Annotated in this window: 102 protein-coding genes, 1 tRNA gene and 1 pseudogene; 59 read left to right on the top strand and 45 right to left on the bottom strand. The window is 69.2% G+C overall.

The annotated features are described in order from the left end of the window. Positions 1-41 precede the first annotated feature (41 nt). Positions 42-1,028, top strand: a complete 987-nt coding sequence (locus AB0B64_RS22155) for an EamA family transporter (RefSeq protein WP_358179341.1) — start codon at positions 42-44, stop codon at positions 1,026-1,028. Positions 1,029-1,107: 79 nt separating this feature from the next. On the opposite strand, the gene AB0B64_RS22160 is transcribed toward AB0B64_RS22155, so the two are convergent. Both AB0B64_RS22160 and AB0B64_RS22165 read right to left on the bottom strand, forming a co-directional pair. Continuing rightward, positions 1,108-1,473, bottom strand: coding sequence for a hypothetical protein (locus tag AB0B64_RS22160; protein WP_357944304.1), 366 nt, complete (start codon positions 1,471-1,473; stop codon positions 1,108-1,110). 222 nt (positions 1,474-1,695) lie between these two features. Continuing rightward, on the bottom strand, positions 1,696-2,103 hold the full coding sequence (locus tag AB0B64_RS22165; protein ID WP_358179343.1) for a RidA family protein: 408 nt from the start codon (positions 2,101-2,103) through the stop codon (positions 1,696-1,698). Positions 2,104-2,457: 354 nt separating this feature from the next. On the opposite strand from AB0B64_RS22165, the gene AB0B64_RS22170 reads away from it, so the two are divergent. Continuing rightward, positions 2,458-3,723 (top strand): ATP-binding protein, encoded by a 1,266-nt coding sequence (locus tag AB0B64_RS22170; protein ID WP_358179345.1) that lies wholly within the window; start codon positions 2,458-2,460, stop codon positions 3,721-3,723. A 284-nt stretch (positions 3,724-4,007) separates the two neighbouring features. Here AB0B64_RS22170 and AB0B64_RS22175 read toward each other — a convergent pair whose 3' ends face one another. Continuing rightward, the gene (locus tag AB0B64_RS22175) at positions 4,008-4,379 is read right to left on the bottom strand and encodes a hypothetical protein (RefSeq protein ID WP_358179347.1); all 372 of its coding nucleotides are present in this window, start codon (positions 4,377-4,379) and stop codon (positions 4,008-4,010) included. Positions 4,380-4,939: 560 nt separating this feature from the next. Here AB0B64_RS22175 and AB0B64_RS22180 point away from each other — a divergent pair. Then, positions 4,940-5,878, top strand: coding sequence for a CoA ester lyase (locus AB0B64_RS22180; protein ID WP_357944315.1), 939 nt, complete (start codon positions 4,940-4,942; stop codon positions 5,876-5,878). 14 nt (positions 5,879-5,892) lie between these two features. Here AB0B64_RS22180 and AB0B64_RS22185 read toward each other — a convergent pair whose 3' ends face one another. Beyond that, on the bottom strand, positions 5,893-6,435 hold the full coding sequence (locus AB0B64_RS22185) for a DUF6529 family protein (protein ID WP_357944317.1): 543 nt from the start codon (positions 6,433-6,435) through the stop codon (positions 5,893-5,895). After that, positions 6,432-7,163 (bottom strand): hypothetical protein, encoded by a 732-nt coding sequence (locus AB0B64_RS22190; protein ID WP_358179349.1) that lies wholly within the window; start codon positions 7,161-7,163, stop codon positions 6,432-6,434. Before AB0B64_RS22190 ends, AB0B64_RS22185 begins: the two co-directional genes overlap by 4 nt. A 99-nt stretch (positions 7,164-7,262) precedes the next feature. Here AB0B64_RS22190 and AB0B64_RS22195 point away from each other — a divergent pair, with 99 nt between their 5' ends. Both AB0B64_RS22195 and AB0B64_RS22200 read left to right on the top strand, forming a co-directional pair. Then, positions 7,263-8,264, top strand: coding sequence for a type II CAAX endopeptidase family protein (locus tag AB0B64_RS22195; protein WP_357944323.1), 1,002 nt, complete (start codon positions 7,263-7,265; stop codon positions 8,262-8,264). A gap of 274 nt (positions 8,265-8,538) precedes the next feature. Next, positions 8,539-11,412 carry a hypothetical protein gene (locus AB0B64_RS22200; protein ID WP_358179351.1) on the top strand — a complete coding sequence of 958 codons (2,874 nt, stop codon included), beginning with the start codon at positions 8,539-8,541 and terminating at the stop codon, positions 11,410-11,412. A 239-nt stretch (positions 11,413-11,651) separates the two neighbouring features. Here the strand turns inward: AB0B64_RS22200 and AB0B64_RS22205 are convergent, their stop codons facing one another. Beyond that, the gene (locus AB0B64_RS22205) at positions 11,652-13,304 is read right to left on the bottom strand and encodes an ATP-binding cassette domain-containing protein (RefSeq protein ID WP_358179353.1); all 1,653 of its coding nucleotides are present in this window, start codon (positions 13,302-13,304) and stop codon (positions 11,652-11,654) included. Between the two features lie 82 nt (positions 13,305-13,386). Here AB0B64_RS22205 and AB0B64_RS22210 point away from each other — a divergent pair, with 82 nt between their 5' ends. Both AB0B64_RS22210 and AB0B64_RS22215 read left to right on the top strand, forming a co-directional pair. Continuing rightward, positions 13,387-14,112, top strand: coding sequence for a TetR/AcrR family transcriptional regulator (locus tag AB0B64_RS22210; protein WP_358179449.1), 726 nt, complete (start codon positions 13,387-13,389; stop codon positions 14,110-14,112). Positions 14,113-14,995: 883 nt separating this feature from the next. After that, positions 14,996-15,739 (top strand): methyltransferase domain-containing protein, encoded by a 744-nt coding sequence (locus AB0B64_RS22215; protein WP_358179355.1) that lies wholly within the window; start codon positions 14,996-14,998, stop codon positions 15,737-15,739. A gap of 74 nt (positions 15,740-15,813) precedes the next feature. On the opposite strand, the gene AB0B64_RS22220 is transcribed toward AB0B64_RS22215, so the two are convergent. Beyond that, the gene (locus tag AB0B64_RS22220; protein ID WP_357944332.1) at positions 15,814-16,656 is read right to left on the bottom strand and encodes an SMP-30/gluconolactonase/LRE family protein; all 843 of its coding nucleotides are present in this window, start codon (positions 16,654-16,656) and stop codon (positions 15,814-15,816) included. Positions 16,657-16,983: 327 nt separating this feature from the next. On the opposite strand from AB0B64_RS22220, the gene AB0B64_RS22225 reads away from it, so the two are divergent. Next, entirely contained in the window at positions 16,984-17,499 is a 516-nt protein-coding gene (locus tag AB0B64_RS22225) for a GNAT family N-acetyltransferase (RefSeq protein ID WP_358179357.1), read from the top strand. Between the two features lie 78 nt (positions 17,500-17,577). On the opposite strand, the gene AB0B64_RS22230 is transcribed toward AB0B64_RS22225, so the two are convergent. Beyond that, complete coding sequence (locus AB0B64_RS22230) at positions 17,578-18,087, bottom strand: GNAT family N-acetyltransferase (RefSeq protein ID WP_358179359.1); 510 nt, start codon at positions 18,085-18,087, stop codon at positions 17,578-17,580. Positions 18,088-18,212: 125 nt separating this feature from the next. Here AB0B64_RS22230 and AB0B64_RS22235 point away from each other — a divergent pair, with 125 nt between their 5' ends. After that, positions 18,213-19,517 carry an MFS transporter gene (locus AB0B64_RS22235; protein WP_358179361.1) on the top strand — a complete coding sequence of 435 codons (1,305 nt, stop codon included), beginning with the start codon at positions 18,213-18,215 and terminating at the stop codon, positions 19,515-19,517. A gap of 181 nt (positions 19,518-19,698) precedes the next feature. Here the strand turns inward: AB0B64_RS22235 and AB0B64_RS22240 are convergent, their stop codons facing one another. After that, positions 19,699-20,121: an NUDIX domain-containing protein gene (locus AB0B64_RS22240; RefSeq protein ID WP_358179363.1), complete on the bottom strand. Its 423-nt coding sequence runs from the start codon at positions 20,119-20,121 to the stop codon at positions 19,699-19,701. A 74-nt stretch (positions 20,122-20,195) separates the two neighbouring features. Between AB0B64_RS22240 and AB0B64_RS22245 the strand changes: the two genes are divergently transcribed. The 9 genes from AB0B64_RS22245 to pqqE all read left to right on the top strand — a co-directional run bounded on the left by AB0B64_RS22245 (position 20,196) and on the right by pqqE (position 27,052). Then, positions 20,196-20,819, top strand: coding sequence for a DUF6758 family protein (locus AB0B64_RS22245; protein WP_357944346.1), 624 nt, complete (start codon positions 20,196-20,198; stop codon positions 20,817-20,819). Positions 20,820-20,896: 77 nt separating this feature from the next. Then, positions 20,897-21,607 carry an MBL fold metallo-hydrolase gene (locus AB0B64_RS22250; protein WP_357944349.1) on the top strand — a complete coding sequence of 237 codons (711 nt, stop codon included), beginning with the start codon at positions 20,897-20,899 and terminating at the stop codon, positions 21,605-21,607. Next, on the top strand, positions 21,588-22,610 hold the full coding sequence (locus AB0B64_RS22255; protein ID WP_358179365.1) for a PD-(D/E)XK nuclease family protein: 1,023 nt from the start codon (positions 21,588-21,590) through the stop codon (positions 22,608-22,610). The genes AB0B64_RS22250 and AB0B64_RS22255 overlap by 20 nt, the downstream gene beginning before the upstream one ends. A 101-nt stretch (positions 22,611-22,711) precedes the next feature. After that, positions 22,712-23,869, top strand: coding sequence for an MFS transporter (locus AB0B64_RS22260; protein ID WP_358179367.1), 1,158 nt, complete (start codon positions 22,712-22,714; stop codon positions 23,867-23,869). A 108-nt stretch (positions 23,870-23,977) separates the two neighbouring features. Beyond that, positions 23,978-24,133 (top strand): pyrroloquinoline quinone precursor peptide PqqA, encoded by a 156-nt coding sequence (gene pqqA, locus AB0B64_RS22265; protein WP_357944357.1) that lies wholly within the window; start codon positions 23,978-23,980, stop codon positions 24,131-24,133. Between the two features lie 12 nt (positions 24,134-24,145). After that, positions 24,146-24,946, top strand: a complete 801-nt coding sequence (locus AB0B64_RS22270) for an MBL fold metallo-hydrolase (RefSeq protein ID WP_358179368.1) — start codon at positions 24,146-24,148, stop codon at positions 24,944-24,946. Next, positions 24,943-25,614: a pyrroloquinoline-quinone synthase PqqC gene (pqqC, locus tag AB0B64_RS22275; protein ID WP_357944362.1), complete on the top strand. Its 672-nt coding sequence runs from the start codon at positions 24,943-24,945 to the stop codon at positions 25,612-25,614. Before AB0B64_RS22270 ends, pqqC begins: the two co-directional genes overlap by 4 nt. Continuing rightward, positions 25,611-25,898, top strand: a complete 288-nt coding sequence (gene pqqD, locus AB0B64_RS22280) for a pyrroloquinoline quinone biosynthesis peptide chaperone PqqD (RefSeq protein WP_357944365.1) — start codon at positions 25,611-25,613, stop codon at positions 25,896-25,898. Before pqqC ends, pqqD begins: the two co-directional genes overlap by 4 nt. Then, entirely contained in the window at positions 25,895-27,052 is a 1,158-nt protein-coding gene (gene pqqE / locus AB0B64_RS22285; RefSeq protein ID WP_358179370.1) for a pyrroloquinoline quinone biosynthesis protein PqqE, read from the top strand. The genes pqqD and pqqE overlap by 4 nt, the downstream gene beginning before the upstream one ends. On the opposite strand, the gene AB0B64_RS22290 is transcribed toward pqqE, so the two are convergent. The 3 genes from AB0B64_RS22290 to AB0B64_RS22300 all read right to left on the bottom strand — a co-directional run bounded on the left by AB0B64_RS22290 (position 27,003) and on the right by AB0B64_RS22300 (position 30,966). Then, positions 27,003-27,914, bottom strand: a complete 912-nt coding sequence (locus AB0B64_RS22290) for an oxygenase MpaB family protein (RefSeq protein WP_357944371.1) — start codon at positions 27,912-27,914, stop codon at positions 27,003-27,005. The two genes, pqqE and AB0B64_RS22290, sit on opposite strands and share 50 nt — an antisense overlap. 13 nt (positions 27,915-27,927) lie before the next feature. Next, a complete protein-coding gene (locus AB0B64_RS22295) occupies positions 27,928-28,824 on the bottom strand; it encodes an alpha/beta hydrolase (RefSeq protein WP_357944374.1) in 897 nt (298 codons plus the stop codon). Positions 28,825-28,995: 171 nt separating this feature from the next. Further along, positions 28,996-30,966, bottom strand: a complete 1,971-nt coding sequence (locus AB0B64_RS22300; RefSeq protein WP_358179372.1) for a DEAD/DEAH box helicase — start codon at positions 30,964-30,966, stop codon at positions 28,996-28,998. Positions 30,967-31,303: 337 nt separating this feature from the next. On the opposite strand from AB0B64_RS22300, the gene AB0B64_RS22305 reads away from it, so the two are divergent. Then, positions 31,304-31,948, top strand: a complete 645-nt coding sequence (locus AB0B64_RS22305) for a ferritin-like fold-containing protein (RefSeq protein ID WP_357944380.1) — start codon at positions 31,304-31,306, stop codon at positions 31,946-31,948. Between the two features lie 105 nt (positions 31,949-32,053). Here AB0B64_RS22305 and AB0B64_RS22310 read toward each other — a convergent pair whose 3' ends face one another. The 5 genes from AB0B64_RS22310 to ligD (AB0B64_RS22330) all read right to left on the bottom strand — a co-directional run bounded on the left by AB0B64_RS22310 (position 32,054) and on the right by ligD (AB0B64_RS22330) (position 35,081). Then, the gene (locus AB0B64_RS22310; protein WP_358179374.1) at positions 32,054-32,284 is read right to left on the bottom strand and encodes a DUF3107 domain-containing protein; all 231 of its coding nucleotides are present in this window, start codon (positions 32,282-32,284) and stop codon (positions 32,054-32,056) included. 87 nt (positions 32,285-32,371) lie between these two features. Further along, the gene (locus tag AB0B64_RS22315; RefSeq protein ID WP_357944383.1) at positions 32,372-32,992 is read right to left on the bottom strand and encodes a TetR/AcrR family transcriptional regulator; all 621 of its coding nucleotides are present in this window, start codon (positions 32,990-32,992) and stop codon (positions 32,372-32,374) included. A 62-nt stretch (positions 32,993-33,054) separates the two neighbouring features. Further along, the gene (locus AB0B64_RS22320; RefSeq protein ID WP_358179376.1) at positions 33,055-33,267 is read right to left on the bottom strand and encodes a hypothetical protein; all 213 of its coding nucleotides are present in this window, start codon (positions 33,265-33,267) and stop codon (positions 33,055-33,057) included. 33 nt (positions 33,268-33,300) lie between these two features. Then, positions 33,301-34,182 (bottom strand): non-homologous end-joining DNA ligase, encoded by an 882-nt coding sequence (ligD, locus tag AB0B64_RS22325; RefSeq protein ID WP_358179378.1) that lies wholly within the window; start codon positions 34,180-34,182, stop codon positions 33,301-33,303. Then, positions 34,179-35,081, bottom strand: coding sequence for a non-homologous end-joining DNA ligase (gene ligD, locus AB0B64_RS22330; RefSeq protein ID WP_358179380.1), 903 nt, complete (start codon positions 35,079-35,081; stop codon positions 34,179-34,181). Before ligD (AB0B64_RS22330) ends, ligD (AB0B64_RS22325) begins: the two co-directional genes overlap by 4 nt. Before the next feature lie 60 nt (positions 35,082-35,141). Here ligD (AB0B64_RS22330) and AB0B64_RS22335 point away from each other — a divergent pair, with 60 nt between their 5' ends. Further along, the gene (locus tag AB0B64_RS22335; RefSeq protein ID WP_357944393.1) at positions 35,142-36,029 is read left to right on the top strand and encodes a Ku protein; all 888 of its coding nucleotides are present in this window, start codon (positions 35,142-35,144) and stop codon (positions 36,027-36,029) included. A 307-nt stretch (positions 36,030-36,336) separates the two neighbouring features. On the opposite strand, the gene AB0B64_RS22340 is transcribed toward AB0B64_RS22335, so the two are convergent. Further along, on the bottom strand, positions 36,337-36,693 hold the full coding sequence (locus AB0B64_RS22340; RefSeq protein ID WP_357944396.1) for a hypothetical protein: 357 nt from the start codon (positions 36,691-36,693) through the stop codon (positions 36,337-36,339). 406 nt (positions 36,694-37,099) lie between these two features. On the opposite strand from AB0B64_RS22340, the gene AB0B64_RS22345 reads away from it, so the two are divergent. The 9 genes from AB0B64_RS22345 (at position 37,100) to AB0B64_RS22385 (ending at position 47,043) form a co-directional block, all read left to right on the top strand. After that, a complete protein-coding gene (locus tag AB0B64_RS22345) occupies positions 37,100-37,999 on the top strand; it encodes an alpha/beta hydrolase (protein ID WP_357944399.1) in 900 nt (299 codons plus the stop codon). A 47-nt stretch (positions 38,000-38,046) separates the two neighbouring features. Continuing rightward, positions 38,047-39,228 (top strand): adenylyltransferase/sulfurtransferase MoeZ, encoded by a 1,182-nt coding sequence (gene moeZ, locus AB0B64_RS22350; RefSeq protein ID WP_357944403.1) that lies wholly within the window; start codon positions 38,047-38,049, stop codon positions 39,226-39,228. Positions 39,229-39,319: 91 nt separating this feature from the next. Then, positions 39,320-40,039 (top strand): hypothetical protein, encoded by a 720-nt coding sequence (locus AB0B64_RS22355; protein ID WP_357944406.1) that lies wholly within the window; start codon positions 39,320-39,322, stop codon positions 40,037-40,039. After that, positions 40,033-41,295: a S8 family serine peptidase gene (locus tag AB0B64_RS22360; RefSeq protein ID WP_357944409.1), complete on the top strand. Its 1,263-nt coding sequence runs from the start codon at positions 40,033-40,035 to the stop codon at positions 41,293-41,295. Before AB0B64_RS22355 ends, AB0B64_RS22360 begins: the two co-directional genes overlap by 7 nt. Positions 41,296-41,450: 155 nt before the next feature. Beyond that, a complete protein-coding gene (locus AB0B64_RS22365) occupies positions 41,451-42,251 on the top strand; it encodes a hypothetical protein (protein ID WP_357944410.1) in 801 nt (266 codons plus the stop codon). Further along, positions 42,245-43,402 carry a S8 family serine peptidase gene (locus tag AB0B64_RS22370; protein WP_357944413.1) on the top strand — a complete coding sequence of 386 codons (1,158 nt, stop codon included), beginning with the start codon at positions 42,245-42,247 and terminating at the stop codon, positions 43,400-43,402. Before AB0B64_RS22365 ends, AB0B64_RS22370 begins: the two co-directional genes overlap by 7 nt. A gap of 22 nt (positions 43,403-43,424) precedes the next feature. Next, entirely contained in the window at positions 43,425-43,784 is a 360-nt protein-coding gene (locus AB0B64_RS22375) for a hypothetical protein (protein ID WP_357944416.1), read from the top strand. Further along, positions 43,772-44,095, top strand: a complete 324-nt coding sequence (locus AB0B64_RS22380) for an MGMT family protein (RefSeq protein ID WP_357944419.1) — start codon at positions 43,772-43,774, stop codon at positions 44,093-44,095. Before AB0B64_RS22375 ends, AB0B64_RS22380 begins: the two co-directional genes overlap by 13 nt. A gap of 95 nt (positions 44,096-44,190) precedes the next feature. Beyond that, a complete protein-coding gene (locus tag AB0B64_RS22385) occupies positions 44,191-47,043 on the top strand; it encodes a CDP-glycerol glycerophosphotransferase family protein (protein WP_357944422.1) in 2,853 nt (950 codons plus the stop codon). A gap of 56 nt (positions 47,044-47,099) precedes the next feature. Here the strand turns inward: AB0B64_RS22385 and AB0B64_RS22390 are convergent, their stop codons facing one another. The 4 genes from AB0B64_RS22390 to AB0B64_RS22405 form a co-directional block, all read right to left on the bottom strand. Next, a complete protein-coding gene (locus AB0B64_RS22390; RefSeq protein ID WP_357944425.1) occupies positions 47,100-47,546 on the bottom strand; it encodes a GNAT family N-acetyltransferase in 447 nt (148 codons plus the stop codon). Positions 47,547-47,689: 143 nt separating this feature from the next. Then, entirely contained in the window at positions 47,690-48,109 is a 420-nt protein-coding gene (locus tag AB0B64_RS22395) for a hypothetical protein (protein WP_358179382.1), read from the bottom strand. Positions 48,110-48,223: 114 nt separating this feature from the next. Next, positions 48,224-49,342 (bottom strand): XRE family transcriptional regulator, encoded by a 1,119-nt coding sequence (locus AB0B64_RS22400; RefSeq protein WP_357944430.1) that lies wholly within the window; start codon positions 49,340-49,342, stop codon positions 48,224-48,226. Positions 49,343-49,393: 51 nt separating this feature from the next. Continuing rightward, a complete protein-coding gene (locus tag AB0B64_RS22405) occupies positions 49,394-50,056 on the bottom strand; it encodes a class I SAM-dependent methyltransferase (RefSeq protein WP_357944433.1) in 663 nt (220 codons plus the stop codon). A 205-nt stretch (positions 50,057-50,261) separates the two neighbouring features. Here AB0B64_RS22405 and AB0B64_RS22410 point away from each other — a divergent pair, with 205 nt between their 5' ends. Both AB0B64_RS22410 and AB0B64_RS22415 read left to right on the top strand, forming a co-directional pair. Then, positions 50,262-53,501, top strand: coding sequence for an ATP-dependent DNA helicase (locus AB0B64_RS22410; protein WP_358179384.1), 3,240 nt, complete (start codon positions 50,262-50,264; stop codon positions 53,499-53,501). Continuing rightward, positions 53,495-56,749 carry an ATP-dependent DNA helicase gene (locus AB0B64_RS22415; RefSeq protein ID WP_358179386.1) on the top strand — a complete coding sequence of 1,085 codons (3,255 nt, stop codon included), beginning with the start codon at positions 53,495-53,497 and terminating at the stop codon, positions 56,747-56,749. Before AB0B64_RS22410 ends, AB0B64_RS22415 begins: the two co-directional genes overlap by 7 nt. Positions 56,750-56,843: 94 nt before the next feature. Here AB0B64_RS22415 and AB0B64_RS22420 read toward each other — a convergent pair whose 3' ends face one another. Genes AB0B64_RS22420 through AB0B64_RS22435 form a run of 4 tightly spaced genes read right to left on the bottom strand, consistent with a single transcriptional unit; the run spans position 56,844 to position 62,298 of the window. Further along, positions 56,844-57,953, bottom strand: coding sequence for a type III PLP-dependent enzyme (locus tag AB0B64_RS22420; RefSeq protein ID WP_358179388.1), 1,110 nt, complete (start codon positions 57,951-57,953; stop codon positions 56,844-56,846). Further along, a complete protein-coding gene (locus AB0B64_RS22425) occupies positions 57,950-59,620 on the bottom strand; it encodes an IucA/IucC family protein (protein WP_358179390.1) in 1,671 nt (556 codons plus the stop codon). The genes AB0B64_RS22420 and AB0B64_RS22425 overlap by 4 nt, the downstream gene beginning before the upstream one ends. Further along, positions 59,621-61,201: an IucA/IucC family protein gene (locus tag AB0B64_RS22430; protein WP_358179391.1), complete on the bottom strand. Its 1,581-nt coding sequence runs from the start codon at positions 61,199-61,201 to the stop codon at positions 59,621-59,623. After that, on the bottom strand, positions 61,198-62,298 hold the full coding sequence (locus AB0B64_RS22435; RefSeq protein WP_358179393.1) for a siderophore biosynthesis protein: 1,101 nt from the start codon (positions 62,296-62,298) through the stop codon (positions 61,198-61,200). Before AB0B64_RS22435 ends, AB0B64_RS22430 begins: the two co-directional genes overlap by 4 nt. A gap of 175 nt (positions 62,299-62,473) precedes the next feature. Between AB0B64_RS22435 and nudC the strand changes: the two genes are divergently transcribed. Beyond that, positions 62,474-63,448 (top strand): NAD(+) diphosphatase, encoded by a 975-nt coding sequence (gene nudC, locus AB0B64_RS22440; protein ID WP_357944452.1) that lies wholly within the window; start codon positions 62,474-62,476, stop codon positions 63,446-63,448. Between the two features lie 198 nt (positions 63,449-63,646). Here nudC and AB0B64_RS22445 read toward each other — a convergent pair whose 3' ends face one another. Then, positions 63,647-63,895 carry a glutaredoxin domain-containing protein gene (locus AB0B64_RS22445; RefSeq protein WP_357944454.1) on the bottom strand — a complete coding sequence of 83 codons (249 nt, stop codon included), beginning with the start codon at positions 63,893-63,895 and terminating at the stop codon, positions 63,647-63,649. Positions 63,896-63,960: 65 nt separating this feature from the next. Continuing rightward, a complete protein-coding gene (locus tag AB0B64_RS22450; protein WP_358179395.1) occupies positions 63,961-64,806 on the bottom strand; it encodes an alpha/beta hydrolase in 846 nt (281 codons plus the stop codon). A 209-nt stretch (positions 64,807-65,015) separates the two neighbouring features. On the opposite strand from AB0B64_RS22450, the gene AB0B64_RS22455 reads away from it, so the two are divergent. The 5 genes from AB0B64_RS22455 to AB0B64_RS22475 all read left to right on the top strand — a co-directional run bounded on the left by AB0B64_RS22455 (position 65,016) and on the right by AB0B64_RS22475 (position 69,242). Continuing rightward, positions 65,016-67,079, top strand: coding sequence for an ATP-dependent DNA helicase UvrD2 (locus AB0B64_RS22455; protein WP_357944619.1), 2,064 nt, complete (start codon positions 65,016-65,018; stop codon positions 67,077-67,079). 281 nt (positions 67,080-67,360) lie between these two features. Continuing rightward, positions 67,361-68,245 carry an acyl-CoA thioesterase II gene (locus tag AB0B64_RS22460; RefSeq protein ID WP_358179397.1) on the top strand — a complete coding sequence of 295 codons (885 nt, stop codon included), beginning with the start codon at positions 67,361-67,363 and terminating at the stop codon, positions 68,243-68,245. A 96-nt stretch (positions 68,246-68,341) separates the two neighbouring features. Then, positions 68,342-68,608: a hypothetical protein gene (locus AB0B64_RS22465; RefSeq protein ID WP_358179399.1), complete on the top strand. Its 267-nt coding sequence runs from the start codon at positions 68,342-68,344 to the stop codon at positions 68,606-68,608. 125 nt (positions 68,609-68,733) lie between these two features. After that, entirely contained in the window at positions 68,734-69,003 is a 270-nt protein-coding gene (locus AB0B64_RS22470) for a WhiB family transcriptional regulator (protein ID WP_185068409.1), read from the top strand. A 44-nt stretch (positions 69,004-69,047) separates the two neighbouring features. Further along, a complete protein-coding gene (locus tag AB0B64_RS22475; RefSeq protein ID WP_357944464.1) occupies positions 69,048-69,242 on the top strand; it encodes a hypothetical protein in 195 nt (64 codons plus the stop codon). Positions 69,243-69,440: 198 nt separating this feature from the next. Here the strand turns inward: AB0B64_RS22475 and AB0B64_RS22480 are convergent, their stop codons facing one another. The 4 genes from AB0B64_RS22480 to AB0B64_RS22495 all read right to left on the bottom strand — a co-directional run bounded on the left by AB0B64_RS22480 (position 69,441) and on the right by AB0B64_RS22495 (position 72,299). After that, complete coding sequence (locus tag AB0B64_RS22480; RefSeq protein WP_358179401.1) at positions 69,441-69,623, bottom strand: hypothetical protein; 183 nt, start codon at positions 69,621-69,623, stop codon at positions 69,441-69,443. 7 nt (positions 69,624-69,630) lie between these two features. Further along, positions 69,631-70,287 (bottom strand): response regulator transcription factor, encoded by a 657-nt coding sequence (locus AB0B64_RS22485; protein ID WP_358179403.1) that lies wholly within the window; start codon positions 70,285-70,287, stop codon positions 69,631-69,633. Beyond that, the gene (locus tag AB0B64_RS22490) at positions 70,251-71,438 is read right to left on the bottom strand and encodes a histidine kinase (protein ID WP_358179405.1); all 1,188 of its coding nucleotides are present in this window, start codon (positions 71,436-71,438) and stop codon (positions 70,251-70,253) included. The genes AB0B64_RS22485 and AB0B64_RS22490 overlap by 37 nt, the downstream gene beginning before the upstream one ends. Before the next feature lie 261 nt (positions 71,439-71,699). Next, positions 71,700-72,299: a hypothetical protein gene (locus AB0B64_RS22495; protein WP_357944472.1), complete on the bottom strand. Its 600-nt coding sequence runs from the start codon at positions 72,297-72,299 to the stop codon at positions 71,700-71,702. Between the two features lie 71 nt (positions 72,300-72,370). On the opposite strand from AB0B64_RS22495, the gene AB0B64_RS22500 reads away from it, so the two are divergent. The 5 genes from AB0B64_RS22500 to AB0B64_RS22520 all read left to right on the top strand — a co-directional run bounded on the left by AB0B64_RS22500 (position 72,371) and on the right by AB0B64_RS22520 (position 76,847). Beyond that, entirely contained in the window at positions 72,371-73,003 is a 633-nt protein-coding gene (locus tag AB0B64_RS22500; protein ID WP_357944475.1) for a TetR/AcrR family transcriptional regulator, read from the top strand. A 474-nt stretch (positions 73,004-73,477) separates the two neighbouring features. Continuing rightward, the gene (locus tag AB0B64_RS22505) at positions 73,478-74,821 is read left to right on the top strand and encodes an MFS transporter (RefSeq protein WP_357944478.1); all 1,344 of its coding nucleotides are present in this window, start codon (positions 73,478-73,480) and stop codon (positions 74,819-74,821) included. 3 nt (positions 74,822-74,824) lie between these two features. After that, positions 74,825-75,727, top strand: coding sequence for a dihydrodipicolinate synthase family protein (locus AB0B64_RS22510; protein WP_357944480.1), 903 nt, complete (start codon positions 74,825-74,827; stop codon positions 75,725-75,727). A gap of 80 nt (positions 75,728-75,807) precedes the next feature. Continuing rightward, positions 75,808-76,149 carry a hypothetical protein gene (locus AB0B64_RS22515; RefSeq protein WP_357944483.1) on the top strand — a complete coding sequence of 114 codons (342 nt, stop codon included), beginning with the start codon at positions 75,808-75,810 and terminating at the stop codon, positions 76,147-76,149. Positions 76,150-76,361: 212 nt separating this feature from the next. After that, positions 76,362-76,847 (top strand): enolase C-terminal domain-like protein, encoded by a 486-nt coding sequence (locus tag AB0B64_RS22520; protein WP_357944486.1) that lies wholly within the window; start codon positions 76,362-76,364, stop codon positions 76,845-76,847. A 176-nt stretch (positions 76,848-77,023) separates the two neighbouring features. Here AB0B64_RS22520 and AB0B64_RS22525 read toward each other — a convergent pair whose 3' ends face one another. Together AB0B64_RS22525 and AB0B64_RS22530 are read right to left on the bottom strand one after the other, a co-directional pair. Further along, the gene (locus AB0B64_RS22525) at positions 77,024-78,358 is read right to left on the bottom strand and encodes an AarF/UbiB family protein (RefSeq protein ID WP_357944488.1); all 1,335 of its coding nucleotides are present in this window, start codon (positions 78,356-78,358) and stop codon (positions 77,024-77,026) included. A gap of 61 nt (positions 78,359-78,419) precedes the next feature. After that, a complete protein-coding gene (locus AB0B64_RS22530) occupies positions 78,420-79,958 on the bottom strand; it encodes a hypothetical protein (protein WP_358179407.1) in 1,539 nt (512 codons plus the stop codon). A gap of 137 nt (positions 79,959-80,095) precedes the next feature. Between AB0B64_RS22530 and AB0B64_RS22535 the strand changes: the two genes are divergently transcribed. From AB0B64_RS22535 to AB0B64_RS22545, 3 genes are all read left to right on the top strand, one after another. Continuing rightward, positions 80,096-80,902 carry an enoyl-CoA hydratase-related protein gene (locus tag AB0B64_RS22535; RefSeq protein ID WP_357944492.1) on the top strand — a complete coding sequence of 269 codons (807 nt, stop codon included), beginning with the start codon at positions 80,096-80,098 and terminating at the stop codon, positions 80,900-80,902. 68 nt (positions 80,903-80,970) lie between these two features. After that, positions 80,971-81,486, top strand: coding sequence for a M48 family metallopeptidase (locus tag AB0B64_RS22540; RefSeq protein WP_225300554.1), 516 nt, complete (start codon positions 80,971-80,973; stop codon positions 81,484-81,486). After that, positions 81,483-82,067 (top strand): DUF2064 domain-containing protein, encoded by a 585-nt coding sequence (locus tag AB0B64_RS22545; RefSeq protein WP_358179409.1) that lies wholly within the window; start codon positions 81,483-81,485, stop codon positions 82,065-82,067. Before AB0B64_RS22540 ends, AB0B64_RS22545 begins: the two co-directional genes overlap by 4 nt. 30 nt (positions 82,068-82,097) lie before the next feature. Here the strand turns inward: AB0B64_RS22545 and AB0B64_RS22550 are convergent, their stop codons facing one another. From AB0B64_RS22550 to AB0B64_RS22560, 3 genes are read right to left on the bottom strand one after another with little or no spacing between them, the layout of a single operon-like run. Next, on the bottom strand, positions 82,098-83,087 hold the full coding sequence (locus AB0B64_RS22550; RefSeq protein ID WP_357944498.1) for an endonuclease/exonuclease/phosphatase family protein: 990 nt from the start codon (positions 83,085-83,087) through the stop codon (positions 82,098-82,100). A gap of 35 nt (positions 83,088-83,122) precedes the next feature. After that, on the bottom strand, positions 83,123-83,683 hold the full coding sequence (locus tag AB0B64_RS22555) for an NUDIX domain-containing protein (RefSeq protein ID WP_357944500.1): 561 nt from the start codon (positions 83,681-83,683) through the stop codon (positions 83,123-83,125). After that, positions 83,680-84,933: a zinc-dependent metalloprotease gene (locus AB0B64_RS22560; protein ID WP_357944503.1), complete on the bottom strand. Its 1,254-nt coding sequence runs from the start codon at positions 84,931-84,933 to the stop codon at positions 83,680-83,682. The genes AB0B64_RS22555 and AB0B64_RS22560 overlap by 4 nt, the downstream gene beginning before the upstream one ends. A gap of 79 nt (positions 84,934-85,012) precedes the next feature. On the opposite strand from AB0B64_RS22560, the gene AB0B64_RS22565 reads away from it, so the two are divergent. The 9 genes from AB0B64_RS22565 (at position 85,013) to AB0B64_RS22605 (ending at position 93,922) form a co-directional block, all read left to right on the top strand. After that, entirely contained in the window at positions 85,013-86,086 is a 1,074-nt protein-coding gene (locus AB0B64_RS22565) for an NAD-dependent epimerase/dehydratase family protein (protein ID WP_357944621.1), read from the top strand. Positions 86,087-86,103: 17 nt separating this feature from the next. Beyond that, positions 86,104-86,529, top strand: coding sequence for a molybdenum cofactor biosynthesis protein MoaE (locus tag AB0B64_RS22570; RefSeq protein WP_357944505.1), 426 nt, complete (start codon positions 86,104-86,106; stop codon positions 86,527-86,529). A 10-nt stretch (positions 86,530-86,539) separates the two neighbouring features. After that, complete coding sequence (locus AB0B64_RS22575) at positions 86,540-87,586, top strand: PDZ domain-containing protein (protein ID WP_357944507.1); 1,047 nt, start codon at positions 86,540-86,542, stop codon at positions 87,584-87,586. 132 nt (positions 87,587-87,718) lie between these two features. After that, on the top strand, positions 87,719-90,682 hold the full coding sequence (locus AB0B64_RS22580) for a UPF0182 family protein (protein WP_357944510.1): 2,964 nt from the start codon (positions 87,719-87,721) through the stop codon (positions 90,680-90,682). Between the two features lie 54 nt (positions 90,683-90,736). After that, a tRNA-Met gene (locus tag AB0B64_RS22585) sits at positions 90,737-90,813 on the top strand. 343 nt (positions 90,814-91,156) lie between these two features. Continuing rightward, positions 91,157-91,393: a hypothetical protein gene (locus AB0B64_RS22590; RefSeq protein ID WP_357944513.1), complete on the top strand. Its 237-nt coding sequence runs from the start codon at positions 91,157-91,159 to the stop codon at positions 91,391-91,393. Positions 91,394-91,693: 300 nt separating this feature from the next. Continuing rightward, positions 91,694-92,149 (top strand): hypothetical protein, encoded by a 456-nt coding sequence (locus AB0B64_RS22595; RefSeq protein WP_357944515.1) that lies wholly within the window; start codon positions 91,694-91,696, stop codon positions 92,147-92,149. A gap of 150 nt (positions 92,150-92,299) precedes the next feature. After that, positions 92,300-92,845 (top strand): hypothetical protein, encoded by a 546-nt coding sequence (locus tag AB0B64_RS22600; RefSeq protein ID WP_357944518.1) that lies wholly within the window; start codon positions 92,300-92,302, stop codon positions 92,843-92,845. A 381-nt stretch (positions 92,846-93,226) separates the two neighbouring features. Next, positions 93,227-93,922 (top strand): hypothetical protein, encoded by a 696-nt coding sequence (locus AB0B64_RS22605; protein WP_358179411.1) that lies wholly within the window; start codon positions 93,227-93,229, stop codon positions 93,920-93,922. Positions 93,923-93,931: 9 nt separating this feature from the next. On the opposite strand, the gene AB0B64_RS22610 is transcribed toward AB0B64_RS22605, so the two are convergent. From AB0B64_RS22610 to AB0B64_RS22620, 3 genes are all read right to left on the bottom strand, one after another. Beyond that, complete coding sequence (locus tag AB0B64_RS22610; RefSeq protein WP_358179413.1) at positions 93,932-94,408, bottom strand: hypothetical protein; 477 nt, start codon at positions 94,406-94,408, stop codon at positions 93,932-93,934. Between the two features lie 138 nt (positions 94,409-94,546). After that, entirely contained in the window at positions 94,547-95,962 is a 1,416-nt protein-coding gene (locus AB0B64_RS22615) for an FAD-binding oxidoreductase (RefSeq protein ID WP_358179415.1), read from the bottom strand. Positions 95,963-96,030: 68 nt separating this feature from the next. After that, positions 96,031-96,606, bottom strand: coding sequence for an XRE family transcriptional regulator (locus AB0B64_RS22620; protein ID WP_357944528.1), 576 nt, complete (start codon positions 96,604-96,606; stop codon positions 96,031-96,033). Between the two features lie 254 nt (positions 96,607-96,860). Between AB0B64_RS22620 and AB0B64_RS22625 the strand changes: the two genes are divergently transcribed. Continuing rightward, positions 96,861-97,061, top strand: coding sequence for a hypothetical protein (locus tag AB0B64_RS22625; protein ID WP_357944531.1), 201 nt, complete (start codon positions 96,861-96,863; stop codon positions 97,059-97,061). Between the two features lie 40 nt (positions 97,062-97,101). After that, positions 97,102-97,749: a class I SAM-dependent methyltransferase gene (locus AB0B64_RS22630; protein ID WP_358179417.1), complete on the top strand. Its 648-nt coding sequence runs from the start codon at positions 97,102-97,104 to the stop codon at positions 97,747-97,749. Positions 97,750-97,759: 10 nt separating this feature from the next. On the opposite strand, the pseudogene AB0B64_RS22635 reads toward AB0B64_RS22630, so the two are convergent. Together AB0B64_RS22635 and AB0B64_RS22640 are read right to left on the bottom strand one after the other, a co-directional pair. Then, positions 97,760-97,930: pseudogene (locus AB0B64_RS22635) on the bottom strand (cellulose binding domain-containing protein); the annotation flags it as partial. Positions 97,931-98,102: 172 nt separating this feature from the next. After that, entirely contained in the window at positions 98,103-98,345 is a 243-nt protein-coding gene (locus AB0B64_RS22640; RefSeq protein ID WP_358179419.1) for a hypothetical protein, read from the bottom strand. A 193-nt stretch (positions 98,346-98,538) separates the two neighbouring features. Between AB0B64_RS22640 and AB0B64_RS22645 the strand changes: the two genes are divergently transcribed. From AB0B64_RS22645 to AB0B64_RS22655, 3 genes are all read left to right on the top strand, one after another. After that, positions 98,539-99,006 carry a group II truncated hemoglobin gene (locus AB0B64_RS22645; protein WP_358179421.1) on the top strand — a complete coding sequence of 156 codons (468 nt, stop codon included), beginning with the start codon at positions 98,539-98,541 and terminating at the stop codon, positions 99,004-99,006. Positions 99,007-99,068: 62 nt separating this feature from the next. Next, positions 99,069-101,561: a DUF4118 domain-containing protein gene (locus AB0B64_RS22650; RefSeq protein WP_358179423.1), complete on the top strand. Its 2,493-nt coding sequence runs from the start codon at positions 99,069-99,071 to the stop codon at positions 101,559-101,561. Next, positions 101,558-102,226, top strand: coding sequence for a response regulator (locus tag AB0B64_RS22655; protein ID WP_357944547.1), 669 nt, complete (start codon positions 101,558-101,560; stop codon positions 102,224-102,226). The genes AB0B64_RS22650 and AB0B64_RS22655 overlap by 4 nt, the downstream gene beginning before the upstream one ends. Before the next feature lie 3 nt (positions 102,227-102,229). Here the strand turns inward: AB0B64_RS22655 and AB0B64_RS22660 are convergent, their stop codons facing one another. The 3 genes from AB0B64_RS22660 to AB0B64_RS22670 all read right to left on the bottom strand — a co-directional run bounded on the left by AB0B64_RS22660 (position 102,230) and on the right by AB0B64_RS22670 (position 103,556). Further along, a complete protein-coding gene (locus AB0B64_RS22660; protein WP_357944550.1) occupies positions 102,230-102,451 on the bottom strand; it encodes a hypothetical protein in 222 nt (73 codons plus the stop codon). Positions 102,452-102,456: 5 nt separating this feature from the next. After that, complete coding sequence (locus AB0B64_RS22665) at positions 102,457-102,582, bottom strand: hypothetical protein (protein ID WP_358179425.1); 126 nt, start codon at positions 102,580-102,582, stop codon at positions 102,457-102,459. Between the two features lie 146 nt (positions 102,583-102,728). Further along, positions 102,729-103,556: a putative protein N(5)-glutamine methyltransferase gene (locus AB0B64_RS22670; protein WP_358179451.1), complete on the bottom strand. Its 828-nt coding sequence runs from the start codon at positions 103,554-103,556 to the stop codon at positions 102,729-102,731. Positions 103,557-103,751 lie beyond the last annotated feature (195 nt).

Here is a 103,751-nt window from a genome sequence, read left to right on the forward strand (position 1 = left end):
GCTCCGGACGCCTGACATGTCAGTATCAAAAGTCGATTACGGTGATTACGAAGTTGGGGTTGATCGTGAAGTACCCAGGGCTCGCGCTGGCTTTCGTGTCCTCGTGCTGTTTCGCGTTCTCGGGCCCGATGGCCAAGTACCTGATCGCCGCCGGACTGGCCCCGATCGAGGCGGTCTGGACGCGCATGGCGGGCGCCGGCGTGCTCATGGTGGTCGTATTGGCCCTGGTCAAGCCGCGCGCCCTGCGGATCCCGCGGTCACGGCTGCCGTTCTTCGCCATGTACGCGATCGTGGCGGTGGCCGCGGTTCAGTCACTGTACTTCGTGGCCATCACGCGGCTGCCGGTGGGGATCGCGTTGCTGCTGGAGTTCATGGCGCCGGTGATGGTGGTGCTCTGGGTACGTTTCGTCCGCCGGGTACGGCTGGCCCGCGCGGCCTTCGTCGGCGCCATAACCGCCGTGGCCGGCCTCGCGATCGTCGTGGAGGCCTGGCAGGGCCTGCGACTCGACGCCCTGGGCCTGCTCCTCGGCCTGCTCGCCGGAGCCTGCTGCGCGGGCTACTTCCTGATGAGCGACAGCTTCGGCGACGACGTGGACCCCCTCGGCCTGATCGGCTGGGGCCTGATCGGGTCGGCCGTGATCCTGGTGCCCTTCGCCCGCCCGTGGAACATCCCGTGGGACGCCTTCACCCGTACCGTCACCCCCTCGGCGGGCGCGCACACCTTGCCGGTGCTCGGGGCGTACCTGTGGATGGTCCTGATCGCCACGGTCGTCGCGTACATCCTGGGCGTGAACGCGGTCCGCAGACTGACGGCGGCGGTGGGCGCCACGGTGGCCTCACTGGAGGTCATCGGCGGCGCGGTGGTGGCGTGGGCGCTGGTGGGGGAGACGCTGGGCGTGTTCCAGATCGTGGGCGGCCTGATCGTCCTCACCGGCGCCCTGCTCGCCCAGACCGCAACCGAACAACGACCGGAACCGAGCACGAAGCCCAGCCCGGACGACCTTGAGCAGCCGGTCGGCGTGGTGTGAGTTTCGGCTTTTAGTGCGGCGTGAGCTTTACGGCAGTGCGAGCTCTGGCGCCGTGCGAGAGCAGAGCGGCGTGCGAGCGTTAGCGGCGTGTGAGCTTCAGTACGGTCGACTCGCGCGCCCAGCGGTCGGTCAGGTGCTCGCTGTCGGGGGCGTTGAGCCGCTCCTTGGCCAGCGCCGCGACGGCCTCGGGCTCCGCGGCCTGATCCACCACCCGCACCTCGGCCTCGAAGTCGGCCAGCCTGGCGCCGTTGTCCTTGCTGCGCAGGATGACCTGGATGGTGTCAAGCCCCTCGATGCCCGGCAACTGCTGCTCGCCGCCGCCCGTGACGAGGTAGATGGCACCGTCGTGCCAGGCATGCCAGGCCAGGCGCGGGCGATCGAGGGTGAGCCAGAGGACGCCGGACTTCTTCGCGCCCTCTTCGATGGCCGCGGATATGTCGCTCACGCCTCGACTGTACCGGGGCGGTAGGCGCTTCGGCGGCGCCGATCAAGGCATGACGCATCCGCAGCCGCACCAGCGCCTTAACGTCTTTGTCCAGGTGATCGCCAGAGATGCCGCGCCTCTTCAGCATCGCCCGCAGGTCGCACCTCCACGCTGATGCGCGGCCCGTACTTCGGCTGTCGAGAGCGGTCGCGCCCCTCATTGCGCAGGTCCGCGGCCACGGCCTTACGCGCCGAGGGCGGCGGTCAGGTCGAGTTCGACAAGTTGACCGGTGAAGCCGAGCTGGGCAACCCCCAGCAGCGTGCTCGCGGTGGTGAAGGCGGCGGCGAGGGGCGAGTCGAGCAGGCGCCGCCATACTCCCCCGAGCACGGTGGTGTCCTGGCTCACCACGACGTAGATGACCGAACGGACCACCTGCTCGGGGCGGGCGTTCACGGTCGCGAGCGCGGTCAGGGCGTTGGCGACGACCTGGTCCACCTGGGCGTCCAGATCTCCTTCGCCGACCAGGGCGCCGGTCACATCCAGCGGACACTGTCCGGCCAGGAACGCTGTCCGCCCGGCCTCGACCACGGTGATGTGGCTGTAGCCGGGAGTCTTGTGCAGTTCGTCGGGGTTCAGGCGGGTGATCGTCATGCGGAGATTGTGGCGGTTCCGGGGTCGGCGGATCATCTGGTTTGTTTCAGCGCCTCGCGAAGGTCTCGAAGGGGGCTTCCGTCTCCCGACTGACCGGGGGGATGTCGGTGGCGCGAGCCGCCACCTTCCGCAGGGAGCGAGCGCACGGACCCTCCGGCCCTCCGGCCCTCAGGGAGCGCACGGACCTCCGGCAGAACGCCCACGCACCCTGCGGCAGAACGCCCACGCACTCAGCGGCAGAACGTCCATGGATCATCCGGCAGAACGCCCACGCACTCAGCGGCAGAACGCCCACCGATCTTCCGGCAGACCGCCCACACAACTGCATTCAACTGCGGTAACGTGCGGAGCGTGATGGATCCGTCTCTGTTCCCGCGACGCGCCGAGGCAATGGCACTCGAAGCGCTGGCGGACACGCGAGTCGTCGTTGTGAACGGCGCTCGGCAAGTGGGCAAGAGCACGCTGGCGAGCTTGATCGCCGCGCAGGCGGACAATGCCCGCCAGCTCTACCTGGACGATCCAGCGATCCTGGCCGCAGCCGAGGAGGATCCCGTCGCCTTCGTCCAGCACGACGGCCTTCTGATGATCGATGAGATCCAGCGCACCCCGCAGCTACTCCTGCCGATCAAGCACGAGGTTGATCGGCATCCACGTGCGGGCCGTTTTCTTCTCACCGGTTCAGCACGCCTGCTGGGCCTACGTGATCTCCCGGACGCTCTGCCCGGGAGGACGGAGACCATCGAGTTGTGGCCACTGTCCCAAGGAGAGATCGACAGCGCTCCGGACGGATTCGTGGACCATGTCTTCACTCATGGCGCCGATGTCGCCATGGACCCCTCCCCACTCCATAAGGCTGACTACGTGGATCGCGCACTGCGCGGTGGCTACCCGGAGGCGGTCCGGAGGGATCCTGGACGCAGGCGCAACAGGTTCTTCGATTCCTACATCACCGACCTGGTCACCCGTGATGTGCGCCAGATCTCCGACATCGAACGTCCAGCGGAGATGCGCAGGCTGCTCAGCGTCATCGGGGCTCGGATGGGCGGATTGGCCGTGGTCCAGTCGATCGCCGGCGACGTAGGGCTTCCCAGGGTGACGCTCTCGCGCTATCTGGATCTCCTGGAATTGATCTTCGTCATCAAGCGCATACCGGCCTGGTCGTCGAATCTCACCACCCGCGCCATCTCCACCCCCAAACTGATCGTCACAGACAGCGGGCTGGGCGGTCGGCTCATCGGCATGTCGCCTGAGCGCGCCAGGGATGTCACGGCGCCAGTCGGCCCACTGCTTGAGAATTTCGCGATCGGGGAGGTCGCCCGTCAGCTCACCTGGGCCAACGAATCCGTCCAGCTGTTCCACTACCGGGACCGCGACCAAATCGAGGTGGACATGGTCCTGGAGCACGCTTCCGGCGAAGTGATCGGCCTGGAGGTCAAAGCCGCGGAAACCGTGCGCGGTGATGACTTCCGAGGACTCCGCCACTTGGCCGACCGGCTTGGATCACGGTTTCGGGCGGGATTCGTCCTGTATACCGGCGAACAGAGCCTGTCGTTCGGTGAGAAGCTGAGAGCTTTGCCCATGTCATCGCTGTGGATGCTCGGCACCACAAGCCAATCGTGAATGCTCAGACTGCCGGCGCATCGACGCAGAGACATGGAATCCCCGACCGGCTTCGGCGGCTGGTTTTGTCGATGACATGTGACAGCGTTTGCCGGTCTGTGTCCTGTGACACCGAACCCTGAGCTTGTGCCATCGAAGGTTGAGCGGTGCAGCGTGACGTCTGATCGTGGACGTGGACTCGGTATGGCCGGGCCGGACCTGAATAGGGTCGGTGCGCGACAGGACAGGGGAGCCCGTCAATGGCGGTGACATTCCGCCCCGCGTGCGGGCGGCTCTGGGGGCTATCAGTCGGTCCCTATCCCCTCCCACCGGAACTCGACCTCAAAGATCGGAGCCTTCCCCGCCACATCGAGTTCTCCTCCGTCATCCTCGTCATCGGAGTAGTAATGGACCTCGGAACCCGGAAACGCCTGCGCAAGCCGATCGACCACCTGCTCCTTCCCCTCCTCGCTGATGAACGCGGAGCCGTCGTTCTCCATCAAGACGTCAATGTCCTCCTCGTGCAACGCGGATCGCGCGTCATTGCGGGTGAGCCAATGTCCAGCGGCGGTACGTCCCCACGCCGCGACCGTGAGACCGAACTCCACAGTGTCGCCGTGATCCTCGCCCCACACCTCGTCGTGGGCCTCGATTCGAGCGCCCTTAAACATCGCCATGCGACCATTGTCCAGGCGGTCATGTCGGCGGTTCATCCCATCCCGGCGATGGCGTCACGTTCCGGGTGCGGCTGCAACTCCCCCCATCCCGCAACTGGAGGTCACGCTGCACCGCTCACTCATCCATGGCACAAGCTCAAGGTTCGGTGTCACAGAACAGTCTGCTGCGACAGCGATCGTTCGGTAAGTGGGTAAGCGGGTGGGCTGGAGTGGTCAACCAGCAAGCAGTGAATCCGTGTATGGCACGTCGATGCGTCGCCTGGTGCCTGACTTTGCTATGCCTCCTGGTCACAGCGGGCTTTCGAAGCAGATGGCCGAGGGGCCGGAGGGTGCGCGGGCGGAGCCCGCGCCGATAGGGCGTCCGAGCGGAGCGAGGGCCTGCAGGGGTCGGGCCTCGGCCCGACTGGAAGCAACGCCTGCCCCCGAAGCGCGAAGCGCCCACCCGCGAAGGCCTTTGTGGAGAGGTGGGCATCAGACGGTCAAGCCGGTAAGTGGGTAACGGGTGGGGCGTGGTGGGTGGGGGTGCGAAGGGGCGGTGGCGAGGGGGCTAGCGTGTGCGCATGCGCTCACGTCGATCTGTTCTCGCCGTCCCCGGTAGTAACCCGAGGTTTCTGGAGAAGGCCCAGACTCTGCCGGTCGACGAGGTGTTCCTCGATCTGGAGGATTCTGTCGCGCCCCTGGTCAAGGATGAGGCTCGCAAGAACGTCGTGACCGCGTTGCGGGAGGGGGACTGGACGGGGAAGACGCGGGTCGTACGCGTTAATGATCTGTCGACGCAGTGGACCTACCGTGACGTGATCGAGGTGGTGGAGGGTGCGGGGGACAATCTCGACTGCCTGATCCTGCCCAAGGTGCAGGACTCGACCGAGGTCGTCTGGCTCGACACGCTGCTCACCCAGATCGAGAAGACGATGGGGCTGGGGGTCGGGCGGATCGGGATCGAGGCGCAGATCGAGAACGCGCGCGGGCTGGTCAACGTGGACGCCATCGCGGGGGCGTCCAGGCGGCTGGAGGCGCTGGTGTTCGGGCCGGCCGACTTCATGGCGTCGGTGAACATGCGCACGATGGTCGTGGGGGAGCAGCCGCCGGGTTATACCGAGGGCGATGCGTACCACTACATCCTGATGCGCCTGCTGATGGCCGCGCGGATGCACGATCTGCAGGTGGTCGATGGGCCGTACCTGCAGATCAGGGACGTCGAGGGGTTCAAGCGGGTGGCCAGGCGGGCCGCGGCGCTCGGGTTCGACGGGAAGTGGGTGCTCCATCCGTCGCAGGTGGAGGCGGCCAATGAGGTGTTCTCGCCGACGCAGGAGGACTACGACCACGCCGAGCTCATCCTGGAGGCGTACGACTACTACACGACCGTGGAGAAGCGCGGCGCGGTCATGCTGGGGGACGAGATGATCGACGAGGCCTCGCGCAAGATGGCGCTCGTCGTGGTGGCCAAGGGGCGGGCTGCCGGGCTGAGCCGTACGAAGACGTTCAGCCCGGAGAGCTAGGGCCGTAACAGCTGTCACACCTTGAAGCCGATCGTGGTGAAGAACCAGAACGACGACGTGAGCCAGAGCCCGACCAGTGCCGTGAACGCGAGCCCGCCGATCACGGGCAGCGTCCAGCCCGGCGTGCCCCGCTTCGGCAGAGCCAGCATCTTGGCCGTGAACAGCCCGTAGAAGAAGCAGCCGAGCAGCGAGTGCGCGAGCACCCTGGGCACGTCGTACTGCAGCCCCAGGGCGTACAGGCAGTGGAAGGCGACGGGGATGGTCAGCAGGAAGGCCAGCCGGCCCGACCAGCGATGTACGCCCGGCGGAATGGAGACCCCGAGCTTGCCCCACATCGACAGGGCGGAGATGACCTGGACGGCGGCGAGCACGAACGCGCCCGTCGTCAGCCACGCCTTCATCGGCAGCGCGGCGGAGAAGCCGGCGGGGCCGACCGCGAAGCCGGTGGGGGCGTGGATGCGCCCGAAGACGCCGAGGGCGATCGCCACCATTCCGCCGATCAGCAGCGGGACGGACAGGGGGTGGAAGCTGGTCGGCCGGTGCGAGGTGACGCTCATTGCATCTCCTGAATGAAGCCGTCGACGTCCTTCGGGTAGAGGGTGGTGTTGTCGTCGAGCGGCACCGGCGCGGTCGGCTGGTAGGCGTTCAGCTGCGGGATCTGCAGCTGCTTCTCGTCCACGAACGCGGCGCCGACCTGCGTGAAGCCGCCTTGCGGGCGCTTCAGTACGATCCAGCCGGCTCGTAGCTTGGCGCCCCTTACCTGGGCGGTCGCCCGGTAGAGGCCGGAGGGTTTGACGACGGTGTTCGCGGCGAAGGTCCACTTCTTGCCGCCGATCTTCAGCCAGCCGGTGGCCTTGCCGCCGCCGAGCGTGCCGCCGACGGCCGCGGCGCCGAAGCCCCGCAGGGTGATCTTGCCGTCCTTCTCGTTGCCCTTGAACCAGGCCTCGGACTTGCCGTCACAGAAGTAGCCGATGGTCTTGCCGTCGCGCGTGGAGATGGCGATCAAGCCGCCGTTGCCGCGTACGTAGCCTCCGTAGTCCGCCTTGTCGATGGTCTTCGGGGCGGCTTCGGCGGTTTCGGTGGGTTCGGGGGTAACGGTGGCGACGGTGGCGGCGGGTTCCGCCGAAGGTTCAGCCGCGGCGGCGGTCTCGGTCGCGGGGGGTTCGTTGGAGGTGGCGGCAACCGTTGTGTTCGCCGCCGGTGTCGCGGTGATGCTGGCGACACCCAGCCCGACGGCGAGCGCGGCGCCCGCTGTCAGGGTGATGACAGGTCCCAGCCTTGACATGAACTGCTCCCAGGGTCGAAATGCTTACTCCACCGAGCATCCGCTCAAACTAACGGATCGTCTGTGAACTAATGCTCATCTCCCAGACAGAATGTAGAGATGCAGGAAAATCCTGGACCCCAGCTTCCGTACGGGACGCAGCCGCCGGGCCGGCCGGCCTACCCTCACCAGCCGCCGCCCATGCCCGCGCGGGAGCCGTGGTTCCGGCCGACGCCCAGGGGCGCGCGATACGACTACCTGGCCCGAGTCGGTGACCGCGGTGCCTGGCGGGAGATCGTCGGGACGATCCTGGTGGGCGTCGCGTTCTTCGTCATCGGTGCGGTGGTCATAGGCGTCGGCGCGGTGCTGGCGATGATCCTCGGCATCCCCGCGTCGCTGACGCCTGAAGAGCTGTTCGGCGATCCGGTGTTCTCGCTGGTGGTGCTGCTGCTCTCGATCGCGGCCGTGCTCCCGGCGGTGTTCGGTACGGTCGCGCTGATCCAGCGGCGGCGGCCCGGGTCGCTCTCCTCGGTCGCCGGGCGGTTGCGGTGGGGGTGGCTGCTGCGCTGCCTGGGAGTGGCGGTCATAGCCCTGGCGCTGGGGCAGGTCGCCCAGCTCGCCATGATGACGGTGACCAGGGAGCCGGTCACGGACATGTTCGGCTGGGCCGGGTGGAGCGCGTTCCTTCCCGCGCTGATCGTGATCGTGCTGCTGGTGCCGTTCCAGGCCGCCACCGAGGAGTACATCTTCCGCGGCTGGGTCATGCAGGCGTTCGGAGCCCATCTGCGGAGCCCGGTATGGGGGATCGTGCTGGGTTCGGCGCTGTTCGCGTCCCTGCACGGGTATTCGTGGATCGGGCTCATCGACGTCTTCGGCTTCGGCGCCCTCATGGCGTGGCTGGCGGTACGGACCGGAGGGCTGGAGGCCCCGATCGCCCTGCACGTGGCGAACAACATGCTGGCATTCGGGATCAGCGCGGCCGCCGGGCATCTGGACAAGGCGCTGCAGCAGGGGGACGTGCCCTGGCAGGCGTTGGTGGGGACCGTGGTGCAGTTGGGGGCGTACGCGGTGGGGGTACTGTACCTGGCCAAAAAACGGTCAGTTAGCGATCTTTCGGGATAAATAGCTAGCTGGTGCCAGGAATCTCGCTAGAGAGGTCTCGCCATTCGGGCTCAGTCGTGTTGCTCTGGATCCAGTGGGTGGGCGAGGATTCCGGAGGTGATCATCTCGGCGAGACAGGGTAACTAGCACTCATGTGCGATATTTCACGCCGCAGTGACATAAAAAACGAAATAAGCGCATAAACGTGGACAGGCTGCCCTGGAACGATCTGGCATACCTCTCTCTACCGGGTCGTTCGCTCAGTTCGATCAGTACGTACTAGGAGGTGCGACGCGTGGCCTCCGGCCCCAGCGACCCGCCACGGCGACCGCCGGGTGATGACGACCCGCGGCCCGAGGAAGCCGCCGACCCCCATGCCGCCAACGAGCCCCGGATCCGGCACTCTCCGCCGGGCCCCACCGATGATCGGGCTCGTGGCCTGCCTGCGGCCTCACCGTGGGGTATGCCGCCGTTCTCCTCCCCCGTCCCTGGGGACGAGCCTCCGGACCCGCCGAAGGGGCGCCGGCCGTACAGCTCCCCGACCGCGGAACCCGAGACGGAGCCGCGCCGCCGCCGGGTCGTGAACCACCCCGACAAGCTCGTGGCCGGCGGCCCACCCCGGACTGAGCCCGAGCCCCGGACCGAGGATGAGCCCCCCGAGGCCGCACCCCGATCCTGGTTCGAGACAGAGGACCAGCCGCAGCACGAGGATGAGCCCCAGTACGGCACGCCGGAGGATCCGGAAGACGCCCCCGAGGACCTTCACGAGCCCGAGGTGCGGCGCGTCGGACGCCCGCCCGCCGGCCGCCCCACCAGACCGGACCGCCTTGTCGCGTCGGGCCCGCCGCGTCCCGGCGGCTCCAGCGGCAGGCACCACCGCGGCCCCGCCCCGTCGGCGGTCCGCCGGTCGAGTCCGGTACGGAGGCGCAGCCTGGCCGCGCCGACGGCCATACTCCTGGCGCTGGTGCTGCTCGTGGCGGGCGGTGTGCTCGTGTGGCAGTGGCGCTCCTCCGACAAGCCCGGACTGGCGCTGTCCGAGGGCACGGAACGTTCGGGCGACGAGCTGTTCACGGTGCCGTCGGCCGGTGACGGCTCCGATCAGAAGCTCAACGACATGACCTCCGTGGGCCGTGCCGTGGTGGCCGTCGGCAGTGACACGACGAGCCCGACGCCGCGGCCGCTGTTCCTGTTCTCGCCGGACAGCGGGAAGACGTGGCAGCTCGGCCAGGTCAACGGGGCGACCACAGCGACGGTCCAGCGGGTCGTGGGCGGAGACGGGCGCTGGCTGGCCAGCGGCGGCGACGGGGTGGGCGCCGAGCGCGGCCTGTGGACCAGCACCGACGGGTTCACCTGGGCGGCCGTGGAGCAGAGCGGTCTGTCCGCGTTCAGGAACGGTGACCTGATCTCCGGTATCGCCCGGACGTCGTCGGGGTTCGTGGCGGTCGGCCGTACGACGCTCACCGGCGGCGCGACGGGACCCGCGGCCTGGCAGTCGCCGGACGGGCGCGCATGGGAGCGCGTGAACATGGGCGGGCTGGACGTACGCGAGCTCAAGGCGGTCGTGGCCAAGGGGAACACCGTCGTGGCCATCGCCGAGTCCGCCCCGGGCGACGGCTCAAGGGTCGTCCGGTCGAGCGACGGCGGCGCCACGTACCAGGCCACCGGGTTCCAGTTGCCCGAGGCGCGGACCGGGTCGTCGCTGGCCGTACTGCCCAAGCAGTTCGTCCTCGTCCCCACCAGGCAGCGAACGATCACCGGCGACGTGCGCGTCTACTGCTCACCGACCGGCGCGCAGTGGGCGCAGTGCGGCTCGATCCGCGGCCTGAGCGGTACGAGCCCCGGCATCGACTCACTGATCAGCTACCCGTCGGGGATCGCCGCGGTCAGCCAGGCGGACCTCGGCAAGTACTCCATCCTGACCAGCGCCGACGGGCGCGGCTGGGCCAAGCGGACCGACCTCCGCAACCTGCCGGGCGCCACGCTGCGCGGCTTCACGATCTCCGACTCGGGCACCCTGTTCGCGGGCGGCGACCAGGCCACGGCGGACGTCGAGAACCAGCTCGTCCTCATGACCGCGCCCCCGCGCGGCGACGCGACGCGCGTACGGCTGGCCGGCGTCGACGGCCTGTCACGGATCGCCCGCCAGACCAACCGCCTGGCCGGTTTCGACGGCCGGTACGTCGCGGTCGGCTCGGCCTCCGGCGACGCCGGCATCTGGACCAGCCTGAACTGGCAGTCCTGGACCTCCATGAGCCTCGGCGGGGCGAACCAGCAGACCCTCGACGACGTCGCCCACGGCCGCCGCGGCTGGCTGGCCGTCGGCAGCACCCAGGCGGACACATCGGTCACCGACCCGCTCCTGGTGTCCTCCGAGGACGGCCGCACCTGGAAGAAGGTGACGGCCTCCGGTGACCTGGCCCGTACCCAGGACCATCCGTACCTGGCCCTCCACGTCGTGGCCGCCGGCGAGTCGGGCTATGTGCTCGCCGGCGAGGACCGGAACGCGGCGGGCATTCCGGGCGCCGCGCTCTGGTTCACGCCAGACCTGCGCAAGTTCACCCGGTCGAAGAAGCTCCCACAGGGCGGCTCCGGTGTGCGCGTGTACGACGTGGCCGCCACACCATCCGGATATGTCGCCATAGGCGGCTCGGGCAGCGGCGACCGGGAGAGCGCCGTGGTCTGGTTCTCGGAGGACGGCGTCAACTGGAAGTCCCGTGACCGCGTCTCGCCACCGGAGGCCAGCTCCGCCGGACTGCGGGAGGTGGTGGCGTACCAGGACAAGCTCATCGCCATCGGAACAGCCCAGACACCCGGCTCGCGCCGCGCCTTCGCCGCGGTCTCGGAAGACGACGGTACGACCTGGCGTACGGCCTGGCTGCCGGCCGACCAGGCGGCGGCCGTGTACGACCTCGCGGCGGCCGACCAGGGGCTGGTGGCGGTCGGCTGGCACGGCACACCGGGAGAGGGGGACAGCGCGGTCTGGCTGTCTGAGGATGGTTTGACGTGGAACCGGGTGGACCTGACGAAGGGGCGGCTGGCGGGGGTGGGGATGCAGTGGCTGGCGGCGGTGACGGTGATGGGATCGGAGGTGGTGGCATTGGGCCGTTCGACGACCTACAACGCCGATCACATGATCCTCTGGACCTCTTCTCTTTCGTCTGACCGCTGAAGTGCCGAGCGAGAAGGGGACGCCAGGTGATTGAGCGCACGACGCTGGGATCAGTGGCGAAGGTGGACCGTGGCGACTCCTCCTTCGGGGGCGGTGCCGCGCTAGGTGGTGGGCGGGTGAGTTGGATGTTCAGGCACGGCCGAAGCCGACAGCGTGTGGTGCTTGTCGGCCGTGTCGGATGAAGGGCGAGGTCAGGCCGGCCCAACGCTGGTGCGGCTCACCCTGCAACATCTTCTGCGTCAGCCCAGGTCGGCGGCTCGCCTCCCGGGAGCGCGCTCGCTGCGGCCCTCGTGCCAGACGGGCTCGTCGCTCTCCTGGATCGTGCCGTCGGCGCCGAATATGAGGAACCGGTCGAAGTCGGCGGCGAACCACCGGTCGTGGGTGACCGCCAGCACCGTGCCGGAAAAATTATTGAGTCCCTGTTGCAGGGCCTCCGCGCTCGCCAAGTCGAGGTTGTCGGTGGGCTCGTCCAGCAGTAGCAGGGTGGCGCCGGACAGCTCCAGCAGCAGGATCTGCAGCCGGGCCTGCTGGCCGCCGGAGAGGGTGTCGAATTTCTGGTTTGCGGCGGGAGCGAGCTCGTAGCGGGCCAGCGCCGCCATCGACTCGTTCAGGATGAGGGGGTGGCGGGTCATGATCAGCTCGACCGGGGTGCGGCCGTGCAGGTCCGGACGGGCGTGGGTCTGCACGAACCGGCCGGGCACCACCCGCGCGCCCAGCCGCACCGTACCGCTGTGGCTCATCGCGGGCACCGCGCCGTGCGCGGCCTGTTCCAGTATCTGCAGGAAGTGGGACTTGCCCGTGCCGTTGGAGCCGAGCACGCCCACGCGTTCGCCGTACCAGATCTCGGTGCCGAACGGCCGAGTCAGGCCGGTGATCTCCAGGTTCGCGCAGATGACGGCGCGTTTGCCGGTACGGCCGCCGCGCAACCGTATCCGCACGTTCTGCCGCTTGGGCGGGCGCTGCGGCGGGCCGGCCTCCTCGAAGCGGACCAGCCGGGTGCGGGCGGCCCGGTAGGACGAGGCCAGCGCGTCGTTGTTGGCCGCGGTCTGCTGCAGGGTGTTGACCATCTGCCGCAGCCTGGCGTGCTCTTCGTTCCAGCGGCGGCGCCGCTCCTCCAGTCGGTTGACGCGCTCCTCGCGGGCCTTGGCGTACGTGGCGAAGCCGCCACCGTGCGTCCAGACGCCGCGGTCCTCCACGGTGACGATCCGGTCGGCGGCGTTGGCCAGGAGCTGGCGGTCGTGGGAGACCAGCAGCACGGTCTTGGACGCGGCCTGCAACCGACCCTCCAGCCACTGCTTGCCGGCCACGTCGAGGTAGTTGTCGGGCTCGTCCAGCAGCAGGACCTCGTCGGGGCCCCGTAGCAGCGCCTCCAGAACCAGGCGTTTCTGCTCTCCGCCCGACAGGGTGGTCACCGGGCGGTCGCGGATCGCGTCGTAGGTCAGGCCCATGGACTCGGTGACGCAGACGTCCCAGACGACCTCCATGTCGTAGCCGCCAACGTCGGCGTAGTCCGCGGCGGCCTGTGCGTAGGCGAGTTGGACCGCCTCGTCGTCGTGCGCGGCCATTGCCTCTTCCGCCCGCGCCAGAGCCGCCGCCCCGGCGCGGATCCGCTCCGGCGCGACGGACAACAGCAGGTCGTGCACGGTGCGGTCGTCACGGATGCTGCCGATGAACTGCCGCATCACCCCCAGCCCGCCCGAGGAGACCACGCGACCGGTCTCCGGCTGGAGGTCGCCGGCGATCAGGCGCAGCAGCGTGGTTTTGCCCGCGCCATTGGGCCCCACGAGACCGGCTTTGGCCCCGTCACCGACGCGGAACGAAACCTCGTGCAGGAGCAGCCGCCCGTCGGGCAGCACGTAGGTCAGCCCGTCCACCTCCACATGTCCCGCCACGGTCGCGCCTCCTCAGGGGTACTCGATCATTGGTCGAGTACAGGATCAACGATCCAGTAATATTAGACTTGCGTCCGTGGACATGAGCAAGGCGGGACCAACGACCAAGGGAGCGGCCGGAGGCGTGTGGCTGCGGCCGGCCACGCGGGCGGGCCGCGAAGGGCCACCGCTCACCCGGGAGCGCATCGCCGCCGAGGCCTTGGCCCTGCTGGACGGGGAGGGCGTCGACCGGCTGACCATGCGCAGGCTCGCCCAGCGCCTCGGCACCGGCTCCACCACCCTCTACTGGCACGTCAAGACCAAGGAAGACGTCCTGGATCTGACCCTCGACATGATCTTTGGGGAGATCGAGATCCCCGAGGAGGACGCGGACTGGAGGGCAGCCGTCACCACACTGGCCGGCCGGTGGCGTTCCGTCCTGCTGAAGCATCCCTGGTCGGCCGTGCTGCTGGGTCGGCCGATGCTAGGCCCCAACGTGCTGGCACGCAGCGAGTTCTTGTACTCCACGCTGATCAAGGCGGGGTTCGGCGGGCCCTCTCTCACCGCTGCGGCGTACGGACTGTCCAACTACATCGTCGGCTCCGCCCTGATGCAGGCGACCTGGCAGACGAACGCCGACCCGGACATCCGGCAGGCCGCTCGCGAACACTTGCGCACCAGCAGGGACAGGTACCCGAGTCTCGCGGAGCACGGCCCGATGGTGGCGGGCGACGACTGGGACTCGGCCTTCACGCTGGGTCTCGCCTGGCTGCTCGACGGCATCGAGGCCGCCGCCACCTCACCACTGGGTCAACCCGTCTCCTCGTAAGGAACCACCCCGCGAAAGGACCCGAGGTCGCGTCGTCGGGGCCTGCCTGCGCGACAGCTGCGCCTGGCGCGGTGTGCTCCGCTCGACCGGGCGATGCGGATGAGATCTCAAGGTCGAGTGCCCACACGGACCCGTTGACGACTCTGCCCTCATCGCCGCCCAGGGCGTCGACGACCTCGTCCCATGCCGGGTACATCTCCTCAGCTCATCACGAGCCACCATTGGCGCCGAGTGTGCGCGCGATGTCTGCCGCATGTCTCGGTTTGCCGACGGCTGCCCCCGTCGGTTCCGGTGGTGACACGACCATGACACGGCGCGGACGAGGCGGGGACACGGCTGGCCGACAGTGGACGGGTTGGCCGGCGGGCGAGTTACGGAGCGCGCTGCGAGGCGAGCCGGCCGCCCGTACCGGGACGACGCTGTACGGCCCGGCTGGCCCCGGCAACGCGGTCTCGCCCTCGTCAAGCAGGGCGAGCGGCACCACGGTGTCGCCCTCATCAAGCAGGGCGAGACGAACCGGCCGGAGGTGTCGTGCCCACTGGGCGTTTGGGCACGGCCGAAGCCCGGACATCTACCGGGGGTACGGCGTGTGACGACAAGGGCACCTCGCCGGCGGTCTCTGCGAAGAAATTCGACTGCTGCCGTAGAACGGGGCTTGGAGTGACGCTCAGAAGCCCTATGGGCGCCTCTGACGCGGGCGTTGCCGGGCAAAGACAGCCCTCTCCAAGGAGAGGTGCGGCGGGCTCTTCATGTCGCTCTGCCGCCCCTTGAGGCGCCGCTGGATGATCTCGGAAATGGCCGCTGACGTGGGCAAATGTGGCCAATAACGGCTAAAATTCAGGGACCCGATTGCGTGGGCGGCCGGGGTCTGAGGAGGCTGTGAGTGAACCGGGATATCCGTACGGTAGAAGACGTCCTGTCCATGTTGGACCGCCTATTCGCCGCGGATGCCGACCGATGGACGCCGAACGCCTCCTCCTGGTGGGACGACTTCTACTCCGACCGCTCCACACCCATCCCCTTCTTCGTCGACAAGCCGGACGAGAGCCTGGTGTCCTACCTCGATCGCGGCCTGCTCACCCCAGGACGAGCCCTGGACCTCGGCTGTGGGCCAGGGCGCAACGCCGTTCACCTCGCCTCGCTCGGGTTCGAGGTGGACGCCGTCGATCTTTCTCCGACCGCCGTGACCTGGGGGAAAGAGCGGGCCCGTGAGGCGGGCGTCGAGGTCCGCTTCCACTGTGGCGACATCTTCGCCGTCGACCTGCCGCCCGGGCACTACGACCTGGTCTATGACTCCGGCTGCCTCCACCATCTGCCGCCGCATCGCCGGGTGAGTTATCTGAGCCTGCTGGAGCGTCTGCTCGCCCCCGGCGGTCATCTTGGCCTCACCTGTTTCGCCGCCGGTGTCATGGGCTCCGAGCTGCCGGACGAGGAGTTCTATCGCCAGGGTCGCCTGCACGGAGGTCTGGCCTATACGCCTGAGGCGCTGCGCTGGATCTTCTCGGACTACACCGAGATCGAGTTGCGGCTCATGGAGGAGCGGGCGCCCGACGCGCTCGCCTTCGGCGTTCCCTTCCTGCTGGCCGCCCTGTTCCGGCGGCCGGCGGATAACGCGGCCGATAGGTGACTGAGGGCGTGCGCCATAGAGTGAAGCCGTCTAAGAAGTCACGCTGACACCCGGAACGAGAGTCCGACACCGCTTCAGGGCCAGCCGGCGCCGGGGACCTCGACCTCGGTGGAGAGGACTTGGCCGGTTCCGGGTGGCACCATCTCGGGCATGCCGCGCCACTCCGCGGCCACGATGAAGAGCGTCGAGCGGTTCGCGCCGCCGAGTTCGCAGGCGAAGGCGCCGCGGTCGAGTTGGACGGTCTGCACCTTCTCTCCGCCTTCGCGGACGCGTACGCACTGCCGGTTGGGCACGTCGGCGTACCAGACGGCGTGCTCGGCGTCGACGCAGATCCCGTCGGGGACGCTGTCACCGAGGTCGGCCCACACCCGGCCGTTCGCCAGGCTGCCGTCGGGTCCGATGTCGTACCCCATGAGCCTTTTGCCGTACGAGTCGGCGACGATCAGCGTTGCGTTGTCCGGCGTCACGGCCAGCCCATTGGGGAACGAGATGCCGTCGGCCACGTCACGTGCCAAGCCGTCGGGGCCGACATGTGTGACGGCTCCGGGAGCGAACTCCCCGCCGCTGAGCATGTCGAAGCCCGCGCGGTCGACGTAGATGTTGCCGCGGCCGTCGATGACGATGTCGTTCCAGCCCTGCCCGACGCCGGTCAGGTCGGCGTGGGTCACCAGCGAACCGTCGGGTTCCATGCGCAGCAGCAGGGCCCGCGCCGAGTCGACGATCACCAGCCGTCCGTCAGGCTGCCAGGCCGTGCAGAGGGGTATCGACTCCACCCGGGCCACGACCTCGTGCTTGCCGTCGAGGTCCAGCGCGATCACCTCGTGCGCGGTCCAGTCGGAGAAGTACAGGCGGCCCTCGTGCCAGCGCGGCGCCTCGAGCAGTCCGAGGCCGGTGAGCCAGGTACGCAGTTCAGACATCGATGTCTCCCTTCGCGACGTCTTCGAGCGTGACGCCTATGAGGACGAGGAGTACACATGGAGAGCGTTCACGACCTCCATGTGTCAGGGACGTCGAGGCCGAGCGACCCGGTTCGACATCGTGAGCGGACGAATTCTGGCGAAACAACGATTTGCCCGGCCCATCGACCCGTCGATAGCATCGCGCCAGCGCGAGGGGCGCGTGATCGCCGTGTGACGAGGGAGGTTGATGAATATGGCTGCGAACAGCCCTCATCAGCATGCCCTTGTCCGGCCCGCGCGAAGCTAGCGCGGTCCGGGTCGTACGAAAACGACCAGGAGTCACACGTGTCATCTTCCCCTTCACCGACCCACCCCGATCTGACCACTGCCCGCCTCATCCTGCGGGCATGGACCGACGGCGAGGCCGCCGCCGTCCTGGGCGGCACCCGGCAGACGCACTGGGCGGCGGACTTCCCCGCCGAGGGCGACGGCGTCATCGTCGGCCTCTTCGCCGAGCATCCCGCGTGGCTGGGCGAATACGGCCACCGGCAGGTCATAGAGCGCGAAAGCGGCCTGGTGGTCGGCTCGATCGGCCTGTTCTGGCCGCCCGGCGACGGCGCCCTTGAGCTCGGGTACGGCATCGTGGCCTCCCGGCGCGGCCGTGGCTACGCCCCCGAGGCCACCCGGGCCATGACGGCGCACGCCCTCACCGCACCAGGTGTGCACACCGTGTACGCCAATGTGGAGCTGTCGAACCCGCCCTCGATCCGAGTGCTGGAGAAGGCCGGCTTCGAGCGGTGGAGCATTGAGCAGGACATGGCCAGGTACCGCGCCACGACGGCAGACCTACCGCAGCGGTAACAAGCGGTAACAGTCTCCGCGCCGAGTGTCGAAGCGGACGCGCTTTCGGCACTCGGCGCGGAGAGGGGCTGGAGTTGTTCAGTCGTCAGCGTCACCTCTGATGGCCAGCTTCTTCGCCATCACCAGCTCCCGCAGCCCGTTCGGCAACTCGTCTCCGAGCTGCGAAGTGTCCTCGAACCCGTGCCGCCGATACAGTGCGATCGCCTTGTCATTGAACGGCGCGACCGCCAGCTCCAGGACCTCGGCCCCCACCTCCACGGCCCACGCCGTCACGGCGCGTATCAGGTGATCGCCGACCCCGCGCCCCCGCGCCTCCGGAACGACCCACATCGAGATCAGTTCGGTTGCGCCGTCCCGTTCGCCCGGGATGCCGCTGGCCATCCCCGCGGGCTTGCCGTCGAGCAGGGCGATCAGGTTCCGCGAGCCGGGGATGCTCAGACGGTCCCGCCACCGCTCCTCCCGGTCGCCGTCGCCCTGCCATTCCGAGAGCGGGACTCCGAACGCGTACGGCGCCTCCTCCAGCGCGACGAGCCGAAGCTCTCGCCAGAGGGCCCAGTCATCGGCCGACAGCTCTTGCAATTCGATCATCCGGGCAGCCTGGCGCCCCGAACATCCTGATCGCAACTGCTTTAGGCGGCCCCCTGAAGGTAATTGACACGCCTATAGGCATCTATGAAGCTTGTCGTCATACCGGACAGCCGAAAGGGCACCACATGACGGCGACGGCCCCCGACCCCCAGCACACCGACCCCGCCCGCTCCCGCCGGGCCCTCATCGCCGGCTCGGTCGGCAACTTCATCGAGTGGTACGAGTTCGGCGTCTACGGCTATTTCGCCACCATCATCGCCGCCAACTTCTTCACCCCCGACGGCGCGAGCGACATCGAAGCGCTGGTCAAGACGTACGCCTCCTTCGCCCTGGCGTTCTTCTTCCGCCCGCTCGGCGCCGCGCTCTTCGGACGGCTCGGAGACCGGGTCGGCCGTAAGCCCCTGCTCATCCTGGTCGTCCTGCTCATGTCTGGCGCCACGACGCTGATCGGCGTACTCCCGACTTACGCCACGATCGGCGCGGCGGCCCCGTGGCTGCTGACGCTCGTCCGGATCGTGCAGGGGCTGTCGGCCGGAGGGGAGTTCGGGGGTGCGGTTTCGGTCATGACGGAATTCGCGCCGCGTGGCAGGCGTGGGCTGTACGGGTCGTGGCAGTCGTTCACCGTGGCGCTGGGGCTGCTCGGGGGAGCCGGCGCGGCGGCCGTGCTCGCGACCGCGCTGCCCGAGCAGGACCTGGCGGCCTGGGGATGGCGGGTGCCGTTCCTGCTGGCCCTCCCGCTCGGTCTCGTGGCGCTCTGGCTGCGGCTGCGGCTTGAGGAGACGCCGTCGTTCGAGCGGGCGCGTACGGCGGGACCGCTCACGAAGCCGAGCGCCGGTGAGGTGACCAAGGCGATCGTGCTGGGTATCGGGCGGCTCATGGGCTGGTCGGCCGCCGGGTACACGTTCCTGGTCGTCATGCCCTCCTACCTCCAGACCACGCTGAACGCCACCTTCCAGCAGGCGCTGGTCGCCACGGTGCTGGCCAACCTGGGCTTCGCTCTGGCGATCATCCCGGCGGGCGTGTTGAGCGACCGGGTCGGCAGGCGGCCGGTCATGCTGGCGGGGGCGATCTCGGTCATCGTGCTCGCCTTCCCCCTGCTGAACCTGCTCCAGGACCCCGGCGCTCCGAGCTGGGCCAAGGGGCTGGCCGTCCTGGTGGCCGGGGTGGCGGTCGGCCTGATGGCGGGGCCGGGGCCCGCGATGCTGGCGGAGATGTTCCCGACCACGGTCCGCTACACGGGGTTGGGGCTGGCGTACTCGCTGTCGAACGCGGTCTTCTCCGGGTCGGCGGGGCTGATCATCACCGAGCTGATCAAGACGACCAAGGACGTCGACATCCCGGCCTACTACGTGGTGGCGGCCTGCGTCGTCAGCGCCGTGGCACTGGCCGGTCTGCGCGGGAGCGACCACCGAGAGGAACTGCGCGGCTGACGAGGCAGGGACAGATCGCGCATAAAAGTGGGGACAGATCGCGCATAAAACCGGGGACGATCCTGATATAAAACAAGGGACAATCCAGAGTTATACCAGGTCGGGAGGGTAGATCGATGGATCTGGACGCCCTCGTAGAAAGACATCTGAAGGAGGTGATCTGTCGACGACCGGCTCTACGTCATGGCGATGGATCGGCTCTGGACGCCTGTCCCGGTAGCGCGTCCCAGGACGTCAGTGCCTCCAGCAGGCCGTCCGTGAGCGGCAGTCGTACCAGGTCCTCCCGTGAGCACCAGCGGGCGTCGGCGGCGTCGTCGCCCGCCGTGAGCGTGCCGTCCGTGACCGTGGCGCGGTAGTCGCGGATCTCGTACGTCACGCCGCCCGGCCCCGGACGGTCCACGGTGCCCACCAGAGGACCGATCGTGACGACCAGGCCGGTCTCCTCCAGGACCTCGCGGCGCAGGGCGGCGGCGTCCGTCTCGGCGGCCTCCACCCGGCCGCCCGGGATCGACCACAGGCCCGCGCCCGGCGGGTGACCGCGCTTGATCAGCAGGAGCCGGCCCGAGGCGTCGCCGATGATGGCGCCCACGCAATTTACGCGCACATGGTCAAGATTACGGCTGGACAACAGCATGCGGCCTTGACGGGGCGGTGCCCTAGGACGCAGCGTAAATAGCTGTGAGAGCGGTACCAACCTGCCCACGGTGTTTTGGTTCACTTCACGGGCCAAGTGCGTGGTCGAGCGCCTGGCGGTGTGACGCGCACGGTGATGTCCTGCCCTACCAGCCACCTTGGCCCCCGTCCGCCAGGGCGGTCGAGACGATGCGGAAGAGCTCGATGGTGCCCGTCTGGCTGCCATGGCCCCTGCCGCCCGGCTGGCTCGTCACCGGGTTCGCGGAGGCGGGCGACGAGCGTACGGGGGGCCGGGCCAGCGTGGTCGCGCTGTGCGGCCCTTCGCTGACGCGGGGGCCCGCCGACCTGCTGGTCATCGCGGAGGAGCCCGGCGTCGGGCTGGGGGCCGCGTTCGCGGGACTGGACGGGCCCGATCCCGGCGAGGGGTTCGACTCCGGGCCGCCGAACGCGAAGATCGTCGTGCTCGGGCATCCGACCGCGCTGTGGTGCGTGGGCGCGGCCGCCGATCGGGCCGTCTACGCCGGCGAGGCGATGGGAAACTGGCTGTGGACGATCGCCTGGCCCGCCGAGGCCGGGTGCCTCATCGCGCTGGCCGAGCTGAGCCTTCACGACCTGCGTGACCTTGAGCTCGACCTGCCTTTCGGCGCTTTCTCGCCGAGGCTGGAGTAGTCCGTACGGACGCCTCTCGACCGCGGCACGGTCAACGAGATTCGCTCTGTCACTCAGACGGACTAGAGTGCGGAGGCGTGACAGCGCGTATCGAGCGAGTGGTGAGCGAGGGTGTCGTCGACATCGACGGCACCGAGCACAAGGTCGAGAACAACATCTGGATCGTCGGCGACGACGACGAGGTGATCGTGATCGACCCGGCGCGTGACGCCGACAAGATCCTGGAGAAGGTCGGCGAGCGAGAGGTGCTCGCCGTGATCTGCACCCACGGTCTGCCTGACCACGTCGGCGCGGCCATCGAGGTGGCCAGCAGGGACGAGGCGGTGATCGCCCTCCACCCCAAGGACAAGCCGCTCTGGCGGGAGACCTGGTCGCAGACCTGGCCCGACATCGACATGGAGGACGACGGCATCTTCGAGGTGGCCGACGTCCGGCTCGACGTCATGGATACGCCCGGCGTCACGCCCGGCGGGGTCTCGCTCTACTGCGAGGCGCTCGGGGTGGTGTTCAGCGGCGAGACGCTGCAGGCCGACGGGCCCGGCAAGATCGGCGGCGAATACCCCGACCTCAACTTCCAGCTCAACGCGATCGGGGCGCGGCTGTTCACGCTGCCCCCCGAGACGCGGGTGCTGGCCGCACACGGCGACGAGGTGACGATCGGCGACCTGGAGCCGCACTTCGGCGAGTGGCGCATCAGCGAGCCGGACGACGCGGACGAGGGCCCGCTGACCGACGGCACGAAGGCCGCCGGGATCAGGCTCGATCCGGATGACAACCGGGGTGTATGACCAGCTGCCGCTGGAAGGGATGCCGCGACGGCTCTATTCGTGTACGCCGTCGCGGCTGAACGCCTGGCTCGACTGCCGCCGCCGCTACCGGTTCACCTACCTCGACCGGCCGCAGCCGTCCAAGGGGCCGGGGTGGGCGCACAACAGCGTCGGAGCCAGCGTGCACAACGCGCTGGCGGCCTGGTGGCGCGAGCCCTATGAGCGGCGGACGCCGCTGACGGCGGCCATCCTGCTGAGCAACGGGTGGATCACCGAGGGGTTCAGGGACGCCGAACAGTCGGCGCAGTGGCTCGGGCGCGCCCGCGACCTCGTGTCCGGATATGTCGGCACACTGGATCCGTCGGATGATCCGGTCGGCGTCGAGCGTACGGTGGCCACGCGCACCAAGGTCATCGCCGTGTCCGGCCGCATCGACCGGCTCGACCGGCGGGGCGACGAGCTGGTCGTGGTCGACTACAAGACCGGACGGCGGCCTCTCACCCAGGACGACGCGCGGTCCTCGCTCGCGCTGGCCATCTACGCGATCGCGGCCTCCAGGATGATGCGCACGCCGTGCCACTCGGTCGAGCTGCACCACCTGCCGACCGGCGAGATCGTCGAATGGCGCCACACGGACGAGTCCCTCGGCCGTCATCTGGGGCGGGCGGAGGAGGTCGCGGTCGAGGCCGCCACCGCCGACGAACGCTACCGCGAGGTGATGGGCGCACCGGGCCCGATCCGCCCCCGCGGTCGAGCATCCGGTACGACGAGCGGCGGCCCTGGCGCGACTGGTCAGGGCGTTCGGGACGGCGCCGAGGCGGTCGCAGGCGTGCCCGCCGCCCGGGAGGCGAGTGGTCCCAAGGAGCGGCCGCACGTCGGGCCTCCGGCGGTGTCGCCCGAGCTGGACACGATGTTCGCCCCCAGCCCCGGCCCGATCTGCGGCTGGTGCGACTTCCGGCGCCACTGCCCCGAAGGGTTGGCCGCCGCACCCGAGCACCGCCCCTGGGACGGCCTGGCCGAATAACGCCTACAACCTGACACCCGGTCGGTGGTCGTACGACGCCTCCGGCCGGGTGGCCAGGTGACCATGGTGAGACATCCGGTTATGGTCGGATAGTGGGTCGGGTGGGGCGTTTGCCGGTGGCGGTGGCGCTCGGCGCCCTGTTCAACCCACTGAACTCCTCCATGATCGCCATAGCCCTGGCCCGCATCGAGACGGAGTTCCGCGTCGGCGTCGTCGCCGTCACCTGGCTGGCCGCGGGCTTCTACCTGACCGCCGTCGCCGTGCCGCCCCTGATGGGCGCGATGGCCGATCGGTTCGGTCCCCGGCGGGTGTTCTGCGGCGGGCTGGTCATGGTGGGCCTGACCGGCGCTCTGGCCGCTTTGGCCCCCTCCTACCCCGTCCTGGTGGTGGCCCGGCTGCTGCAGGCGTTCGGGAGTTGCGCGACGCTCCCGGCCGGGATGGCGATCATCACGGCGACGGCGGAGAAGGGGCGGCCGGCGCCCCGCGTCATCGCGCTGATCTCGATGGTGCTGACGGCCAGCGCCGCCGCCGGGCCGGTGCTGGCGGGGTTCCTGGTCAGCCTGTGGGGGTGGCGGGCGATCTTCCTGGTCAACGTCCCGCTCGCGGCGGTGGCGCTCGTACCGGCGCTGCGCTGGCTGCCCAAGGTGGCCCCCGTGCGGCGGCGGCAGGCATGGCTGCCGAGGCCGAAGCCGGCGCTGCTGGCCACCTACGGGGTGTTCGCGATGGTCAACGTGGTGTTCTATCTGGCGTTCATCATGGTGCCGCTCTGGGCGCAGCGCTCGGCCGGGCTGCCGCCGCACCTCGCGGGACTGCTGGTCCTGCCCATGGCCGTGTCGGCGGTTCTCATGACGCCGGTGGCGGTGGCGCTGGCCGCGCGTGTGGGGATGCGGGCGGTGCTGCTGGTGAGCGCGGGGCTGCTGCTGGCGGGGTCGTGCGTCATGTTCTTCGTCGGGCCCGTCGGGGTGGTGCTGGTGACCACGTCGCTGATCGGCCTGGCGTCCGCGTTCAGCCAGTTCGGCCTGAACTCGCTGGTGTTCGTACACGCCGACCGGAACGAGACCGGCTTGGCCGTAGGCCTCTTCCAGGCGTCGCGGTACATCGGAGCCGCGACCGCCGCCTCGATCACGGGCGTGCTGTACGCCCCCGAGACCATGGCCCCAAGCGGCTGGGTCATGGTGACGGCCTCGACGCTCATCCTGCTCGCCGGATTTGTCATCCCCGTCGAGACATCGGATGAAGAATCTCGTCAAAAGAGCTAAAAACCAGCAATAGGGAGAAATCCCAGGGCATAGCTCCGATCTCAGCCATTGACGCAAAGCTTCCAAAGCGGTCATATCTGGTGTAACCCCTATGGAAGGCAGGTGCGCATGTCCCAGCCGAAGGAACAGGGCAAGAGGCAGCCACGCAGGATCCATGAGAAGAAGGTCAGGGCCCGCGGCGAGGAGATGACCTGGCACAAGCCCGACTACCAGGTCGTCGAGGCGTCGATGGAGATGACCGCCTACTTCCTGGCCACCAGGTAACCGGGCACCGCCATGCGACTGCAGGTGCTCGGCACCGCGGCCGGTGGCGGCGTGCCCCAGTGGAACTGCGCGTGCCCTGGCTGCTCCGGGGCACGCGCTCATCCGGGCCGCCGCAGATGCCACGCCAGCCTGGCCGTACAAATGGACGACGGGTGTTACGTCGTCAACGCCACGCCCGACATCGCCGAGCAGATCGAGGCGTGCGCGTGGCTGCGGCCGGGGCCGGGGCCGCGCGAGTCGCCGCTGAAGGGCGTGATCCTCACCGACGCCGAGCTCGACCACACGATCGGCCTGCTCAGGCTCAGGGAGGCGGACGAGCTGGAGGTCCGCTGCACCCCGGTGGTACGGCAGGCGCTGCGCTCCTTCGCCGACATCCTCCGCCCGTACGTGCGGATCTCCTGGGCCGAGGCCGACCTCATCCCGATATCGGCGAAGCGACCCCGGTACGCCGACTCCCCGGAGGCTCCGGACTGGGTCTCCGCCCTGCGCCTCATGGGGGGAGCCGTGGTGTACGCGCCCGCCATGGGCGTGTGGCCCGAGGCGCTGGACGAGGCCGAGTGCGTCATCATCGACGGCACGTTCTGGGACGACGAGGAGCCCCGCCGTACCGGGATCTCGGCGAAGACCGCCACCCAGATGGGCCACCTCCCGATAGAGGCGACCATGGAGCGCCTGTCCCGGTTGCCGGGCCGCCGCCTGTACACCCACCTCAACAACACCAACCCCCTCGTGGACCCGGCGGCCGAGCAGCACAAGGTGCTCGCCGAGCTGGGGATCGAGGTGGCCGCCGACGGGATGGTGATCGACCTGTGAACGGCTTCGAGGCCGAGCTGCGTGCCGTACCGGAGAAGCGCTACCACCACCTGCACCCCTTCAACCAGCGCATGCACGCGGGCGAGCTGACCCGTGACGAGCTGCGGGGCTGGATACTCAACCGCTTCCACTACCAGCGGCACATTCCGATCAAGGACGCGTTCATCCTCGCCAAGCTGGCCACGCCCGAGCTGCGCAGGACATGGCTGCGCCGGATCCAGGACCACGACGGCAGTGCGCCGGGCGAGGGTGGCATCGAGCGGTGGCTGCGGCTCGGCGAGGCGGCCGGACTGGACCGGGCCCTGCTGCTGTCGGGCGAGGGCGTGCTGCCGGGCGTGCGGCTGGCCGTCGACGGCTACGTGAATCTGTGCCGCAACGGCTCCGCGCTCGAAGCCGTGGCCGCCTCGTTGACGGAGCTGTTCGCGCCGGACCTGATGCGTACCCGGATCGCCGCCTTCGAGCGGCACTACCCGTGGATCGACCCCGAGGGGCTGCGTTACTTCCGCGTACGCGTCTCTCAGGGCCGCCAGGACAGCGGCGAAGCACTGGCCCTGGTCCTGGAGTGGGCACGGTCCCGTACGGACCAGGAGAGGGCCATTGCGGCGCTCGGCTACAAGTGCGACGTGCTGTGGGCGCTGCTCGACGCGGTGGACGGGGCCTACCGATGACCGAGCCGACGACCGGCCCGACGGCCGAGCCGACCACAGCGCCGGCCACCTGGCGCCCCGTGCTGTCCCGCGCGGCCATGCTGCGCCACGATCCGGTACGGCAGGCCGACCTGCTGATCGTGCCCGAGCGGATCGTCGTGCTGAACGAGGAGGCGGCGGCCATCGTCGGCCTCTGCGACGGCGAGCGGACCGTGGCCGACATCGTCGCCGAGCTTCCCGAGGGCGCGGAGGCCGACGTGGTGGAGTTCCTCGACCGGGTGCGCGCCGAGGGGTGGGTGCGATGAGCGCCCCGTGGGCCATGCTGGCCGAGCTCACGCACGCGTGCCCGCTGCGCTGCCCGTACTGCTCCAACCCGACGGAGCTGGCGGCCAGGTCGAGTGAGCTGAGCACCGCCGAGTGGCAGCGGGTGTTCGCCGAGTCGGCGGCGCTCGGCGTCGTGCACGCCCACCTGTCCGGTGGGGAGCCGCTGCTCAGGCCGGATCTGGCGGCGATCGTGGCGGCGGCCGCGGGGGAGGGCGTCTACACCCAGCTCGTCACCAGCGGCGTCGGGCTCACGGAACGGCGGCTCGGCGAACTCGCCGCGGCGGGGCTGCGCAGCGTGCAGCTCTCGGTCCAGTCGGCGACGAGCGTGGAGTCGGACCGGATCGCCGGAGTCGCCTCGTTCGCGTGGAAGGAGCGGGCCGCCGACGCCGTGGCGGCGAGCGGGCTGCCGTTCGGGCTCAACGTGGTGCTGCACCGGGAGAATCTCGACGCCGTCGGCGAGATCATCGAGCTCGGGCTGGCGTGGGGCGTGGAGCGCATCGAGCTGGCCAACACCCAGTTCTACGGGTGGGGGCTGCTCAACAGGACCGCGCTGCTGCCCACCAGGGAGCAACTCGCCCGCGCCGAGGCCACAGTCACGAAATATCGGGAAAAGACCGATGTTGAGCTGATCTGGGTGATCCCCGATTACTTCGACGGTGTGCCGAAGCCCTGCATGGGCGGCTGGGGCGCGATCTCGATCACCGTCGCGCCCGACGGCCGGGTGCTGCCCTGCCCGGCGGCCTACGCCCTGCCCCTGGAGCTGCCGAACGCCCGTGACCACTCGATCGGCTGGATCTGGGAGCATTCGCCCGCCTTCAACGCCTACCGGGGCACCGACTGGATGGGCGAGCCCTGTGCGAGCTGCCCGCGCAAGGAGCTCGACTTCGGCGGGTGCCGCTGCCAGGCGTACGCCCTCACCGGCGACGCGAGCCGCACCGACCCGGCCTGCCGCCTGTCACCCGACCACCATCTCCTCGACGACCTGGCGAGCGGCGGCACATGGACCTTCAGGCGACCGGCGCCTACGGTGGGTGCCGACACGGAGACCCTCAGGGCGCCTTTGGCAGATGGCGGCACGGGGACCGTCAGGCGGCCAGCGCCTTCGGCCGGCGGCGCGGATCGGTCAGCCCCCTGAGCCCCTTGCCGGTGTCGTAGCCGGCGGCGGCGAGCCGCTCGCGGGCGGCCCGCAGCATCTCCCTGGTCGCCGGCATGAACGCGTGGTCGTGCAGCGGCTCGGGCAAGGAGTTCATGGCCAGCCGGAACGCTCTCAGCCCGGCCGTCACCGTGGCCCGCGGCACCGCCGGCAGCACCCCGTACATCCGCCTGGCCCACTCCGGCAGCGAGTAGTAGCACAGCGCGCCGAACGGGAAATAGGCGGGTTTGCCGGGCGTGAGCGCCCGCAACTCCTGCGGCAGCCTCGGCCACAGCAGGAACCGCACGGTCGCGGCGGCCTCCTCGGTGACGCGCAGCGCGGGACGTACCCGCTTGAAATAGGCGTCCATCTCCGCGCACGAGCCCGGCACGTCCTCGGGGTGCAGGCCGACGTAGGAGGCGCTCTTTCGCTGCTCCCGCAGGTAGGCGTCGGCCTGGCGCTCGGTGAGCCCCAGCCCGCCGCGCCTGGCCACCTCCAGGTACGACGAGACCTCCGCGCAGTGCACCCAGAGCAGCAGTTCGGGGTCGTCCACCCGGTGCGTCCGGCCGGTGTCGGGGTCGCTGATGCGCAGGCTCTTGTGGATGCCGCGCACCCGCCGGCCGATCTCGTCGGCCTCGGCCGGACTGCCGAACGTCACGCGGCCCACGAAGTCGGCGGTACGGCGCAGGCGGCCGAACGGGTCCTCCTGGAAATTGGAGTTCTGCCAGACGCCGCGCATCGCGAGGGGATGCAGCGCCTGGAGCATCAAACCGCGCACGCCGCCGACCCACATGGCGCGGTCGAGGTGCACCAGCCAGGTCACGCTGTGCGGCGGCTGGACGACGATATCTTCGATGCTCGTCATAGTAAGTACATGGTTACAGATCATTGGATCGAATGTCCAATTGCTGATGCTCCGCGGCGTTCCAGAACCGGACCAGTGCCGTGGCCGTGGTCTCCGGAGCCTCCACGGCCGGTGAGTGGGCCGCGCCGGGCAGCACCACGCACTCCGCCTCCAGCCGGGCCGCCATCTCCGACTGCAGCTCGGCCGGCCAGCCGTCGTCGCGCTCGCCGTAGAGGACGAGGGTGGGCACCTCGATCTGCCTGAGCTCGTCGGTACGGTCGGGCGCGGCCAGCACCTGCTCGGCCATGCGCGACAGCGCGGTGGGGGAGTTGGCCAGCAGGCGCTTGTGAAGAAAGGCGATGATCTCATCGGGCACGCCGTTGGCCAGCGCCTCGGGCTCGAACCTGGTGGACCAGAGGTGTTCGAGCCCCAGGGTGGGGAGCTCCTTCATGATCGTCTTGCCGCTGCGCGCCCGCTCGCCCACGATGCCGGACGGCCCCGAGCTCATCAGCGTGAACGAGGCGAACTTCGTCCGGCCGTCGATGACCGCCTCGCGCGCGACCAGGCCGCCGAAGGAGTGCCCGACCAGATGCATCGGCTCGCCGCCCGCGCCGCCGAGCGTCTGGGCCAGCAGGTCGACGTCGGCGCCGAGCGCGGCGAACGAGTAGGCGGCCGGGTCGTCGGGACCGGGCGTCTCATACTGCCCGCGCAGGTCGACGGCCACCACCCGGCGGCCCGACTGGGCCAGGGTCTGCAGGATCGCGATGAAGTCTTCCTTGCTGCCGGTCAGACCGGGAACCAGGAGCGCGGGCCAGCGCTCCACCACACCACTGACCGGAAGCGCCTCAAGGGCCGCGAAGGTGCCCTGGGACGTTTCTATCTTTTGTGGTGCAACGCCAGGAGGCAGGTCGAGGAAGCGCGGCGTACTCACGTGAGGCAACAATACCCAGAGGTCAGCGCCTCGACACCGGCATACTCCCCACGCTGGTGCGAAACGGCGCAGGCGCGCACCGCGGGATGCGGTGCGCGCCTGCGTCTGTCAGGTGCCTGCGTCTGCCAGGAGTCTGGCCGACGTGCTTGCGTCGGCCAGAGGCCGAGCGGTCTAGCCGGCGCGACGGCGGTTGCCACCGCCGCCGTTGTTGCCGCCGCCACGCGGCTGGCGGCGCTGCTGCTTGCGCTCGGTGGCCGCGGACGGGGCGATGTCGTCGTCGTCCGTGGCCAGGTCGGGTGACTGGAAGATCACCATGAACGGGCTGGCCGGCACGATGCGCTCCGGCTCCTGGCGCGCCGCGGGCTGCGGCGTGGACAGGAAGCTCGGCTCGGCGATCGGTGCACGCTCCATGACCCGCTCCTCCACGACCTGCTCCTCCACAATCCGCTCCACAGTGGGAGCCTGCTCGACGATCCGCCCGGCGGCGGGCTTGCGCGTACGGGCCGGCCTGCGCTCGCCGGCCTGAGCCTGCTCAGCGATCGGCTCAGCGACCTGCTCAGCGACCTGCTCACGGGTCGACGCACGGGACGCCCTGCGGGCCGGCTTCTGCTCGGTGACCGGCTCGCGCTCGGTGAGCGGGGCCTCCGGGGCGTCGGCGAGGGCGTTCTCGATGGCGGCCGTCGCGGCCCCCCTGCGAGTGCGACCGCGCCGCGGCTCGGCGGCCGCCTCGATCTCGTCCGCTGAGATGATGGCGGGTGTCTCCTCCGTCTTTCGGGCGCTCGCCTTGCTGGAGCGACTGGGCACAGGCTCGACCTCCGGCGTCTCGACGGGTGCGGTGCCCTCTTCCATGGGCATGCCGCCGCGGGTGCGGCGGCGCTGGCGCGGCGTGCGCGCCGGACGCTCCTCCCGCTCGTCACGGCGACCCTCCCGCTCGTCACGGCGGCGGCCGCCGTTGCGCGTGCGGGTCCTGCCGGTCTCGCCGAGGTCCTCGATGCGCTCCGCCGACAGGCCCGCTCGCGAACGGCTGGCGTGCGGCAGGACGCCCTTGGTGCCCTCGGGGATGTTGAGCTCGGTGAAGACGTGCGGCGAAGTGGAGTAGGTCTCCTCGGGTTCGGCGAAGTCGAGCCCGAGCATCTGGTTGATCATCTTCCAGCGGGTCAGCTCCTCCCACTCCACGAACGTGACCGCGATGCCCGTGCGCCCGGCCCGGCCGGTGCGGCCGGTGCGGTGCACGTACGTCTTGTCCTCGGTGGGGCAGTCGTAGTTGACCACGTGGGTGACGTCGTCGATGTCGATGCCGCGCGCCGCCACGTCGGTGGCGACCAGCACGTCGATCTTGCCACTGCGGAACGCGCGCAGGGCCTGCTCGCGCTGGCCCTGGCCGAGGTCGCCGTGGACGGCCGCGACCGCGAAGCCGCGGGTCTCGAGCTGCTCCGCGACCATGTCGCAGGCCCGCTTGGTCTCACAGAAGACCATGGTGAGCCCGCGGCCCTCGGCCTGGAGCAGCCGGGCGACGATCTCGATCTTGTCCATGCGGTGGACGCGCCAGACGATCTGGCGTACCTGCGGGTGCGGGATGCCCTCGCCGCCCTCGCCGTTCTCGTGCTCGGCCCGTACGTGCGTGGGCCGGTTGAGGTATTTGCGGGACAACGCGACGATCTCGCCGGGCATGGTCGCCGAGAACAGCATGGTCTGCCGCTCTTCGGGGATCAGCTTGAAGATCCGCTCGATGTCGGGCAGGAAGCCCAGGTCGAGCATGCGGTCGGCCTCGTCGAGCACCAGCGAGGTGATCTGGCTGAGGTCGAGGTGCTTCTGCTTGACCAGGTCGAGCAGGCGGCCGGGGGTGCCGACGATGACGTCGACGCCGGCCTTGAGCGCTTCGACCTGCGGCTCGTACGCCCGGCCGCCGTAGACGGTCAGGACCCGCGAGCCGAGCTTGCCGGCCGCGGTGACCAGGTCTTCGCTGACCTGTACGGCCAGCTCGCGGGTGGGCACGACGACCAGCCCGCGTGGCTTCTTACGGTTCTTACGCGGTTTGCCGATGCCCTGGAGCATCGCGATGCCGAACGCGTAGGTCTTTCCCGTGCCTGTGCGTGCCTGACCGATCAGGTCCTGGCCGCTCAGCGCGAGCGGGAGTGCCATCTCTTGGATGGGGAACGGTGTGGTGATGCCCTCGGTCTCGAGGGCATCAGCGATCTCTGGTGTGACTCCGAGGTCTCGGAAAGTCGTCAGCGTGGCCTGCCTCAGTCTCAAATGAAGGCGGGCCTGCCGGGACCGACGGGCGGAAAACAAACCCCGTGCCTGGGTCCTCGCGGTAGAGCCAGCCCTCTCGCGTCATCGCGACCGCAGACCCGGAAGCGGGGGGTTAACGGGGAATTCCCCCGAATTAACACAGTGCGGTCGCACTTTCACAGAGCAGTGTACTCGATACCACAACGTTGGCCGAGTTTCCGAATGTTCCCGAAGTACGCTGCCTTCCATGAACGAGTCTCCAGGAGTCGTCGATCTGCTCGGTGTGCTGGCCTATGCCGAGCTCAGCGCCTTCGCGCGGATGACCGAGGACGCGGCCTCCCTGGCCCCCTCCTTGGCCGATCAGGCCGCGCTCAGCGAGCTGGCCGTAGCCGAATATGCCCACTTTCGTCTCCTGCACGACAGGCTGACGGAACTCGGCGCCGATCCCGAGCAGTCGATGGCGCCGTTCGTCGAGGCGTTGGACGCCTGGCACACCCAGACGGCCCCGGCCGACTGGTTGCAGGCGTTGGTCAAGGCGTACGTGGGCGTGGGCATCGCGCTCGACTTCTACCGGGAGGCGGCCAGGCACCTCGAACCGTCGATCGCGAAGCTGGTCGACGAGGTGCTCGTGGACGAGGGCCGCTCGGAGTTCGCGGTGGAGCGGGTCAGGGCCGGGGTCGCGGCCGACCCGGCGGTGAGCGGCCGGCTGGCGCTGTGGGCGCGACGGCTGGTCGGTGAGGCGCTCAGCCAGGGGCAGCAGGTCGCGGCGGCCCGGCCGGAGCTGGCGCTGCTGGTGGTCGGCCCGGCGGCCGACGACCCTACGCAGATCTCCCGCCTGTTCGCCAAGCTGACCGAGGAGCACGGCAAGCGGATGGCCGCCCTCGGCCTCTGAACCGTCCCGCGCCCCGTGAGCGCGCCGCTCGAGCGAGGGTACGGCGTGTGCCGCCGCACCCCGCTTGAGCCGCTCTTGAGCCGCTGGAGAGTCGCTGCGGAGGCGCTAGAGGGTGCCGCCGAAGCCCACGGGCCTCGACTCGTCCTCGCCGATCTCGATGAAGCCGATCGACGCGACCGGCACGATCACGCGCCGCCCCTTTGCGTCGGTGATGGAGAAGACGCCGCGATCGGCGGCGAGCGCCTTTCTGATCTCCTCTTCGACCTGCTCGGAGGACAGGTCGGTCTCGACAACGAGCTCGCGGTGTACGGAGCGTACGCCGATCTTGACTTCCATCAATGCTCCCTTTCGACGGGGCTGGCTCCTCCCATCGTCGCCGCTGGTGAGCCAGGAATCGCCGATGATCGCGCCCAGCGAACGGGTTTAAGCCGTACGCGGAAAACCGCTGATGCCGCGCCAGGCCAGCCGGGCCATGAGCTGCTCGGCGGCGTCCTTCGGGATGGAGCCCTGCGTGGTCACCCAGTAGCGGGCGCTCACCTCGGCCATGCCAACCAGCCCGACGCCGAGCAGGTGGGCCTCGTCGCTGGTGCAGCCGGTGTCCTCCTGGATCACCGCGCTGACCATCTCGGCGCACTCGCGCAGGGAGCGCTCCACCCGCTGGCGCACCGGCGCCACGTTGCGCAGGTCGGACTCGAAGACGAGCCGGAACGCCTCGCCCTGGGTGGAGACGAAGGAGTAGAACGCGCTGAACGTGGCCTGGACGCGGAGTTTGTTCTCATGGGTGGAGGCCAGCGCCTCACGGCAGCGGTTGACCATGTCGTCCACGTGCAGGTCGAGCAGCGCGAGGTAGAGCTCCAGCTTGCCGGGGAAGTGCTGGTAGAGGACGGGTTTGCTGACCCCGGCCCGCTCGGCGATCTCGTCCATGGCGGCCGCGTGATATCCGTTCTCCACGAACACTTCCTGCGCGGCGCTGAGCAGTTGCCGGCGGCGGGCTAGTCGGGGCAGCCGAGTGCCCCGGGGCTTGGCGTCCGGGGTTGCGGTCACGCTGGTCTCCATGGGGCTCCGAGTCGGCTGTTCGGACATCCTACGTGCGACTCAACGACTCATCAGCGATAGTCGTCATCATCGAGGTCCACCTCGCGATACTGCTCGGCGGCGTCGGCTGGATCGACCTCCAGCGGGGTCTCGCGGGGGCTCCCGCCCTCCGCGTCGCGCACGTCACGGTGCTGCTCGGCGGCGTCGGCCTCGGGGGCCTCGATCGACAGCTCTTCCATCTCGTCGAAGGGGAGGTCGTCCCCACGTACGTCCATCTCCGACATTGCAGTCCCCTTCTAGGTGCGGACGGAACCAGACTACGCCTGACCGAAAAGGTCGCCGTGCTCCTCGACTCTGGCCAGTACGTCGTGTGTCGCGAACACCAGGTCCTCCGGATGCTCGCAGCCCTCGACCTCCTTCCACAGCAGCGGCGTCGAGACCGTGGGCCGTGGCCCGGCGCGCAGTGAATAGGGGGCCACGGTGGTCTTGGCCGGGTTGTTCTGGCTCCAGTCGATGAACACCTTGCCGGGGCGCGCCTTCTTGGCCATCACGCTGACCACCTGGTCGCGGTGGGCCTTCTCCAGCAGCTGGGCCAGTCTCTTGGCGTACGCGGAGGGCTCCTCGCGGCCGTCCCACTCCGCGTACAGCTGCATGCCCTTGTTCCCGCTCGTCTTCGGCCGGGCGGTGAGGCCGTCGGCGCGCAGCACCTCGCGCAGCATGAGGGCCACCCGGCAGCACTCGACGATGGTCGCCGGCGCCCCGGGGTCGAGGTCGAACACGAGGGTGTCGGGCGGCAGCGCCTCACCGTCGTCGGACACCCGCCACTGGGGCACGTGCAGCTCCAGCGCCGCCAGATTGGCGTAGTAGACGAGCGACGGCAGGCCGTCGATCACGGCGAAGTCGATCTCGTCGCGGTTCTTGGTGCTGCCCGGCACGGGCAGGGTGGCTCTCCTGACCCAGTCCGGGGTGTGGTCGGGGGCGTTCTTCTCGAAGAAGGACTGGCCGGTCACCCCGTTCGGGTAGCGCTTGACGGTGAGCGGCCGGCCTTTCAGGTGCGGCAGGAGCGCGGGGGCGACGCGGCTGTAGTAGTCGATCACCTCGGCCTTGGTGAAGCCGACCTCGGGATAGAGCACCTTGTCCAGGTTGGTCAGCACCAGCTGCCGCCCGTCGACCCGCACCGGGACCTTCGCTGGGCTCACAGCGTCACCTCCGAAGGGAGCTTGTCCGGGCGCAGGCCGCGCCACACCGGGTGGCGCAGCCGCAGATCGTCGGTCCACATCGTGTAGGCCACCTCCCCGACGAGTTCGGGTCTAACCCAGCGGTTGCGCCACGGGACGACGTTCTGGAAGGGGCTGCGGGGGATCTCCAGCGGGCTCAGGAACGCGTGGAGCTGGTCGAGCACCGCCTCGGTGAAGCCGGTGCCGACGTGCCCGACGTACGTCAGGCCGTGCTCCGTGAACACGCCCATGATCAGCGAGCCGATCCCACCCGACCTGCGGCCCTTGCCCGGCTTCCAGCCGCCGATCACGACGTCCCTCGTACTGAGGTGCTTCACCTTGATCCACGACGGCGAGCGCGTGCCCGGCCGGTACGGCGAGTCGAGCCGCTTGGCAACGACGCCTTCGAGGCCCTGCTCCTGGGTGGCGGCGAGCAGGTCGGAATCTCCCGAGAAGTATGGCGGGGCGCCGATCTCCAGCTCGTCGAGGAGACTGCGCCGGTCGCGGTACGGCAGATCCAGCAGTGTGGTGCCGTCGAGGTAGAGCAGGTCGAACGGCAGGTACGTGACCGGGTACAGCTCCAGCATCACCTCCTCCGGGTCGGTGAGGTGCATGCGGTGCTGCAGCCGGACGAAACTGGGCCGCCCGCGCGGATCGAGCGCGACCACCTCGCCATCGATCACCGCATTCTTCACCCCGAACCCCGAAATTTCGGGATATCGGCGGGTGTACTCGACTCCGTGCCTTCCCGTCACCTTCAGTTCACGGTCCAGGTGGAGGATGGCGCGGATGCCATCCCACTTGACCTCCAAGCCATACCGCTCGCGATCTTCCGGTAGTTGTCCGGGTACGGCGAGCATTGGTTCGATGGGGTATGGCATTGGTTGCACCATGACGGGTATGTGCCCATAGGGCGAGCCCGCTAGAGCTGAGGAGTGCCCATGCGCAGCATCTGGAAAGGGGCGATCTCCTTCGGCCTCGTCACGATCCCGGTGAAGCTCTACTCCGCGACCGAGCAGAAGGACGTGACCTTCCACCAGGTACACCGCGAGGACGGCGGCAGGATCCGCTACAAGCGCGTGTGCACGGTCGACGGCGAAGAGGTCCCCTACTCCGACATCGCCAAGGGCTACGAACTGGCCACCGGAGAGATCGTGGTGCTGACGGACGAGGACTTCGAGGATCTGCCACTCAGCACCTCGCGCAGGATCGACGTCCTCCAGTTCACGCCGGCCGACCAGATCGACCCCATCTACTTCGCCAAGTCGTACTACCTGGAACCGGACGGCCAGGGCGACAAGCCGTACGTGCTGCTGCGCAACGCCCTGGAGAGCTCGGGGCAGGTCGCCGTCGTCAAGGTGGCGCTGCGGCAGCGGGAGTCGCTGGCCACGCTCAGGGTGCGTGACGGGGTGTTCGTGCTGGAGACCATGTACTGGCCGGACGAGATCCGCGTGCCCGACTTCGGGTTCCTCGAAGAGGACATTGAGGTACGGGCCCAGGAGCTCAAGATGGCCGAGTCGCTCATCACCACGATGAAGGCGGACTTCGACGCGACCGAGCACCACGACGCCTACCGCGAGGCCCTGCAGCAGGTGATCGAGGCCAAGGTGGAGGGCAGGGAGGTCATCGCGCCGCCGGAGGGCGAGGAGGAGGCGGGCCCCGCCGTCGACCTCATGGCCGCGCTGCGGGCGAGCGTCGACGCGGCCAAGCGCGAGCGTTCCGGCGAGGCCGCCAAGCCCAAGCGGGCCACCAAGGCGTCGAAGGACGCGGGGGACAAGGACACGGGGGAGAAGGCCGCCCCCAAGCGCAAGGCCCGCAAGTCCGCCTGATCCGCCACCGCAAATGCTGATCCGCCACCGCAAATGCAAAGGCGCCTTCGGCATCAAATGCCGAAGGCGCCCCGCATTTATCGGAGGGGGAGGCTTGGCCGGAGGAATTCCGCTTCACTGCTCCCCCGAAAGGCCATGGGAATTAATTCCCGCCGAGCCCGGACGCGTTGGCGTGGCGACTTTTACCGAGCGCCTGTGTCCTTTATCGAGAACACAGGCACTCGGCGGTGCGTCCGGAGCTCACCTCAACCGCGTAACCGGTTGCATGGCTATCTCCTCGACGACCGGATCGGCCGTCTCCGAGTTGTTACTGAAGCGCCTCGCGACGAGCGCGCTCCTCTTCCTCACGCTCGAAGTTGAACGAGCGAGCGTTGGCGTCGGCGTCAGAGTCCGTACGCACGGTGTTCTGGTTGTTGTTGTGCAGGTGGATGTGGACCTTGACCCGGCCACTGCGGTGCCCGCCGCGACGGCCCCAGCCGCCCCAGCCGCCCCAGCCGCCACAGCGACGGCCACAGCCCCACGAGAAGGTGGAGGCGCTGGTGCTCGCGGAGGCGGTCGTGGCGCTGGCGGAGGTGGCGGTGGTCAGGGCGCCGAGGCTGATGAGGCCGCCGGACATACCCGTGCTGATCACAAGCCCTGCGATGACACTCTTGAACTTGGGCATTGAATTCCCCCCTAAAGGATCGGTTGCCCTGTTCCAGATATTTGCCGGAGTGAACGGTAAATATCTTGGATGACATTGAATGCGTCATCCGTGCTGATTTATTTCCGACGTTCCGGCGGGATAAACGGCCGTAGTTGTGTTTTGCTATACGCTAACTCTCTCATTGCTCTTATTAAGCATTTATGAAATGAAATGAAATGATTTGTCCGTTTTATGGGGGCAGGTCGTCCGCGATGCGGTCGCCCCGATTCCGGCTCGCGGCGACGGCCCCGGAAGCGAGGCGCCGCCGAGAAATCCGGCTAAAGGCCGCGAAACGCGTACCGATAAATGCCAATAAAGGAGCATTTATCCGAAATGTAGGCTGGAGGGCGACGGCGGTTATCGTTGGAGGAGGCGAGGAGGACGCATGACTGCAGCACCGATCCCGCACTGGCCAGGACGGATGTTCGGGTCGGTGCACGTAAGGAAGACCCCCGAAGGCGCCCCCGAGAAGGCGGTCTTCGTGCACGGCCTGGCCGGCGCGGCCACCAATTGGACCGACCTGATGGACGAGCTGAAAGACCTCGTCACCGGCTACGCCATTGACCTGCCCGGCGCGGGGTTCTCACCCGAACCCGCGAACGGCGACTACACCATCGAAGCGCACGCCCGCGCGGTGATCGGCCTGCTGGAGGAGACCGGTCCCGCCCACCTGTTCGGCAACTCGATGGGCGGCGCGGTCGCCGTCAGGGTGGCCGCCACCCGCCCCGACCTGGTGCGCTCGCTCGTCCTCATCTCGCCGGCGCTGCCCGACCTGCTGCCCAGGTACGGCCCGATGCGCATCGCCGCCGCGGCACTGCCCCGGCTGGGCGAGTGGGTGGCGGGCAAGCTCCAGCTGATCCCCGCCGAGCAGCGGATCAGGTCCTCCTTCGCCATGGTCTGGGCGGACGTCGCCGCGGTCCATCCGCTACGGCTGCGCGACGCGATCGAGGAGCAGCGCAGGCGCGACGGGCTGCCCCATGCCGCCGCCGCCATGATCGGCTCGGCCCGGGGCATCGTGGCCGAGTACTTCCGCCGCGGCGAGGCGAACCTGTGGCGCCAGGCCGCCCTGATCGAGGCGCCCACCCTGATCATCCACGGCAGACACGACCGCCTGGTGCGCCCCGCCATGGCCGCCAAGGCGGCCCGTACGTTCCGGCAGGTCAGACTGGTACTCCTGCCGCGAGCCGGGCACGTGGCGATGATGGAGACGCCCCGCGTGGTCGCCGCGGAGGCCCGCCGTCTGATCGGTGAGACACGGTTGGGGAATGCCCCACTCGCCAACTAGGTTTCACAGGTGGATGGGATAGTCCCCCTCGAACGGGAGCGTAGAAAGTGTCGTTGCCACCGCTGGTCGAGCCGGCCGCAGAGCTGACCGTCGACGAAGTGCGCCGCTACTCGCGCCACCTGATCATTCCCGACGTGGGGATGGCCGGGCAGAAGCGGCTGAAGAACGCCAAGGTGCTCTGTGTGGGCGCCGGTGGCCTGGGCTCGCCCGCGCTGATGTATCTGGCGGCGGCGGGCGTGGGCACGCTGGGGGTCATCGACTTCGACGTCGTCGACGAGTCCAACCTGCAGCGCCAGATCATCCACGGCCAGTCCGACGTGGGCCGGCCGAAGGCCGAGAGCGCCGCGGCCACGGTCCGCGAGATCAACCCGCTGGTCAACGTCGTCGTCCACAACACGGCGCTGACCAACGACAACGTGATGGAGATCTTCTCCGGCTACGACCTCATCGTCGACGGCACCGACAACTTCGCCACGCGCTACATGGTGAACGACGCCGCGGTGCTGCTCGGCAAGCCGTACGTCTGGGGCTCGATCTACCGCTTCGACGGCCAGGCGAGCGTGTTCTGGGCCGAGCACGGCCCCTGCTACCGCTGCCTCTACCCCGAGCCCCCGCCTCCCGGCATGGTGCCCTCGTGCGCCGAAGGCGGCGTGCTCGGCGTGCTGTGCGCCTCGATCGGCTCCATCCAGGTCAACGAGGCCATCAAGCTGCTCACCGGCATCGGCGACCCGCTGGTCGGCCGGCTGATGATCTATGACGCCCTGGAGATGAAGTACCGCGACGTCAAGGTCCGCAAGGACCCCGAGTGCGTGCTGTGCGGCAAGAACCCGACGGTCACCGAGCTGCTCGACGACTACGAGGCGTTCTGCGGCGCGATCTCCGACGAGGCCGCCGAGGCCGCAACGGGCTCGACGATCACCGCCCGCGAGCTCAAGGCCATGCAGGACAACGGCGACGACATCTTCCTCGTCGACGTCCGCGAGATCAACGAGTACGAGATCGTCTCCATCCCCGGCGCCACGCTGATCCCCAAGGGCGAGTTCCTCAACGGCTCGGCCCTGGAGAAGCTGCCGCAGGACAAGCGCATCGTGCTCCACTGCAAGTCGGGCGCGCGCTCGGCGGAGGCGCTGGCGATCGTCAAGAACGCCGGGTTCTCCGACGCGGTGCACGTCGGCGGCGGGGTGCTCAGCTGGGTCGCGACCGTCGACCCCAGCCTGCCCTCCTACTGATACTTTTTCCGTGATGTCCGTTCCGTGAGTCCGTCCACTGGCGTCTGGTTTCTGCGGATGGCGCCCGGTCGCCCGCATTAAGGTCGATGCCGTGGACGACGCCCGCCCCTGGCCCGCTCTCGTGGCGGCCTCCGTGCTGACCATGGTCTGCGCGGTCGCCGCCGGGGTCGCGGCCAGTGTGGCGGGCGCGGAGTTGTCCCGCGGCCCGAGTCCGGCCGAACTCCACTCGGCGGCCAGGCGCGAGGTCGCCGAGCGGTGGCGCACCTGGGCGAGCGGGCGCATCTTCCCCGCCAGCCTGCCCTACTCCGCCGAGCAGGGCGGCCGCGAACGTGCCAGCCGGATCGGCATCTCACCGGCCGTCACCTGCGCCGACTCCGTCGACGCCAAAGCCGCCAAGGCCCTGCGCAAGGCGGGCTGCCTGGGGGTGCTGCGCGCCACCTACATCGACGCCCTGCGGGGCGTGCTCGTCACCGTCGGCGTCGTGGCCCTGCCCGACGAGCCCAAGGCCGTACGCGCCAAGTCCGCCTTTTCCGCCGCCGGCGCCCCCGTGCCCGGCCTGCGGCCCGTGGCCTTCCGGGACACGGTCTCCGACCGTTTCACCCCTTCCGTACGTCAGGCCGGCTCGGTACGCCAGGCCGGCCCGTACCTCGTGCTGACCACGGCGGGCCAGGTCGACGGCCGTCCGGCGCGCACGGTCGGTGAGCAGCGGCCGGCCATCTTCGCCTTCGCCGGCGAGATCTCCGAGCGGATCCTGGCCGACCTGAGCACGCCGCGGATGCCCGACTGCGCCTCCCAGGAGTGGCGGTGCTGACCCGCGCGGCCGTGCTCATCACGGCGACGCTCCTCTTCAGCGCCGGATCCGCGCTGGGGGCCTTGAGCGCCGGGCCCACGCCGGGGCTCTTCAACGCCGCGCCCGCGCTGGCGGACGACGTGCGCGGCGGTCAGGAGCCGGTGATCAGCACGCTGGAGCTGAAGAAGGCGTGGCGGATCAGCAAGGGCGCGGGCGTCACCGTGGCCGTGCTCGACTCGGGCGTCGATCCCGGCCACCGCGACCTGGCCGGCTCCGTGACCGTGGGCAAGGACTTCACCGAGGGCGCCAACCCGCCGGACGTGCCGCCGCGTCGCCTGCACGGCACGTACATGGCCTCGCTGATCGCCGGGCACGGCCACGGACACGGGGGGAAGCTCGGCGTGATCGGGGTGGCTCCGAAGGCGCGGCTGCTGTCGGTCCGGGTGATACTGGAAGACGAGGAGCCGGGGTTCAGGGAGTTCAACACCGCCGTGCGCTTCGAGAACGTGGTGGCCAGGGGCATTCGCTACGCGGTCGATCGGGGGGCGCGCGTGATCAACATGTCGATCTCCAAGGATCTGGCGACCGCTGAGGAGCGGGCGGCCGTGCGTTACGCGATCTCCAAGGGCGTCGTGCTGGTGGCCGCCGCGGGCAATGACGGCGCGGGCAAGCCCGATGAGACGGGATTCGCCCCCTTCTCCTATCCGGCCGCCTTCCCCGGCGTCGTGTCCGTGGGCGCGACGGACCGGCGGCTGCGGCGGGCGACGTTCTCCAACTGGAACTCATCGGTGCTGGTGGCCGCGCCCGGCGTCGACATCATGGGCGCGGGCCCCGACGACGAGTACTGGGTCGGCAGGGGCACTTCGCAGGCCACCGCGCTGGTGTCCGGGGTGGCCGCCCTCATCAAGGCCAAATATCCGGCGATGTCGCCGCCGCTGGTCGCGCAGGCCATGACGGCGAGCGCCACCGACCGGCCACCGGGCGGCTACGACACCGCCACCGGCTTCGGCGTTGTCAACGCCGCCAAGGCGCTCGCCGAGGCGGCCCGGCTCGCCAAGCACACCGAGACGGCCGCGGGGGCGCAGGCGCAGGACCCCGCCCGGCCGCTCGCCGGCGGATCGGCGGGCCGGATCGAGGTCGTCAACAGGGACCAAGCGCGCGTAAAGGTCTATGGGACGATCGCCTTGGCGGCCGCCCTCGGCGCGCTCTCCTCCATGTGGGCGATATTCGCCCTGGTCAGACGCGTGCGTCGCGCTCAGAATGGGCAAGACGCATGATCCGCCCGCTAAGGGGGACGAAATAGACACGAACCGAGCCTGGGAACGAGGCGGTGGTGAAGGCACGTAGGTCCACCTCAGGGTTGCCGCGCGCCGGGGGAGCCACATCGGGACGAAGGAACCCGCTCGGTGCTCCAGCCGGCCGCCGTTCTCGCGTGCGCTCCTGGCCGGCCGCCACCGGCCGCGACAGGCTGGCGAGTAAGGAGCGGGTGGAGCAGGCCGTGCTCCGGCAGGGTGTGCGCTTCCGCCGTCTGTTCGTGACGCTGGTCGGCACCATCGTGGTCGCCTCGGCCGTCCTCGTGCTGCTCGGCACGATCGGGCTGCTCGAAGAGACCCGGTCGCGCCCGCTGACCGCCGCCGAGCAGAACCAGTACAAACAAGAGGAGATCGCCAGGCGCTGGCAGGCGTGGCCCGCCACCGACGTCTTCCCCGAAGAGGTCAAGTACGTCGGGCTCGACAAGGCCCAGCAATACGCCCGGCGCGTCGGCATCGCCCCCGAGACCGAGTGCGGCAAGGGCGTCGACCCGTCCGTGGCGGGCGTCCTCGACGACAACGGCTGCGTGACCATGCTCCGCGCCACCTACGTGGATCAGACGGCCATGTTCGTCTTCACGGTCGGCGTGGCCGTACTCAAGGACGAGGACTCCAGGCTATCGGCGACGGAGCAGCTCACCCAGGACGACCGGGTCGGCGTGCTGCCCGTGGCCTTCCCCGGCACGGTGACCGAGCGGTTCGGGGCCGACCAGCGCCAGCGTACGGGCTGGGTGGGCGCCGGACCGTACATCGTGTTCTCGACGGCGGGCTACACCGACGGCAGGACCCGGGCGGCCATCCCGCCCGAGGAGATCCTCCACAGCGAGCTGTGGCCGGCGGGCAAGTCGATCGGCAACCAGATCGCCTACTTCCTGGCGGACCCGCCGAAGGTTCCGCCCTGCACTCAGGGGAACGTGTGCTGACCGTCGTACGCGCGCTGACCGCCGCCCTGGTCATGCTGCACGCCCCGGCGGCCGCCCCCGTCCGGGACCAGCAGCAGTGGGTGCTCGACGCGCTCAACGTCGAGCAGGCGTGGACGGTCACCAAGGGCAAAGGCGTCACCGTGGCCGTGGTCGACAGCGGGGTCGACGGCAAGCTCAAGGAGCTGCGCGGCCGCGTGACCGCCGGTCCCGACATGACCGAGGCCACCGTCCAGCGCCAGGCCAAGCCCGGCGAGCACGGCACCGCGATGGCCGCCCTCATCGCCGGGTCCGGGGCCGACGACGGGCTGATCGGCGTGGCACCGGAGTCGGGCATCCTCTCCCTGGCCCTGGCGGTCGACGAGGATCCCGGCGCCGGCACCATCGACCCCCAGCAGGAGGAGCAGAGCGCGCTGGAGAGCCCGCTGGCCCGTGCCATCCGCTACGCCGCCAACCACGGCGCCAAGGTCATCAGCATGTCGATCGGCTCCTACGGGCCGCTCAAGTCCGAACGCGAGGCCGTCTCCTACGCGCTCGGCAAGGGTGTCGTGCTGGTCGCCGCCGTCGGCAACGACGGGCAGACCAAGTACGCCAAGGACAACGGCACCTCGTTCTGGAGCTTCCCCGCGGGCTATTCGGGCGTCATCGGCGTCGCGGCCGTCGACAAGCAGGGCAAGGGCGCGACGTTCAGCAGCGACAACCTGTCCGTCCTCGTCTCCGCGCCGGGGGTGGGCGTACCCGTCGTCAAGCGCAAGGGCGGCTACGAGCTTTCGGAGGGCACCAGCTCGGCCAGCGCGCTCGTGGCCGGGGTGGCCGCGCTGGTCAAGTCGCGCTATCCCGCCATGGCGCCCGAGCAGGTCGCGCAGGCCCTGGCCGCGAGCGCCCGGGGACGGCCCGCCGCCGGTTATGACGACAAGACCGGGTTCGGGGTGGTCGACGCCGGTGCCGCGCTCAACGCGGCCGAACGGCTGGCCGGAGAGCAGCGCGAGGTCGCCGTGCCCGACGACCGGCACTTCGGCGTCGGCGAGGACTCGCCCGGGCCGTCGCGCCCGGGGCCCGATCCGTGGCGGCTGTGGCTCTATGGAGGGGGCGTGCTGCTGGCGCTGGTGATGTTCTGCGGGGCCATCATCGTGCTCAATCAGCGTAGAGAGTAAAGATCCGCTATGGTCGCGCGTCATGGGATACGAGCTGCGCGTGGTTCGTGAGGCGCCCCTGGCGTTTTCCGAGCTCGCGAAGGCGATCGCGCCGGCCGGTTTCGGGGTGCGCGGGTCGGACGAGATCGTCACCGGACACGCCGGTGACACGCACGTCGTGGGGCACTGGCGCGATCAGGTGATCGGCGAGCCGGGCTCCGACTGGCAAGTGGCGCAGCTCGTCCTGCTGGCGGCCGCCCTCGGCGCCAGGCTCGTCGGCGAAGACGGCGAGAGCTACACGCTGCGCGACGGCATCGTGGAGCTGGTGGCCGGCGGTTCGGTGGTCGAGATCGGCAAGTTTCACGAAATGATCGAGGCGGGGCCCAACGCATGGACTCCGTGAATCCGTTCGCCGAACGGGTCCTCGAGGTAGTGGAGTCCATCCCGCCGGGCATGGTCATGTCCTACGGCGACATCGCCGAATATCTCGGCGAGGGCGGACCACGTCAGGTCGGGCAGGTCATGTCGACCTGGGGCGGCGGCGTGCCGTGGTGGCGCGTGGTGCACTCCGACGGCACCGGCGCGGCCCCTGACCACGTGCGACGCTGTCTGGAGCACTGGCGCGAAGAGGGCACCCCCCTGCGCGGTGAGCGCGTCGACATGCGCCAGGCGCGCTGGGACGGTCGTTCAGCCGATTCTCAGAAACGAGTTTGACCAGCGGATTCGCTCGTTGAGCGAATCCGCCGCACGTGACTCCCCTTACGATGGCTAGAACCAGTGATGGCGGTTCGAAAGGCGGTGCCTTACCGATGGCAACCGGCGTCACAGCCCTGAGTCAGGGCGGCGATCTGATCGCCGATCGCCTGAAGGCTGTCCAGGATCTCTGTGACCGAGGCGAGCCGCTCGACGCGGTCATGAAGGCCGTCGGACCGGGCGGCCGCGACTCGGCGTTCGACACCGAGGTGCTCAGCGGACCGCTGGGCGCGCGGATGGACTTGGCCGTCAAGCGTGGCGCGGCGCGCAGGCGTGAGCTCATCACGTTGCTGCGCCCCTACCTGGCGGCCGTGGACGCGGGCGTCAAGCGTGACCTGCCGGTCGCGCGGCGCCTGATCTGCCACCTCATCGAGCATCGCCCGGACGACGAGCTCGTCGACGGCGACACGCTCACCAAGGTCGTGGCGGCGGCGGCCGAGCCGTCCAAGCGGATCCGCGCGGGTCTGCGCTGGTACGCCGACCTGCCCTTCCGTGACGAGCTCCCCGCCGCCCTCTACCGGCTGCGGCGCGCCGACCTGGTGCCCGTGACCCACATCGACGACATCGTCTGGGTCAACGGCAAGCTGCGCGTCACCGGCTTCGCCTACCTGGCGGGCCTGTCCGTGCGTAGCCGCCGGTTCAACTGGGCGACCGTGGTGCTGCGCGGGCCGCGCTGGCTGCCTCCGGTGCGCCTGCGCACGCGCCGGGTGCTGGCCCCCGAGGCAACGCACGGCGCGCGCGAGCCCGGCTGCAACTACGACTGGTCCGGGTTCACCGCCGACCTCAGCCCATGGTCCCTGCGCTGGCGCGGAGCCGTGCGTGGCCTGGTGCACGCCGTACGCAGGCGGATGCGCCACCGGCCCGCCGTCCACGACACCACGACGTGGCGGGCCGAGATCGTCTTCTACAGCCGCGGCGCGCGGGCGACGGGCCTGCTGCGTGGCGCGTCCCCCGGCCGCACCGAGCGTCCCGCCGGGCTCAAGCTGCGGCCGGGCTGGTGGGCCAGGCCGGTGTGGACCTCCGACCGGGCGCTGCAGGTCGTGCTCCAGCCCAACCGCGCCGAGCTCACCGGGGTCTCCGTCGAGGGCGACCGCCTGGAGCTGAAGATCTTCCTGGCCGGCCGTACGGTGACCAAGGGCCACGCCCGGCTGGGCGGCCACCGCATGGCCGCCGAGTTCACGCCGGTGGCCAACGGCACCGAGGTGCTGGTCAGCCAGGCCGTGTCCGCCCTGCTGCAGGAGAAGGACGGGCGGCGGCTCTGGGTCGAGCCGAAGGGCGATCCCGCCGCGTCCGTCATGCTCGCCGACCTGGTGGAGACCAGGATGCCGTCCGGCGACCGCGAGATCACCGTGCTGGGCGACCGGCGCGACCGCGTGCTCGTCTCCGCCCACCGCATCCGCCCGGTGATCACCTCGGCGGTGTGGGAGGGGCTCACGCTGGTGCTGCGTGGCAACTACCCCGACGCGGCCGGGCCGCGCGTGCTGACGCTGCGCCACCGGTCGGGGCTGTCCTACCACGTGCCGATGGAGCGTACGGGCGATCAGTTCTCCGTACGCCTCGAGCCCGCGTCGATGGACCGCTTCGGCGAGGTGGTGCCGCTGTCGTCCGGCACCTGGAACATGTCGCTCCGGCACCCGTCCGGGGAGATCGTCCCCGTCCGCATGGACCACGCGGCGCTGCCCGGCCTCGACGAGGAGCCGCGCGCGTCCGAGGGGCGGTCCTTCCGGATGCTCTCGACGCGCTTCGACGTGCCGGTGGTGGCCGTGGAAGAGGAGCGGCCGGCCGACGAGAAGGGCGTCGCGGGCACTCACGTGCTGCGGCGGGTCTTCTATCCGGCACAGCGCACCGAGCCGCTGACCGACGCGACCGTCTACGTGGTCAACGACGGCCGCCTCTACGCCGACAGCGTCCGGGCGATCTACGAGGAGCGGGTGCGGCGGGGTGATGACCGCGAGCACATCTGGATCGTCAAGGACGGCGCGTTCACGCCGCCTCCGGGCACCACCTCGGTACGCGCCGGCAGCCGCGAGCACCACGCTGCGCTCGCCCGGTCCCGATTTATCGTGACAAATGCGTTCCTGCCGGTTTGGTTCCGCTCGCGCGAGGACCAGGTCGTCCTGCAGACCTGGAACGGCACGCCGGCCAAGCGCATCGGCAACGACCAGCCGCACATGACCCGCGACCCCCGCCCGCCGATCTGGCACCGGCAGGCGGCCGAGGTGCGCGGCTGGGACGTGCTGCTGTCGCAGTCGCCCTGGGCCACGCCGGTGCTGCGGCGCGCGTTCGGCTACCAGGGGGAGATCCTGGAGAGTGGGCTGCCGCGCAACGACGTGCTCACCTCGCCGGACCGCGACTCGCTGGCGGCCGCGGTGCGGGAGCGGCTGGGCCTGGTCGAGGGCAAGCGTGTGGTGCTGTACGCGCCGACCTGGCGAGACTATGACCGCAAGAACGCGATGGTGAAGCTCGACCTGGCCAAGGCCCGCGAGGCACTGGGCGCCGACCACGAACTCCTGGTCCGGGCCCACCCCATGCAAGCCATGCCCGCCGTCCCCGACATCGCCCACGACGTCACGACTTATCCCGATATGGCGGATTTGCTGCTCGTGACGGACGTGCTGGTCACGGACTACTCCTCGGTCATGTTCGACTTCGCCGCTACCGGCCGCCCGATCGTCTTCTACGGGTACGACCTGGCGAAATACTCATCGAAGCGCGGTCTCTACATCGACCTCCCGGAGCAGGCGCCGGGGCCGGTGCTGTCGACGTCGGCGGAGGTGATCGACGCACTACGCTCGATCGACTCGGTGGCCGCGGCCCACGCGGACCGCTACGACGCCTTCCGCGCCACCTTCGCTCCTAGGGACGACGGCAAGGCAACGGCCCGAGTCGTAGACCACCTGTTCTCCTAGACAGCTGGCCACCCACCCGTCTGGGTGGGTGGCCGTCGAGAACCCAGGATCGATCCCTATCGCGGCAGGTCGATCTGATACCGGATGAAGCCCCGGTTTACGGCCACCTTGTCGTAAAGGCGCCGCGCGGTGGCGTTCGACTCGTGGGTGTTCCAATAGACGCGATCGCAACCACGATCCCGGGCCCAGTCGACCACGCTCTCGATCAACGTACGACCCACACCCAGCCCACGCACATCCTCAGCCGTGAACAGGTCCTGCAAATAGCAGACGTCAGTATCCGGCGCTGAGGTGCTCGGATGGGTGAAGAAATGCGTGATCCCTACGAGCCTGCCGTCCAGTGTCGCGCCGAGGGCGTGGAGACGCGTGTCCGCCTGGAATTCATCCCACGCCCTGTCGTACATCAGGTCCGGCTCGACTCGCTGGTAGAAGTCGATGTAGGCGCGGAACAGGCTCTCCCAAGCCGCTCTGTCAGACGGGCGGAGCTTGCGGACGTCGATCACGTGACCTTCTTCATGAGAGCTTCGGGCGAGACAGGGCTGAGGTCACAACCTATGAAACGGGTGGACCGCTGTGGCACGCCCACTCTCCGGGGAAAGCAGAAGACCACTTGGCGGCGGCCCTCCTCCTGAGACGAAGGGGCGGATCAGTTCAGACGTCCTTCGGCGCGTGCCCACACGAAGAAGCCAGCGCCATCACAGGGAAGAAAGGCTTCGTGATCGTGGAGAAGATCGACCACCGCCACCACCTCCTGTTCCTCCATTACTCCTTCGCGAACTCCCGTACATAGGACCTCAAGCGTGCCGGTTACCTTGACACCTCTGTCCAGGCCATGCCGGCGGCCGACCCGATCGTCGATCATCGCTGTGGCGTTGTGCAGCTCCGCGTATGCCAGCGTCGCCGCTTCGCCGATGTTGCGCGATCCGCGCCCGAGACGGCCGTGATATTCGGAGAAGAGGCTGAGGTAGTCCAGCGTGGTCACGTCGACCGTGGTCAGCCATGGCTGCATGGACACCTGGTAAAGCTGCGCGTGTTTTGATCCGCCGTTCAGCAGCTCTTCTTCCACTGCGCGCACTATCAGGCATGTGAGGCCGGCCAGCAGCTTTCCCAGAAGGGGCAGCTGGTTCGAGCGGGCGAAGTAGTTCAGGGGGGGAGCTGTCGATGACCAGCTGCTCGTTGCTCAACGCAGCTCGCCTCGGAGCGCGTCCAGGGGAATCTCGTCGCGGGCCGGCAGATCATCGATTTCGATCTGACCACGCAACATCTCGATGACCCGTTCGGCCGACAGCTTGTGGCTTCGATATGCGCGAATGGCCGCTGCGGATATCCCTGTCGCGACATAGGGCGGCTCCAGCTCCGCGGTGATGCGCAGATTGCACTCCAGATAATCCGCGCGCGTGGGCGAGCGCGAATCGAGGGCCCGGTAGTCGTCCTTCGAGATCAGCTCAAAGGTCTTGAGCTGCCGTAGCGCCGCCGTCCAGCTGACTCGATAATGCGCGCTGATGATGATGGCCGCCGGCCGTAGGTCGTGATACTCCCGGAGGGAGTGCCATTGCTGGGTGACGCCCTTGCGGGGAAACAGCAGGTTGACGGCGAAGCAGTCGATTGCCTTCTCGATGGCGCTGGTGTCTGTGCCCCAGTCGGCGGAGTAGGCGTCTCCGAAGAGATGGTGGCCGAGTTCGTGGGCGAGAGTGGAGCGCCTTCTTCCGGCTTCGAGATCGCCGTTGATCACAGCGACCCCGAGGCCGTCCACTTCGGCGTAGGCGCCATCTGCGGCGGCCTTGCCCAGGGAAAGTGAATAACAGAACAGGCCGACGCCTTCTACCAGGTCGGCGAGATCGTACAAGGGTGAGCCCGCGTCCGCTCCCAGCAGCTGCCTGGCCTCGGTCGCGACCGCCTCGACAACCCAACCCTCACTACCTGGTCTGACCGCGCCCAACGCGCCTTTGGCTGGGTTCGGTCCGAGCGCTCTGGCGTCCAGGAGAACCGACAAATCGTAGGCGAGGTCTTCGATCGCGTAATCGCTGTTCGGGTCGCAGCGTTGATCGGCGGTCGCCGCGCGACGACTGATGATCGCAGCCGGTGGAGTGGCGACGAACCAGTGCAAAGGGCGGTCCAGGACCTCGGCGAGCCTTACGAGCTCAAGGGAGTTGATGTGCCTGCGACCGGTCTCGATCTTGGTTATGGCCGTACGCTCCAGGCCCAGCTGCCCGGCGAGCTCGTCTTGACTGAGCCCGCGTGTCTTGCGGGCGCCCGCTACGCGCCTGCCGACCTCGCGCCACCCTTGCTCCTCCGTCATTGTGCCATTATCGCACACGGCCGGGTTGGCGCCTTGTGTGTCTCGGGCGGGTTACTTGCGCAGTTCGACGAGAAGGGACATCGGCGTCTCCTGGATGGTGAACGTCCGGAAGCTCGTGTGGGCGATGATGGCCGCGAACTGCTTCTTGTCGTACGCCCGCCTGGGAAGGACCGAGCGGAGTACGTAGCGGATGATGACGGCGTTGACCGGGCCGATGCCCATGCGGCCGACGTCCTCGTCGACCGCCTCCTTGGAGACGTCGCGGCGCAGGTCGTTGATGTAGGCGGAGCCGCCGGGGCGTAGGACGCGGTGCATCTCGCGTAAGGCGCCGACCGGGTCGGAGAAGTTCTTGAAGGCGGCGCAGCAGGCGATGAAGTCGAAGCTCTCGTCGTCGAAGGGCATGGCCGAGGCGTTTCCTTGGCGGAAGTCGACCTGGGCGCCCGCCTCGGCGGCCTTCTGGCGGGCGATCTGGACGAATGAGGAGCTGACGTCGAGGCCGGTGACCCGGTAGTGGCCGGTTCTGGCCAGTCTGATGGCGAGGTAGCCGGGGCCGGGGGCCACCTCCAGGATGTCGCCGCTTGCCGGGGCGTGTTCCAGGACCAGTTGGGCCTGCTCCGCGAACCTCGACGGGTCCTTGCCGGTGTTTCTCGCGTACCAGCGGGCGATCGAGCCTTCCATGCCGATGCCCTTGTAGCCCTTGTCGGTTCTGGTCATGACGTGTCGTTCCTCTCTGCCACGCTGTACAAGTCACGATATATCGCATTGTGGGCAAGTCAAGATATGTCGCGAAACTCCCCACCGAGCCCCTGCGGCGTGTCGTTGGGTGTGGTGACATTTACGCCGGTAGCGTTGGCCGATCGCGTGGTAGAGAGGTCAACTCGGCACGATCTACCCCTGTGGTCTGGTGGAATCTAGTGTTGTGAGTGCTCAGACCTGGCGGTTGGTGCGGCGTGGGAGCGGGGGACCTGTTGCGGCCCCTGTGCTCGATGAGCACCAGCGTGCCGTGGTTCAGCACCGGAGCGGGCCGCTGCTCGTGCTCGCCGGTCCCGGCACCGGGAAGACCACGACGATCGTCGAGAGCGTGGTCGACCGGATCGAGCGGCGCGGGGTGGATCCCGAACGCGTCCTCATCCTGACATACAGCCGCAAAGCGGCCGGTGAGCTGCGTGAACGGGTCACCGGGCGGTTGCGCCGCACGACCAGGACGCCGCTGGCGCTCACCTTCCACAGCTACGCCTACGCGCTGCTGCGGCGGGAGGCGGTGCTGGCGGGTGAGACGCCGCCGCGGCTGCTCACCGGGCCCGAGCAACTGCTGGAGATCCGGCGGCTGCTGCACGGCGAGCTGGAGGACGGCGCGCGCGACTGGCCGGTCGCGTTGCGCGAGCCGCTCAAGACGCGCGGGTTCGCGGAGGAACTGCGCGACTTCCTGTCGCGCGCGGGCGAGCGCGGGCTCGGCGGCCCACGGCTGCAGGAGCTCGGCAGGCAGCACGGCAGGCCGGACTGGGTGGCGGCCGGCCGGTTCCTTGAGCGGTACGAAGTGCGGTTCGACCTCGACCCCGAACCGTCGCTTGACTACGCCGAGCTGATCAGGGCGGCGGCGGGCGTGCTCGCCGACCCGGAGGTGCGCCGGAGGGAGCGGGCGGCGCACGACGTGGTCTTCGTGGACGAATACCAGGACACCGACCCGGCGCAGGAGTTCCTGCTGCGGCAGCTGGCCGGTGACGGGCGTGACCTGATCGCGGTGGGCGATCCGGACCAGTCGATCTACGGGTTCCGGGGGGCCGATGTGCGGGGGATCCTGGGGTTCCCGCAGCGGTTCCCGGCCCGTGACGGGCGGGACGCGCCGGTGGTGGCGCTGCGGATGTGCCGCCGGAGCGGGGCCGAGTTGCTGGCGGCGTCCAGGCGGGTGGCCGATCGGCTGCCCGCGGCGCCGATGCCGGATGCCATGGCCGCCGGACGTCCTCACGGGCATCGCGAGTTGCTGTCGCTGCCCGAGATGGAGGACGGCGACGTACGCGTGCTGCTGGCCGACAGCACCAGCCAGGAGGCGGCCGTCGTCGCCGACACGCTGCGGCGGGCCCACCTGATCGACGGCGTGCCGTGGCATCGGATGGCGGTGCTCGTCCGGTCGGCGGCCCGTCAGGTGCCGTTGCTGCGGCGCGCGCTGGTCAGTGCGGGTGTGCCGACGATGGTGGCCGGTGACGAGGTGCCGATCGCGCAGGAGCCCGGCGTACGCCCGCTGCTGACGATGCTCAGGATCGCCCTCGACGCGGGCGAGCTCGACGAGGGGGTGGCCGAGGAACTGCTGACCGGGCCCCTCGGCGGCACCGACATGATCGGCGTACGGCGGCTGCGTCGGGCACTGAAGATCGCCGAAAACGAGGCGCTGGCCGCCGCGTCCGACAACAACGAGGCGACGGTTGGCGAATCCGAGAGCGAGCCCGCGAAAGAGGTCACGCATGCGCGTACCTCGGGAGAGTTGCTGGTCGCGGCCGTCAAGGACGCGCGGGAGCTGACCCGGATCGAGCCCCACGTGGCACTCCCCGCCGAACGCGTCGCGAAGCTGCTCGCCGCCGCCCGCCAGGCCGTGCGCGACCACGCCGGCGCCGAGGAGGTCCTGTGGGCCGTCTGGCACGAGAGCGGCCTGGCCGAGCGGTGGACCGAGCTCAGCCTGTCGGGCGGCGCCAGAGGGGCGCAGGCCGACAGGGATCTCGACGCCGTGGTCGCGCTGTTCGACCACGCCGCCAGGTTCGTGGACAGGATGCCCAAGGCGGGCCCTGAGGTGTTCCTGGACGATCTGGCCGCGCAGGAGATCCCGGGTGACACGCTGGCCGAGCGGGCGCCCGACGGTGACGCCGTCCGGGTGCTGACCGCCCACCGGTCCAAGGGGCTGGAGTGGGACGTGGTGGTGGTCGCGGGTGTGCAGGAGGGCGTCTGGCCCGATCTGCGGCTGCGCGGCACGCTGCTGGGCGTGGAGGATCTCGTCGAGCTGGTCGAGGGCGGCAAGCCCAACGCGGCGTCGCTGGCCTCCAAGCTGCTGGCCGAGGAGCGGCGGCTGTTCTACGTGGCCGTCACCCGCGCCCGGCGCAGGCTGGTCGTCACGGCCGTGGGCGGGGAGGACACCGACGAGCGGCCGTCGAGGTTCCTCAGCGAGCTCATGCCGGGCGCCGTCGAGGCCGCCACGGTGGACGACCGGGCGCGGTGGCTGAACATGTCCGCGCTCGTGGCGGATCTCCGCAGCGCAGTAACCGATCCCACTAAATCGGGAAAAATCCGGCACAAGGCCGCCACTCAGCTCGCCCGCCTGGCCGCGGCCGGAGTCCAGGGCGCACACCCCAACGACTGGTACGCCCTCACCCCCATGACCGACGACCGCCCCCTGAGCTGGCCCGACGACATCGTCAGGATCTCGCCCTCGGCGGTCGAGAGCTTCACCAAGTGCGGCCTGAGATGGCTGCTGGAGACGGCCGTCGGCGCAGCCGGCACCAGCTCGGCCCAGGGCCTCGGCACCGTCATCCACGCTCTGGCCGTGCTCGCCGCCACCGACCTGCCCAGCGAGGACCTGCTCGGCAAGCGCCTGGACGAGATCTGGAACGAGCTGGACTTCGGCGGCGTCTGGTTCAACCGCAAGCAGCGCCAGGTGGCCGAGCAGATGATCACCAAGTTCTGGCGCTGGCACCAGGAGAACCCGCGCGAGCTCGTCGCCCTCGAAGAGGCGTTCACCGCCACGGTCTCCGACGGCGTACAGATCAAGGGCCGCGTGGACCGCGTCGAACGCGACTCGGAGAACCGCGCGGTGATCATCGACCTCAAGACCGGCAGCGCGAAGCCCAAGGCGGGCGAGCTCGACCGCCACCCGCAGCTCGGCGTCTACCAGCTGGCCGCGCTCCTCGGCGCGTTCGCCCGGCACGGCATGACCGAGCCGGGCGGTGCCGCGCTGGTCCAGGTCGGCAAGGCGGCGGGCAAGAACGACGCCTTGGAGCAGACGCAGGGCGCGCTGGCCGACGACAAGAACCCCGGCTGGGCCAAGGACCTGGTCGACACCGTGGCGATCGGCATGTCGGGCCCGTTCTTCCAGGCCAAGGTCAACGACGGCTGCCGCACCTGCGCGGCCAGGTCCAGCTGCCCCGTCAACGACAACGGGGGACAGGTGTGCTGAACCCGGTCGAGCTGGCCGAGAAGCTCGGCATCCTGCCCCCCACCTCCGAACAGTCCCGCGTCATCGAGGCCCCGCTCGAACCCATGGTCGTCATGGCCGGAGCGGGCTCGGGCAAGAGCGAGACCATGGCCGGGCGCGTGGTCTGGCTGGTGGCCAACGGCCTGGTCAAGCCCGAGAACGTGCTCGGCCTGACCTTCACCCGCAAGGCCGCCGCCGAGCTGGCCACCCGCGTCCGCGAACGGCTCAACGGCCTGGCCGAGGCCGGCCTGGTCGAGCCGGGGCTGCTCGACAACGAGCCGACCGTCTCCACCTACCACGCCTACGCCGCCCGTCTGGTCACCGACCACGCCCTGCGCGAGGCCCTCGAACCCACCATGCGCCTGGTCACGCCCGCCGTCTCGTGGCAGCTGGCGTCCAGGGTGGTGGCGATGTACGACGGGCCGATGGACAAGATCGAGCTCGGCCCGCCGTCCGTCACGGCCGCCGTCCTGGAGCTGGCCGGCGAGCTGTCCGAGCACCTGCGCACCGCCTCAGACGTGCGGCGGATCGGTGAGTGGCTCGATGAGAGGTACGCCGCGCTGACCGGCCGGACGACCGTGGCCCAGCGCAAGCCGATCAACGTCCAGGCCGCGCGGAGGCAGCTCCTGCCCCTGGTCGAGGCGTACGAGCGGCTCAAGCGCGGCCGTGAGGTCATCGACTACGGCGACCAGATGTCGCTGGCCGCCAGGATCGCCGCCGGCCACCGGGAGGTGGGCGAGATCGAGCGGTCCCGCTTCTCCGTGGTGCTGCTCGACGAATACCAGGACACCAGCCACGCCCAGCTCGTACTGCTGCGATCCCTGTACGGCAACGGCCACCCGGTCACCGCGGTCGGCGATCCCTGCCAGTCCATCTACGGCTGGCGCGGCGCCTCGGCGGGCAACCTGCGGCGCTTCGCCCAGGACTTCAGGACGAGCACCGGCGACCCGGCCCCGGTACGCCAGCTCAGCGTCAGCTTCCGCAACGGCGATCGTGTCCTCGACGTCGCCGCCCGCGTCCAGCTGCCGCTGCGCATGGAGGCCCGTGAGGTGCCGGTCCTCGTCCCCGGCGCCAACCGCGTCGACCGGGGGCGCGTCACCTGCGCCTTCCATGAGACCGCGGAGGACGAGGCGAAGTGGATCGCCGACGGCATCCACAAGATCCTCGGCCAGGAGTTCGCGCCCGACGGCCTGCCCTGGGGCGAGAAGGAACGCAAGAAGACGCTCGCCGTACAACCCCAGGATGTGGCGATCCTCGCGCGTAAGCGGTCGCAGTTCCCCGCGCTGCGCAGAGCTCTCGAAGAGCGCGACATCCCGGTCGAAGTGGTCGGTCTCGGTGGGCTGCTGACCGTGCCCGAGGTCAACGACATCGTCGCCACGCTCAGAGTCCTGTACGACCCGACCGCCGGCGACGCCCTGGCCCGGTTGCTGGCCGGACCGCGCTGGCGGGTCGGGCCCGCCGACATGCGGGTGCTGGGCGAGTACGCCAGAGAGCTGACCCGCGAGGCCCGTGAGACGCGCCACGAGCAGGACCCGCTGGACCAGGTGGTCGCCGACCTGGCCGAGGAGCGCGGCAGCCTGATCGACGCGCTCGACGAGCTGCCCGACAGGGAGGCGTGGCTGGAGGCGTTCTCGCCGCTGGCCAGGACCCGGCTCGTCGCGCTGGCGCAGGAGCTGCGGCAACTCAGGGCGCACACCGCCCAGCCGCTCCCCGACCTGATCACGGAGGTGGAGCGGCGGCTGGGCCTCGACATCGAGGTGGCGGCCCGGGGCGGCACGGTCAGCGCCTTCGCCGCAAGGGCCGACCTCGACGCCTTCCAGGACGCGGCCGCCAGGTTCGCCGGCGACGCGGAGGATCCGACGCTCGGCGCGTTCCTGGCCTATCTGCAGGCGGCCGAGACCGAGGAGTTCGGGCTGGAGGCCGGACGGGTCGGCGAGAGCAACAGCGTCAAGCTGATGACCGTGCACGCCTCCAAGGGCCTGGAGTGGCCGATCGTGGTCGTGCCCGGACTGTCGCAGCTGGTCAGTTCAAAGGGCACGATCGCGACCGGCAGCATGTTCCCCGCGACGCCGGTCATGAACAGCCGCTGGACCGACAACCCACGCAAACTCCCCTACCCGCTCCGCGGCGACGTCGCCGACCTGCCGCGCCTGCCGGGGCTCACCAAGGAGGAGCTGGCCGCGTTCGACGAGGGCTGCCGTGACCGCGATCTGATGGAGGAACGGCGGCTGGCCTATGTGGCCGTCACCCGGGCCCACTACCACCTGATCGCCTCCGGCTACCGCTGGGGGAGCGCCTCCAAGCCGCTGGAGCCGTCGGACTTCCTGCTGGAGATCCGCGACACCAGCGACCGGGTCGCGTTCTGGGCGCCGGAGCTCGCCGCCGGTGCGACCAACCCGCTGCTGGCCGAGCCCGCCGAGGCTGTGTGGCCGGTCACGCCGGAGGGCCTGCGCTATGAGTCGGTGCTGGACGGGGCGCGGCTGGTCGAGGACGCGCTGACGGGCACGCTCGCCCCCGCCGAGGACGAGCCGCTGCGCGCCTTCGAAGAGGAACGCGTCCGCGCCTGGGAGCGCGACACCGACCTGCTGCTGCGCGAGCGCGAGCTGCACCGGCGGCGCGGCTCCACCACCGTCGAGCTGCCCTCGAAGCTGACCGTGTCGTCGCTGGTCACGCTGGCCGAGGACGCCCGCGAGCTGGCCCGCAGGATCCGCCGTCCCGTCCCGGTCAAGCCCGCGCCGCTGGCTCGTCGTGGCACGTCGTTCCACAAGTGGCTGGAGACGCGCTGGGACCAGCAGCGCCTGCTCGACGACTTCGACCTGGACCTGGTGGACGAGCTGGAAGAGGCCGACGTACGGCTGGCGGAGCTGCAGGAACGCTTCGAGGAGAGCGAATGGGCCGGGCGCCGGCCGCTCGACCTGGAGGTGCCGTTCGAGACCATGATCGCCGACCGGCTGGTGCGCGGCCGGATGGACGCGGTCTTCGAGCTGCCCGACGGCCGTTATGAGGTCGTCGACTGGAAGACCGGCGCGCCACCACGCGGCAAGGCCGCCCGCGCCGCCTCGGTGCAGCTGGCCGCCTACCGGCTGGCCTGGTCACACCTGGCGGCGGTGCCGCTGGAGCAGGTGGGGGCGGCTTTCCACTATGTCCGGATGAATCAGACCGTCCGCCCGGTGAACCTGCTTGATGCCGACGGCCTGGTCGCGCTTATAGAGGCGGTTCCCATCTCCTAGGTCCCGGCATCTTCCGCTCCCCGGAGGGGGTATCTCCAGAAGGACCCCCGCCACCGCGGGCCGTCACAGGGACCGTGACCGTCGTGTGACGGGCCTAGTCCCGCAAGTAGTGGAAGCCCGGCTTGGGATGCATCAGGAAGTCGTGGTGGGAGATGTTCCAGGCATAGGCCCCGGCCATCTCGAACACCACCGTGTCCCCCACCCGCAGCGAAGTCCCAATTTTTCGGGCGAAAACGTCTTTCGGGGTGCACAGCTGACCGACCACCGTCACCGGCTCATCCGCCAGAGCAGGACCGGAGCCTGTGGGCAGCACCGTGAAGGGCTGGTCGTGCCCCTTGGTGACCGGCGTACGCAGGTGGTGCGTGCCACCCAGCACGATCGCGTACGCCTCACCGCGTACCCGCTTCACGTCCACGACCTTGGTGACGTAGTAGCCGCAGTACGCGGTAAGCGCCCGCCCCGGTTCGATCCGCACCCGCTGCCCGGCCCGCCGCAGCGCCGCCAGTCCGGCGCCGTAGGCCGCCCAGTCGAACCGGGACTCCGGCGCGGCGTAGGAGACCGCCATGCCGCCCCCCAGGTTGACCTCGTCGTACTCGGTGTCCAGCAGCGTCTCGGCCAGCCGCAGGAGCTCCGGCGCGTCCAGGCCGCTGGCCAGGTGGCTGTGCAGGCCGCGCAGTCGTACGCGGTCGGTGAAGAGCGGCAGGCACTCACGTACACCCGCCTCGTCCATGCCGAACGGCCCGCTCATCGTCAGCGCCGCGCCCTCGACCGGCAGGTCCGGGTTGAGCCGGAGCAGGACGTCGGTCTCGCGGCCGGTGGCGAGCAGGCGGCGCAGCTCGTTGGGCGACTCGACATGCAGGCGGTGGCAGGGCAGGCGCAGCTCGGCGTCGGTCTTGCCGGGGCCGCCGAGGGCCAGCGGCTTGCCGGTCGTGCCAGGCGTGCCGGGGAGGCTGGGTCTGCCGGGGAAGAGGGCCGACACGTGGGCGTGTTCGCCGCCGGACGACACCTCGAAGCCGTCCACGTGCTCGGCCAGCGTCCTGAGCAGCTCGGTGTCGGGATTGGCCTTGACGGCGTAGTACAGCTCGACGCCGTGCAGCGCCCGCCGTACCGCCGAGGCGTGGTCGTGCAGCGCGGGCAGGTCGTAGAGGTAGGCGGGCGCGTCACGGAGCCGCAGGGCGGCTTCGCGGACTCTCGTCGTGATCACGCGAGCGGGTTCGCGATCGGGACGTATCCGGCGGTCCGGTCGGCGGCCCTGGACCAGCGGACCGTCAGGTTCGCCTTGGCCGGGAGCGGCGCGCCGGCCAGCAGATCGGACAGCGGGAGCGGCCAGCCGAGCGGCCCGGCGTGGCGGGCGAGCACGTCCCGGGCGATCCGCCACAGCTCGCGCAGCAGCTCGTCGTTATCTCCCGCCAGCGTGGCGGCGATCTCGGTGAGATGGTTGACCAGCAGGCAGTAGACGACGCGGGCCCAGCCGCGCTCGGCGTCGTAGCTCAGGGCCTCGGCCACCTTCGCGGGTACGCCGTCGAGCGAGTGACGGCCGGTGACCAGCTTGGTGCCCTCCAGGTCGCGGAAGACCGCCTCGACGGGCAGCCCCGAGGGGTCCAGGCCGACGAGGACGTTCTGCAGGTGTGGTTCGAGGATCACCCCGTGCGTGAAGTACAGCTCCAGCACCGGCGGCGCCACCACCGAGACATAGGCCGTCCACCACGCCAGCGGATCGCCGGCCGGCGCCTCGAGCGCGAGGGCCCCGGACAGGACCGGAGTGACCCCGGGGGAGCACACGGACCACGGGCTGGCCCGGACGATCACGCCGAGCCCTTCGAGCAGGCGGGTGCCGAGCGCGGCCGAGCGGTAGCCCGGCTCGGGCAGCCACCGGGTGCCCGGATGCGTGGCCGAGACCGCCTCGAACACCGGCGTCAGGCGGGAGGTCAGCTCAACCGCTCCGGCCAGCTCGTACCAGGCGTTCTTGCGTACGCAGTTGGTGATGCGGACATCGAGACTGAACTTCAGGCACGACTCCGCCGCGGGCGCGTAGACGGTCCGCACCGACGAGGTCGGCACGGCCACCGGGCCGGGGCCCAGGTCGATCAGCTCGGCCCCGTACGCCGGGCGCAGCAGGTCCAGCTGCCACGGGTGGGCGGGCAGCAGCCGGTAGCCGGACGGCGCCTCGCCCAGCAGGTCGAGGGCCGAGGCGTCGCCTTCCTCGGCGAGCACGTCCGCGCGGACACCGAGCAGCCGTACGGGGAACTCGGCGTGCGCCTCGGGCGCGAACCGCAGCCAGTCGGCGCCACCTCGCGACTTGGGGCTCGGGTGGAACCGGTGCCCGTAGACCAGCGCCTGCTCGGAGGCCAGCCACGGATCGGCGGGCGCCACGGCCTCGGCCCTGGCCGCCAGGATCGCGGCGACCGCGTCACGGCTCGCGGCCACCTGCCCGGCGAACTCACCGTTGGGGGTCGACCCCCTGACTGCCTGCCCGTTGGCTGCCGGGCCATCGAAGTCCGGCCTGGTGAAGTCCGGGTCATCGAAGTCCGGCGCCGCCTGCCCGGTCAGGTCGGCCTCCGCCAGCCGTACCAGCTCGTCGGTCGTGAGAGGCCGCCAGGCACCACGGTCCAGGCGCTCAGGCCGGCCGTCGAAGCGCAACGCCGCTCCGCCGTACGTGCGGACCCGCAGCAGCGTGCCCCCGACCCTCAGCAGCAGGTACGGCGGCGCGGGCCAGACCAGGCCGCGCGGCCCGGCCACTTCCCGGACACAGCACCGCAGCAGGGCGCCCAGCGTCGCCTCCTCCGCCAGCGCGGCCGGTGATGAGGCCGGTGAGGTCGGCGGAACCGCCGAGACCTGGTTGGCCGGCGAGTCGAGGACCAGACCGTGCATTCAAGCTCTCCTCAGATAGTTGGGCCCGCTGGTGCCGTAGAACTTGTTGATGTCCCGGGCCCCGGAGCGTTCCTTGGCCACGAGAGTCCCCGCGGTGATCATCGACTTGCCGGTGAGCCTGGCCGCGTCGAGCGTCCTGGCCCGCAGCAGCCGGGCCATGGGGTCGTCGCCGTACTCGTCGAGCGCCTCGGCCAGCGTGTCGCGCAACAGGGCGGCGGCCCGGTCGGGCGGCAGGGCCCCGAACACGACGGCCGCCGCCGCCAGATGCAGCGTGATGGTCACGAACACGTCGGCCAGGGCGTGCGGGTCGTCCGTGAACATCCGTTCGTCGGCGAACGCGGGCACCTCGACACCCGCCGCGGCGAGCCTCGAAGGGGACGCCAGCAGCCCGTCGTTGTCCTTGACCAGCAGCTTCATCCGCCCGTCCTGGAACACCAGCGACAGGTTCTGCTGGTGGGCCTCCAGCGCGACGCCGTAGCGTACGAACAGCCGTACGTTCCACCGCAGCAGGAGGCGCAGATAGCCGGGCAGCACGTCGCCCACCTCCTGGAGCACACCGGGGGCGTTGAACGCGGCGACGGGCACCATCCGCCCCTTCGGCAGCCGCCGAACCATCCAGGCGAGATACTCGTGCCCGGCGTGCGCGTAGGTCTGTTCGTCGGCGACCAGCACGTCAGGGTCGGCCAGGCGCCGCAGCAGCAGCTCGGCCATGGCGCCGTCGCGCAGGGTGCCGGGCTTGATCGACCGCCGGTTCCGTGCCCCCAGGGTGCTGGTGGGCAGGGGCAGCTTGAGGTGGGTGCGATCGTCGAGCTCCACGGTCCGCATCGACAGCGTGGGCCGCACGGTCAGCCACGGCTCGCCGAGCAGCCGCACCCCGTCGATCTTCCGTACCTCGTCGACGGTGAGCGGATGAACGGGAAACAGCACCTCGTCGGCCCGCAGCTCCTGGATCGCGTGCGGACGTGCCTCGTGGGTCGCGTGCGGATGGGCCGGAAACGGCGTCGGCACGGCGGTGGAGCCCGGCGTCAGCAGGCGGCGGGGCACGGCCGCCCAGCGCAGTTCGAACGACGGCGCGAACTCGGGCGCGTACGCGGGCAGCGCGGCGGCGGGCACGCCCAGCCGCGCCCGGGAGGTCGGATAGACCGGATGGTCGACGAACGCCGCCAGCGACTCGTAGGACGGCCGCCGGGCGAGCACCTCGGCCCTGTGTACGTCGTGCAGCTCCAGCGCCGCCAGCGCCTGCGCGCACTCCTCGGCGAACGCCGCCACGCCCGGCGCGTCGGCCGGATCGGCCACCTCGGCCAGCGTGTCGAGCACCTCCGCCAGCCCCAGCCGCTCGTCGGAACCGACCACGAAGTCCTGGAACAGCAGCCCGGGCATCAGCCGTACCCGGCGCCCGCCGGCCAGCTCCAGCTCCACGCCGTCACGGCTCCTGGCCACCCGCGCCGACAGCCCGCCGTAGTCCTCGCGCAGCAGCGCGTCCAGCACCCGCCTGGCCAAATACGCCTCGCGCGAGCTCATCCCACGGCTCGCGGCCTCCCGCGTACGCCTCTCACGATCCGCGGCCTCGCCCGTGCTCATCCCACGGTCCACGGCTTGGCCGCACGGAAGTCCTCGATGGCCGCGTCCACCCGCGCCCGGTCCGGACCGACGGCCCGGAGGACGCCGAGATAGTCGCGGTTCGTATGGGTCTGTTCAACGACATCACCCACCGCCCGAAGCGGCCGGTGCCACAGCCGTACGCCTTGGGAGACCAACTCCTCCGCCCCCGGCGCCGCCGTGATCGTCCCCGACCGGTCGGCGACCAGGCTGACCGCGCTGCCGTACCTGGACGTATCCGGCACAGCAGGCACGGCCTCACCCAGATGCACCCGCAGGATCCACTCGAACACCGGCACCCCGAGCACGTCGGCCAGCAGGAAGTCGCAGTGGTCGCCGATCACCCGATAGTTCACCTCGACGATGCGCGGCCCGGCCGGGGTGACGATGTATTCGGTGTGGCAGGCGCCGAACCCCACCCCGAGCGCCGCCAACGCGCCCAGAACGTGCTCACGGGCTCCATCGGGCGGCGTCCAGTCCAGCCGCTCCTCGATGAAGTGCGGCAACGGCCCGAGCGTCGTACGGAATCCGCCGAGCACCCGTACCCCGTCGCCGTCCCCGAGGGTCTCCAGGGTGCGCAGCGGCCCCTCCAGGTACTCCTCCACGACCAGCGCCTCGCCGGGCCGCCGCTTCCTGACCTTCGCCACCGCTCCGGCCAGGTCCCGCTCGACCAGCAGCACGTCCTCGCTCGCGACCCCCTCGCGCGGTTTGACGACCAGCGGGTACGGCAGGTCGCCGGGCACGGGGTCACCGGGCGCCAGCCGTACGGACGAGACCCGTTCGACCCCCGCCTCGGCGAGCCGGCGGCGCATCAGGAACTTGTTCTTGGCCGCCAGGCAGGCCCGCCAGTCCTTGCCGGGCAGCCCGAAGTAGGCCGCCGCCAGCGCGGTCTCCGCCTGCAGGTGGTCGGAGTTGGAGAAGATCGCGTCCGGCCGGCCGAGCTGCTCGATCGCGTCGATCACCGCCCGCGGATCCCGTACGTCGCACCCGACGGCACCGGGATGCCGCTCCGGCTGGTCGGTGAGAATCGTCACACGACAGCCCAGGGCTTCGGCGGCGGGCAGGAACCCATCGGTCACCGAATCAGTGGGTTTGAGCGCGGTCAGGTAGAGCCGCAACGCGAGATACCCCCGGAGAATCAGGTAAGCCTAACCTAACTCGCTGATCCTAGCCGTTGGGAGATCATCCCGGATACAAGACCCCACATTCGGTGGCGGTCATAGGATGACATGGGATTTGGGAAGGGTGGGGCCCGTGCAGACGAGGGTGGAAGAGCAACTCATCGGACCGCTGCTCCTCGCGCGCGGCACCATCGACAGGTCGTCCGCGCTGCGGGCGAACGCCGGTTGGCTGGAGCGTGCCTGGGCGGATCCGGCGACCAAGGTGCTGGTGATCGACGATGGCCGGACGCTGGTCAAGCGCGCCGGCGACGAGGTGCACGCGGTCCTCTACGCGCCATCGGAGGCGCCGCCGGGCGAGCGCTACCTGCTGGGAGTCGAGGACGGGACCGCCTACTTCGCGGTCGCCGCGCCGCTGCCCGGCTCGCGGGCCGGCGACGTCAACGGCCGCGTCACGATGCCGATGAGCCTGCGCGACACGGCCGAGGGCGAGCTGGTCGTCGCGGGCCTGCGCCAGGTGGGCGGCCTGCTGGGCGACCGCGACGCGGGGATGCTGGTCTACGCGGTGGCGCTGGAGGCCTGGCACTCGACGCACGAGTTCTGCCCGCGCTGCGGCAGCCGTACGGACGTGCAGGCGGGCGGCCACATCCGGGTCTGCCCGCGTGACTCCAGCCAGCACTTCCCGCGCGTGGACCCAGCGGTGATCATGCTCGTCCGCGACGAGGACGACCGCTGCCTGCTGGCCCGCGGCCCGCAGTGGCCAGAGGGACGGCTGTCGATCCTGGCCGGGTTCGTGGAGCCGGGGGAGTCGCTGGAGCACGCCGTGATCCGCGAGGTGGCCGAGGAGGTGGGCGTCACCGTCGTCGACCCCCGCTATCTCGGCAGCCAGCCGTGGCCGTTCCCGCGCAGCCTGATGCTCGGCTTCTTCGCCCACGCCACCACGACGACCCTCACCCCCGACGCGGAGGAGATCGCCGAGGCCCGCTGGTTCTCCCGCGAGGAGCTGGTGGAGGCCCTGCAGTCGGGCGAGGTCCGCCTGCCGCCACCGGTCTCGATCGCCCGCCGCCTCATCGAGACCTGGTACGGGGGACCGCTTTCAGGGGACTGGTAAGTCACTCGGCGAGCGGCGCCATACTCAGCGCGGTGCTTCAGCTCAAGGTCGACATCAAGCTCCTGGAGCACAAGCTCGACAGTCACCTGAACTAGGAGGCCTGGGCGCACCAACCGCCCAGGCCCTCGTGGCCATGCTAGGCCACTCTTCTCGGGCTCCAGCTTCTCCGCTGGGGCCCGAGCCCATCAGACAAAGACCTCAGGCCGCCTCGAGAAGCGCCTTCACCTCGCGGGCCGACGGGTTGGTGCGGACCACCCGTCCAGCGGGGGTCTCGATCACCACAGTGGGCACCACTTGGTTGCCGTTGTTGACGCTCATCACGAACTCGGCGGCATCGGGGTTCCGCTCGATGTCGATCTCGTCGAAGCTGATCCCCTCACGGGTGAGCTGCGACTTGAGTCGCTTGCAGGGACCGCACCAGGTGGTGCTGTAGACCGTGAGCGCCATGTGGACATCCCTTCGAGGCGTAAAGCAGGCGGTCGGTGCAACAACCTGGACGCCCCGGGTAATCCCTAGCCGATGCGATCGGCGATCCACTCCTGCACCCGCTCGGCCACGCCCACCTCGCGGTAGAGAGGTGCGCTGTGCGCGACGCCGGGTGAGGTGAAGATCGTCACAGGCACGCCGACCTGGCCGAGCATCTCCTTGAGCAGCTGGCTCTGCGCCGGCGGCACGAACTCGTCCGTGGAGTGCACGGTCAGCACCGGCGCGTCGTTGTGGCTGGCGTGCCAGGCCACCTCCATGCTGGCCCAGACGCGCGAACACTTGCCCCTGGGCAGGCACCCCCCGGCCAGCTTGATCGCCGAGGCGCGCAGCTTGCGCTTGTACGGGTCCGTGGAGGTCGCGCCGTCGGCGTACGCGCGCAGCGGCGAGATGATCGGCGAGAGCCCGACCACGCCCTTGAGCCCCCGCTGCCCGTCGCCGTACGTGCCGACCGCCGCGGCGATGTGCCCGCCCGCCGAGAAGCCCACCACGACGTAGTTGTTCGGGTCGAACGACCAGCGCTCGGCGTGCTTGCGCGCCAGGGCGATCGAGGCCATAGCGTCGATCCGCTGCGCGGGCCACGACGCCTCGCCGGAGAGCCGGTAGTTGATGTTGAAGACCGTGTAGCCGAGATCAGCGTAACTACGGGCGATCTCGGTCATCTGTTTCTTGTCGCCGCTGGACCACCAGCCGCCGTGGATCAGGAAGACGCCAGGTCGCTTGGTACCGTCCGAGGTCCACCACACGTCCATGTCCTGGCGGCGGCGCGAGCCGTACGAGACGGTCTCGGTGGATAAACCACTGAGCCCGTACGGGTCGGGGGACGTGGTCGACACGGGGCTCGGTGTCGGGTCCTTCGTTGCCTGCGCCGACATCGGTGTCAACGTAACGGCAGCGAGCGCGACAACGCTCACGAGCACCGCAGTTCGCACGGCCTGCCCTTTCCCCCATGCAGTTGGTCGGGCCCCATTGTGGGGGAAGAGACCAGTTCTTTGCATCTTGGCACGATTCGGACGACGGGCGGCATGTTGCCAGAATGGAGCCCTTCACCGCCACTGGCTGGGAGGATTGACAGGTGACCAACGTGGACGATGTCCTGTCCGGCCTCGACCCGGAGCAGCGCGAGGTGGCCGAGGCCGTACGCGGTCCCGTGTGCGTTCTCGCAGGTGCGGGCACGGGTAAGACCAGGGCGATCACCCACAGGATCGCCCACGCCGTACGCAGCGGGGTCGTCGACGCCCCCAGCGTGCTGGCGGTGACGTTCACCACACGGGCGGCGGGGGAGCTCCGGCAGCGGCTGCGGGCGCTGGGGGCGCCGGGGGTGCAGGCGCGGACGTTCCATGCCGCGGCGCTGCGGCAGCTCACCTACTTCTGGCCGCGGGTCATCGGCGGCGAAGCGCCCTCGGTGATCGAATCCAAGCTGCCGATCCTGATCGAAGCCTGCCGCCAGATCCGGAAAAATCCGGACCGGTCCGAGCTGCGGGACATCGCGGCGGAGGTCGAGTGGGCCAAGGTCACCCAGGTCGGCCCCGAAGACTACGCCGCGGCCGCCGCCAAGTCCTCCAGGACGCCTCCGGTGCCCGCCGAAGAGGTGGCCCGGCTCTACGAGGCGTACGAGCGGATCAGGCGCGAGCGGCACCTGGTCGACTTCGAGACGATCCTGGAGCTGACCGCCGCGGTGATGACCGAGCACCAGGAGGTCGCCACGCAGATCCGCCAGCAATACCGCTACTTCGTCGTCGACGAGTACCAGGACGTCAACCCGCTGCAGAAGCTCCTGCTCGACACCTGGCTCGGCGGTCGCGACGACCTGTGCGTGGTCGGCGACCCCAACCAGACCATCTACTCCTTCACCGGTGCCTCGCCGCGCTACCTCACGGGCTTCGCCGTCGAACACCCGAAGGCCACCGTGATCAAGCTGGTCCGCGACTACCGCTCCACCCCCCAGGTGGTGAACCTGGCCAACCTGGTCATCGCCAAGGGCCGCTCCCCGCACCGCCTCGAACTCGTCGCCCAGCGGCCCGACGGCCCCCGGCCGGTCTTCGCCGACTACGACGACGAGCCCGCCGAGGCCGCCGGAGTCGCCAGGGCGATCAGGAAGCTGCTCGACCAGGGCGTCCAATCCCGCGAGATCGCTGTGCTGTTCCGCGTCAACTCCCAGTCGGCGGCGTACGAGGAGGCCCTGTCCAAGGCCGAGATCCCCTACGTCCTGCGCGGCGCCGAGCGCTTCTTCGAACGCCCCGAAGTGCGGCACGCCGTCGTACTGATGCGCGGTGCCGCCAGATCCGCCTCCGAGGAACCGCTGGCCACGGAGGTCCACCACATCCTGGCGGGCGTCGGCCTGACGCCCACGGCCCCGGGCGGCGGCAAGGCGCGCGAGAAGTGGGAGTCGCTCAAGGCGCTGGCCGACCTCGCCGAGGACATGGCCGCTGAGGGCGCCGACCTCGCCGCCTACGTCGCGGAGCTGGAGCGGCGCGCCTCCGAGCAGCACGCCCCGCCCGTGGAGGGCGTCACCCTGGCCTCCCTGCACGCCGCCAAGGGACTGGAGTGGGACGCGGTCTTCCTGGTCGGCGTCACGGACGGGATGCTGCCCATCGTCTACGCGGAGACGCCGGAGCAGATCGAGGAGGAGCGGCGCCTGCTCTATGTGGGGGTGACGCGGGCGCGCGAGCACCTGTCGATCTCCTGGGCCCTGGCACGTGCGCCCGGCGGCCGCAAGGGACGCCGCCCGTCCCGCTTCCTCGACGGCCTCACCGGCCGCCCCGCGCGCGCCGCCACTGTCGGGTCCGGCGTCGGCGTCGGTGTTGGCTCCGGTTCGGTTACACGTGAGCGGCGGTCGGTCGCCGTTACGGTCAGCTGCCGGGTGTGCGCCAAGACGCTGGTGGCGGCCACGGAGCAGAAGCTGGGGCGGTGCGTCACCTGTCCAGCCGATTACGACGAGGCGCTGCTGGAGCGGCTCAAGGCCTGGCGCGCCGCCACCGCCAAGGAGGCCAAGCTGCCGCCGTACGTGGTGTTCACCGACGTGACACTGCAGGCCATCGCTGAGCGCGCGCCGGTCACCGAGCAGGACCTTCTGTCTATTACGGGCATCGGCCGCGTCAAACTCGACCGCTACGGGGATGCCGTGCTCGCGCTGTGCCGCGCGTGAGCCTTTTTAATACGGCTTTTGTACGGCAGGCACGGGAAGGCGCCAACCCCCGTACATGGCTGAGGGCCCTCCAGGGATACGGTTACCAGCTTCCCCGGCGGCCCGCCGTTACGTCGCGTCCCTTGGCCGTGTCCGTGGTCCGCTGCGGCCTTCAGCCGGTTGCTCCATTCGCGTGGCGTACCCGTTCTCTGGAAGAGATCAGCTGTAAAGGGGTGCCGGGTTGGTGGGAGGTGTGGGGACACGCCAGACTTAGGGGCTAATGGTGGTTGGTAGGGGGATTCGTGAACGAGGCGTTGAAGGAATTGCTCGATCTGCTCGACCTGGAGCAGATCGAGCTCGACATCTTCCGTGGCCGTAGCCCGGAGGAGCGTATTCAGCGCGTCTTCGGCGGGCAGGTGGCCGCGCAGGCGCTCGTCGCCGCCGGTCGTACCGTGCCTTCCGACCGGAACGTGCACTCGCTGCACGCCTACTTCATCCGCCCCGGCGACCCGTCCATCCCGATCGTCTACAACGTCGAGCGGTTGCGTGACGGGCGGTCGTTCACCACGCGCAGGGTCCAGGCGATCCAGCATGGCAAGGCCATTTTCACCATGTCCGCGTCGTTCCACGTCTTCGAGGAGGGCGTCGAGCATCAGGCGTCCGTGATGCCGGTCGTACCCGATCCTTCGACGCTTCCGACCTTTCAGGAGCGGATGGCGGAGATCGTCGGCGACAACTCCGAATACAAGGAGTGGCTGTCTCGGCCGCGGCCGGTCGACGCGCGCTATGCCTCGCCCCTGACATGGGAGGCGCACCGCAACCCCGAGTTGCGCAGCGCCGAGACCAACGTGTGGTTCCGCTACGACGCGGATCTCCCCGACGATCCGCTGCTGCACGTGGTGCTGGCCGCCTACGCGTCCGACTTCACGCTGGTCGACACGATCCTGCTCGCGCACGGCATGGCGTGGGGCGCGTCCGATGTCATGGGGGCCTCGCTGGACCACGCGATGTGGTTCCACCGGCCGTTCAGGGCGGACGACTGGTTGCTCTACGCACATGAGTCCCCCTGGTCCGGAGGAGCGAGGGGGCTTGCGCGGGGTGAGATGTTCACTGCGTCCGGTGACCTCGTCGTCTCCGTCGTACAGGAGGCCATGATCCGCGTGACAAAGTCACAAAATCGCAGGTAGAAAATATGTTGCCGGGTCTCGGGTTCCCGGTTTAGGGTCATGGTCAAGCGAGTCGGGCGGTCCTGCCCGACGATCCCAGAGTGGAGGTGAGTCCCAGTGATCAGCATCAACATGTCGGCCACGCCGTGGCTCGCCTTCGCATGTCGTGACCTGGTGAGGCTCGCCGATGGGCCGGCCAAGCCGCGGCAGGACAAGTCTGCCCGTCGCCAGGAGCCCGCCGTGTTCGCGCATGCCCGCTATGCAGCGGCCGCGCCGAGCGCTCCTGTGTACGTGGCAGCAGCCAGTGAATTGCCGACCCAGCAGATCACCAAGGGTGGACTGCGTGGTCCGCATCCCTGGAGGGATGTGCCGGTCATAACCTGACCGGCAACAAGCCTCCAGGCCGCGGATCCGCAGACGGATCCGCGGCCTCTTTGTTTGTCCGTGATCCCCGACCACCCACGAGGTGCCCGACCGAGATCAAAAAGATCGATCAGAAGGAGAACGTGATGGGGGCGAAGACGATCATGGACCTGATCGACGAAGCCAAAATCCCCTGTCGTACCGACCCTGACCTGTGGTTCGCAGAGTCGCCGGAGGACGTGGAGTTCGCGAAGGCGCTCTGCGGCGGCTGCCCGATCCAGAAGGCCTGCCTGGCTCGCGCGCTCGAGCGCGAGGAGCCGTGGGGCGTCTGGGGCGGCGAACTGATCCTCCGGGGAGCCGTTGTTCCCCGCAAGCGGCCCCGCGGTCGTCCGCGGAAGCACCCGGTCGCTGCCTGACCCACAATCCCCCCGTCCCCATCGAGCAGAAAGCAGACAGACAGATGAACCCGTTCTCCACGAGGAGCCTCAAGGTGCCGTATCTCTACCATGAACTGGTAAATGACCGAATACAAACCCTCCACCGCGAAGCCGAGGAGCAGCGTCTCGCCGCCCGCATCCGTCGTGTGCAGCGCGCACGCCGCGATGTCGAGCGGGCGAACGAGCGCCTCAACCGGGCTCTTGGCCAGGGGGTCTGACATGGGAGATCCTGCCGCCGGCGCAGGATCTCCCGTTGCGGGCTCTTAGTTGATCCAGCGGTTTTTCCACGCAGTTGATCTAGCCAGCCAATTGTTCCGTTGATCCACGCGGAGTGAGTGAGCGGCCGGGCGCATCCAGCGCCCGGCCGCTGTTCGCGTTCAGGGATCGACGCATCCAGCGCCTGGCTCGCGTCGCGTTCAGGGGCCGACGCATCCGCAACCACTGATCGGGGTCGCTACGGTCGTCGGGCCCTTCGCGCCCGTTTCGACGTCGGCGAGCATCTTCGCGCGTTCTTCGGGCGAGGTGAACCGACCGCGGGCGACAACGGCGTGAATCCGCCGGGTGCTGGCGATGTTGTCGAGCGGTTTGGCGTCCAGCACCCGGCAGCTACTGGCCGGGTTCGGCTTCGAGGTAGGCAAGGACCGCCATCACCCGGCGATTGTGGTCGTCGGACGGCGGTAGTCCCAGCTTGGCGAAGATGTTGTTGGTGTGCTTGCCGATCGCCTTGTCCGTGACGAACAGGCGGCCGGCGATCGCGGCGTTGGACATGCCCTCGGCCATCATCGCGAGCACCTCGCGCTCCTTCGGGGTCAGCTCGCCGAGCGGCTGATCCCGTTCCCGGCGGGTGAGAAGTTGGGAGATCACTTCGGAGTCCATAGCGGTGCCGCCCGCCGCCACCCGGCGCACCGAGTCGACGAACTGCTCCACATCGCCGATCCGGTCCTTCAACAGGTAGCCCACTCCGCCGGCATGGTCGGACAACAGTTCGCGGGCGTAGAGCTGCTCGACGTACTGCGAAAGGATCAGAACGGGCAACCCCGGCTGCCTCTTGCGCGCTTCAAGAGCGACGCGCAGCCCCTCGTCCGTCAGTGTCGGCGGCAGCCGTACGTCGATCACGGCCACGTCCGGCTGATGTCGGATGAGTGCGTCGAGCAGCATCGGCGCGTTGTCGACGGCCTCGACCACCTCGAAGCCGTGCGCCGACAGCAGGCGGACCAGGCCGTCTCTCAGGAGTGTGAGATCTTCTGCGATGACAACGCGCACGGTAACTCCATGGTGAGCTGACTTGGGCCGCCGGGGGGACTGTGTACGGCGAGTGTTCCGTCGAAGGCTGACAGGCGGCGCCGGATGCCGTCGAGGCCGGTCCCGGCCGCCGGATCGGCGCCGCCGCGTCCATCATCGCCCACGGTCAGCCGCAGGATGCCGCCCTCGTGGCGCAGCCGTACCCACGCCTTGGCGGCGGTGCTGTGCTTGGTCACGTTCGTCAGGGCTTCGGCGGCTGCGAAGTAGACCGCGGACTCGACGGGCGGCGCCGGACGGGCGGGCAGGTCGATGTCGATCTCCACCGGGATCGGGCAGAGCAGTGCGGCGGCCTGGATCGCGCCCGTGAGCCCTCGGTCGGCGAGCACCGGCGGGTGGATGCCGCGCACCAGGTCGCGCAGGTCGATGAGGGCTTGCCCGACGGATTCCCACGCCTCTCCTACCAGCTCGCGGATCTGATCAGGGTCGCTTGCGCTCTTGGCCAACCCGAGGTTCATCCGTACCGCGATGAGCCTGGCCTGCGCGCCGTCGTGCAGGTCGCGCTCGATCCGGCGCACCTCGGCGGCCTGCGCGTCGATGGCCGCCGCCCTGGACTCGGTCAGCTCCCTGACCCGTCCCGCCAGGGAGGACGTGGACCGCAGCAGCCGTTCGGTCAGGCGTGCCTGGAGGGTGTGCAGCAACGGGACCGCGACGAGCGTGATCGCCGTGAAGGCCAGGATGGCCAGCAAAAGGGCGAGCGCTATCACCCCGCTGGGTAACCCGATGGACCCCGTCGGCGACGCCGTGGGCAGGCCAACGATCACGCCGGCGAAGGACAGTACCGCCCCGAAGGAGACCAGGCCGATGGTGATCAGGCAGGCCGGTCCGACGACGGCGTGGACGGCCAGCCAGGCCACGTCGCGCGCGGTGGGGTCCCGCCGACGCGCCTCCACGATCTCGTGGCCGAGCGTCCGGGCCGCTCGGGCGCGCTGGAAACCGGTCAGGGCCCGGACCAGGACGAGCACGCGGGCCAGCAGCGGCCGGCCGAGCCCGCCCACAGGGACCAGCAGTGCGCACCCCGCCAGCAGGAGGAGAAGCAGCCACGCCGCCACGCCCGTGGCGGCGTTCACCAGCAGCCCGGCGGGGGCTCGGAAGACGCGCTGAATCCTGCTCACCTCAGCAGTCTGCCCGCTTGGCACCGTGTAGGCGGTAGGCGCAGCCCCACCACGGAGGGGGAGAAATCCCCCCCCTCGTGGTGGGCGCAGGCCGAGGGAAAGAGCCGGGAGGAAGCGCTCCACCAGACCTGGCCACACTTGCTCCAGCGCCAGGACCGGCTGTCCGTCAGGTGACGGCCTTGGGGCAGATGCCTACCGTCGGTGGAGTCCGATCCCCGGCCTCCTGCCGGGGCCGGGACCGTCCCGAATGTCACTGGCGGACTAAGCGGGCATCCGTCGTCCAGCGGGCAGGAGCGCCGGGTCCTCCTGGGCCGACCACAGGCGGGCCGACATCCAGGCGATTCCCGCGGCCGCCACCGCCAGGCCGATCAGATAGACCGGGAGCGGGACCACGTTCCGTAGTGCCCCGGGGATCATGCCGGCCGCGTAGAGCACGACCGCGAGGGCCGGCAGCCTGCCCGCCCGCAGCGCCGCCATGCTGAAGGTCAGAACCCCCGCCAGCAGTACGACCGAGGTGATGAGGAATGCCTGCCCGGTGCCTCCGGCCAGCAGTTCGGCCACCTTGGCGCTGCCCAGGAGCGGGAAGACGTAGTGCAGGGTGTACTCGATGGCGTAGGCCCCGGCCAGGCCCGCGGCGTTGAGCAGGTAGCCGATCAGGCCGAGAGCGCCGGCCGTACCGCGAATGAGCAGGAAGAGGCCGGTGATCGCGAGTAAGCCGGTCAACGCCCCGAAGGGGGCGATGGCGTGGGTTAGCGTTGTCTCCGGCAGCAGGCCCGCGCGGCGGAAGACGTTGATCACCAGCAGTACGGCGCAGGCGAACCCGGCCATGGCGGTGGCGCGGTAAAGAGCCGATGAACGCATGTCAGAGCCCCTATCTCGATGGGTGATAACGCTCGTTATGATGTTCGTTATCGCCCGTTAGGGTAAGGAGGGTGCGGAGAGACGTAAGCACCTCGAAAGAAGTCGGCGAGTTGCGCGGCGACCTGCTCGCTGCGGCCATGCGCGTTCTTCGCGAGCATGGGGCGGCGCACCTGACGCTCCGGCGCGTGGCCGACGAGGCGCGGACGTCCACGATGGGCATCTACACGTGCTTCGGTGGGCGGGCGGGGCTGCTGGAAGCGGTTTATCGGTACGGGTTCGACGTTCTGCGAGAGGCGCTGCTGAGCTCGCTCGACGGCCACTCGCAGCCGTACGAGCGGATCATGGCGGTGGCCTGCGGATATCGAGAGTTCGCGCTGGCCGATCCGGCGCTCTACGCGTTGATGTTCGAGCGGCCGCTGCCTGACTTCGACCCGTCGCCGGAGCTGCGACAGGACGCGCTCGGGCGGACATTCAGCCTGCTCACCGAGGCCATGGCGGGTTTAGCAGAGCCCACCCGGATGGCCTACCTGGTGTGGACCACGATCCACGGCCTCGTCAGCATCGAGCTCACCTGCTCGCTGCGCAGTCCGCTGCCCGGTTGGTTCCTGGATTCGCGGGAGGAGGGCGCGCGCGTGCTCGCCGACGGGGTGAGCGCCCTGCTCAGAGGCCTGCGCCTATCGGCCGAGCCGCCCGGTCCCCGTTAACCCTCCTGGCCGCCGCGGAGATCAGGGCGGTCTGGTCGCGGAGGGCGTCCAGGGTGCCGGGTCGCCGCAGCCCACGTACAGGGCCCGGGCCGGGCTGGAGTGCGCCGGTCAGTATCGCGTGCTTGATCACCTCCAGGGCGACCCTGCCCCGCGAGGACCTGGACCTGGCCTACACCCGCAATGCGCTCAGGGTTTCAAAAGATATCTTACATCGCATCTCGTATATGACCGGAATCTAGGTTACAGTCGCGTGAATTAGGACTTCAGGGACTTTCCCCTGACAAGAAGGGAGATCGTGAGGGGGTCGTCCGATGTGGCCCGAGGACACGGACCACACCGGCGCAACGGCTCCGCTTCCTTGAACCACACACCGGACCGCACGGACCTCGGGAACGCCGTTGGCGCGGCGCCGCCGGGAACGCATTCCGGCCGGTCCGGCGTGGCCACTGCACTGACCTGCAGCATGGAGCTTGAATGCAGTCTAACTCCGCCATGCCCGCCCAGACCGTACCTGCGACAGCGCGGCCCGCACGGTCGCGGCTTCGCTGGACCATCATCGCGCTCTCGGGCGCCGGTCTGACGATCGCCTACCTCGACCGGTCCAGCCTCAGCGTCGCCAGCACGTACATGCAGCACGACCTGGGCTTCGACCAGACCACGAAAGGAATCCTGCTCTCCTCCTTCTTCTGGACGTACGCGATCTTCCAGCTGCCCTCCGGCTGGCTGCTCGATCGTTTCGGCCCGCGAGTCGTCTACCCGATCGCCGTCGTGTGGTGGTCGCTGTGGACCGCCGCCACCGCCCTGACCCGTGGGTTCGGCACGCTGCTGATCTGCCGGCTCGGTCTCGGCATCGGTGAGGCGCCGGTGCAGCCGGCCAACATCAAGGTGGTCTCCGCCTGGTTCCCGCGCAGGGAACGCGCCCTGGCCTCCAGCCTGTTCGACACCGGACAGCAGGTCGGCGTCGCGCTGTCCGTCCCGGTGGTCACGGGGCTCATCGCCGCTTTCGGGTGGCGTACGGCCTTCGTCGTGATCGGCCTGACCGGCCTGGTGTGGGTCATCGGCTGGCTGAAGATCTACCGTTCGCCGCAGGAACATCCGAAGATGTCCCAGGCGGAGCTCGACTACATCGAGAGCGGCGACGCGGCCGTGCCCCAGACCGGCACGCCGATGCGCTGGCTGTCCCTGCTGCGCTACCCCACGGTATGGGGGCTGGTGCTGGGTTACATCTGCCGCTCGGCCACCGGCGCGTTCTTCCTCACCTGGTATCCGAGCTACCTCGTGGAGGACCGGGGATTCACCATCCTCCAACTCGGCGTGTTCGGCTCCATCCCGGCGCTGCTCGGTGTGGCCGCCACGGTCGCGGGCGGAGCCTTCTCCGACTGGCTGGTACGGCGCGGTGTCCCCATCGCCCGGGCCCGCAAGATCCCGATCATCAGCGGGATGCTGCTCGCCTCCACGATCGCGCTGACGACGTTCGTCCCAGGGAACGTGGCTGTCATGGTTCTTCTGTCCGTCAGCAACTGTGCCCACTCCTTCGCCGGTGCGGCCATTCTCAGCTTGCCGGCCGAGGTCGCTCCGTCATCCACGGTGGTCGGCTCGGTCGCGGGCTTCCAGAACTTCGGCTCGCAGATCGGCAACATCATCAGCCCGATCCTCATCGGCGTCTTCCTGACGATCAGCGGTAACTCCTACACCGGGCCGATGCTCTTCGCGGGCGCGATGGCGATTCTTGGCACGCTGATCTACGGGTTCGTCGTGCGGATCCGGCCGCTCAACGAGGGTGCGACACCGGATACGCCCGCAGAGAGCAGGGGTTGATCGATGCTTGACCTGACCGAGAAACTGGCCGACGTCGTGGCCGTCACCGTAACGCCGTTCGACGCGGGCGGCGCCGTCGACCTGGACACGAACGCCAAACTGGTACGAAGGATCGTCGACGCGGGCGTCAACGTGATCACGCCCAACGGCAACACCGGCGAGTTCTACGCCCTTACCCCGGACGAGCGGCGCCAGGTGCTGGAGTCCACTGTGGCCGCCGTCGGAGACGACGCCACCGTGCTCGCCGGGGTCGGCCTCGACGTCCCCGGTGCCATCGAGGCCGCTCGCCACGCCCGTGATCACGGCGTACGCATGGTGATGGTGCACCAGCCTGTCCATCCGTACCTGTCGGTGGACGGCTGGGTGGACTACCACCGCGAGATCGCGGACGCGCTCCCCGACCTGGGCATCGTCCCCTACATTCGCAGCCCGCGCGTCGCCGGCGCGCAGGTGGCGCGCCTCAGTGAGGCGTGCCCGAACGTGATCGGCGTCAAGTACGCCGTCCCGGATCCGGTGCGTTTCGCCTCTGTCGCCCGTGACGCCGGACTGGACCGGTTGGTCTGGCTGTGCGGGCTTGCCGAACCGTACACACCGGCCTACTGGGCGGTCGGCGCCCGCGGCTTCACCTCCGGCCTGGTCACCGCGGCCCCGGAGCTGACGCTGCGGATGCGCGACGCACTGCGCGCGGGCGACTATCCGGCGGTCATGGAGGTGTGGGACCTGATCCGGCGGTTCGAGGAGTTACGTGGCGCGGACGCCTCGGCCGACAACGTGTCGGTGGTCAAGGAGGCGCTGGCCCAGCTCGGCCTGTGTCGCCGCGACGTGCGTCCACCGAGCCGCCTGCTGCCGCCGGCCGTACGGGAGGAAGTGGCATCCGTGCTGGCGGTTTGGGGAGGGACGACATGAAGGTCGCCGCGCTGAAGACGTACATGCGGCGTGTCGGAGAGCGTCCGCGCCTGCTCGTGAAGATCTAGACCGACGAAGGGGTGACCGGCTGGAGCGAGGCGTACAACCACGGCCCCGACTACGCGCACCTCCCGGTGCTGGAGTACATGTTCCAGCAGATCAAGGGCGTCGATCCAAGGCGAGTCGAGTATGTGGTGCGCAGGCTGATCCAGGAGGCCCGGTTCCCGCCGGGCGCGATCAGGCTGGCCGCGATCTCGGCGATCGACCACGCGTTGTGGGACATCCCCGGGAAGGCCGCAGGGTTCCCGGTGTACCTGCTGCTCGGCGGGCAGGTACGGGACCGCGTCCCGGTCTACTGCGGCGTCTACACCGCCCCCGACCCGTCGGTGTGCCGCGACCTCACGCAATCGCTGAACGAGTAGTACGGCTTCACCGCCTTCACACTCAGCCTGTACCGCCGCGACCTGCACGCCGGGCGCTGGGGGAACGTCTGCCGGGAGGCGGTGGACTAATTCGCCGAGATCCGCTCGATCAGCCCGCCCGAGCGGGAGTACGCCTTCGACGCGCACGCCCGGATCTTCGAGCCGCGCCAGGCGATCCAACTCGGGAAAGCGCTGACCCCGCACGACCCGCTGTGGTGCGAGTAGCCCATCCGGCCGGCCTGGGGGCATTTGCGGCCCAGCTCGACGTGCCCCCGGCCACCGGCGAGTCCCTGTTCCTGCCGCAGGACCTCCTCACCCTGCTGGCGGCGGGGGGCGCCGACATCATCCAGCCGGACATCTGCGTCGGCGGCAGACTCGCGCAGATACGCAGGATCGCCGCCATCGCCGAGGCGCACTTCGTGAGCGTGGCCCCGCACAACCCGATGGGCCCGCTGGCGACAGCGGTGAACGTGCACTTCGCCGCTTCGCATCACGGGCTGAAGATGCCGGAGTACAAGCCCTGCGAGAAGACCTGGAGTCCGGTGCCGTACCTGCCCGTGGACGGTTATCTGGAGCTACGCCCGGATCGGCCCGGCCGGGTGGGGGAGATCGACGAGGCCGCGCTGAAGGCGGACGACTACGTCCACTGGGAGCGCGCCCTGCCCATCCGCCCCGACGGCTCGACCGGCTACGTGTGACGAACCGCTCGCCGTCATGTACGGCGAGGGGCCGCAGCTGGGCTCAGCTGACCGGTTACGGGGTGGCTGACTGCTCGCTGTCATGTACGGCAGCAGCCGCAGCTGGACTCGGCTGACCGGCTACGTGTGGCTAATCGCTCACCGTCATGAACGGCGAGCGATGGTCACATTTGGGCTCAGCTGACTGGCAGCGCCTCGTCGTCGGGGTCGTCGGCGAAACCCGGGACCCAGCGGATCACCTCGTCTCGAAAGCGGGCCGTGGTGCCCAGTTGACAGAGGACGCCGACGCCCGCCGCGTGCACCCGGTGGATGAGCACGTAGGAGACCGGCAGGTTGAGCTGGCGGACCACGTTGGTGGGGCGGAGGTCGGTGACGCTGGCCGCCTGGGCCTGGAACCATTCGCGGCTGAAGGTGAACTCCTCGACCGCCGTCGGCTCGACGTAGGGGGAGAGGAAGGAGCGCAGGGCGTCGCCGTCCACCTCGATCTCTGGGCGGATGAAGCCCTCGGCGCGCAGGCCCGCGACCACGCTGTCCATGTCGCCCTGGTTGAAGATGCGGGTCAGTTGCCCGAAGGATCTGGGATAGCCGTCGGGCAAGCGGTTGACGGCTCCGAAGTCGAGGACGCCCAGCTTGCCGTTGTCGAGTATGCGGAAATTACCGGGGTGCGGGTCGGCGTGCAGCATGCCGACGCGGGCCGGTGAGCAGAACAGGAAGCGGACGAAGAGCAGCCCCGCGTGGTCACGCTGCTCCTTGGTGCCGTCGGCGATGACCTGGGACAGGGGAGTGCCGTCCATCCACTCGGTGACCAGCACCATCTCGTTGGCGGCGACGACGTCGGGAACGTGGAAGTCGGGGTCGTCCATGAAACCGAGGGCGAACGCGTGCTGGGCCTCGGCCTCGCGCAGGTAGTCGAGCTCCTCGGCGATGCGCTCGCGCAACTCGGCCAGCACCGCCTTGATGTCGAGGCCGGGCATCAGCACGCCGAAGAGCTTGCCGAGCCGCGACAGCTGGGCGAAGTCGCCGAGCAGGGCCTTGCCCGCACCCGGATACTGGATCTTCACCGCCACGTCGCGGCCGTCATGCCAGACCGCCCGGTGCACCTGGCCGATCGAGGCGGCGGCGGTCGGCCGGTCGTCGAACGACTCGAAGTAGTCGCGCCAATCGTCACCGAGCTGCTCGGCGAGCACCTTGTGGACCGTGGCCACGGGCAACGGCGGGGCCGATTCCTGCAGCTTGGTGAGCGTGGCGCGATAGGGCCCGACGATCTCCTGAGGCAAGGCAGCCTCGAAGATGGACAATGCCTGCCCGACCTTCATCGCTCCGCCCTTGAGCTCGCCGAGGACCTTGAAGATCTGTTCGGCGGTGCGCTGCTGGATCTCCTGGGCGACGATCTCGGCCGGTTTGCCGCCGATCCGTTTGCCGAGCCCCAGGGCGGCGCGGCCGGCGTAGCCGAGTGGAAGAGTGGCCAGCTTGGCGGAACGCGTTACGGCGCGGCGCGGCAGATCGCTCACACTGAAGCGCGGCATCGTGGCTGAGACACCGCTTCCCCCCTTCGAGGTTCCCCGTACTGCGTCAGCCCATCGCTTGCGACTGACATGACCATTCTGGGCGATACGGATCGTTTCGCATACAACGACATTGCGGATGCTGGGTCCATGACCTGGTTTTCCACTGCCAATCAGGCATGACGTCCAGTGTGCCGTTGGTCACAACAGGGTCGCGACCGTCGATGTAAGCGAGGGCGTGGCCCGTCGCGGCGGCCGCCACCAGCGTGGCCAGGGTCGCGTCGCAGGCGATCTCGCCGGGTGGGTAGCCGCCCAGTCGCGCGGTGACGATGGGCCACGCGGGGTCGGTGTCACGGCGCGCCAGGTCGAGGCAGTGCAGGCAGGCGGTCTCGCCGGGGAGGACGAGCGGTCCCACGGAGCCGTGGCCCTCGAAGGCGGACACGAGCAGGTGGGGGATGGACAGGACGGTCAAGTCGTTGACCAGTACGCCGTCCAGCGGGGTGACCGGGGCCAGGATCACCAGATCGGGACGGTCGGAGCCGTCACCCAGGTGAGGGCCACCGGCCCGCGCGTCGGTCGACGGCATCGAGGGCGTGCCGGGAAGCGCGGCGCCGTCCGCCAGCTGGGCCGCCGCACGGGAACGCGACGAATTCCTACTTCGCCTACCTGCCCCATCCGTCCCATCGGTCCCAACCGCCGGTCCACCCGGCCTATTGGTCCCACCCGGCCCGCCTGGCCCACCGGGCCCACCCGCCCGTCCCTCGGCCACGTCGCCCAGAGCCGCCGTGCCTCGGGACACCGGGCCTGGAGTCGCGGGCCCTCGGGCGGTGTCGTTTCGGGCGGCCGGGCCCGGAGCCGCAGAGCCTTGAGACGTCGCCCCCGCCCCCGGGCCTCGGGTGGCCGGGCTTGGAGCGGCCGTGCCTCGGACCGTCGGGGCAGGCGCCGCGGAGGCTCGAGTCGCCCGACCTCGGGCAGCCGGACCTGGAGCCATCAGGCCTGGAGCCGTCGGGCCTGGAGCCGTCGGGCCCGGAAGCGCCGGGGCCGGCGGCGGTGGGCTGCCGGAGGTGAGGCGGCGGGCGAGCGCCACCGCCCCGTCCTGGCGGCTCCTGCCCAGCTCCGACCACGTCAGCCCACCCGGCGTGAGGTCGCACGGCCGGGTCGGCCCTTCGTCGAAGACACGGATCGCCCCTACCCCGCACGCTGCCAGCAGCCCCACCACCTGCGCCCCCACCCGCCCGGCCCCGTAGACCCGTACCCGCGCCCGCCGCCGCCGCGCGAACGAGCCGCCGCCCAGATCGAGGGCATCGAGGTCGGGAGCCAGGCGATCACGTTCCCCGAGAGACAGGCGAATGGGTGGGAGCGCCGCGTCCTCCAGCACCCCCTGCTCGGCGAGTCGATCCAGCATCGCCCGGCAGTCCGCCTCGGCAAGACCGGCGGCGGCGCCGTCACGCAGCACCTGGCCCAGGTCGCGGGTGCCGTCGAGCCCGGACACCCACCGGTGGACCGAACCCGTCACCAGGACGGCCCGCAGGGGATGCGCCCCCAGTTGCAGGGTCTGCTCGTCGCGGACGATCCGCCGGAGGGCGGGCTTCACACGTGGCCTCATGGCGGGCAAGACTGCCACCCCGAACCAAGATCCCGAGCGCCTTACGAGCCGCCTGTGGATAACTCTCCGCCACCAAGGCCCCGAGCGCCGAACAATCGCACCTCCTGTGGACAACTCCCCGCCGTTACGCTCAGCCCATGAACGCCACGAACCCCACAACCCCCACGAACGAACTCCTGGTGGACCGCAGAGACGACGGAACCGTACTGATCACCCTCAACCGCCCCGACAGACGCAACGCCATGACCGACGGCATGACCGACGAGTGGCGCGAGACCATGGCCGCCCTGGCCGTCGACCCGGGCGTCCGCTGCGTGATCGTCACGGGGGCCGGCACCGCGTTCTCCTCCGGCGGCGACCTGTCCTGGCTGGGGGAACGCGGGGTGGAGACGGTGCCGAAGCTGCGTGACCGGATGCTCGCCTTCTACCGCACGTGGCTGGCCATCACCGAGCTGGAGGTGCCGACCATCGCCGCCGTCAACGGCCCGGCGGTGGGGGCGGGTCTGTGCGTCGCGCTGGCCTGCGATCTCGTGTACGCCGCCGACGACGCAAAGCTGCTGGCCCCGTTCACGAAGCTCGGTCTGCATCCCGGGATGGCGGCCACGTACCTGCTGCCGAGGAGGGCGGAGGCCCTCGGCAGGGAGATGCTGCTGACCGGCCGCACGGTCATGGGACCGGAAGCCGCCGCTAAAGGTCTTATAAATCAATCTTTCCCAAAAAATGACCTTATGTCGGAAGTAGAGGCCATCGCCCAGACCATCGCGCAGAACGCCCCGATTGCCACAAGACTCACCAAGGTCGCCCTGAACCAGGACCATCAACACCTGGACGCCGCTCTGCGCTGGGAGTCTCTCGCGCAGCCGGTGACCATGGCATCTGCCGACATGATCGAGGGACTGACCGCGCATCGGGAAAGGCGCATGCCCAAATTCACCGGGTCTTAATCATCTGACCAGCAGAAACAACCTCTCCCCCTCTGTGGAATTTCGCCAGTCTCGGCTAACGTGCATATGTGCCCCCCGAGACAGTCGAGGTCCGTCGCAGTTCTCGTCGCCGGCGTACGGTCTCCGCCTACCGCGACGGCGACAAGACGATCGTGCTCCTGCCCGCCTGGCTGAGCGGCGAAGACGCTGATGAATGGGTGAGCCGGATGCTTGATCGGCTTGCGGCCAAGGAGAACCGGCGAAGACCGACCGACGAGGCCCTCCTGGAGCGGGCCAAAGAGCTGTCGGCGAAGTATCTCCACGGCAGGGCCATGCCGGCCAGTGTGCGCTGGGTGGACAATCAGCAGCATCGATGGGGATCATGCACCCCGGAGAACGGCACGATCCGGATCTCGACCCGCCTCAAGGGTCTACCTGAGTGGGTCATCAACTACGTGATCATCCACGAGCTCGTACATCTGCTCGTCCCCAGCCACGGCGCCAGGTTCTGGGCGCTGGTCGAACAATATCCCAAGGCGGAGCGGGCGCGTGGGTTCCTCGAAGGATTCTCCGCCGCCGCCCACACGGCACCGGAGGAGTGTTGACGCGCATAGCCGCGGTCCTCGTACGGCAGAGCATGGCGCAGGCCGCTCCCGAGGGCATGGATCCGGACGAGTTCCTGGAGGCCATGGCCGAGGACACCTACGAGATGGTCGCCGGACTCCAACTCGTCACCCCCGTCCTGGTCACCAGCGTCCCGGGGCTCGACGCGATCGTCTGGCCCGGCACCGAAGTGCTCACGATCGACGAGGACGAGCCGCTCAAGGCCATCATGAGCCGGTTCGACGGTGATCAGGCGGTGGTGATCGGCGCCGACGCGCCCGACCTGCCGCCCCTGCTGGTCGGCAAGCTCTTCCGCGAGCTCGGCCGCGCCCAGATCACGCTCTGTCCGGCCGAGGACGGCGGAGCCGTGGCGCTGGCCTGCGGCCTGCCCATGCCCGACTGGGCCGACCCCGACCTCGACGACCCCGACCCGGTGACGACCCTGCGCGCCCAGGCGCCCGGCCGCCGCATGGTGGCCACCGGCCCCGGCTGGCACCGCCTGCGCACCCCCGAAGACCTCACCCGGCTCGACCCCGGCCTGGAGGGCTGGGACAACCTCAGGGCACTGCTCAAGGCGTACTGAGCTCCACGAACCCAAAGCGAACCCAAGAACTCAAGGCACGCTGAGCTCCGCGAACACCGCCCGATGGTCCGTGCGCGGCACGGTGTGCACGCTGACCTCCTTCACGCCCACCCGCTGGTCCACCAGCACATGGTCGATCGTGATGATCGGCGGCACCCGCTTGTTGGCCGGCCAGGTGGGGATCAGCCCCGCCCCGACCTGGGCGGCGGCGTCCTTGTAGCCGCGGGACAGCAGCCGGCGCATGGGTGTGTGGTCGAGCGTGGCATTGAAGTCGCCCGCCAGGACGCGCACGGTGTCACCCGAAGCCGCGGGGAGCCCGTCCAGCGCCTCGATCCACTGCGTCACCTGGGGGCCGAGCGGCGGAAAGGGATGTACGTCCACGAACTCCACCGGCTTGCCGCCGGGCAGCGAGACCATCGCCGCGGGCATGTTGTGCCCGACCGGCGGCACCAGGTTGTAGATCGGCTTGAGCGGATGCTTGGAGTAGAGCCCACTGCCGCTCGCGGACCATTCCTCCTGCAGCACCCGGTAGGGCATCAACCCGGACAGCCCGGCCGCGTCGAGCGCCTCGACGCCGTCGGGCGTGAGCTCCTGGGTGCTCAGCACGTCAGGCTCGTAGCGGCGCACCAGGTCGAGGATCGTCTGCGGGTCGGCCCTGCCGAACAGCATGTTGATGGTGAGCACCCGGAACGGCCGGCCCGCCGTGGTGTCGGCCGTACCCAGGGCCCTGGGCAGGACGGCGAAGCCGAAAGCGGCCGTGGTGAGCAGCGCCACCGCGGTCGCGGCGCGCTTGCGGCTGAGCGCGGCGATCAGCAGCGGGACGAGCGAGCCCGCGGCGGCGTACGGCGTGGCGGTCATGAGCTGGGTGGCCAGCGAGCCGCGTTCGAGCCCCGTCACCCTGGTAAGTGCCCAGGCCGCGAACGGCGTCAGGGCCAGCCAGGTCAGCGTGGTGCCGGGGAACTTACGCCGTTTGCGGGCGGGTGTAACGATCGTGCCGCCGACTGAGCTCTCGGTGTGCACATAACCCCCTCGGAACGGTACGGCCCACGCGGACTCTAACCAAGTGCGCGTGAGTCCGCCGTCAGCGCCACGCGGCCACGTGCGGCCAACCGCCGGGTCGCCTCGTCGGAGAGCTCCGGGATCTCGTCGATCGGAAACCAGCGCAGGTCGAGAGACTCCTCGCTGATCACCGCCTCGGCGCCCGCCGGGGCCACGGCCGCGTACTCCACGTCGAGATGCCAGCTGTGCGGGGGATGGCACCAGACCTGGTGTTTGTCGAGGGCCAGCGGCCCGGGCAACAGCTCCAGATCGGGAATGCCCGACTCCTCCACCGCCTCGCGCAACGCGACGCCCGCGAGGGAGGTGTCGGAGATCTCACAATGTCCGCCCATCGGCAGCCACATGCCCGCCTTCGGGTGCAGCGTCAGCAGCACCCGCGCGCCGTCGTGCGACAGCACCGCGGTCGTCGCCGTGAGATGGCCCGGCACGCACTCGCGCAGCATCGCGTCGTCGTGCGTGCGCAGGTGATCGAGGAACTCGGCGCGCAGCGACTCCTCGCCGGGCGACGGCGCGGTCCAGTCGGAGAGCGTGGCCACCGCGTCCTGGCGCAGGCTCAACTCTGGTCGTCCTCGTCGGGCTTGGCCTCCAGCTTGGAGATGTCCCAGGCGGCCTCGCCGCGGACGAACGCCTCGGGGTCGTCGAGGTCCTCGGCGTGCGGTAGCAGGTCGGGGTGACCCCACAGCGCGTCGCGTCCGTCGACGCCGCGCGCCTCCTTCAGCGCCCGCCACAGCGCCGCCGCCTCGCGCAACCGCCTGGGCCGCAGCTCCAGCCCGACGAGCGTGCCGAAGGTCAGCTCGGCCGGACCGCCAGTCGCGCGGCGCCGGCGTACGGTCTCGGCCAGGGCGACGGCCGAGGGCAGCTTGCCCTCCGCGGCGTCGTCGACCACGGTCGCCACCCAGCCCTCGACCAGGGCGAGCATCGTCTCCAGGCGGGCCAGCGCGGCCTTCTGCCGCTCGGTCTCCTCGGGCTTGAGCAGCGCGCCGCCGCTCAACGCCTCCTGGATGGCCTCGGGGTTGTTGATGTCGAGCCCGCGGATCTGCTCTTCGAGCGCCGAGGTGTCGACCGTTATGCCCCTGGCGTATTCCTCGACGGCGCCGAGCAGGTTGGCCCGCAGCCACGGCACATGCTGGAACAACCGGTGGTGCGCGGCCTCACGCAGCGCCAGATAAAGCCGGATCTCGTCGGCGGGATTGTCGAGGCCCTGGCTGAACGACGCGATGCCGCCGGGCAGCAGCGCGGCCGTGTCGGACAGCGGCAGGCCGATGTCGGTGGTGCCGATCACCTCGCGGGCGAGCGAGCCGAGGGCCTGGCCGATCTGCTGGCCGACCATCATGCCGCCCATCTGCTTGAGCATGCCCATCAGCGGCCCGGCCATCTGCTGGGCCTCCGGAGGCAGGCCCGCGCCGCCGAGCGCACCGCCCATGGTCTCGACCATGCGCGCGGCGATCGGCTCGCAGAGCGTGCGCCACACGGGGACGGTGTTCTCGATCCACTCGGACCGGCTCCACGCCTGCGGGTTGGACACGCCGCTGGGCAGCGCCGTCGCCTCGTTGAGCCACAGATCGGCCAGGCGCAGCGCCTCCACGATCTGGCGGCGCTCGCCTTCCATGACGCTCGGATCGCTCTCGGCGACCACGGCGTGGCGGGCGATGTTCTTGGCCATGTCCCAGTTGACAGGGCCGGAGCCCTGGGGCGCCGACAGCATGTCGGCGAACTGGCGCATCGCCTGAGCCATCTGCTCAGGGTTGCCGAACATGGCGAACGGGTTCTCGTTGGGGTCGTTTTCGCGACCTGGCAGGTCAGTCACCGCTCTACCTCGTGCAGGATGGAGGAGTCCACATCCGCCACGTTAGTCGTCCTACGGCGGATCAGTGCAAAGTGAGGACCTGGTGCCTACCTCGAAACGCCCGCGCCACCCCGTCGTCGCCGTCACCGGTGCCGCCTCGGGCATCGGCCGCGAGCTGCTCGCAAAGCTCGTATCCTCCGCGGATTTCCGCAGGGTGGTGGCCATTGACGAGGAACGCGGTGACGTCCAGGAAGCCACGTGGAGAGTGATCGACGTACGAGATCCGCTCTTGGCGAACCGCATCTCCGACATCGACGTCCTGGTCCACCTGGCCGGTGACTACGCCGTCGACTCCGATCCCGCCGAGCGGCGCGCGTACAATCTGCGAGCTGCGCAAACGGTGCTCACCGCCAGCGCCGCCGCGCGCGTCCGGCGCGTCGTGCTGGTCACGAGCGCGATGGTGTACGGCGCCGCGCCCGAGAACGACGTGCCCCTGCCCGAGGAGTCCCCGGTCGCGGCCGAACCCGACACGGGGGTCGTGGGCGACTATCTGGAGATCGAGGCGCTCGTACGCAGATCGTCGCGCAGCCACCCCGGCCTGGAGGTGACGGTGCTGAGGCCCGCGGCCGTGGTCGGCCCCGGCATCGACACGGTCATCACCCGCCACTTCGAGTCGCCGAGGCTGCTCACCGTCAAGGGTTGCTCGCCGCGCTGGCAGTTCTGCCACGTCGACGACCTGATCACGGCGCTGGAGCTGGCCGCGCGCGGGGTGGTGACGGGCGTGGCCGCCGTCGGCTCTGACGGCTGGCTGGAGCAGGAGCAGGTCGAGGAGCTGTCCGGATTGCGGCGCTTCGAGCTGCCGGCCGGCCTCACCTTCGGAACGGCGCAGCGCCTGCACCGGCTGGGCATCACCCCGGCCCCCGCGACGGACCTGCACTACGTCGTCTATCCGTGGGTCGTCGACTGCACGGCGCTGCGTGAGGCCGGCTGGAAGCCCGCCTGGACCAACGAGACCGTGTTCGAGCAGCTCCTGGAGCTGCGCGAGAACAGGACGACCGTGGTCGGCAGGCGTCTGCCGGTCAAGGAGGCCACGCTCACCGCCGCGGGCGCCACGGTGGCGGTCATCGGCACCGCCGCCATCGTCCGTCAGGTGCGCAAGAAGCGCCGCCTGTGACTATGTAGGCTCTGTTCGTGGACGTCATCCGGTTGCTCGGGATTCGCGAGACCTCGCTCTCGGTGGACGAGGTGCTGGCCGCTGTGGGGGACCACGCGGCAGGGGGCACCACACTCTTCGTCGGCACCGTACGCGAGCAGGACCATGGCAAGCCCGTGACCGGGCTCTCCTACTCGGCGCACCCCTCGGCCCTCGACTCGCTGCGGCAGGTGGCGGAGAAGGTGGCCGCCGACTTCCCGGTCACCGCCCTGGCGGCCGTGCACCGGGTCGGCGATCTGAAGCTCGGCGACGTCGCCGTGATCGTCGCGGTCGCCTGCCCCCACCGGGGCGAGGCTTTCGAGGCGTCACGCAGGCTGATCGACGACCTCAAGTCCCAGGTTCCGATCTGGAAACACCAAATCTTCGCCGACGGGTCGGCCGAGTGGGTCGGCGCCTGCCAATAAGCTCGTCTTCATGTCGCGACGCGCCTTGACCCTGCTGGTTGCGGGTTTCCTCGTGCTAGCGCTCGGTGTCGCAGGGGCTTTCCTGCCCGTGCCGTACGTCGTACTGAGTCCTGGGCCGACCGAGAACACCATCGGGGAGGTCGACAAGAAGCCCGTGATCACGATCAGCGGGCATCAGACCTTTCCCACGAAGGGCGCGCTACGCCTGGTCACGGTGGCTTACCAGGGTGGGCCGAGCAGCAGGATCGATCTGCTGACCGCGTTGCGCGGCTGGGTGGATCCGACGGTCGCGGTCGTCCCCGAGGAGACCATCTTCCCCAAGTCCCGCTCGCCCAAGGAGGTCGAGGAGGAGAACACGGTCGAGATGACCAACTCCCAGGACTTCGCCACCGCGGCCGCGCTGACCGAGCTCAAGATCCCCTTCGGCATGAAGGTCTCGGTCGCGTCCACGCAGAAGGGCAAGCCGGCCGACGGCAAGCTGAAGCAGGGCGACGAGATCAGCGAGGTCGACGGCAAGCCGGTGGTGAACGTCAAGACCGTCAGCGACGCCGTGAAGGCGCACAAGCCCGGCGACGCCGTGGCTTTCACCGTCACGAGGGGCAAGGACAAGAGCCAGGTCAGCGTGCCTACCGTGGCGGACAATGATGGTCAGGCCGTCGTGGGCGTGATCATGCAGGAGAGTTACAAGTTCCCGTTCAAGGTCGACATCAACGTGGGTGACGTCGGCGGGCCGAGCGCCGGGCTGATGTTCTCGCTCGGCATCCTCGACAAGCTGACCCCCGGAGAGATCACCGGCGGTAAGGACATCGCCGGCACCGGCACCATCCAGGCGTCAGGCGAGGTCGGACCCATCGGCGGCATCGCCCAGAAGATGGTCGGCGCCCGCAAGTCCGGCGCGACCGTGTTCCTCACCCCGCCGGACAACTGCGCCGAGGCCATGAAGGCCGTCCCCGACGGGCTCCGCCTGGTGAAGGCCGAGACGCTGCACGCCGCGGTGGGCGCGCTTGAGGCACTGCGCACCGGCAAGGGCGATGTGCCCGCTTGCGCTGCTGGATGAAACTTCTGGCGAATGCCATCCGTTAGCCGTACGGCTGGCACAGCGGTGTAGGTTGCCAGACACGGACCGTTTGTTCATCACGACGAGGGGTTGGCCTTGAGCTTCCGGACCCCAGGAGCCGGCGGCAGGGCAATGCGTTTGCCCCGCCGACCGCGACTGCTTCTTCCAGTTGCGATCGCGCTCGTGGCGATTGTGGCGCTATTTTTCCTATTTTCCGGTATTTATACCGATTATTTGTGGTTCGACACGGTCGACCCTGGAGTCGACTACACCTCTGTCTTCTCCGGCGTGCTCCTGACGGAGATCGTGCTGTTCCTGGTCGGAGCGGTGCTCATGGTCGGCATCGCCGGCGGCAACATGCTGCTGGCCTTCCGGATGCGGCCGATGTTCGGCCCGGCCATGTTCGGTGGCGGCAGCGGCGCCGACCGCTATCGGATGGCGCTCGACCCCCACCGCAAGCTGATCTTCATCGTCGGCATGGGCCTGCTCGCGCTCTTCGCGGGCTCGTCGTTCGCCGGGGAGTGGACGACCTGGCTGCAGTTCATCAACGGGGTGCCCTTCGGCACGAAGGATCCCCTGTTCGGGATGGACGTGTCGTTCTTCATGTTCGACTATCCGTTCATCCGGATGATCCTCAACTTCCTGTTCACCGCCGTGATCATCTCGATCATCCTGGCGGGGATCACGCACTACCTCTACGGCGGCTTCCGGCTGCAGTCACCCGGCGTGCACGCCTCCCGCGCGGCGCGTGCCCACCTGTCGGTGCTGCTCGGTGTGTTCGTGCTGCTCAAGGCCGTCGCCTACTGGATCGACCGCTTCGGGCTCGTCTTCTCCGACCGCGGCTTCGTCCACGGCGCCTCCTACACCGACGTCAACGCGGTGCTCCCGGCCAAGACCATCCTGGCCATCATCGCGCTGATCTGCGCCGCTCTGTTCTTCGCTGGAGTCATACGCCCCGGTGGCATGCTGCCCGGTGTCTCCTTCGGCCTGCTCGTGCTCTCGGCCATCCTGATCGGCGGCGTCTACCCGGCGCTGGTCGAGCAGTTCCAGGTCAAGCCCAACCAGCAGCTCAAGGAGTCGGCTTACATCCAGCGCAACATCGACGCCACGCGGGCGTCGTACAACGTCGACAAGACGGAGATCCTGCCCTACACGGCGGAGGCCGACCCGACCAAGGTCCAGACCGGCGGCGACGCCTCTGTGTCCGGCGTCCGGCTGCTCGACCCCGCGCTGGTCTCCGCGACCTATGAGCAGACCCAGCGCATCCGCGGTTTCTACGGCTTCTCCGCCCAGCTCGACGTCGACCGCTATCCCGATGCCAGCGGCAAGCAGGTCGACCACGTCGTCGGCGTACGCGAGCTGCTCGGAGCACCCGAGGGCCAGAACAACTGGATCAACAACGCCCTCGTCTACACCCACGGTTACGGCATCGTGGCGGCGCCCGGCAACGAGGTCACCGACCCCGGTGGCCTGCCCGACTACGACGCCAAGGACATGCCGGTCGTCGGCCCGCTGGTCAACTCGACCAAGCTGAAGGAGCCGCGGGTCTACTTCGGTGAGAGCCCGGCGTCCGGCGAATACGTCATCGCGGGCGGCAACCCGAACAACCCGCAGGAGCTCGACTACCCGGAAACGGGCGGCACCGAGCAGAAGAACACCACCTACACCGGCAAGAGCGGTGTCCCGGTCGGCTCGTTCCTCAACCGGCTGGTCTACGCGGCCAAGTACGGCGAGAAGAACATCCTGCTCTCGGGTGACGTCAACGACAACTCCAAGATCCTTTACGTGCGCAACCCGCGCGAACGAGTCCAGAAGGTCGCGCCGTTCCTGACCCTCGACGGCAACCCCTACCCGTCGATCGTCGACGGGCGGATCACCTGGATCATCGACGGTTACACGACCTCCAACGAATACCCCTACGCGCAGAGCGAGAGCCTGGGCGACATGACCCGCGACCGCAACACCGACCGCCGCGTGGTCGCCCAGCAGCCGCAGGACAAGGTCAACTACATCCGCAACTCGGTCAAGGCCACGGTCGACGCCTACGACGGCACGGTCACGCTGTACGCCTGGGACGACAAGGACCCGGTGCTCAAGACCTGGAGCAAGGCCTTCCCCGGCATCATCCAGCCGGAAGCGAAGATGAGCGCCGACCTCAAGGCCCACGTCCGCTACCCGGAAGACCTCTTCAAGGTGCAGCGCTACATCCTGTCGCGCTATCACATCACCACCCCCGCCGCCTTCTACAGCGGCCAGGACTTCTGGAACGTCCCGAGCGACCCGTCACAGGGCGACACCAACACCAAGCAGCCGCCCTACTACGTGACCACCACGATGCCCGACCAGAACCCGGCGCCGACGTTCTCGCTGACGACGACGTTCGTCCCGAAATCGGGGCCCAACCTGGCGGCCTTCATGGCGGTCGACTCGGTGGCCGGCCCTGACTACGGCAAGCTGCGCATCCTGCGCATGCCATCCAATACCCCCATTCCGGGCCCCGGACAGGCACAGAACGCCTTCCAGAGCCGATTCGCCGGCGAACTCAACCTGCTGGGCGTGGGTGCCTCGTCGGTCAGATACGGAAATCTGCTGACTCTGCCCTATGCCGGGGGGTTGGTGTACATCGAGCCGGTGTACATTCAGGTTGCCGCGGGTGGGGGTCAGGAGCCGTATCCGATCCTGCAGCGCGTACTGGTGTCGTTCGGCAGCAAGATCGGTGTCGCCCGCACCCTCGATGACGCGCTGAAACAGGTCTTCGGCGGAGAGCAGCAGCAGACGACGCCCAACAACGAGCAGGCCAAACCCAACCAGAACACCACTGCTCTGAAGTCGGCGATCGACAGCGCGCAGAGCGCCTACAACGACGCCCAGAAGGCCCTGCAGTCAAGCCCGCCCAACTGGGACGAGTACGGCAAGGCCCAGAAGCGGCTGCAAGACGCGCTGAAGGCGTTGGAGGGGCTGGGCGCTCTGCCGTCCACCGCCACCACCCCGACGCCGTCACCTACGGCTTCTCCGTCGGCGTCACCCACGGTGTCACCGTCGACCTCCGCCACCCCGACGCCCACCGCAACCCCCACGCCGACAGGCGGTACGTAGCCTCTTCGATTTGCGTCCACCCCGTGCCGCCTATAGTCTTTAGACACACACCGACGCGGGGTGGAGCAGTTCGGTAGCTCGCTGGGCTCATAACCCAGAGGTCGCAGGTTCAAATCCTGCCCCCGCTACCAAGTCGAAAAGGCCCTCCGGGATAATCCTGGAGGGCCTTTTCGCATCTAGCCACAATGGGCCTCGCTTCGCTCGGGCTGTGTTACTTGGGGCGGTGCACAAGGGCTTCGTCTGGTGCGCTTGGTGCTCTCGGAGCTCAGGCGCTGCTTCCAGTCGCGCCGGAGCCGCGACCCCTGAAGAGCCTCCGCTTCGCTCCGGACGCCTTCCACAGGCACGCCTGCAGCGCGCAAAACCCCGCGAACACCGCTTCGGTGGTGCAGGGCGACGTTGTCCACCGCCACCACCCACACCGCACCGACCGGCGGCTCGGGATGCGATCGGACCAGTCGCAACAGGGTGCCCTTGGTGACCGGCACCTCCAGTCAGCCGCCAACCGGGAGCCCGGCCGAGGCCATGCTCACCGCCACAGACGTCAACACCCTGCGTTGCAGCGGCGTGAATCGGACGTACGGACTGGTCAGGCCCTCGACCTGCTCGGCGAACGTCGCCGCCGCACACCCGGTGTTCATGCACTTGAAACGCCGTATCATCACCGCCGGCACGGCCTTGATCCCGCTCGGCGCGGCGTCGGCCAGCCGCTGAACGTACCGGTCATGCACCCGGCCCGACGCCACACCGCAATGCGGGCACACTCCCTCATCGGCTCAGCATCGGGCATGCACGCTCGCCAACCCCGCGACCCGCTCCACGACCTCGACCACAATCCCCGCCCAATGCGGGAGCAACTCCTCAACGCATCCCGGAACAGACCCCGCACACGATCAACTACCGGATCGTTCCACGTCCCAAGATCAGTGACAGACCCCGTTCGGGCTCTGCACTGAACCCCCGCACGCCGACACGAGCTCTCACGAACTGCTCCTGTCAGCGGCGAAATGCCCTATGAATGTCCTGCTGGTTACCTGGCGCCAAGCCTTCTTGAACATTAGCGTGAATGACGCAACATGGGTGCCGAAATTGTCGGCACCTCCAGAAATACGTCTGGCTTCAATCGCGTGGAACCGAATGGGCGGTCGCTTCTCTGCTGGGCAAATAGTGGTCGCCTATACCGGTTCCGCGCTTGACGTAGCCGGCCGTATGACGATGAAACGACTGGAAGGAAGCGGAGAAATGAAGCGAAACGTGACCGGAAGAATTGCCATTGCCGCGATCGGCGGCCTCTCGGCTCTGCTGATCTCCGTCAGTCCCGCACAGGCCAAGGAAACGGCGGGTCACTGGTACGGCCCCTATTCCACTCAGGGAATTTGCGAATACTGGAGGAACGGTGTGCAGGCAGGCGGGACACAGACCCATCCCTGCTTCGATGACCAGGGCTGGTACTTCTGGGCAGCGTCCTGAGTGGTCAGCACTCCCAACCGCACGCCCATCGCCAGGCAGGCGGATTCCAGGAAGGTCCGTCCAGGGCACTGAGCCATCACCGTTGTTCCTCGTGTGTCACGGTGGCCAACCCTTCTTCCACCGGCAGGCCAAGGGGCGCACACTCGAGGCATGATGATCCGGCGCATCAGTGCGGGCCTCGCGGTGCTGCTGACGATCGCCTACCTGGCCTATCTCGCGGCGATCCCGTTCGGCCTGATGGCGCAGCGGCTCGAAGTGCACGAGCTGGTGCTGGCAGCCGGGCTGCTGGTCGGGGTCTGCCTCACGGCCTCGTCGTACTCCATCACCGATCTCTCGATCGGAGCGGGCGGCGTCAGCGCCAGGCTGGACAGGGCCGAGGCCAAGCAGCGCGTGCTGGAGTCCGAGCTGCGGGCGCTGCAGGTGGCGTTGAGTGGGCTGGTGACCAAGTATGAGTGGGGTCATCTGCGGCGGCTCGCGGCGGAGGGGCCCGTGCCCGCGCAATTCCGGCAGGACAGAAAGCTGCAGATGGAGCTCGAACGGCTCGACGCCATGGGGTTCGTCGAGCCGGTCGACCCGCGAGGGCTGAACGCGATTCCGCAGGACTACGGGCACACCTACGAGGAGTTCGACCTCAAGCGGTACGTCGCGATCACCGAGGCCGGCCGTGAGTACGTGCGGCTGCGTGAGCGACTCTGACCATGTCAGGCCGCCGGTTCAATTCCTGCCCCCGCTACCAGGCAAGAGGCCCTTCTGGATCTGATCCTGAAGGGCCTTTTCGCTTTCCCGTACTAGCGCGACTTCCGGATAACCGGGCTCGGACAACCTCCATACAGGATCGTCTGCGCCCGCTGGCGGATCGTGTGGCGACATCGCACTTCCTGCCCATCGCGACGCGGTGCCCCTTGACGGCAGAGGCCATGGACGGGGCAGGATAGGATCACTCTCCGCTGTGCTGCCATTACGAAGGGATATGAACGCGAAGACGCGAGCCTCCCGCGGAAACCACTCCTCGCGAGTTCGCATGATGTGCACCGCTTTGGAGTGCTCTGTCGCCAATCCCCCGAAGACAGGCGCATTGTGACCGATATAGCCGATGATGATCGCATACCCCCCAACGGCAACGTCCCTCGGTGGTGGCGCTTCCTGGCAACACTGGGCGTCGTCGGCCTGCTCGGAATCGTCGCCGACACCATGCAGATCATCAGCTTCGATGTCGGCGACGTATGGTTTCTCACCGAAGATCCGGAGCATCCTCATCCCAGTGGGATAGGCGAGTGGGTTGGGGCCGTCTGGAACATACTGCTTCAGATAAGAGCACAAGCGCCTTGGTGGTTCATCGCCCTCGTATCCGCTATAGGCATCGCGACGATGCTCGGCCCCGTGAAGGTCATCACGTGGTTGATTCGGATTCTTCGCACTCTTGCGCCGTTCATCGTCGTGGCGTGCGTCATATGGCTTCTGTGGCCGTGGATATCAGGGCCGGCGTGGAACTCCATTTCCGGTCTGGGTGATGGCATCGCCTGGGGCCCCATCGCCACCGTGCTCGCTGTCGTCCTGACGATTGCCGCTGTGCTCATCGGTGGTGTTGGCGTTCTTCTGCTCGATGAATTCGCGGACTCCACGGGGGCGATGTTGGTGATCGGCCCTTCGGCGGTACTGCTGGTCATGGCGATCAGGTGGGACTCGCTGCCGCAATGGCTGACGATCGTGCAAATAGTCGCCCTTGTTCTGCTGATCATCTCAAGCGTCGTCGCGTATATGCATGGCCGCTAGCGCGGAGGGTTAATCGCCTGCCTCGCGCGTCTTACGGGCAAGGAATGCACAGTGTCCGAGACCTGCCAGAGCGCAAAACGTCGAACCGACCGAAACCCCGATCAAGAGCCACTGAGGCCAGGTCTGGACGGGGCCGCCGCCGTGGGGCACCCAGAGCATGAAGCTCAAGGTGGCGAGTCCGCAGAGTAGGAGTCCGGTGCTCAGGCGGCTGTATGCACGGCGGGGGATCGACCGCCCTAATCGCCACAGGAGCACGGGTAGGGAGAACTGCGTGAAAGTGCTCATCGCGCCACCCACGAAGGTGGCCACGAGATGACCGAGCGGTGCTTGGAAGCCGCCGTGGTCGGCCCAGTCGTACTTCTTGGCCAGCCATGAGCCGGTCGCCCACATCAGCGTGAGAATCACGTAAAGGGCGAGGAACGCACCGATGGAATCGGGGAACGAATCGCTCCGTTTGCGATCATCGGTGGAAGGCGTGTCGCTCATGACGGGCCCTTCGGGAAGGTGGTCGGCGCCTGCCACTGCGGCCCCGCGGAGCGCGACGAGACAACCGGCGGCGGGCAGGGAGACCGACGGGGCGTACGCCAGGTGGGAGAGCCGGGGCAAGAGTCGTCCTGACGTAGGTCAGCGGCCTGAGATGAGGTTGGCGATGCGGGCGTAGGCCGAGGTCGTGGTGCCGCCGTCGTTCTCGTGCCGATCCGCCGCCCTGAAGAGCGCGTAGATGAGCTGCACCCCCGTCCATCGCAGCGGCTCCGGCTCCCACTGCCTGACCTGGCGGCCCACCCAGGGCAGTGCCGTCAGCTCGGTGTCGCGGCGCAGCACCAGGTCGCGCAGCGTACGGCCGGCCAGGTTCGTGGTGGTGACGCCGCTGCCCACGTAACCGCCCGCCCAGCCGAGGCCGGTCGTGTGGTCGAGGTGCACCGTGGAGCACCAGTCGCGCGGCACGCCGAGCACGCCGCACCACGAGTGCTGGACGCGGGCGTCGGCCGCGGCGGGGAACAGCTTGACCAGCATCCGCCACAGCAGCGCCACGGTCTGCGCCTGCGTGGCGCCTCGGGAATCGGTGCGCGATCCGTACCGGTACGGCACGCCGCGCCCGCCGATCGCGATCCGGTCGTCCGCGGTGCGTTGGGCGTAGATGTAGGCGTGCGCCTCGTCGCCGAGCAACTCGTTGCCCGACCAGCCGATGTGCTTCCACACCTCGGCGGGCAGCGGCTCGGTGACGATCATGGAGCTGTTCATCGGCAGCCACTGCCGGTGCTGCCCGGCGAGGCTGGCGGTGAACCCCTCGGTGGCGCGGATGACGTACTCGGCCGAGACGACGCCGCGCGAGGTCACCGCCGACGCCACACCGCCCTGGCGAGGGCGGATCTCGGTCACCGTGGTGTTCTCGAAGATGTCCACGCCCAGCGCGGCGACCGTCGAGGCGAGTCCGACGGCCAGCTTGGCGGGCTGGATGCGGGCGCAGTGCGGCGAGTACGTGGCCTCCAGGGTCCCCGCCACCTGCAGGCGTTCCTGCTGCTCGTCCCGGGACATCACCCTGAGGTCGTCCTCCCCGTACCCCCAGGTGCGCAGCGAGGACAGCTCCTCGCGCAGGCGGCGGCGCTGGGCGGGGTTGGTCGCGACGTGCACCAGGCCGCCCTTGTGGATGTCGGCCTCGATGCCCTCCTGGCGGGTCACCTCGATGACCTCGTCGACCGACCGGAACATGGCGTGCTGCAGGTCGATCATCGCCTGGCGGCCCCGGGCCTTGGCGTACCGCTTGCGCGAGCCGGCGAACTCCGCCGACAGCCAGCCGCCGTTGCGCCCGGACGCGCCGAATCCGGCGAACTCCCGTTCCAGGATCGCGATCCGCAGGTCGGGCTGGGCCTTCTTGAGGTAGTACGCGGTCCACAGGCCCGTGTAGCCACCGCCGACGATCACCACGTCGTACGAGCGGGACCCGGGCAGCGCCGCCCGGCGGTCCGGCACGCCGATCTGCCGGTACCAGAAGGAGACGCCGCCGTTGGCGAAGTCCTCGGTCAGCGGGATGCCTTTCACGTGAGCACTGCCTCCACATCACTTTCGTCGGCCAGGTGAGCGTGACCTCGTCACCGCGACAGGGTTGGTCACGCGGGTGTGGGCGGACTGATCGTCCAGAGGACCTCGGCTGTCTCGTCGCCGTCATTGACCACGCGGTGAGGCACCGACGTGCGGTACTCCACGCTGTCGCCGGCCGCCAGGACGTGCGGGGTGGCCGCGTCGGTGGGGCCGAGCCAGAGAGTCACCTGGCCGCGCACGATGAGGAAGATCTCCTGGGAGTCGCCGTGGGTGTACGGCTCGTCCCCGGTGGAGGAGCCCGGGTCGAGTTCTCCGGCGTACACCTCCAGGTTCTGCAGGGGGCGCTGGGAGATCAGGTACTTGCGGGTGCCGGGTTTGGTGGGGAGTTCCGGGCGTTCGGCGCGGCGTAGCACCCGGTGTCCGACCTCGTCCTGCTCGTTGAACAGGTCGGCCACCGTGATCCCGAGAGCCCCGGCGATCCGCCGCAGCATCCCGATGCTCGCGCTGGTCTGCCCCCGCTCCAACTGGCTGATGAAGCTGGCGCTCGCCTTGGCCTCGGCGGCGAGTCCACGAACGGTCATCTGACGCATGTTCCGGTAGGCCCGGATACGTACACCTAAGTATTCGGTCTCCGACTCCGTCATCGAACCTCTTGATCGACTTGACTGAACAAGTTGTTAAGTGGCAATGAAGGGACCGTACATAGCATGCGAAGACCCAACAAGGGGGCGTTAGATAACGAATCGGTCACTGGCCCGGTCGGGCGAGAGATCAACACGGGGGGTCTGTACGACCTTGCCGAGGCCGCTCGCGGCGAGGATCTTCGCGCAGCATAATGACCGGTATAAAGCCGACAGTTTCGCTGCCTTCCCCCTCCACGACAGAAACGAGAAATGCCGTGAAAGCCTGGATCTTCCTAGTCCTCGGCGTTCTCCTGGTCCTGATGGGCGCCCTGTGGACGCTTCAAGGGCTGGGCGTCGTCGGCGGCAGCGTGATGAGCGGCGTTACTCTCTGGGCCATCATCGGCCCCATCGTCCTCATCGTCGGCGCTGTTGTCGCCTTCCTCGGAATACGCGGGCTGCGGCAGCCGCGCGGCTAATAGCCCGCCGTTCAGGCATATTTCGAGGTATCAATGGATCATGACGGCACGCTATGACGGCCTGGCCGAGTGGTACGACGACCTCATCGTCCCGAACCTCGCGGACGTGACCGAACTCCTGGGCCCAGGCGACGGGACGTGCCTGGACCTGGGCTGTGGCACCGGGCGCTACCTCGACGCGATCCGATCCACCGGCAGGACCGTCGTGGGGCTCGACCGATCACGCGACCAGTTGCGCCTTGCCCGCCGCCGGGACCTCGCGCCGCTGCTCCAGGGTGACGGGACGGGCCTGCCGTTCGCCTCAGGGGTGTTCGGCACCGTCACCATGCTCTGGGTGTCCACGGACATCGGCGACTTCCCCGGACTGCTCGTGGAGGCGGCCCGGGTGCTCCGCCCCGGCGGATTGCTGCTGTTCTACGGGGTGCACCCGTGCTTCAACGGCCCGCACATCGAGAACCGCGAGGACGGCGCGCTGATCATCCATCCCACGTATCACCTCAAAGGCTGGCATCAGCGCGGGTCCTGGTGGCGCCAGGGCGGGATCAGGGAGCGAGTCGGGATGAGTCAGGTGCCGCTGCCGGATCTGATCAACGCCTTCATCGACGCCGGGCTCGCCATCGAGCGGGTGTACGAACCGGGCGAGCAGCCCATCCCTAGCATCCTGGCCATCAGGGCCTCCGCTCACTGAAGGCGCGTGCTCAGGTGGGAGAGCACGTGGGGACGGGCGCGGTGTTGGTGCCGTTCCAGGAGGCCAGGAAGCCGAAGGTGGCCGAGGCTCCGGCGGCCAGGGTGCCGTTCCAGGCCACGTTCCGCACGCTCACGGCGGCCCCGCTCGCGCTGAGAGTGCCGCCCCAGATCTGGGTGATCTGCTGACCGTTGGCGAACGTCCAGCGGACCGTCCAGGCGTTCGTCGTCGCGGCCCCGGTGTCTTGACCGTGACCTCACCCTGGAAGCCGCCCGTCCACTGCCCGACGTTCTTGAACGTCGCCGTGCAACCACCTACCGGGGTCGGGGTCGGGGTGGGGGTGCTTCCCCCTGGGGTCAGGAAGTTCGCCAGCGCCGGGTACCAGCGGTCGGACATCTTCTGGTCGCGGGATTGCTCGCCCGCATCTGGTTCACCAGCGTGGTGAGCGCGCTGAGGATCGTCGCGGGCGCGATGTTGCTCCACACGTCGTTGGTCCCGAAGTGCATGACCACGATGATGATCCTGATGGCGGCGGCGCCGGCCGGTGTGGTGGTCAGGAAAGGCACCGTTCCGATCAGGGTCAGCATCGCCACCAGCAAGGCGCTCGTCCTCGACATCGTCGGCTCCCGAAGATCGTGGGTCTGCCGAGAGCGTAGGAGCGCGGAGCGGCGGCGGGAAGGCGACCGGCTCTGGAGGTCCCGCGACCTGCGGCGTTTGCCCGGAACGGCGGGTAACTTTCAGGGCCATCGCCGTGAATTGACCACCTGTTCCACCTGATGCTTACATGATTACATGGACAACGAAGCAGTGCCGAGCCTCTACGAGTGGGCGGGCGGGGTGGAGGCGCTGGAGCGGCTCACCGAGGTGTTCTACCAGCACGTCAAGAAGGACGAGCTGATCGGGCCGCTGTTCGCGCACATGGACCCCGGCCATCCCCGATACGTGGCGATGTGGCTCGGTGAGGTGTTCGGCGGCCCCGACCGCTACACCAAGGAGCGCGGCGGCTACCCCCACATGCTCTCCCAGCACCTCGGCAAGGCCATCACCGAGCCGCAGCGGCGCAGGTGGGTCAACCTGCTCATGGACGCCGCCGACGAGGTCGGACTGCCCGACGACCCCGAGTTCAGGGCCGCCTTCGCCGGCTACATCGAGTGGGGCACCCGGCTGGCGGTGCACAACTCCCAGCCCGGCGCGAAGCCTCCGGCCAGGGCTCCGGTGCCCCACTGGGGCTGGGGCGTCGCTCCGCCGTACCAGCCGTAGACAGGCCGTCGCGTCCCTGGTCGTAGCCTGGAGGTCACAGACTTACCACCGGGGAGCGAGGCATGACACGCGGGCGGCTGCGCATCTACCTCGGCGCGGCCCCCGGCGTGGGCAAGACGTTCGCGATGCTCGCCGAGGCGGCCCGCGCCAGGGAACGCGGCCGCGACGTGGTCGTCGGCTTCGTCGAGACCCACGATCGCGCCCGTACGGCCGCCCTGCTCGACGGGCTGGAGACGATCCCCCGCAAAACGCTCGTCCACCGAGGCGCCACGTTCACCGAACTCGACGTGGCCGCCGTCATCGAACGCGCGCCGAAGGCCGCGCTGATCGACGAACTGGCCCACACCAACGTCCCGGGTTCGAAGAACGCCAAACGTTGGCAGGACGTCGACGAGATCCTCGACGCGGGCATCGACGTCGTCTCCACCGTCAACATCCAGCACCTCGAATCGCTCAACGACGTGGTACGCCAGATCACCGGCGTCCCGCAGCGCGAGACCGTCCCCGACGAGGTGGTACGCCGGGCCGAACGCATCGAGCTCGTCGACATGTCCCCCGAGGCGCTGCGCCGCCGGATGGCGCACGGCAACGTCTACGCCCCCGACAAGGTCGACGCGGCCCTGTCCAACTACTTCCGCGTCGGCAACCTCACCGCGCTGCGCGAGCTGGCCCTGCTCTGGGTCGCCGGCAAGGTGGACGACCAGCTCATCCGCTACCGGGCGGACCATGGCATAGCGGGCACCTGGGAGGCCCGCGAACGAGTCGTCGTCGCGCTCACTGGGGGCCCCGAGGGCGACACGCTGATCAGGCGGGCCGCCAGGATCGCCGCCAGGTCCAAGAGCGTCGACCTGCTGGCCGTACACGTGACCAGGCCCGACAGTCCGGCGTCCGACGGCGAGCCGGCGACGCTCGTACGCCGTCGCGCGCTCGTCGAGAGCCTGGGCGGCACCTATCACCAGGTCGTGGGCGACGACGTCCCGCGCGCGCTGCTGGAGTTCGCCCGCGGCGCGAACGCGACGCAGCTCGTGCTCGGCGCGTCCAGGCGGGGCCGGTTCGCGCAGATCCTTTCGCGCGGCGTGGGCGTCACGGCGACCGCCTTGTCCGGCTCGATCGACGTCCACCTGGTGCCGCACGAGGCGGTTCGGAGCGTACGCGGCCCCGCCCGCTCGCCGGCCGCGCTGAACCGGGACCGGCGGATCGCCGGCTGGGCGCTGGCGCTGCTCGCGGTGCCGCTGCTCACGGCCGTCATGCTGACGTTCGCCGAGCGGCTCACGCTGCCGAGCGAGATCCTGCTCTTCCTGCTGCTGGTGGTCGCCGTCGCGCTGGTGGGCGGCAGATGGCCGGCGCTGACGGCGGCGGTGCTCGGCTTCGCACTGCTGAACTGGTTCTTCACGCCGCCCCTCCACACGCTGACGATCTCCGCGCCGGAGAACCTGTTCGCGCTGTCCACCTTCGTGCTGGTCGCCGCGATGGTCAGCACGGTCGTCGACCAGGCGGCCCGCCGCAGCAGGGAGGCCGCCCGCTCACGCGCCGACGCCGAGGTGCTGTCCACGCTGGCCGGCCACGTCCTGCGTGGCGACGCGGCGCTGCCGTCCCTGCTGGCCAGGCTCAAGGAGGTGTACGGCCTGGAGTCCGTCACGCTGCTGGAGCGCGACGGCGACTCATGGCATGTCGCGGCCACGGCCGGGGGGCCGCCGTCCACCTCGCCGGGCCACGCCGACACCGACGTGCCCATCGACGACGACCTGGTGCTCGCCGTACGGGGGAGGCTGCTCGACGCGGCCGACCGGCAGGTGCTCGAGGCGTTCGCGGCGGAGTCGGCGGTGGCCCTGCGGCAGGAACGCCTGCGTGCGGAGGCCGACCGGGCCAGGCCGCTGGCCGAGGCCGACAGGATGCGTACCGCCCTGCTCGCGGCCGTCAGCCACGACCTGCGCAACCCGCTCGCGGCGGCCAGGGCCGCGGTCGACGGCCTGCGCGGCACAGAGGTCGACTGGACCCCCGAGGACCGCGAAGAACTGCTGGCCACGGCCGGTGAGTCGCTCATCAAACTCGACCGGCTGGTGTCGAACCTCCTCGACATGAGCCGCCTGCAGGCGGGCGTGCTCGGCGTCACGCTGGAACCGCTGGCCGTCGAGGACGTCGTCCCCCAGGCGATCGCCGAGCTCGGACCGCTGCGCTCGCGCGTCCATGACGGGTTCACCGGCGAGGTACCGGAGTTCATGGCCGACGCGGCGCTGCTGGAGCGGGTGCTGGTGAACCTGATGTCCAACGCCGTCCGCTTCAGCCCGCCCGGTGGCCAGGTGGTGATCTCCGCGAGCGCGTACGGCGAGCATGTCGAGATCCGCGTCATCGACCGGGGACCCGGGATTCCGCCGGAGGCGCAGGAGCGGGTGTTCCTGCCGTTCCAGCGGTTGGGCGATCGGCAGGGCGTGGGGCTGGGGCTCGGGTTGGCGCTGTCCCGGGGGCTGACGGAGGCCATGGGCGGCACGCTCACCCCGGAGGAGACGCCCGGAGGAGGCTTGACCATGACCGTCTCGTTGCGGAGGGCTCTTTGACTCGCGTGCTGGTGGTGGACGACGAACCGCAGATCCTGCGGGCGTTGCGCATCAACCTGGTGGCCAGGCACTACGAGGTAGCCGTCGCGCCGGACGGCACCGCCGCCCTGCGCCAGGCCGCCGACTGGCATCCTGACCTGGTCATTCTGGACCTAGGACTGCCGGACCTCGACGGGGTGGACGTCATCCAGGGGCTGCGCGGCTGGACGAGCGTGCCGATCATCGTGCTCTCGGGCCGGACGGGCAGCCCCGACAAGGTGGACGCCCTCGACGCGGGGGCCGACGACTACGTGACCAAGCCGTTCGGGATCGACGAATTGCTCGCGCGGATCCGCGCGGTGACGCGCCGCACCGGAACGGCCGCCGACGAGCCCGCGACGGTCCGGGTGGGGGAGCACGTGATCGATTTCGCCACGAAGACGGTCTCGGGCGGGGTACGCCTCACGCCCACGGAGTGGCACTTCCTGGAGCTGCTGGCCAGGAATCCCGGCAAGTTGATCAGCCAGCGGCAGTTGCTCAACGAGGTGTGGGGGAGTTCGTACGTGAAGGAGACCCACTATCTGCGGCAGTACATGGCGCAACTGCGCCGCAAGCTGGAACGCGACCCGGGACATCCCGTGCACCTGCTGACAGAGCCCGGAATGGGCTATCGCTTCCAGCCCTAGTCCCTACTCCTGCTCGAAGAAGAAGGAGTCCTCCAGCGGATCGGCGAAGGCGTCGGACTCACGGTCGTCCTCCTCGTTCACCCATCTGGAGATGCTCCGCGCGGCCTCGTCATCGATCTCGAGGATCCGGTGCCGTTGCGGGAGTCTGTCCAGGTACATGGCGGTGGCGGAGAGCTGTACGTCATCCCCCATGTCATGACTGATTTCGTAGAGTTGATCGCTCATGAGACTCACGCCTTGGTGATCATCAGGGTTGTCTTGCGTACGGCCCAAGCGGCCAGCGCGGCACCGAAGACCAATTGGGCGACGCGCATCCAGAGGGCTGGGGTGTCTTCAACGTAAATGACGACACCCATCCATATGAGGCTGAAACCGCCGACTAGGGCGATTGCTGCCCAGTTGAACCATCGCTGCCACATATGCGCAGTCTCGCAGCCGATCGGCCAAGTCTGGGTAAGTGAGCGGTCGTCTTCTGGTCACCTGGGCAGCGTGCGCGTGGTGACTATTTGGTAGGTCTAGTGCCGATGACGACGGTGGCGTACCGGTCCTCGGAGCCGGCCACGCGCGGGGTCAGCCCGGCGGCGGCCATGTCCTCGGCCGTCCGCGACGCTTGGCGCTCGCTCGTCTCGACCAGGAGATGACCACCCGGCGCCAGCCACGCCGGCGCCTCCGCGATCACCCGCCGCACGACGTCGAGCCCGTCGGCGCCACCGTCGAGCGCCACCAGCGGCTCGTGGACGCGGGCCTCCGAGGGCAGCAACCGGATCGCCTCGGTGGGCACATAGGGAGGGCTGGCGATCAGGATGTCGACGCGACCGCGCAGCGTGGAGGGCAACGGCTCGTAGAGGTCCCCCTCGTACACCTGACCGCCGATGGGGGCCAGGTTGCGGCGCGCGCACCGTACGGCGGCGGGGTGCAGGTCCGCGGCGTGCAACTCGACCCCTCTCTTGTCAGGGGCCGCTTCTTTGCTGAGGGCCGCGGCCAATGCCGCGCCCATCGCGCCCGTGCCACAGCACAGATCGAGGATGACGGTGGGGGAGGGACCGCTCGCTGCGGCGGCCTCGGCCTGGTCGATGAGAAACTCGGTACGGCGGCGCGGCACGAACACCTCGGGATCCACCGCGATCCGCAGCCCGCAGAACTCCGCCCACCCGAGAACATGCTCGAGAGGCAGCCCGGCGACCCGCTGGTCGACCATGGTGGTGAGCTCGTCCGGCGTCCTCGCCGTCGAGATGAGCAACTCCGCCTCGTCCTCGGCGAAGACACAGCCGGCGGCCCGGAGCCTGGTGATGATGGCGGACGGGGGGACAGGTGACGGAAAAACCGACATGAGCGCCTTTCGGAAAGCCAATGAGCGCTCCCTCGGTCACCTATGTCAGGTGGACCGCACGATCATGAGGCGGGAGCACCCAGCCTGCTGCAGCGTTAATGGGTCTCACCTCCTCGATCGGGTCCATCGCTGGGGACGGCAACATTACCGGACGTCCTGTTCGGCACGCGAGCGGCCTCTTCGTCTGGGTTCCGA

This window comes from Nonomuraea sp. NPDC049129, assembly GCF_040648495.1.
Classification (GTDB): Bacteria; Actinomycetota; Actinomycetes; order Streptosporangiales; family Streptosporangiaceae; genus Nonomuraea.

Coding starts and splice junctions, on each gene's coding strand:
- AB0B64_RS22175 (WP_358179347.1), bottom strand. CDS start 4,379: ATGGCGATGTTTAAGGGCGCTCGAATCGAGGCCCACGACGAGGTGTGG.
- AB0B64_RS22630 (WP_358179417.1), top strand. CDS start 97,102: ATGACGGCACGCTATGACGGCCTGGCCGAGTGGTACGACGACCTCATC.
- AB0B64_RS22495 (WP_357944472.1), bottom strand. CDS start 72,299: ATGCGTTCATCGGCTCTTTACCGCGCCACCGCCATGGCCGGGTTCGCC.
- AB0B64_RS22450 (WP_358179395.1), bottom strand. CDS start 64,806: ATGTCGGCGCAGGCAACGAAGGACCCGACACCGAGCCCCGTGTCGACC.
- AB0B64_RS22235 (WP_358179361.1), top strand. CDS start 18,213: ATGACGGCGACGGCCCCCGACCCCCAGCACACCGACCCCGCCCGCTCC.
- AB0B64_RS22185 (WP_357944317.1), bottom strand. CDS start 6,435: ATGAGCGTCACCTCGCACCGGCCGACCAGCTTCCACCCCCTGTCCGTC.
- AB0B64_RS22180 (WP_357944315.1), top strand. CDS start 4,940: ATGCGCTCACGTCGATCTGTTCTCGCCGTCCCCGGTAGTAACCCGAGG.
- AB0B64_RS22505 (WP_357944478.1), top strand. CDS start 73,478: ATGCAGTCTAACTCCGCCATGCCCGCCCAGACCGTACCTGCGACAGCG.
- AB0B64_RS22530 (WP_358179407.1), bottom strand. CDS start 79,958: ATGAGGCCACGTGTGAAGCCCGCCCTCCGGCGGATCGTCCGCGACGAG.
- AB0B64_RS22600 (WP_357944518.1), top strand. CDS start 92,300: ATGATGATCCGGCGCATCAGTGCGGGCCTCGCGGTGCTGCTGACGATC.
- AB0B64_RS22190 (WP_358179349.1), bottom strand. CDS start 7,163: ATGTCAAGGCTGGGACCTGTCATCACCCTGACAGCGGGCGCCGCGCTC.
- pqqA (WP_357944357.1), top strand. CDS start 23,978: ATGTCCCAGCCGAAGGAACAGGGCAAGAGGCAGCCACGCAGGATCCAT.
- AB0B64_RS22475 (WP_357944464.1), top strand. CDS start 69,048: ATGAACCCGTTCTCCACGAGGAGCCTCAAGGTGCCGTATCTCTACCAT.
- AB0B64_RS22660 (WP_357944550.1), bottom strand. CDS start 102,451: ATGAGCGATCAACTCTACGAAATCAGTCATGACATGGGGGATGACGTA.
- AB0B64_RS22220 (WP_357944332.1), bottom strand. CDS start 16,656: ATGTCTGAACTGCGTACCTGGCTCACCGGCCTCGGACTGCTCGAGGCG.
- AB0B64_RS22535 (WP_357944492.1), top strand. CDS start 80,096: ATGAACGCCACGAACCCCACAACCCCCACGAACGAACTCCTGGTGGAC.
- AB0B64_RS22670 (WP_358179451.1), bottom strand. CDS start 103,556: ATGTCGGTTTTTCCGTCACCTGTCCCCCCGTCCGCCATCATCACCAGG.
- AB0B64_RS22165 (WP_358179343.1), bottom strand. CDS start 2,103: ATGACGATCACCCGCCTGAACCCCGACGAACTGCACAAGACTCCCGGC.
- ligD (WP_358179380.1), bottom strand. CDS start 35,081: ATGCCATACCCCATCGAACCAATGCTCGCCGTACCCGGACAACTACCG.
- AB0B64_RS22320 (WP_358179376.1), bottom strand. CDS start 33,267: ATGTCGGAGATGGACGTACGTGGGGACGACCTCCCCTTCGACGAGATG.
- AB0B64_RS22380 (WP_357944419.1), top strand. CDS start 43,772: ATGGACTCCGTGAATCCGTTCGCCGAACGGGTCCTCGAGGTAGTGGAG.
- AB0B64_RS22425 (WP_358179390.1), bottom strand. CDS start 59,620: ATGCACGGTCTGGTCCTCGACTCGCCGGCCAACCAGGTCTCGGCGGTT.
- AB0B64_RS22610 (WP_358179413.1), bottom strand. CDS start 94,408: ATGAGCGACACGCCTTCCACCGATGATCGCAAACGGAGCGATTCGTTC.
- AB0B64_RS22650 (WP_358179423.1), top strand. CDS start 99,069: ATGACACGCGGGCGGCTGCGCATCTACCTCGGCGCGGCCCCCGGCGTG.
- pqqE (WP_358179370.1), top strand. CDS start 25,895: ATGAGCGCCCCGTGGGCCATGCTGGCCGAGCTCACGCACGCGTGCCCG.
- AB0B64_RS22305 (WP_357944380.1), top strand. CDS start 31,304: ATGAACGAGTCTCCAGGAGTCGTCGATCTGCTCGGTGTGCTGGCCTAT.
- AB0B64_RS22575 (WP_357944507.1), top strand. CDS start 86,540: ATGTCGCGACGCGCCTTGACCCTGCTGGTTGCGGGTTTCCTCGTGCTA.
- AB0B64_RS22385 (WP_357944422.1), top strand. CDS start 44,191: ATGGCAACCGGCGTCACAGCCCTGAGTCAGGGCGGCGATCTGATCGCC.
- AB0B64_RS22400 (WP_357944430.1), bottom strand. CDS start 49,342: ATGACGGAGGAGCAAGGGTGGCGCGAGGTCGGCAGGCGCGTAGCGGGC.
- AB0B64_RS22300 (WP_358179372.1), bottom strand. CDS start 30,966: ATGGCACTCCCGCTCGCGCTGAGCGGCCAGGACCTGATCGGTCAGGCA.
- AB0B64_RS22310 (WP_358179374.1), bottom strand. CDS start 32,284: ATGGAAGTCAAGATCGGCGTACGCTCCGTACACCGCGAGCTCGTTGTC.
- AB0B64_RS22290 (WP_357944371.1), bottom strand. CDS start 27,914: ATGACGAGCATCGAAGATATCGTCGTCCAGCCGCCGCACAGCGTGACC.
- AB0B64_RS22255 (WP_358179365.1), top strand. CDS start 21,588: ATGACAACCGGGGTGTATGACCAGCTGCCGCTGGAAGGGATGCCGCGA.
- AB0B64_RS22595 (WP_357944515.1), top strand. CDS start 91,694: ATGAATGTCCTGCTGGTTACCTGGCGCCAAGCCTTCTTGAACATTAGC.
- AB0B64_RS22170 (WP_358179345.1), top strand. CDS start 2,458: ATGGATCCGTCTCTGTTCCCGCGACGCGCCGAGGCAATGGCACTCGAA.
- AB0B64_RS22665 (WP_358179425.1), bottom strand. CDS start 102,582: ATGGGTGTCGTCATTTACGTTGAAGACACCCCAGCCCTCTGGATGCGC.
- AB0B64_RS22580 (WP_357944510.1), top strand. CDS start 87,719: ATGCGTTTGCCCCGCCGACCGCGACTGCTTCTTCCAGTTGCGATCGCG.
- AB0B64_RS22430 (WP_358179391.1), bottom strand. CDS start 61,201: ATGAGCACGGGCGAGGCCGCGGATCGTGAGAGGCGTACGCGGGAGGCC.
- AB0B64_RS22645 (WP_358179421.1), top strand. CDS start 98,539: ATGGACAACGAAGCAGTGCCGAGCCTCTACGAGTGGGCGGGCGGGGTG.
- AB0B64_RS22470 (WP_185068409.1), top strand. CDS start 68,734: ATGGGGGCGAAGACGATCATGGACCTGATCGACGAAGCCAAAATCCCC.
- AB0B64_RS22375 (WP_357944416.1), top strand. CDS start 43,425: ATGGGATACGAGCTGCGCGTGGTTCGTGAGGCGCCCCTGGCGTTTTCC.
- AB0B64_RS22335 (WP_357944393.1), top strand. CDS start 35,142: ATGCGCAGCATCTGGAAAGGGGCGATCTCCTTCGGCCTCGTCACGATC.
- AB0B64_RS22340 (WP_357944396.1), bottom strand. CDS start 36,693: ATGCCCAAGTTCAAGAGTGTCATCGCAGGGCTTGTGATCAGCACGGGT.
- AB0B64_RS22210 (WP_358179449.1), top strand. CDS start 13,387: ATGAGCAAGGCGGGACCAACGACCAAGGGAGCGGCCGGAGGCGTGTGG.
- AB0B64_RS22270 (WP_358179368.1), top strand. CDS start 24,146: ATGCGACTGCAGGTGCTCGGCACCGCGGCCGGTGGCGGCGTGCCCCAG.
- AB0B64_RS22345 (WP_357944399.1), top strand. CDS start 37,100: ATGACTGCAGCACCGATCCCGCACTGGCCAGGACGGATGTTCGGGTCG.
- AB0B64_RS22230 (WP_358179359.1), bottom strand. CDS start 18,087: ATGATCGAATTGCAAGAGCTGTCGGCCGATGACTGGGCCCTCTGGCGA.
- AB0B64_RS22195 (WP_357944323.1), top strand. CDS start 7,263: ATGCAGGAAAATCCTGGACCCCAGCTTCCGTACGGGACGCAGCCGCCG.
- AB0B64_RS22445 (WP_357944454.1), bottom strand. CDS start 63,895: ATGGCGCTCACGGTCTACAGCACCACCTGGTGCGGTCCCTGCAAGCGA.
- AB0B64_RS22405 (WP_357944433.1), bottom strand. CDS start 50,056: ATGACCAGAACCGACAAGGGCTACAAGGGCATCGGCATGGAAGGCTCG.
- AB0B64_RS22620 (WP_357944528.1), bottom strand. CDS start 96,606: ATGACGGAGTCGGAGACCGAATACTTAGGTGTACGTATCCGGGCCTAC.
- pqqD (WP_357944365.1), top strand. CDS start 25,611: ATGACCGAGCCGACGACCGGCCCGACGGCCGAGCCGACCACAGCGCCG.
- AB0B64_RS22510 (WP_357944480.1), top strand. CDS start 74,825: ATGCTTGACCTGACCGAGAAACTGGCCGACGTCGTGGCCGTCACCGTA.